This window comes from Halorientalis litorea (assembly GCF_023028225.1).
GTDB lineage: Archaea > Halobacteriota > Halobacteria > Halobacteriales > Haloarculaceae > Halorientalis > Halorientalis litorea.
Genome location: NZ_CP095483.1, coordinates 1 through 111,668, shown reverse-complemented (window position 1 = coordinate 111,668; position 111,668 = coordinate 1). Strand labels below are relative to the sequence as shown.

Below are 111,668 nucleotides of genomic sequence, written 5' to 3'. Positions count from 1 at the left end.
CGTGAGCATCACGGCGATACAGACAACGACGATTCCGGCAACCACTGGCCGGTGGTTCGCGTCCCGAGCCGCAGTGAAGAGTCTACCGAGAGCGACCGCACCGAACACCGTCGCAATCAGCATGATGAACCCGAAGTGACGGAAGTAAATCGTCTGTAGATTCCCCATCATGTACAGCACCATGATGGCCCCGATGGGAACGAGTGCCAACCCGAACGACGAGAGTGTGCGTACCCGCGGGGCGAACTGTTCCATCCGCCCGGTCAGGTCACGCCCGAGGAGATACGCCGTCAGGAGGAGGAAGATGCCGCTGACGAGGAACAGTTTCACTCCTATCTCTTCGGGTGAGGCACCGATGTCGGCCAGCGACCCCGTACGCTGGGCGAGTGTGTCCGCACCCTCGGACGCGCCGGCCAGCGTCTCGAAGACGGAGTCGGAGTAGGCAGTGGCGGCTTCGGTGACGCGTTCGTGGGTCATGCCCCAGAGGACCAGGACGAGCGCGAAGAAGAGTGTCTGACCGTATAGGGGGCGGAGGTCCGGAGACGACCCGAACACCCGTCGTTTGACTGCGACGACGACAGTGACGGTAGCGACGACGAAGAGGAGGTTGCTCGCCTGCTGTGGGTGGACCAGTATCGTCGTCACAGACGCGAGTGCCAGCACCACTCCGATGGGGTGGACCCACGAACGGTGGCCCCGCTCCGTCAGGTACACGAGAGCCAACACCAGTACGAGCGGGGTGAAAAATATCGCGAGCGTGCTGGGAAACGCCGTCAAGTGCGTGCTGATGTTGTTTATCGGCAACAACATCAGCGTGGCGAACACGCCTACTGCCGTCACGGTCAGGTCGTCGGTGGCGGTGTGGACGAACAGCGGGAGGAAGACGACGAAGACGAGTACGAACAGCGAGGTGGTAAGCATCATGGCTTGTTTCAGTCCGACACCCAGCACGCGGTGGGCGAGAATCGACACGCCGTGAAGGCCGGGATAGAGCAGCGTCGACAGTTCGAGGTCGCCCCACAGCACGTTTCGAGTCCACCCCAAGTGTGTCAGCGGGTCGCCGCCGCCGTAGAATACGTACCCCCTCAAAAGCGGTAGTGCGGTGACACTCAGAACACTCAGGCCCGCGAGAAAGAGGGCCAGACGGCGTTCGCTTCGCTTCGGGCTGTAGAAGGCGATAAGAAGCGAACTACCGAGTGCCAAGGCCACCCCAACCCAGAACGCGACGGGCGTACTGCTGTAGACGGACAGTTCGTACTCGGTCGCTGGCGACGTGTGAGCCACGACGGCGGCGGCCGCGACGGCGAGAAATCCGACCGACAAGAGAACGCGCCACGCGGCGTACCGCCACCCGTTCGCTCGTGGAGACCGCTGGCCGAACCAGTGTGTACTCATGGTGACACTCTCTCCGAGGTACGGCAAACTGTCTCTTTGTTATGTGACTTCTGTGCTGTCAGTATGGTCTGTCTTCGGCAGTCAGTCATCGGCCTCGGCAACGACATCGTCGTAGACACTCCGGAGCCGCTCGGCGACGCGTTCGAGATGCAGGTCCTCGACGGTTTCGCGCCCGTTCGACCGCTCGCCGCGGTCCAGCACTGTGACCAACGCGTCGACCAGTTCCGCATCACTCGACCCGACTGCCGACGGCGAGACGTCGCTGACCCGTTCGGCCACGTCACCAACGTCCGTCGAGACGACCGGGAGATTGCACGCCAACGCCTCCTTGACGACGTTCGGTGACCCCTCGTAGCGAGAGGTCAGGAGGAGTGCGTCGGCGGCGTTCATCAGTACCGGCATCTGGTCGTGCGAGACAGTCCCGTTCGGGGTTTCGAGACGAATCGGTGCGTCGACTCGTGTGCGGGCAGCATCGACGACCTGCTCTGCCCGCGGGAAGTCCTTCTCGTCCCGGGTGGTCGGTGCGGGGAAGAGGACGTGGTGGGCGTCGTGGTCCCACCCCAAGGCGGACTGTGCAAATTCTTGTGGCTCCGGTTGGAAGAGGTCGAGGTCGACGCCGTGGGGAATGACGGTGTAGTCGCAGGGCAACTGTTCGCCCATCTCCTCGGACATGACGACGACGGCGTCACACAGCGGTGCGCAGAGTTTGCTCACCCACCCGAAGGGACCGTACACGTCGGTCCCCCACAGCGAGAGAACGACGGGGGCACGCCGCTGTGCGAGCGCGTGCGGTGCAGTCAGTCCGTAGTTCGCGTGAACGACGTCGTGGTCGGCTTCGACAGCCCGTACCGTCTGCGGAAAAAACCGGAGATAGTCGAGCGGTGAGCGGTTCTCCTCCGGGTCTGTCCCGTCGGTCCGACCCGGTACGGGCATCGTCTCGCCGTCGACGTTCAGCTCCGAGAGCGTCTCGACCTGTGTCCGATAAAAGCCCGAGTCCGGACTGGGGACGAGGTTCAACACACGCAATTGGTCGTACTCGGCCGAACGTGCGGCCGCCCGCGGACTGGATTCCATTGTCAGCCCGTTTCGAGGCGGGTCTCTTTAGTATAGAACTCGTACCGGGACACCGGACGCGGAGTAAGGTCTTCTTACTGCCCGACTCTAGCGGCCCGGTTTCAGTTTCCGTCGGTGAACTGCACGGCTGCGGACCCGGTCAACTCGAAACTCTGGAGTTCGCCGGCGAACCGATAGGCGTCCACGTCGTCGTTGACGTACCCCGAGACGCTGGTGCCGTCGATGACATCGGACGCATTCTGCGTTCCGAGTGATTCGTGTTTCTCCAGCGTGTCGCTCACGGAGAAACTGTACTTACTCACGTCGTTGGGCGTCCCCTCGATGACGATGGTGTTCGGGAGCGTCGTGGACGTGTCAGTCTCGGTCGTGGTTTCGGTTGTCGTGTCGGTCTCCGTCGGTGTTGCCGTTGACGTGGCTGTCTCCGTGGATGTGGAGGTCTCGGTTGCCGTGTCCGTCTGAGTCGCTGTCTGGGTGATGGCGTCGATGCTCGTCTGCTCGCCGTCGACGTACACCGTCGCCGGGCCGTCGATTTGGAAGTCGGTGATGTCACCGGTGTAGCGGTACTCCTCGGATTCGGACCACACGTCCTCCGTGGCGGTACCGCCATCGACGCCGTGGTCGGACTGAAGGACAGCATCCTCCGGCGTGAGGTGTTCCAGGTCACCGGAGACGGTGAAGGTGAACACGGCACTCGTCGAGTCGTCGCCGTCGCCGTCGATTCGGAGGCTGTTCCAGTCGTCGCTAAAATCGGTGGTGCTCGTCGCCGTCTCCGTCGACTCGGTGCTTCCGTTCGGCGTCGTCCCGAGTTCCGGCGGCTGGGGGAGCGGTGGCGACCCGCTGGTGGCTCGTGTCGAGGACCGCGTGGCATCGATGCTCCCGACGTTGGCGTTGAACCCGCCCGAAACGACGTTCCCGGCTCCGAGTTTCGACATGCTCTCGCCCGCGCCGTCTATCATGTCCACGTCGAACGACGCGTGGAACCGCGAGTCGTCGATGGTGATGGAGTCACCGGGGCCGTCGAGTTCGACGGCGGACCCGACGCCGCCACTGTAGGTGTAGTAGAAGTCACAGTCCCGGACGACGCCGACACCGTTGCCGGAGCCACGGTTGAAGTTACACCACATTCCCTTGAACTCCGTCGCACCCTTGCGCTCTTCGTTCCACTGGCCCGGCGTCTGCCCATCCACGACGAAGGTACAGCCGTGAGCCTCGATGTGTTCGGAGCCGCGGATACACCCAGTGTTCGTGTTCCGGAAGTACGAGTCACGAACCACGAGTTTCCCGGCCATGTCGGAGGCGTAGATGGTGTTCTCGGACCAGTGCTCCGCCCACATGCGCTCGATGGTGAGCGTCCCCGCCATGTCACCGTCGTGCCACATAAGCTTGGCTTTCCCGTCCTCGTCGCCGTCCGCGTTCCCCTCGTGGACGTAGATGTCGTGCATGTGTCCGGTGGACCCCTGCGGGACGGTCGGGACGAGGAGAGGGGCCTTGTTGTCGACCATCCGCGTTCCACGGAACACGACGTTCCCGAAGGTCCAGTCGCTATCTCCGAGCCAACAGATGGAGAACCCGGACTGCTGGCGGAAATCGACCTCGAACCCGTCGAACGTCCATCCACTCCCGGAGAGGTCGAGGCCGCCGCCGGGGAACAAGAGCGTCGCGTTGTTGCCGGTCACCGTCCAGTTGTCACCGGCGATGCTCAGGTCACCGGAGACGAGGTACTCACCCTCCGGGAAGTGGACTTCTTTGTTGTTGCTCAGGGCTCGCTGGAGAACGTCGTTGACCGGTTCGTTCCCGGTAGGGTCGGCCCCAGCTTCGACAATGTCCTGCCCGCTCGTTGCCCCTTGGACTGCCGTCGCGGCACCGCCGATGCCGACCGCGGCGACGGCGGCCGCGATGTACGACCGGCGGGATATCGCTGCGGTCCGCTCGACTGTTTCATCGACTCGGTCCGACTCGCCCGACAAACTCTCGGTAGGAGCGTCTTTCTCATCTGACTCGTCTGCCATGCTCAGGTAGGAGAAGATTACCCGTAAAAGCAATATGGCGCGCTCGTTACCGCATCCTCGAGCATCGTCCCCAGTTCGAAAAGATTGCATACCGAATACGTGCAGAATACTAGCAGCAACAATGTCACCTGTGTTCGGGGGTTTATCCGTCCGGATGGTGGCGCGTAGTACCTACCTACGGTTCAGTATGTATCTCCAAACACTCGACACCAGTTAGAATGGTAGTCATACTATACTGTTAACCACAGTAAGGACCTCTTATCGGCCGTTTTCGGCTACCAAGCCAGCGAGCACGGTAGGGATACATACCGACATCGGTGCCGGAAGCGTGGGGTGGCAACGCAAACTCCGGGTGTGTTACGAATACGCACGAACTAAGTGCGACATAACAATTGCCGCAGGCCGTTCGCTGACTAGCACTCAGGATGACACGGCGACGGCAGGTTCTCAAACATCTCGGTGTCGCACTCACTGGTCTCGGTGGCTGTTACACACAAACCCGCCCTCAGACGGAGACACCCACAGAGACGAGTGGCCCGGATGGGAGGGGAACGGATACCGGCGAGACGGCGACACCGAGCGACCGCTCTAGCATAGAAGAGCGATTCGGAACCGTCCACAACGTCGTCGAGGAAGGCGTCGACGACACCGGTGAACGGTACGTCGACGACCGGATTCACGAACTCGCCGGCGACGACACGCTCCTGTACTTTCCCTCAGGGACGTACCGTATCGGTGGACTCCGGTTCCGTGACCTCTCTAATTTCGGCTTGCTCGGTGACGGTGCTACGTTCCGCATCGGCACCCGGGGGCGTTCCGTCTCACTCGGTTTCCAGCACGTCTCCGACGTCCACATCGAGGGGTTTACACTCGACAATACGGCGTCGAACACTGCAGCCTGGTGTGATTTTAAGTGCGTCGGCGGCTCGAACGTCATCAGAAACTACAGCGTCGCCGAGTTCGTGGATGTCGACGAGCGGACCAACGGGTTCACACTGATGGCCGAAGGAGCGGAGACTGACCTCACACTCCAGAACGTCGACTTGCGGCACGGTGCCCGCAACGGTGCCGGCGCGTTCGTTTTCCCGCAGCGGGAGTTCTACGACCCGGACCACGAACCGGGGTCGCTCGAATTCCGCAACTGTGTGATGAAAGGGTGGGGGAAGGAAGGGCTGTACGCGTCCGCCCACGGCGGCCCGCTCCGGATCATCGGCGGTGAGTACGCGAACAACGCCATCGTGCAGGTCCGGGTCGGTGGCGGAAACGCAGACACGGAAGCAATCGTTCGCGACGTGACTGTCAGAGTGACCGAAATACCGGACTATACCCCGAGCGGGAACCGTATCTTCCGGGGTATTTGGCTCAAGGAGGGCGACGGGTGCCTCGTCGAGGACTGTACCGTCGAAATCAGTGGTGTCGGTCCGAACCAGACACAGGGTGCCGTCGTCGTCAACAACCAGTTCGGCCGGGCGACGATACGCAACTGCGACCTGACGACGAACGTCCAGCGACCCGCAATCGTAGCTGACGAACCGGTCGAGGAGTTCAGACCGGGACCGATGCCGTCGATGAACCGGCTTCCTGAAGACTGGAACATTACCTGTGAGAACGTCACGATAGATGGGGAGAGCCCACACACGCCAGCAGTGGCCATCCGACGGCGGGACGGGTGTACCCTCAGCGACATCAGTGTCGAGAAAACCGGGCAGGCAAGCGACGGCGTACAGTTGCACGAAACTGCGGACTGTCGTATCGAGACGTCGTCCGTCACCGTGAGCCGCTTCCCGCTCGTCGTCGACTTCGAGACGGGTGCTTCAGGGTGTGTCTGTCGGCTCGCAGGCACGTCACTCGACGCGACTGACTTGGACCGAGGCGGCCGGGAATTGATCAGTACTACCGACGGCGAGTTCTGTATCGATGCGGCGGCACTGGGTGGTGACACTACCGCCACCGACCGCTCGACCCTCGTACTCACGCGGACAGGAGCCCCCTCAGCCCAGTCAGACCAGAGCGACGTCGTGCCGGTGTCGACCGTGAATCCACGGCCGGTCCGGAACCTCGTCGACCAAGAGAGCGACGAGCAAACGCTGTACGGCCGCTGGGTCTCGGACTCGTGATTACGCGACGTGCGCCGACACGTCGGCCGGCACCGCCACACCGTCCCCCACGTGCTCGGCGATGTTCACGAGGAGAGCCGTCAAGTCAGCCGTTCCAGTGAGGTAGCGGTCCCGTGCTGTCGCCCAGCGTGTGACCACCTCGTCGTTATCGAGCAATCGTTCTGCCGCGTTTACAACGTCCGACATCGTATTGTGCTGTTCCAGCAGGTCGTTCTCGCGGAGTTCCTCGAACTCGCCCATCGTCGGCTCGTCGGGGTCTGCGTACCGGACGGTCGGTGTCCCGAGCAGTCCGGCCTCCGTCGCCATCGTCCCCGTGTCGGTGACGAACAGGCGGGCCTCGGCGAGTGCGTCGTGCATCCGCCCGGGATGGATGTCGTACCGCTCCGCCGGGAGGGCGGACAGGTCGAGCGTTCCAGCCTCGTCCGAGACGAAGACGGTGGCCCGTTCCGCGAGATTTCGTATCAGTTCGCGCCGCTCGTCGTTTCGTGACCCGCTTCCCACGTCGTGGAGCGCGTCGAAGGCGTTGAGACGGACGAGTGCGTACGCCTCGTCCGAACCGACTCCGAGCGCGTCACGGACCGACGGGTCCGGGGTGAACACCTCCGGGTGGAGATAAGCGCACTCTTGGAGGCCGTCGAACCGAACGTGGTGGTCGCCGAGCGACCCCTCGAACGCATTCGGGGAGACGACGGTGCGGGCGAACCGACTCGACACCCTGTGGCTGACCTGCGAGGGCTCGGAGTCGATGACGAGGACGATTGGCGTGCGCGTCGCCGTTCCAGCCACGACGGCGTAGGCACCGCGGCCGAACACCACGTCGGGGGCGAACGAACGGGCGCGGCGGGCGATACGACCGAACTGTCCGGGGACGTTGGCAACAAGCGAGCGGAACGAGGGTGCTTGTCGGCCGTACAGTTCGGATGGGAGGTCGTAGTAGTCCAGTAAGTCGACGGTACAGCCGTAGTCACGGGCGAGCACCAACACGTCGTGACCTCGGTTCTGAAGCCGCGGCACGAGGTTGCGATACAGGTGAACGTGAGCCGGTGTGTTGACGAGAATCAGGAACCGCATCACCAGACAGCAGGCCCGAATCGGGTTTTGTTATGGACTCGCTATTCAGTCCGTCCGCATCGGACGGGCGGGGACGCCCTCACGGTCGGGTTCGTGCTCGCGGTACTCCGGTGTCTCGTCGGCGAACACCTGCACTTCGAGGTGTTCGCTGTTGGAGAGGTCGAACGTCATGGCGAGGACGAGAGAGAACGAACTCACGAGGAAGGCGACGAACGCGAGGAGCAACCGCGCTCCGGGAACGGCACGCACCAGTGTGAAGCCCGCGTGTGCCACCGAACCGGTGACGCCGACGGTGCCGAGGGCGTACAAGAGAACGAGCGGGTGGAAGTCGAACACGAGGTACCGCGTCTTCAGCCGCCAGAGGAAGCCACGGAGTAACAGAGTAAACACGGCCGGGATGAAGTGCCTGTACGTGATGTCGCTCGTTTCCTCGCCGTAGACGGCCTCCATCTCGACGTCCGCGACGCGCATCGACCGGGCGTTGAGCCTGACGAGGATGTCGTTGCAGAACCCGTAGTCGTCGTACAGTTCGTCCACATCGAGTCGGTTGAGCGCGCGCTCGGAGATGGCCGTGTACCCGTTCTGAGGGTCCATTGTCTTCCAGTACCCGCTCGACACCTTCGTCAGAAACGTGAGGAGGCCGTTTCCGAACTGCCGCCAGCGACTCATTCCGTCCATGTGGTCGCGACTCAGGAGTCGGTTGCCCTTCGCGTAGTCGGCGCGCCCCTCGGCTACGGGGTCGATGATTCGGTGGAGGATTTCGGGGTCCATCTGCCCGTCACCGTTCATCACCGCTGTGATGTCCATTCCGTCTTGCCGTGCCCGGTTGTATCCGGTCTTGATGGCACCTCCGACGCCGGTGTTCTCCTCGTGCTGTATCGCCTCCGCAAACTGGTCGTCTACGAGACCCTCCCGGGTAGCGTTCACGTGTGTCACTGCGAGTTGTATCTCCTGCCACGTTTCGTCAGTCGAACAGTCGTCGACCACGTACGCACGGTCCACGAACACCGGCAGCGACCTGACGACATCGCCGACGAAGCCCTCCTCGTTGTACGCGGGAATCACGACGGCGACGGAGTTATCCTTGTACATACTTGCTGGCGTGACGGCGAGCGCGGTCCCGCAGTTCCGACGAGCGACCCCGTAACCGGCACCTGTCTGGTCGTCCGCTGCCGTGGGCATTGTTATAGCCTCCTTGTCCGTGAGAACGAACTCTCTACGCGTTCGAGCTGTGGTTATAGTGCCGCCATCCCGCGCGAATTGTGGTGTGTCGCTGTCACCACACAGATGGCCGAAGCGTACCCCGGCACCGGCGTCAGGTCGCGAGGACGAGAACGGCCACGTTCCAGCCGGTGACGGGAACGCCGAGTAGTGCCAGACCCAACGGGACACCGACCGCGTGAGGCCGCGGCACGGCGCGCCAGAGTACGTAACAGGCGGCGAAAGTCACCAGTTTCAACCCGACGACGGCGAACACGCCGTGGCGGAGGACGACCGACCGAAGGGGACCGATTTCGCTGACACCAGTGAGGTCGAGGCCGATACCCGTCGTCACCACGTCTCCGACGCCGAAAAACAGGACAGCGGCGAGCCACAATCGACTCTCTACGGTGTCGAGTTCGTCTGACTGGTGCCACGACGCGGATTTGTCCATGGCACCAGGTACCACACACCATACTATGGTTCTACAATGCTTATCGCGCCAGCGGGGCAGTAATCCTCGACTTCGGGGTGCAGGTACGGTGAGGGCGTGAGAACGGCACACGGCGTCCCAGTCCAGTCGGTTCTCAGAACAGGATGACTGACACGAGAATCCCCGCAAAGAATGCGGCGACAGTGAACGCGAAGCCGGTCAGCTTCACCCGTCTCCCGTACTCGTCGAGACCGTCGTTGGTCGAGAGGATAGTCACGAGCCGCGTGGGGTGTCTGAACGGACTCGGCGGCCGCGGTTCCGGGATACGCGCCCGAAGTCGCCGATACTCCGTGAACGACCAGACACCGTAGCCCACGAGTGCGGCTATCAGTCCGAGCGCGGCGAGGAAGGCCGTCAGCAACGCGAGTCCGACGGGGTCTGTCAGCCCGACTTGCAGCGACGACGAGTCGGCGTTGTACACGAGGAGTACCGTCGCGGCGAGCGCGGCCAGGAAGACGACCGGTGCAACCACCATGAGATGCTTGCTGAGGCGGTTGACCCTGTCACGGTCGAGACCGAACAGTGTCTCGTATCGCGTCGGCTCGTGGTCGCTCGCCGGTCGCAACTCCGTGCCTTGGCCGGGGTTGCGTGCCCCGACGATACGAAGGACGGTCAAAACGGCGACGAGGCCACCGAGACCCAGGAGCCGGAACGGCCCCCACGTCGTCTGGCGTTCGAGAAACGCCCTGCCCGGGGACTCGGGGTCGACGTAGGCAGTTGCTGTCGTGTTCGGCTCGTACGGTGCGAGCGCGGCCGCTGCGTCGCTCCGGGCGGTGTACATCGGACCGAGACTTCCGGGGAACACCTGCTTGCTCGTGTACTCCGTCCCACGATACTGGTAGGTATGCTCGACACTAATGCGGTAAACGAGGCCGCGGCCGGCCGACACGCTGATGTCCGTGTCGGTGACCGTGGTTTCGACGGTGACGGCGTCCTCGACGGCGTTCGACTGCTGGACGTAGTCGTACCCCCCGTACCCGACAGCACCGAGCGAGAGGAGGAGCGCGGCGAGCAGCAGCGGGGTGACCGTAATCGGGGTTCCACGCACGGACAGTTCCATTTGCACGGGCGGTGGAGTGGCCCGATTATAAACCCGCTACCGGCGTTTCATCGTCAGAAAACCGCACCCGGTCCGCTCGCTCGTCTGCCGGAGGCGGGAGAAGACGGAGTTGCTGGCCCACGGCGTGTGACCGGTGTCCGTTGGGCAACACCGACGGACGAGTCCCGCGTGGCGGTCCCCGTCTCAGTCATCGTCAGTCGTGGGGTCGCCCGCGGTCCCGTCCAGCTGCCCGGTATCGAAGCCGCCCCAGTCGAACCGTCGCTGGAAGTAGAGCGCGACGTTGACCAAGGCCAGCAGCACCGGGACTTCGATGAGCGGGCCGACGACAGTCGCGAAGGCCACGCTCGACCCGACACCGAAGACGGCGACGGCGACGGCGATTGCGAGTTCGAAGTTGTTGCTCGCGGCCGTGAACCCGATGGCTGTCGTCGTGGAGTAGTCCGCACCGATACCACGACCCATGCCGAAACTCACGAGGAACATCACGACGAAGTACACCGTGAGCGGCACCGCGATGAGCAACACGTCCGCGGGCGCGGCGACGATGTTGCCACCCTGCGTCGCGAACATCACGACGATGGTAAACAGTAACGCGACCAACGTCACCGGGTCTATCTTGGGGACGAGGGTCTCGTCGTACCACGTCTCGCTTTTCACTCGCGTACCGACCGCACGAGTGAGGAAGCCACCGGCGAACGGAATACCGAGGAAGACCACGATGGCCTCGAACACCTGCATCGGCGTCACGTCGAACGTCGTGATTCCGGCCACGAGCGCGTCCATCCCGAGCAGCGGAGGGAGAAAGAGCGCGAAGAACCACACGTACACGCCGTAGGTAACGATTTGAAACAGACTGTTGAACGCGACGAGACCGGTCACGTACTCCGTCGACCCCTCGGCCAACTCGTTCCAGACCAACACCATGGCGATACAGCGCGCCATCCCGATGAACACCAACCCGAGGAAGTACTCCGGCCGTGCGGGGAGGCCGGGAACGAGACCGCTGAAGAACACGACTGCGAGGCCAAACATCAGCGTCGGGCCGATGAGCCAGTTCTGCACGAGGCTCAGCCCGAGGACTCGCCAGTTCGAGAAGACGGTCGGGAGTTTCGAGTAGTCGGCTTTCGCGAGCGGCGGATACATCATCAGGATGAGGCCGATTTCGACGAGATGGAGGTCCTGAATCGGTCGTGTCACCGACGGGGCGACGTACCCGAGGCCGACGCCGGCCGCCATCGCGGCCACAATCCAGACCGTGAGATACCTGTCGAGAAAGTCCATCGACCGCGGGTCGCCACAGCTCTCGCAGTCACAGTCGGGCCCGTGGGCGTGTGCGTCGGCCTCACTCATCGTCCGACTCCGGTTTTCGGCCGGTGATGTCCGCAGAGACGAGGAACTCGCTGACATCGTGGTCGTCGTCCCACTCGCGGATGAAGCGGTCGCTGTCGTCTTTCGGGGAGATGTCGACGTGCTCGAATCCGGCGTCGGCGAGCATCGCCGACAGTTGCTCGATGCTGGACGCACCTGCCACGCAGGAGGCCACGGAGTCGGGGTCGGCGCGGACCTCGGTCGGGACCTCCGCGGTCAGTACCACGTCCGAAATCGCGAGCCGTCCACCCGGCCGCAAGACGCGGAACGCCTCGCGGAAGACCTGTGGCTTGTCGGGTGAGAGGTTCACGACGCAATTCGAGATGACCACGTCCACACACTCGTCCGCAACGGGGAGGTGTTCGATTTCGCCGAGGCGGAACTCGACGTGCTCGGTCCCGTTCTCCCGAGCGTTCTCACGTGCCGTCTCGACCATCTCGGGCGTCATGTCGACGCCGACGACACGGCCCGACTCGCCGACTTCCTGTGCCGCGAGGAAGCAGTCGAACCCGGCACCGGACCCGAGGTCGAGAACTGTCTCACCCGCCGACAACGACGCGAGGGCGTTGGGGTTGCCACAGCCGAGTCCGAGGTTCGCGTCGCCGTCGACACTCTCGGTGTCGGCCTCCGAGTAGCCCATCGACTGGGCGGTACGGTCGGCATCGGCCGCTGCCGTGGTGCCATCACAACACTGGCCGTCGGTCGAACGGCACCCCTCGTCGCCCGACTCTTCGGTCGCAATCCGTGCGTACCGCTCCCGGACGACGCGTCGCTGAGTCTCGGCATCTAACGTGGTACCGTCGGCGTCCTCAGACATCCGCGGACACCTCCTCCTCGATGTCGTCGAACACGTCGGCGACCCGTTCCCTGACCTCGGCGCGGATGGCCCGCACCGTCTCGATGGCTTGCCCGTGTGGGTCGTCCAACGCCCAGTCACGAACGTCGACAGTCGTGCCATCGACGCCCAGTTCGAGCGTCGAACAGCCCATCGTGGCGACGATGTCACAGGCTTCGAGGTCCGTCGTCGAGATGGACCGGGGCACTCGGTCCGTGATGTCGACTCCCGCCTCGGCCATCGCCTCCACGACCACGTCGTGGACGGAGTCGGCTGGGTCGGTCCCACCGGTCAGAACCTCGACGCGGTCCTCGAGGTTTCGAGCCGCGCGCTCCCGTTCCGCGAACGCCGTCGCCATCTGTGACCGCCCGGCGTTCTGGACGCACACGAACGCGACACGAACTGCATCGTCGGTCATCGGTTCCCCCGTGTCCCGTCCAGCGCGGCGACGAGGTCGGTGGCCCGGTCGGTCGGCCGGTAGTAGTGCCACGTTCCCTCCTTCCGGCGCGTGACGAGGCCCGCGTCCGCGAGGTCGGAGAGCGCGTGACTGACCGCGCTCTCGCTCACGTCCAGCAACGGGTCGAGTTCACAGACACACAGGTCCCGGTCCGCGGCGACGAGCAGGCGGACGACGCGGTGACGCGTCTCGTCACCGAGCGTCTTCAACGCCGCGAGGTCCGCGGAACGAGGCCCGTCGACTGCCTCGTCGAGTGCGGCCAGACTGTCTAGTCGCTCCTGTACGTCGGCGTCACAGCACTCCCCGAGTTGCTCGGCGAGCAAGTTACGGAGGCGGCCCGTTTCACTCATGATTTACTGTCTGAACAGCTGTTCAATTAAACCTTCGGTCGGACGGAGCGGGCAGACCAGTTTCGTGCGGGAGACGCCGTTCTCGACGGGGTGTGGACACTGTGCCGAGAACGGACGGACGGGGTGACACACGCCGTCCACCGTCAGCCCCAGCGGTCTGTCTCGTTCGGTCGAACACGGTGGCGGGCAGTCAGCGGGACTCGACGTGAGTGTATGGCTCCAATCGAGTGTGTACCGCTCTGAGACAGAACGCACACCTGACTGGTAGGGCGGACAGACCGACGGCAACCGGTACTAGGAGGGACTGTCATCAAGGTGGGTGCCCCCCGTTCGGGCCAGCGGTCTGAAAGTGCGTCACCACGTGAGACGGCGACCCTACACAGTAAACTCGTTTATATTACCGGTACGTGATAGGACGTACACGTCCGAGCAGTCTATAACAGAACGTATCCCTATATACTGCGGGCGGACGGCGGACTCCGAGGACAACGCGACCCGGGCCGTGCAGTCAACTGTCGACCTGTTCTCGCGTCGCCTGCTGGAGGCCGATTTCCGCGACGTTGACCCCGTACTCGGCTGTCCGCCGGAGGCTGTCGATGACCAACCCGAGCACGTACGCTTCGCCGGGCACGTCGTGTTCGTAGAGGTCACGGTCGATGTCGTCCAGTCGGTCGGTGAACCGGTCCTGTCTGTCGAAGACATCGACGGCCGCGTCGATACCGGCGTCTGTGAGGATGATGTCGGCCGCATCGTCGACGACATCCCGAGCGGTCGCACCGAGGTCAGAGAGGAGTGTCGCGTACTCCTCGGAGATGGCGGCACCGGGTTCGATGGCGAACCGCGCGATTTTCTCCGCGTGGTCGGCGACGCGCTCGAACTGCCGGGCAGTGTAGTAGAACTCGAAGAGTTCGTCGCGACTCCGGTCCAGTTTCTCTACCTCGTGGAGGTCGGTCAGGGACCGCCGGAAGTGCCGCGTGACCATCGCGAACAGTTTGTCGGCCTCGTTGTCACGCTCGACGACGCGCCGCGCCAGTTCCTCGTCGCCCTCGACGACTGCAGTCACGGCGTCGCGGTGCATCGCCAGCACGACCAACCGGAGTCGGAGCGTACTCTTCCTGATGTTGACGTTCTCGGCGTCGATGAGGTTGGTCAGTTTGATGCGCGTGTCAGAGACCTGTAACACCTCGAACCCGGAGAGGCCGGCGAGCGTCTGCTCGACGAGTGTGCGTCGGTCGGCGGGATGTCCCGTCGTATCGACGAGCGTCATGGAGTCGACGCCGACGGTGTGTGCGGCGTGGACCTGCTGTCGAATCGCCGTCTCACCGTCCGTTGAGACGTCGACGGAGAGCGTGCGCTCGGCGGCATCGCGTCCACCGGTCGGTTCGACGAGGAGCGTCCCGTCACCGTTCGGGTGGAGCGTCAGGGCCGACCCGGATTCGATGCCGTGTTCCGTGGCCCACGACTTTGGTAGCGAGATGGTGTACGTAGTCCCGCCCGAGAGCTGAACTTTTCGGGTCTCCATATAGAAACCGTTCGGGAGTGGGCTACCCTTATTGTTGATATGAGGGGACTTGTTCGATATTGATTGGTTTATATCAGTACGGACAGTCCACGTGAGCGGGTCGAACCACCGTGCAGGCAGGCGGGTCTATGGAGTATATAGCAGTCCGAACAGTAGGGTGAACAGCCCTATTCCCGCCCGCATGGTCCTGCGAGTATGTCCCAACGAACGTGGCGGAGTCCCCGGGATGTCGCGCCACAGGGCCGTGACGCGACACTCGCACAGATTATCGAGGCCATCGAGCGGACCGCACCGGAGACGAAGGCCGACCTCGCGGAGCAAGTCGGCATCTCCGAGCAGTACCTCTCTGAACTGCTGCAGGAGTTGAAACAGGACGATATCGTTCGGAAGGCGTACGTCGTCGACGACGCCGCCGTGTACGACAACGCGGACGTGATATCGCGGCTCGAACCGGTCGGTGAGGGTGACGACTCGCCGAGTATCGACTCGGAGCGAGACGACGCCTCAGACACGTCGATGACGAGGCCCACCGACAGAGGTGAGGCCGTCCTGTCGTTGCTCGAACGACTCGACGACGTGACTGCGACGCAGTACGACGCGGCGCGGACAGTGTTCGTCGGCGAGGACCCGGACCGCTCTGCGACGGCACTGGAGTCGTTGACCAACGAGCGGTACTCGGCGGTCCTCTCGGAACTGAAATCCTACACGCTGACCACCGACTGGCCCGGCAACCGGGTCGCCTCGGACCTCGCCACCGTCGCGACGAACCTCGAAATCGTCGGCGACCGCGCGTGTTTCATCACCGACGTTATCGAGACCCAGGAAGTCGACGCGACCGGTGTGGTCGAACGGAGCGTCCGCGACATCTTCGCCGCGGGCGCGGAAATAAACGAGTCCTTCCGTGCCATCCTGTTCGACGGTGACCTCGGCGCGTACGACGAACTCGTGACCCACGAGGAGACGGTACACCGAGACTTGGACGAACTCTTCGAACTCATCACTGCCTACGACCCGGGGGTGTACGGGTATCTCGTGACCGTCACCCGGGCACTGGAGCGGGCGATTTACTACTGGGTCCACGCGGCCGAAATCGCCGTCCGCCTCCACTCCGGGGTTCGGCCGGACCACGTCATGATTTGATACCGTCAGCGGAAGGTACTCACTGTTGGCCTTTCTCCAAATTCGCTGCCGCCGTTCGGTTTCGAGGTGTTCCATCGCCCGGTCAGTGTGGCGGCGGCGGAAGCGCGTCGGCGAGAGGAGAGCATCAGTCGAGGGCCGGTGCGTCGGCCGTCGCGGGAGCGTACCGTTCGAGGAATGTATCGAGGTCGCGAAACGCGTCGAGTCGCTCGGCGAGCGTGTCGTGGTCCCAGTGCCACCACTCCGTGGCGTCGATACGGGCGGCGGTTTCGGTGGGGAACCGACGGCCGATTTGCTCCGCGGGAACGCCGCCGACGACGGTGTACGGTGCCACATCGTCGGTCACTACCGCGCCGGCCGCGACGACGGCACCGTTCCCGACGGACACACCCGGCAGGACTGTCGCGCCGTGGCCGACCCACACGTCGTGACCGACTTCGACCGGTTGGTCCGCCCGCCAGTCGAACACCCACTCGTCGTCGGCCCCGAGGCCGTACATCTCCGCCCGGTACGTGAAGTGGTGGGCCGTCGGGCGGTGAATCGGGTGGTTCGTGGGGCCGAGGCGCGCGTCCGAAGCGATGTTGCCGAACTTTCCGATAGTCGTGTGGTCACACTGGGCGCGCTCCATCAGGTACGTGTAGTCGTCGACGGTCGAGTGATGAACCCGGACTCCGGCCCGCAGTTCCGTCCATTCGCCGAGTTCGCTCTCGGAGATGTGAACCGGTTCGTGGAACGTCGGTTCGGGGCTGAGTTCGACCGTCCGATTCGGACCGTGAGCGTCGATGTACTGCATCGTCACTCTCGCCGTCCGGCCATCGACTTGACGATTTTCACCGGCTGGGAGAGGAGCGTCTCGATGACGCCCTTCGTCTCCACGTCGTCGTCCTCACGGAGGGACGAGCGCACGCGCTGGCTGAGGAGTTCCACCGTCCCCGTCAGCATGAGGATGAGGATGATACACGCCATCATCTCCGTGTAGTGGAACGTCTTGCGCTGGATGTCGAGTTCCAGTCCGAGACCGCCAGCCCCGATGAGACCGAGGCCGACGGCGACCCTGACGTTGTGTTCGAGGTCGAACGCCGTCCACGCGATGAACTGTCGGAACACCTGACTCAGCATCCCGAAGGAGATTATCTGAGTCCGGCCAGCACCGGTCGACTGGATGCCTTCGATGGGGCCGTCGGCGATTTCTTCGAGTTCGTCGGTGAACAGTCGTCCGAGGTAGCCGGTGGTGTCTATCATCACCGCGAGCGTCGCGGTGAACGGCGAGACACCGCCCAGCGGGATGAGGATGAGTACCCACACCAGTGCCGGGATGGCACGGATGAGGCTCATCGTCGCGCGGAACAGGAGGTTGAGCGGGTACGGGATGACGCGCTCGCTGGCGAGTACCCCGAAAAAGAGCGCGAGCGGCAGTCCGAGGATGGTCCCGGCGATGGCGATGGCGAGCGTCACCTGCGACGCACCGAACAGGTCCTCTGCGAGCATGAAGTTCCAGTACTGCATCACGTCGACGAACGGGATGAAGCCGAAGTACGTCGTGGGCGGGAAGTACTCCCCGAGTGCCTGGATGAACTGCGGAATCTGGTTGAACAGCTCCGTGAGCGAGAAGCCGACGGCTTCGAGACTGGCGTTGAATATGACGGCCACGACGACGATGCCGAGCCCCGTGTACAGTCGGCGGAGCGTCTTGCTCCGCTTCATGTCCGTCAGTTTCTGTTCGACGGCAGAGTCGCCTCCGCCCCCGAGTCCGAGGTACCGCTGGAGCGCGCCCAGCCGTGACCGGTCCGCACTCATGCCTCCACCCGCTTGTCCCTGTCTCTGTCGGTGTCCGTCGTGTCGTCGTGGTCCGCGAGGCCGACCGTTTCGACGCTCCCGTACAGGTCGTCGATGAGGTCAGGAGTGAGTTCGTCGTCCTCGACATCGAACAGGAGTTTCCCGTCCCGGAGGCCGATGAATCGCTCGCCGAAGTGCGCCGCGATGTTCACCTGATGGAGGCTCACGAGCGTCGTCACGTCCGCCGAGTCCGCGGCCTCATTGAGGTACTCCATCACCGTCTCGGCACTCGACGGGTCGAGACTGGCCACGGGTTCGTCGGCCAACAGGAGTCGGGGCTCCTGTACCAGTGCCCGCGCGATGCCGACCCGCTGTTGCTGGCCACCACTCATCTGGGATGTCTGCTGGTCAGCCTCGTCGAGCAGGCCGACGGTGTCGAGTGCCTCCAGTGCCCGCTCTTTGGTCGAGCGGTCCTGCCACTGGAAGATGCTTTCGAGAGTGCTGGTGTCGTCGAGCGAGCCAGTCAGCGCGTTCGTGAACGCCGAGACACCTTCGACGAGGTTGTGCTGCTGAAAAATCATCCCGACATCCGAGTTCGAACCACTCAGTGGCTCGCCGTCGAGATAGATGTCGCCACTCGTCGGCTCGGTCAAGCCGTTGATACACCGAAGCAGGGTAGACTTACCCGCACCGGATTCGCCCAGCAGGACGACGAACTCGTCCTCTATCTCGAAGGATACGTCCTCCACAGCGGTGACGTTACCGTACTCCTTTGTCAGATTCTCGATTGTCAGTGTACTCATAGTACTGAAAAGGCGGGTGGTAGTTACTCGCCGAGCTCGACGCCGACGGTGTTGAGTCGCTCGATGACCGGCTGGTACGCGTCCATCGAGGTGTCTTGCAGCGTCGTGAACGGCAGTTCTTCCTCGTTGTAGTCCTCGGGATAGTACTCCTCGATGAGCGACTGGTCCGAGTTCACGAGAACGTCCCTGATTTCTTCTTTCTTGTCCGATTCCCACGTTGCGCGGGCGTACATCGGCTGTTTCGGGATGGGGAAGGAGAACCAGAACGGTCGGAACTTGGGACTCTCCGTGTCGAGCGTGTCGAGGAACGAACTCTTGTCCAGAACTCGGTCGGGGAACTCAGAGCGGTACGACTCGGGGATGTGCGGGAGGCCGTTCCCGCCCCACGTCGTGGCGGAGTCGGCTTCGCCGTTGCCGAGTTTCTCCAGCGCGATGTCGTGGTTGGACCACGACCCCTCGAAGTCGACCGGGTCGCCGTCGGGCGCGTCCCCGATGTCGAGGCCGCCCTCTTCTTGAAGGGCATACAGCGCGAAAATGGAGCCACTGGTCGAGAGCCGGTCGGCGAACGCGTGGGTCTTCCCCTCGACGTCGGACAGTTCCTCGATGTCCGAGTCCTCGTTCGTGAGCATAATCGAGAAGTAGAACGCCGACCCACCGGTGACCGTCGTGCCGTACACGTCCATGAGGTCGGGGTTCGAGATGAGCGTGATGTCGTCCATCCCGATTTCCGCCTGCTCACTGTTCAGAGCCGGTCGGATTGCCGAGTAGTCCTGCGGGACCTGCATCTCGACGTCGACGCCGTCTACCTCGCCGTTGATGAGGTTCTGGACGGGTTTGTACCGTCGTCGGGCGTCCGCCGGTGTGCCCGGTGTCAGCAGCATCGTGACTTCCTCGACGTCGCTGGAACTGCCCCCGCCGAGGACGCCGGTACAGCCAGCGAGGCCAGCGATGGCGGCCGCACTCGCCCCACCGAGGAACTTCCGCCGTGTCGAACTCGTGTCCGTTCGTTCCGTGCCATCCGCCGCTCGCGTCCGTGTGGTGTCTGCCATCGACGGGGACAAACAACAGTACCCCGATAGTCGTTGTCTGCGTAGAGTCCAAAGGGTCGGGAACCCCGGAGACGAGTTCGGGTTCTGGCATCCTCGTGCAGTCTCTAGTCTATACTCGTCTGTACTATCTGACTTGGGACGGGTGTCGGTACGCGACCGGCTCACGGGAATAGAGAGTACCCAGCGTAGTGTTAAGTCGTAATCCGGGATTCGTTTATCCGATTCCATGGACGACCCAGCAGACAGGGCGGACAGGTTCGAGTTACTCGCCGCGTGCGAGGACGACGCCCTCGCGCGGATGGCCAACGGCGTACTCGAATCCGACCCGCAGTTGGCGGTGGTACAGGAGCCGAAGCCGCAGTTGCTGATGCAACAGGTCCGTGAACCGGTCGAACGCCGACTGTTCAACCTCGGGGAAGTCGTCGTCACGCCGGCGGAGGTGGAACTGGGCGGCGCGCGCGGGTTCTCGATGGTTCCGGGGAAAGCAGAACGTGCCGCGCTCTCCGGGGCTATCGTCGACGCCGCCGTCGCCGGTGACCACCCGAAGCAGTCGGAACTGACCGCCGAACTCGAACGGGTTGCCGACCGCCATCAGACCGAACGCAGGGAGGAGTGGAACGAGAGCAAACACACGGCAGTCGAGTTCGAGACGATGGAGGACGACCTGTGAGGGCACTCGGCCTCGACACCGTTCACGACACGCGGGCGACGTTCCGAGCACTCTGTGACGCGATGAGTCGGCCGGGTACAGTTCAGCACGTGCCGGGCGAACGCGGCGACCACGCCGTCGCCGCGACGCTTGTCGACCACGAAGTGACAGTCCACACCCCGGACGAGAGCCTCCGGGCGGCACTGGCGGCCAGTGGCCGGCTCGCGGCGGCCGACCCGACGGACGCGGACGTCGTTCACGCTGACGGCGTCCCGTCGTGGGACGTTCGTGACCTCGACCGTGGGTCGCTGGTCGAACCCAGCGACGGCTCGACGGTCGTCTACCGCGTCGAGCAGGTGTCCCCAAAGCCGGGAGGCGGAACGACACGGCTACACCTCTCCGGGCCGGGTGTCCCCGGCACACGGGCCGTGAGCGTGGGGCTTCCGGCCGAGGAAATCGAGGCGGTGGCCGACGCCCAGTCGACGTACCCGCGCGGAGTCGACGCGATACTCACTGCCGGGAACCGCGTCGTCGCACTGCCGCGGTCGGTCACGCTGGAGGTGGCCTGATGGGCTACATCGCGGTGACGGCCGGCGAAGAAATCATCGAGCGCGCCGAGGACTTGTTCGAGAAACAGCGACTCGACGACGACACCGACACCATCTCCGTCGCCCAAATCGAGGGGCAACTCGAACGAGTCGCGGGGCAGGCTATGAGCGAGGGCGGTCTCTACGCCCCGCGGCTGGCCGCGCTCGCGGTCAAGCAAGCACAGGGTGACACCGCCGAGGCCGCCTTCCTCCTGCGGGCGTACCGCTCGACGTTGGAGCGGTGGGACGAGACGGTCCCGGCGGACCCGAGCGAGATGTTCGCGACGCGGCGGGTCTCACCCGCCTACAAGGACGTGCCCGGCGGGCAGATACTCGGACCGACGAAAGACTACACTCAACGACTCCTCGACTTCGCGCTCGAATCGGAGGGCGACGAGACGGCCCCCGAAGACCCCACCGCCGAGTGGGACACCGGCGACGAGACGCCGGAGACGCTCACGAACGTCCTCGAAGTGCTCCGTCAGGAGGGCCTCGTCCACGAACCGCAGACAGACCACGAGGGCGACCCAGCGGACACGACGCGCGACGCCGTGACCCATCCGGCGAGTCGGGACGAGGTGTTACAGGAACTCGCCCGCGGGGAGACCGGTGCAATCACCGCGCTCGGCTACTCCGCACTCCGGGGGTACGGACAGGTCCACCCGACGCTCGCGGAGGTCCGCGTCGGGCGGTTACCGGTGAAAATCGAACACCCGTACACGGGCGAGACGGTGACCGTTACCGACATCGAGGTCAGCGAGAGCGAGGCTGTCGTCCCGGTGTACGCGAAACGGGACGACCCGCAGTTCGCCTTCGGGTACGGTCTCACCTTCGGCCGGAACGAGCGGAAAGCCATCGCCGCCACGATACTGGACGCGTCGATACAACTCGACGGGTCGGACCCGGCCGAGGACGCCGAGTTCGTCCTCGACGTGGTCGACGGGATGGACGCCTTCGGCTTCATCGAACACCTCAAACTCCCGCACTACGTGACGTTCCAGTCCATCCTCGACCGTATCCGGTCCATCCGGGAGCGCAAGGGCGTTGCAGGGCCGGACGGCGACATCGGCGACACCGGCGAGACAAAGCGCGATGACGAACCCGCGGCCCCGGAGGTGAGTGACGATGACTGATATCGACGCTGACGCCGCCGTCGACACGGAGTCCGTCGACGCGGCACTCGACTCCCTCGACAGCGAAGGACTGGACGGCTACAACTACGCGTACCTCGACGAGCACACGAAGCGAGAGGTCAGGCGGTCGGTGCTGAAAGCCATCGCACTGCCCGGTCATCAGGTTCCGTACGCCTCGCGCCCGATGCCGCTGGCGCGTGGGTGGGGGACTGGCGGTATCCAAACCTCCCTCTCCCTGTTGGGGCCGGACGACACGTTCAAAGTCGTCGACCAAGGCTCCGACGAATCGGTGAACGCGGCCAACATCCGCCGCCTCGCGGAGAACACGGCCGAGGTCGAGACGACGACGGACATCACCGACGCCGACGTGATTCAGACTCGCCACCGGATTCCCGAGGAAGTCCTGACCGAGGACCAGATTCTCGTCCTCCAAGTCCCCATCACCGACCCGCTTCGGAAGGTGGATTCGAGCGACGCGGCGAACCGTCGGCGTCACGCCCACCGAAACTACGGAAAGATGTGGGTCCACCTCTACGAGAACGTCGTGGAGTGGGGCGAAATCAACATCGCGTCCCGGTACCCGACGATGGTCGGGGACCGCTACCTGATGGACCCGTCACCCATCCCGCGGTGGGACGTACCGAAACTCGACGACGCGGACAACCTGTTCGTGTTCGCGGCGGGACGCGAGGCACGCATCTACGCCGTGCCGCCGCACACCTCGGTCGAACCGCTCGCCTTCGAGGACAAGGAGTTTCAGGTCGAGCGGTTCCCCGAGCAGGCATGTCGCGCCTGTGGCTCGACGGACACCTACCTCACGGAAGTCGAGACGGACGACGGGACGCGGGTCTACGCCTGCAACGACACGTCGTTCTGTCTCAAGCGACAGGAGGACCCCGACCTCCCGAAGGACCACCACTGCGACGCGGACGGCGTGGACTGGGGACCGGGGACACCAAACGGCGACACAACGGACAAGACCGGAGGTGACGGCCAGTGACCCTCCTCTCTGCGGAGGGCTTGACGAAAGTGTACGGCGAGGGATGTCCCGCCTGCCGGGAGCGGACCGGCGACGCGGCGGGGACGAACCAGTGTCCCGAGTGTGGGAGCGTCGTCGCCTGTGCGGACGTCGACCTCGGCGTCGAGGAGGGCGAGGTCCTCGGCATCGTGGGCGAGTCGGGGTCCGGAAAGTCCAGCCTCGCGGAGCTGCTGGCACTGGCCCCCGACGAGGACGGACACAGCGACGGTGCGGTGCGATACGCACACCACGACGGGAACCTGCTCGACGTGGACTACGAGACACGTCACAGACTCAGAAACAGCGACATCAGTCTCGTCCACCAGCACATCCGCGACGGCCTCGAACTCGATTTCTCCGGCGGCGGGAACGTTGCCGAGAAACTGCTCTCGGCCGGGTGGCGCGACTACGAGGCAGTCCGCGAACGCGTCGCGTCGCTGTTCGAGGAGACGGAAGTGCCCGTCTCACGGATGGACGACCAGACACACACCTACTCCGGTGGGATGCAACGCCGGGTGCAAATCGCTCGGGCACTCGCCAACGACCCCGAAGTGGTCGTCCTCGACGAACCGACGACGGGGTTGGACGTAAGCGTCCAAGCCCGCGTGTTGGACATGTTCCGACGCGTCCAGCGCGAAGAGGGCGTCGCGGCCGTCGTCGTCTCTCACGACTTGGGCGTGGTCAGACTGCTCGCCGACCGGACGCTGGTGATGCGTCACGGACGGGTGGTCGAATCGGGCCTCACGGACCGGGTCATGGAGGACCCACACCACGAGTACACGCAGACACTAATCAATTCAGTGATATAATGACAGTACTGACAGTCGAGAGTCTCGACAAGACGTTCGACATGCACGTCCTCGGCGACAAGCAAGTCGTCGGACTGGACGACGTGACGTTCTCCGTCGACGCCGGCGAATTCGTCGCCGTCGTCGGCGAGTCCGGCAGCGGCAAGTCGTCGCTGCTGAAATGTATCTACCGGACCTACGAACCGTCCGGTGGGCGAGTCGTCTACCACGGTGCGGACGGGACGGTCGATTTGGCGTCGTGTGACGACCGCACGGTACTCGGCCTCCGCGGGGACGCCATCGGGTACACGTCGCAGTTCCTCGACGAGATTCCGCGGGTCCCTGCGGTCGATGTCGTCGCCCGGCCGCTCAGAGAGCGCGGATGTGAGGGCGAAACAGCCCGTGAGCGTGCCGAAATGCTGTTGTCACGGCTCGGCCTCCCCGAGGAACTGTGGGCGGCGTATCCGGCGACGTTCTCGGGCGGCGAGCGCCAGCGGGTCAACCTCGCACAGGCAATCGCGCCGAAACCGGACCTCCTCCTGTTGGACGAACCGACCAGCGCGCTCGACCCGGAGACGCGGGCGGCGGCCATCGACCTGCTCGGCGAGTACCTCGACGACGGGACGACGGTTCTCGGTGTCTTCCACAACCGCGACGTGGTCGAGGCAGTCGCCGACCGGGTGGTCGTCCTCGACGACGCACAGGTCGAGCGTGTCGTCCCCATCGCGGAGTACGAGGGGGAGGTGGTCGCGTGACGCCCCAGCGTGCCGTCGGCGAGACCACGACAGTCGTGCGGAACGGTCGAATCGTCACACCCGACGCGGTTGTCGAGGGTGGCGTCCGCGTCGAGGGCGACCGCATCGTCGCCGTCGGGGACGTGTCCGAAGACGCGGACGAGACCATCGACGCTGCGGGTCGCCTCGTCCTGCCGGGCTTGGTCGACCTGCACGGCGACGACATCGAGTCCCACCTCCACCCCCGCTCCGGGGCACGGATGGACACGCACATGGCACTCGCCACCGCAGACCGGGCGAACCTCGCCGCCGGTATCACTACGAAGTTCCACGCTATCTCCTTCGAGGTCGACCCGGACGAGAACCGCTCGCCCGAACTCGGTGCCGAGATTACCGACGCCGTCGAGACGGCCGACGACTTGCTGGCCGACCACCGCATTCACGCCCGGTGTGAGGTCACACAACCGGAGTGTGTCGACGCCGTGGAGGCGGTCATCACGGCCGGCGACGCCGCGCTCGTCTCGGTGATGAGTCACATCCCCGGGAAGGGGCAGTTCCGTGACCGAGACGCCTTCATCGACTACTACCGCAACTCACAGCAACACACCGTCGAGGAAGCGGAGGAGATGATAGACGAACGCGGCGACATCGCACACGACACCATCCGGGAGCGAGTCGACCGGATAGCCGGTGCCGCGGCCGACCGAGACATTCCGATAGCCTCCCACGACGACGAAGACCCGGCGGAAGTCACGCGTCTCGACAGCGTCGGCGTCGGCATCAGTGAGTATCCCATCACGCTCGACACTGCCGAACGGGCGGCCGACCTCGGGATGGCCGTGGCGATGGGCGCGCCGAACCTCGTCCGCGGCGAGAGCCAGTGGGGGAACCTCCGAACGGCGGACGCAATCGACGCCGGCGTAGTGGACGCCTTGGTCGCGGACTACCACCCGCCGTCCTTGCTCGCCGCGGCGTTCGTCGACACCGGCGAACCGCTCCCGGCCAGAGTCCACCGCGTGACTGCTGGACCCGCAGACGCCGTCGGACTCGAGGACCGGGGGCGTCTCGAACCCGGGAACCGGGCGGACCTCGTCGTCGTGGACGAGGCACCGACGCCGACGGTCACACGGGCACTCGTCGGCGGGCGACCGGTATACCGTGCGACGGACATCGACGGGGTGAGCCGATGACCGAAGCGTCACTCGGGGCGGCGATGGACGTCCGCTTCGGCGCGACTGTCGAGGAGTTCCTGACGTACATCACGGACCTCGGCCTCAACCACGTCGAGTTCAAACACGAGTACCTCTGTGGCCACCCGGACACGCCGGACCCGTCGACGGTTCGGGAACTGGCCGAGAGTTACGACGTGTCGGTCACCTACCACGCGCCGTTTCGGGACTGGAACCCGGCGAGTTTCAACGACGCCGTGCGGGAGGCGTCAGTCCAGCAGGTCAAGCGGACGTTGGACGACGCCCACGAGGCGGGTGCCGACGCCGTCGTCGTCCACGGCGGGTCGGTTCCACACCGCTACCCCGAGTGGGTGAAAGAGACGGCCAGAGAGAACGCGATGCGGTCGCTCGCGGAGGCGGCACAGTACGCCCAGCTGGTCGGCGTGCCCCTCTGTCTGGAGAACCAACCGCGGGACGGCTCGAAACGGCGATACACCACCTCACCCACCGACCTCGGAGCGGCGTTGGACGCCGTCGACGTGACGCCCGATATCCTCGGCGTGACGCTCGACGTGGGCCACGCGAAGGTCAACGGGCACGACTGGGACGCGTTCGTGGAGCGGTTCGGCGACCGAATCCGCGTGTGTCACCTGCACGACAACGACGGGACGAGCGACCAGCACGAACCGCTGACCGACTACGAGGGCGTCGTCGAGTCCGTTCCCGCGGATAATTTCGTCTTCGAGACCAAGTCGGTTACCGACGTGGCGGCGAGCATCGGTGCGGAAACAACACCTATCGCAACGGAACTTCCGACAGATGTCTGAACGCCGAGAACGAATCGAATGTCCATACGACGCAATCGTCTTCGACAACGACGGCGTCATCGTGGAACCGACCGATAGGGACGTGATAGTGGATGCAGTCGTCGAGACGTTCCGGGAGTTCGACGTGGACGTGGACCGCTCACACGCGGAGTGGACTGTCGCGTCGGCTGCTGGCCCGACGGAGGCGGTCCACGAGGACCACGACATCGACGCCGCAGCGTTCTGGCGACGGCGGGAAGCGAAAGCCGCGGACGCACAGTGTGCCGCGGTCCGGGCTGGAGGGAAGCAGGTGTACGACGACGTGAACGCGCTCGACGCGTTCGACACGCCGCTCGGCCTCGTCAGTAACAACCAGCACGCGACGGTCGAGTTCCTCCTCGATTACCACGGTCTCGACGGCCGGTTCGAGACTGCCTACGGCCGTCACCCCACAGTCACGGGTGCGGAGCGGCGAAAGCCCGACCCTCACTACATCGAGACGGCACTCGACGACATCGGGACGACGGACGCGCTCTACGTCGGGGACTCCGAGAAAGATATCGTCGCCGCTCAGCGGGCCGGTATCGACGCCGCATTCCTGCGGCGCGACCACGTCGCCGAGGTCGACCTGTCCGTCTCACCGACGTACGAAGTACCTGACCTCGATGCACTCGTGGGGACACTCTCCGGGCAGTCGAGAACCGAGTCGGACTGAGACGGTACCGTTGTTCCTGCCTACGTAGGTTTTAATTCTCAGAGGCACGGAACGACTTATGTGACCGCCGAGTGAACCCGTGGTTCATGGCGACGACAGACCAAGAGTTCTTCCTCGACAACGACCGCACACACGAGTTCATCGACACGGTTCGAGACATCACCGACCGACACGACGACGTGGACGACAGAGACGAGATACACGACCTGTTGTCGGAGATGCACGACCCGTTCGAGGCACTGCTCGTGGACGACGAGTGGCTCCCGGAACTGTACGCCAACTCGCCACCGGAGGACTACGACGACCACGGCGAGATGGGGCGCGACATCGCACAGTGGTTGCTCTACCGGAGCGACGACCTCGTGTTGTTCAGCCTCGTCATCCCGCCGGAGGTGGAGACGCCGGTTCACGACCATCTCGCGTGGGGACTGGTCGGTCTCTACGGTGGCCAGCAGGAAGAGTCGTTCTACCGCCGTGTAGACGAGATGGACAACGACATCGGCCCGGCAGAGCTAGAACTGGACCGCGTACAGGAGCAGGGCCGTGGCGACTTCTACGAACTCGTCCCGCCCGAGGACGACATTCACAAGGTGAAGACCAGTTCCGACGAACCGAGCGTGAGCATCCACCTGCTCGGCGCGGACGTGGGGTGTGTCCAACGACACGCCTTCGACCCGGACGACGACTTCGTGGAGCAGTTCATGTCCCACTACACGAACGTCCGGTGTGACACGAACGGCCTCGTGCAGGACGACCACTGAATCGGCAGGCAGGGCTGACTACACGTCCGGGTTGACGACTGTATCCGGGCGACCACCGGAGAGGACAGTGTCGATTTTCTCGGCCGCCGCGTTCGCGGCGCGGGGCGGGTACCCGTCGGTCGCACTGGCCACGTGCGGTGTGAGATAGACACGAGGGTGACCGACGAGCGGGTGGTCCGACGCCGGCGGTTCCTCGGCGAGCACGTCGAGTGCGGCGCGTTCCAACTGCCCCGAATCGAGAGCGGCGACGAGCGCGTCCTCGTCGACACATCCGCCGCGGCCGGTGTTGACGAGGTAGCCGCCCGCAAGCGCGTCGAGTTCGACCTCGCCCACCATATTCTCGGTGCGGTCGGTCAGCGGCGTGTGGAGCGTAACGAGGTCCGACCGCCGGAACAGTTCGTCTTTCCCGACCAGTTCCACGCCGGCGGCTTCCATCTCGTCGCGGCTCACCCGGGGCCAAATATCCGAGTCGAGCGTCCCGGCGACGTAGGGGTCGTACCCGATGACGTCGGCCCCGTACGCCTCGGAGACGGTCCGCGCCACGCGAGAGCCGACGAACCCGAGTCCGACTACGCCGACGGTTTGCTGGCTCAGTTCGGGTGCCGGGTCACGTGACCACTCGCCCCGCGCCGTTCGCTCGAACCGCTCCGGGAACTCACGCAACAAGACGGTCAGCATCGCGACGGTGTGTTCGACCACCGCGGGGCCGGGTCCCTCGGGGTTGTGCGTGACGACAACGCCGTTCCGGGTGGCGGCCGTCACGTCGATGTGGTCGTACCCGGACCCGTGGACAGCGATGACCTGCAAGTCGTGGGCGGCGTCGATGACTGTCTCGGTCATCTCGCCAGCGCGAAGGAACACAGCGTCTTTGCCTTCGAGGGCGGCTGTCAGTTCATCGTCAGCGTGGACGTGTAACGTTCCGGGCGGTAGTTCCAGTTGGGAAATCGTGTACGGGTCGCCGAGTTCGTCGGCAAACGTCTCGATATCGATGGGGTGCGACTCACTCGTGACGACGAGGACATCCGGCATAGTCAGACCCAGTCTACCCGACGACAATGCTCTTTCGGCGAGTCACTGTCTCGGAGCCGGTTCGAACGAAGTGACACCGCGAGGGAAATGTCGCGAGTGCGGTAGACAGACTGTATCATGGGTATATTTTGCAATGGTTCGTGAGATTAACAGTCGGGCTAATAGTGGCATTATTTCTATCGTTGCTGCTACAGTTATAGTACTAGTAATTAAAAGCTAAAGTATACGTAGGCTCGTCACGGGTATCCGGCGAAGGACGAGCATGAGGGGCCTATCCACGTTCGACACGCATATCACGGAGAAAAATCGAGAGAGAGGGTGTTTGCTCGCTGCTTTCTAAGACGACACGCGAGCAAACGCGATGCGGCTCGAGACAGTAAAAATGCAGATTTTTTGTTAGTAATATCGTTTCATATCTTTCGAAGAATTTCAAAACAGTTTTGGAAGTCGTCTTGCCGAAATGACTGGTCCTGACGCCTACCCATTACATAACTATAGTTGTAATTTCGAGCGACCGGTCGCCAACGCGGTACAACCACAGTGCCAACCTCGGAGCAGTCGCAGTACGAAGAAACAGCGGCACCCCGACCAGAGTTGCACGACTATTTTATTTTTGTGGCTATATTTTTGATACCGTTGTGCTATTTTCGCTATATTCGTTGCTCTACCATATATATCACGTTGAGCGGTGAGAGTCTCTATTTCCTATTCGGAAACGGTAGTGAGGTGTGGAGGGATTACGGTGGACCCTCAGGAGTGCGCTATGTTGAGTTCGACTTCGTTGACGAGGCTCAACAGGAGGTCGGGATACTCCTCGTCCATCGGTTGCCCGCGCATCCGATGTGTCGGCCCCGAGACGACGAACGCGCCGAGTACCGTCCCGTCGGGTTTCGTCATCGGCGCGGCGACGGCGTAGAGGCCGCGTGTGCTCTCTCCGAGGCTGTACGCGATACCGCGGTCCCGCGTCGTTTCGAGTTCCTCGAACAGTTCCTCACGGTCGGTGATGGTCGCGTCCGTCGCCCGCGGGAGGCCGTGCTGGTCGAGAATCTCCTCGACGCGCTCGCGGGGAAGTTGCGAGAGAATCGCCTTCCCCGAAGCAGTCTGGTGGAGGAACATCCGTTTGCCGGGGCGGGTGCGCGTCGGAACGCCGTTGGTCCCCGTCTCGCGGTAGAGAACGACGGACTTGCCGCTCTGTTCGGTCATACACTGTGCCACCTCACCGGTCTCCGTCGCGAGTTCCTGAACCTTGGTCTTGATGACGTTCGCGCGCGGGAACTGCGCTCTGACGTACCCGCCGATGTCCAGAAACCGGAAGCTCAGACTGTATCTATCGCCGTCTTTGACGACGTACCCGTGCGCGACGAGCGTCGCGAGGTGCTTGTGGACGGCACTCTTCGAGAGTCCCGTCTCTTCGGCTATCTCGGTGACGCGCCCGCCGTCGTTTCGCTTCAACTCATCGACGACCCGGAATGTCGTCCCGAGACTCTTTATCGGGGCGTCCACGTCGTTCCCGTCCGCGCGGGGTGTCGCGTCGTCGGTCATACCCGACACGTCGGACGGAGGGTACGTGAATTTTTCCCATATAGAAACGAAACGGAAGAGTCGGTCCCGAAGAGAAACTGTCTTGCTGCTCGTTACCACGCCACTGCCACTCACGTGAGCGACGGGAGACCGTCGTCGCGAAGGACCGACGCAATCTGGTTTTTCTGAATCTCGTCGGTTCCGGCCGCGATGCGGCGGGCACGGGCCAGCCGGTAGAGGTATTCGAGGGGATGGCCCTGCTGGTAGCCGTTCGCGCCGTGTATCTGGAGTGCCTCGCTGACGACGCTCTCGGCTATCTCCGAGGAGAAGAGTTTGGCGATGCTGGTCCCCATCCGGTCGGGGATACGGCCCTGTTCGACGGCCGTCGTCGCCGCGCGGTACGTCAGCGCGCGGGACGCCTCCAGTTGCTTGGTCATGTCCGCGAGTTTCCACTCGATACCTTGGAAGTCCCCGATAGGTTGGCCGAACTGTTCGCGGTCCTCGGCGTAATCCAGTGCCTTCCCGAGGGCGTTCCGAGCCATCGAGTTCGCGAACGTGGAACTCCCGAGTCGCTCCCAGTTGAGGGCCTTCAGTTGGTTCTTGAACCCGTCCGGACCACGGGTGAGGACGTTCTCCTCGGGGATGTGGACATCCTCCATGTAGAACTGCGTCTGCCGGTGGTCGGCCATGTTGGTGAAGTGCTGGGCCACGTCGACACCAGCCGCGTCGAAGTCCATCACGACCGTTCCCATCCCCTCGGGGAACTTCGTCCAGACGACGGCGGCACTCGACTCTTCGACGCTACTGACCCACGTCTTCTCGCCGTTGAGTACTAACTCGCCGTTCTCCTCCGTGACCTCGGTGTTCATCGACGCCACGTCGGACCCGGATTCGGGTTCCGAGATGGCGACGGCGATGCACGTCTCGCCCGCCGTCACCTTCGGGAGGTACTCCTCTTTGACTGCCTCGGACCCGAACATCTCGATGGCGCGGGGCGCGACCATCTGCTGTTCGTAGAGGTACTGCGCGGTGTCGGGGCACACCTCACCGACAGCCTCGATGGTGAGCATCGCGGCCAACTCGTCCATCCCGCCGCCGCCGTACTCCTCTCCGATGTTGATGCCGAGGAAACCTTGGTCTGCGAGGAGTTCGATGTTCTCCCACGGTGTCTCGCCCTCCCAGGTGAACGCGTTCTCCTCGAACTCCGAGTGAGCGAGGTCCTCCAACGTCTCCAGTACCATCCGCTGCTCGTCGGTCAGCGAGAGCATACCACAGTATCCGACCGTCGGGAGTTAAAGTCCCCGGAGTCGCTGGCTACTCGCCGGTGAACTCGGGGTCCCGGTCCTCGAAGAACGCCTCGACGCCCTCGCGCATGTCCTCCGTGGCGAACAGCGAGGTGAACAGTTCGAGTTCGTGGTCCAGTCCCGCGTCCAGCCCCATCTCCGCGCTCGCGGCGACGGCCCGCTTGCCGTGTTCGAGGGCTTTCGGACTCTTCTCGGCGATAGTTCCGGCGAGGTCGGAGATTCGTTCCTCGAACTCGCCCTCGGGGTGGGCTTCCTCCACGAGGCCGACGTCTGCGGCTTCCGTCGCGTCGATGAGTTCACCCGAGAGCGTGAGTTTCATCGCCTGCCCCATCCCGACGACACGGGGGAGTCGCTGGGTCCCACCACCGCCCGGTATGATGCCGAGGTTGATTTCGGGCTGGCCGAGCTTCGCCCCCTCCTTGGCGATGCGGATGTCACAGGCCAAGGAGAGTTCACAACCACCGCCGAGCGCGTGGCCGTTGATGGCCGCGATGACGGGCAGCGGTGAGTCGGCGACCCGCTCGTAGATACGCGGCCGGGCACTCGCCTCGCGTTGGTCGAACTGGTCGCGCTCTCGGAACTCGCTGATGTCGGCCCCAGCGGCGAACGCGCCACCGTCGTCGTCACCCGTGATGACCAGCACGCGCACGTCCTCGTCCGTCGTCTCCACGGCGTCGATTGCGTCCTGAATCTCGGACCGAACCGTGCCGTTCAGCGCGTTCCGGGCGTCCGGACGGCTGATAGTGATGGAGGCGACACGGTCGGCGATGTCGCCGAGTTCGACCGCGACCGTCTCGTACTCGCCGAAGTCGCTCATCGGCCACCCTCCCCGGCGGGCCGGACGGCCTCACCGTCTTCCCAGATGTAGAACCCCTCGCCGGATTTCTTCCCGAGGTTGCCCGCCCGGACCTTCCGACGGAGAATCTGCGGCGGGCGGAACCGCTGCCCGAGTTCGTCGGTCAGATACTCCGCGATGTCGAGTCGGACGTCGAGACCAACCATGTCGGTGAGCTTCAGCGGCCCCATCGGGTGGTTGTACCCCTCGCGCATCGACGTGTCGATGTCCTCGACGCTTGCCACGCCGCTCTCGACCATCCGCATCGCCTCAAGTCCCAGCACGACGCCCAACCGCGAGGACGCGAACCCGGCCGTGTCGCGGACGACAACGGGGTCTTTGTCGATGTCCTCGACGTAGTCCACGACGGCCTGCTCAGTGGCCTCGCTGGTCTGTTCAGCGACGATAACCTCGACCAGTGGCATGATGTGTGGTGGGTTGAAGAAGTGGACACCGGCCACGCGCTCGGGAGTGTCGAGCGCGCTCGCGAGTTCCGTCACGGACAGCGAGGACGTGTTCGTCCCGACGATAGCGTCCTCGGCGACGAGAGCCTCCACGTCGGTGAGAACATCTTTCTTCAGGTCCATATCCTCCGGCACCGCCTCGACGACGAAGTCGGCACCTTCGACGGCGGCGTCGAAGTCGGCCGTTCCGTCGATGTTGCCGAGCGTCGCGTCACGTTCGCCCTCGGTGACTTTCCCGCGCTCGATGCCCTCTTGGAGGTTGCCCTCGATGGCGTCGAGGCCGGCCTGCACGCGCTCGTCGTCGATATCGTTCAGGAGTACGTCGTGGCCGACAGCGGCCGATACCTGCGCGATACCGTGCCCCATACTGCCAGCACCGATAACTGTAATCCGCATACATCGAACGGTTCGGGAACGCCGATAAACGTTACGTTCGTTCCTTAAGCGACGGTGATGAGGACGACGCCACACACAGTGACCACCGCGCCAGCGAGCGTCGCGCGCGTGGGCGATTCACTCCCCTCGAACAGGAGCAGGCCCAGCGCGACGGTAAACAGCGGGCTAGAGTTGAAAATCGGGACCACGACGACGGCGTCGGCCAGCGACAGCGCGAGGAAGTACGAGCTGATAGAGACTGTCCAGCAGAGACCGGTCAGCAGTAGATACCACCGGCTGTCGCCCGAGAACACGGCCCGGAGTTGGCTGGTATCCCGGTACAGTGCCATGACGACGCCGACGCCGAGGCCGACGGCGAAGTTCACCGCCAGTGCCGGCACCAACGGCGCGCCGAGTTCCGAGAGTCCGAACTTCCGGATAACGGGTGTGGTTCCGAACCAGAACACGATGACCAGCGAGACGAGGGCGGCCGTCCGGGCGTCCACCGACGGGTTCGCCTCGTTACCCGAACGAGCGAGTACGACCAACCCAACCACGACGAGCGCGACACCGATAGCGAGCAATAGCGTTAGCGTTTCGCCGAGGAACGTGACGGAGAAGACGACAGCGACCACAGGGCTGGCACTCTTGACGGCGTGTGAGATGCCCGCACCGACGAGCTCTATCGAGTTCGAGAGGAGAAACCGCCCGAGACCAGTCCCCAGCAGACCACTCAGGAAGAATACACCGACCATCGCCGGGGTCAACTGGGTCTGTCCGGTCGCCACCGCGTACGGGACGAGGATGACGACGCTGACAGCGGCGGTAACCGTGACCAACGCTTCGGGGCTCGCGTCCGAGAGGCCCTGCCGGGCAGAGACGTACCCGACAGAGGAGACGAGTGCCGCGAACAGGGCGACGATTTCGCCCGGAACCACACCAACAGTCAGAGCGAGTGGTGTGCCTAGCATCCCCGAACAACACGCTCGCGGCCGATATACGTTGTCTCCACGGGGTTTGCATTGTATCCGTGAGTATTCGACAGTGAGAAGTGTGACAGCGGGCTCTCAGAAGGCGCGCGCGGCCGCTCGACCATCGGTTCCGCGAGCCGGGTATCGGGAGTCGAGGTCAGATACTCGACACAGCGTGTGAGGAATCGAGTGCGGTGCAGTCGGGGTGCTGACCGTATCGTCCCGCCGGCTGCAACCTCGTCGAGTGACGGCATACGCAGGTGGTGTGGACGACTGTTCTTAGTGGTTCCGTCATCTGGCGGAGTGACTTTTATAACCCCAATAGACAATGTGGAACTGATGAAGTCCAATCTTCACGACCGGAGGGAGTCGTATGGCCGTCGGTGACGAAGTCGTCGCCCGTCTCGCGGCGGACGGCGTCGAGACAGTCTTCGGCATCCCCGGCAAGCAGACGCTCCCGTTGAACCAAGCGATGGAGGAGTACGGTATCGAGTACGTGATGACGCGCCACGAGACGGCTGTCAGCCACAACGCGTGGGGCTACGCCGAGACGAGCGGCGAGGTAGCCGCAACGGTGGTCATCCCCGGCCCGGGCGACATGAACGCGATGAACGGGCTGAAGAACGCGCTGAACGACTGTACGCCGCTGATTCACATCGCAGTCGAGACGGAGCCGGAGGTCCGTGGCGGGGACGGCATCCACGAGACGCCGCCGGACACCTACGACAACGTCGTCAAGGAGAACTATCTCGTCGAGGAACCGCAGGCCGCCGTGGCGACTGTCGCGGAGGCGGTTCGGACGGCGAAGACTGCACCGAAGGGGCCGGTTCGAGTGGGCATCCCGAAGAACTTCCTCGGCATGGATGTCCCCCAGGCCGCACCCCCGGCAGCGGACCCCGCGGAGCCACCACGGCCGGACGCCGATGCCGTAGCGGCGGCCGCCGACCGACTCGGGAGCGCGGACGAACCCGTCATCGTCGCGGGCGGCGGTGTCCGGGCATCCGAGGCGACGGAGAGCCTCACGGCTGTCGCGGAGCGTCTGGACGCGCCAGTGTTGACTACCTACAAGGGGAAGGGAACGTTCCCGGAGGACCACCCGCTCTCCGCGGGTGTCCTCTGTGGCGGGACGAGTCCCGAGGTGGCAGCCGTACTGGCCGACGCAGACGCGGCACTGGCTGTCGGGACCGACTTCGACGCCGTGTCGACGGGGCAGTGGAGCCTCGACGTGCCGGAAAATCTGATTCACGTCACGCTGGACGCGAACGACATCGGGACGGGGTACGAACCGACCGTCGCGCTCGTCGCGGACGCGGACGCCACGCTCGCCGCGCTCGTCGAGGAGGTTCCCGACCGTGACGGAAACGGGATTGAGCGTGCGCGTGCCGCGCGCGACGCGGACGAGAGTCGTGTCGATGACCTCGTGAGTGGCGACGAACCACCCCTGATGTCACCGACGGCGTTGCAGGCGGTGCGGTCGGCACTCCCCGAGGATACCGTCGTGGCCGTGGACGCCGGTGGGTCCCGCATCTGGACGCTGGTCTCCTTCCCCGCCCTCGGGCCGCGGTCGTACGTCAACCCCGGGTCCTGGGCGACGATGGGGACGGGCCTCCCCTCCGCCATCGGCGCGAAGGCCGCAAACCCCGACGCGGACGTGGTGGCACTGACTGGCGACGGCGGGCTGATGATGTGCGTCCACGAACTGGCCACGCTCGCTGCCGAAGACATCGACGTGACCGTCGTCGTGTTCACGAACCAAGACTACGCCATCATCAGCGAGGAAGCCGAGCGGAGTTACGGGTTGGAGGAGATGACCTACGGGTGGTCGGGCGCGCCGCTGTCGTTCGGCCCCATCGCCGAGGGGATGGGCCTCGACGCGATGCAGGCCGAGACGCCCGCCGAAATCGAGTCGACCGTCGCCGACGCGGTTGCGAGCGACGGCCCGACGCTCGTGGCCGTCCCGACCGACCCAGTCGAACCACAGGCCAGCGAGTGGATGTCGCGCTCCCGGTGAGATACGGCACCATCGTCCGGGCGTAACCGGAACTCGAACTGTCTTTTACTCCACATTTACCGGCTGCGGACCGCCAAAAACGCTGGAAGATAGTCCAAAGGTTTATTTGTTAACCACACCGGTGGTAGAACGTATGGCTCCTGTTAGCAGACGGGATGTGCTGAAGGCATCGAGCGGTATGGCTGCGTTCGCGTTGGCTGGTTGCCAAGGGAACGGCGACGGTGGCGGAGACGGAGATGGCGGTGGCGATGGCGGCGGTGGCGATGGCGGCGGTGGCGGCGGTCGTGTCTCCATCAGCGTCGGGATTCCGAGTGCCGGTACGACGACCGGTGCGGCGAGCAACTCGTTCCAGCGCGTCGTCTCCGAGGAATCGGGCGACACTGAACCGGCGGGCGAACTTCGGTGGAACAATCAGGAAACTGGCGGCGACCCGCCGAGCCTCCGACAGTTCCAGCAAGGGAACGTACAGGCGATGAGCGGTGGGAACTTCATCATCGCGTCGGCCAAGCAGGAACTGCCGCCGTTCGAGCAACAGCCCGTAGAGAATATTCCGCACCAGATGTTCTCCATCGCGCCGCTCCACATGCAAGTCCACGCAGTGGAGGGGTCGGGCATCGAGACGACCGACGACCTCGTCGGCAACAACCTCTGGCCGCTCCCGCCGCAGTGGGGGCTCCGCCAGCAGGCCGAGACGGTGCTGGAGAACGCGGGTTACTGGAGCGAACTCCAGGATACCGACTCCATCGTCAACGCCGGAACCGGCGACGTGGCCGGTGCAATCGAAGAGGGCCGCATCGATGCAATCTTCAGCTACGGTGCCGGGTTCGCCAACCTCGCCGGCTGGGCGACCGAGGTCGACGCCCGTGCCAACCTCCACCCAGTGGAGTGGACCGACTCGATGATAGAGGGTGCGAACAACACGCGTGGGACGGGCCACAGCGAAATCGAAGCGTACGGCTGGGAGAACCAGGACTTCAACGGCGAGACGATCGACGTCTACGGTGCCGACTTCCAGTTCTGGCTCGGCTCGTCCATCTCCCGGGATGTCGGCTACGAACTCGCGAAAATCAGCAACGAACACACCGCCGCAATTCAGGAAGGGCAGCCAGCCTACCTTGACCACAGCGACCCCGAGAACATGGCGTCGCTGTACCTCGAGAACCACCCGGTCCACCCGGGTCCGTACGACTTCCTGGAGGAGCAGGGAGTCGATATGAGCGCGTACACTCGCGGCGAAGTCCAGGGTTAACTCCCTAATCCCCCACCCCAATTAGTTATACAATGAGTCAAGCACAGGACGAAGCACCCGTATGGTCACCACTGGGGCTCGACCGCCAGCACCTGCTGAACAACCTCGTCACAGTGGTGGCACTCCTCTTTTGGGCTCGAATCGTATTGTACGCGTGGTATCAAGAAGTCCCACGGGCGAAATTCGCCGCCCTGTTCCTCGGCGGCGGGATGTTGCTATACGTCTTCAAGCAGTTACACGACGTGGGGACGGACGGAAGCCGCCTCGAACGAATCGGTCTGTGGTTCTGTGCGTTGGTAAGTGCCGTCGTCCCCGGGTACGTCTGGTGGCACTACAACGTGTTGGAGACACTCCGCATCGGATACGCACTCCCGCGTGAGTACGCACTCGGGGCGGTGTTCACACTGGTCGTCCTGTACCTCACTTACCGGGCGTTCGGTGCCGCCTTCGTCGGCGTCGTGGTGGTGGCCATCGGCTATGCGTACTTCGGGTACGCGATTCCAGGCCTGTTTGGCCATAGTGGCATCGGAGAACGACAGATAGTGAACATCCTGACGATGGAGTTCGACGGGTTCTTCGGGTCGATTACCCAGATCGTCGCCGCGTGGGTCGCGCTGTTCCTGCTGTACGCGGGACTGATGCGAGGGTTCGGTGCGTTCCAACTCATCATGAAACTCGCGTTCCGGACGGCCAAGTACCTCCGGTCCGGCGTCGCACAGTCGGCCGTCGTGTCGAGTCTCATCGTTGGCTCCATCAACGGCGCGCAGACGGCGAACGCCGCGATGACCGGATCGTTCACGATTCCGCTGATGCAGGAGAGCGGGATGAAAGGCGAATCGGCTGGCGGTATCGAAGCGGTCGCATCCTCCGGTGGGCAGATAATGCCGCCGGTCATGGGTGCTGCTGCATTCGTGATGGCCTCGCTCGTGACCGGTGTCGGATACGTCGACGTCCTCGTCGCCGGTATCATCCCGGCACTGGTCTTCTACATCTCGGTAGCCATCGGTGTCCACTACATGGCCATCAAGCAACTCCCCGAAGGTGGAATCAACCTCGACGAGCGCATGGAGGAACTGGACGACGGGTACCATCCGGCCATCGAAGGACTCCGTTTCGGAATCCCGTTCGTCGTGTTGCTCTACACGCTGGGTATCGCCCAGTGGACGGTCATCTCCTCGGCACTGTACACCTGCGGTACGATGATTCTCACAGGTGCCGGCTTGCCCCTCGTCCTGAGCTTCGTGAAAGACGGAATGGACCCCGTCGAGACACTCAAAGAAGCCGCGACCGACACTGTCGGGGGGTTCAAGTTCGGTGGAGTTTCGATGGCACCCATCGCCATCATCATCGCGGCCGTCAACGGCATCGTCGACCTGCTGAACGCGACGGGGATGCCCGGCAAACTGTCGCTTGCCATCGTGGGCGTCGCGGGTGGTGTGATGCTGTTCACCGTTATCCTCGCGATGGTCATCTGTCTCATCCTCGGACTGGGGATGCCAACGGTCGCGGCGTACACCATCGTCGCACTGCTCATCGCACCGACGCTCATCGGTAACTTCGCGGTGCCAACGTTAGCCGCGCACTTCTTCGTGTTCTACGCGGCTATCCTGTCGGGCATCACGCCACCCATCGCGATTGCGGTGGTCGTGACCGCGGGTATCGCGGGGTCGAACTTCTGGCGGACAGCACTCGAAGCACTGAAGCTGGGCCTGCCCCTGTTCATCCTCCCGTTCACGTTCATCTACAATCCCGAAATCGTGACGGGCGGGTTCGACGTCAACACAGTCATCTCCGGTGCAGTCGTCCTACTGGGAGCGGTAGCCATCACCCACGGGCTGAACTGCGCGCCCCGGCCGTTCAACGTTCCGTCGCCGTTCAGTTACGGCGTGCGGGGGTTCTTCGTGGCTCTGGGGACACTGGCGATGGTCTGGCCGACGATGATGCCCCGCGTCGGCGTGGTTGCCCTCGCGATGGCCCTCATCCTGATCCAGACCCAAGTCCCGCGCTTCCAGGCCGTGCGGGCAGTTCCGGAAGGCGACTGAGTCCGGAGAAATCTACCCCACTCGGTTTTCAACTTCTCGGAAAGGGCAAACTGTTTAGCCCCGGGAGTCGCACGGTTTCGGTATGCGAGAGGCATACGTAGTCGGGGCTGCCCAGTCACACTTCGGGACTTTCCCCGACGAATCCTACCGCTCGCTGTTCAGTTCGGCGTTCGAGGGAGCCGTCGACAGCGTCGACGGCGACTTCGACCGCACAGAAGTAGACGAGGCGTACGTCGGGACGCTCGGCGTCGGTGGCCGCCAACTCGGCCTCCCCGGTCCGGCCGTCACCGAACACGTCGGCCTCGACGGGGCGTCGTGTACGCGCGTCGAGAACGCGTGTGCGGCGAGCGGCGTCGCACTCCGGCAGGCACTCATGTCCATCCGCGCAGGCGTGGCCGACATCGCCGTCGCCAGCGGCGTCGAAATCATGACCGACATGAGCGGCGAGCAGACCCGCTACTGGCTCGGCGTCTCCGGTGAGACGGAGTGGGAGCGCATGGCCGGTACCACCTTCGCCGGCGTGTACGCACAGATGGCCTCGGCCCACATGGACGAGTACGGCACCACCCGCGAACACCTCTCGCGGGTCGCCGCCAAGAACCACGGGAACGGCGCGAAGAACCCGTACGCCCACCTCGGGTTCGAGTGTTCACTCGAAGACGCGATGGCGGGGACGACTGTCGCAGACCCGCTGAACCTCTACGACTGCTGTCCGACCTCCGACGGCGCGAGCGTCGCCATCCTCGCCAGTCGCGAGGCCGCCGAGGAACTCACCGACACGCCCGTCCGACTCACCGGGAGCGGTCAGGCCAGCGGCACCGTCGGCCTGTTCAACCGGCCGACCATCACGGGTATCCCCGCCACCGAGAAGGCGGCCGAGCAGGCCTACGAGGAGGCCGACGTGGGTCCGGCGGACATCGACTTCGCGGAGGTCCACGACTGTTTCTCCATCGCGGAACTGATGGCCTACGAAGACCTTGGCTTCTGCGAGAAGGGCGAAGCCGGGCCGTACATCGCCTCCGGCGCGACCGAACCGGACGGCGAACGCCCGGTCAACCTCTCGGGCGGTCTCAAGTCGAAGGGCCACCCCATCGGGGCGACGGGGACCGGCCAGACCGTCGAGGTGTTCAAACAGTTGCGCGGCGAGGCGGGTGACCGACAGGTCGACGGCCTCGAACGCGGCCTCTCACACAACGTGGGTGGGTCCGGCGGTGCTGTCGCTGTCCACGTCTACGAGGAGGGATGGGCATGACGGCTATCGAGAGCGTCAGCGCGTACGTCCCCCGCTACCGCATCACCGCCGATACCATCGGCGAAGCGTGGGACGGCTTCCGTGCCCGCGGCGTCGGCGAGAAGCGCGTCGCCGCCGGCGACGAGGACGCGGTGACGATGGCTGTGGAGGCGGCCCGAGACGCACTCAGCGAATCGGCCCACGACAGGGGCGACATCGAGACCCTGACGCTCGGCACGACGACGCCTCCAATCGAGGAGGGCGACGTCGGCGTCCAAGTGGCCGAGATTCTCGGCCTCGACCGCTCCGTCGAGGTGGTGGTTCACAGCCAGTCGACGCGGGCCGGAACCCGCGCGCTGGTGTCGGGACTCCGGGGGGAATCGCCCGCCCTCGTCGTCGCGTCGGACTGTCCGACGGGCGACCCCGACGACGCAATCGACCACGCGGCCGGTGCGGGTGCCGTGGCATTCGTCGTCGCCGACGACGGCGCGGAAGTCGTCGAGACAGCCACCTACGCCCGGGAGTACCCCGGGACACGGTTCCGCCGTCGCGGGTCGGAGGCGACCGAGACGTACGACGCGACTGCCTACGAGCGCGATGCGTACACGACGGTCATCGGCGGGGCAGTCGACGAGTTGGCCGAGACACCGACGGCCATCGCTCCGACGGCTCCCGACGGAAGCATGCCCGGCCGCGCGGCCGGTGCCGCCGACGGGGCCGAGGTGTACCACTACGCCGACGAACTCGGCGATACGGGTGCCGCGAGCCCGCTGTTCGGGTTGGTCGCGGCGTGGGAGGACGGAGTCGATTCGGTCGCCGTCGTCGGCTTCGGCGACGGTGCCGGTGCGGACGCCATCGCCATCGAAGGCTCGCTCCCGGTGACGCTCGACCGGGTGGCGACGGACATCTCGTACGCCGAGTACCTGCGGAAACGTGGTCACGTGCTCCCCGAAGGGGGTGAGGACTAATGGGAGCCTACATCAGCGTCCCGACGTGGTGGCGGAGTCTCGACAGCCGATACCGGTTGGTCGTCGGCGAGTGTCAGGAGTGCGGTGCGGTGAAGTTCCCGCCGGAGGGAGCCTGCGTCGAGTGTGCCGCACCCGACTCCTTCGAGGAGTTCGAACCGGAGGGCACCGGCGAAATCGTCGCCCACACCGTCATCGAGGGTGGCGCGCCGCCGGAGTTCACGGACCTCATCGACACCGAGAGTGCCATCGGTGCGGTACTGGTCGAACTCGACGAGGGGGCACGCGTCCCCGGGATGCTCACGGACTGTGACCCCCACGACTTCGGTCGCGGCGACCGCGTGGAGGCCACTGTCCGGCGTATCTACGAGCAAGAGGGCGTCGTCCGCTACGGGGCGAAGTTCCGACCGACGGAGGACTAGAGGTAGACCCCGTCGGGGTCCAGTTCCTCCCGAATTAGCCGGAGTTCCGCCTCGGTCGGCGGTTCGGTCTCGGTCACGTCGTCCGCGAACGCGATATCCCACCCAGTTTTTTCCTGCACGTCTTCGCGTTCGACGCCGGGGTGGAGTGACTCGACGACCATCTCACAGTCCTCGAAGCCCATCACGGCCATGTCGGTGATGACGGCCACGGGGCCGCCCTCGCGCAGGCCGTGCCGTTCACGGGCACCCTCGCCGTCGATGAAGCCGGGACTCGTGATGAAGTCGACTTCCTCGGGGAACCGCTGCCGCTGATGTGGCGTCGTGATGATAGTCCGCTCGACGTTGCTGGCGATTTCGCAAGCACCGCCGCTCCCGGGGAGGCGCACGTCCGGGTCGTCGTAGTCGCCGATGACCGTCGAGTTGATGTTGCCGTGCTTGTCGATTTGGGCACCGCCGAGGAATCCGGCGTCGATGCGGCCGGCCTGCAGGTAGTAGTTGAACCCGCCGTGCAGGGATTCGAGCGACGCCGCACCCGACGCAAGCACGGGGTCGCCGATGGACAGCGGCAGAGAGGAGGGGTTCGAGTCGATGGTTCCCGACTCGTATATCATCCGCAGGTCCGGCGCGTGCGTCCGTTTGGCGAGGTTCGCCGCGAGGTTCGGGACGCCGATGCCGACCAGCACCGAATCGCCGTCTTGGAGTTGCTCCGCCGCCTTCACGACCATCAGTTCGGTGTCGGTGTAGTCCATTCAGTTCTCACCCATGTTGACCGCAGTCGAGTAGGCGTTGCCGGCCTGCAAATCGAGCAGGCGGTCGCTAGACAGTTTGCGGATGTACTCGGCACGGTTCTCGACGCCGTAGACCCACTCGTCGAGCCACGCCTGTGTGTCCTCGTGGGTCCGGGAAACGTCGTCCCAGTTCAGGTACGCGTCGTTGTCACGGTCGTAGTACCCTTGTGCGTAGGAGGGATGGGAGCCGTACGGCTCCTCGACGACGTGGTCCACGTCGTCCGCCGTCACGAGCGTCCGGTTCGGGTCCGACCGGATGACCGACTCGTCGACGATTTCCTCGACGCTCAACACGACGGTATCCGCTGCGAGTGCCGCCTCTTTGTGTTCGCCGGGGATGCCCCACAGATGGACGTTCCCGTCCTCGTCGGCACGCTGACCGCGCACGACAGCCACGTCGGGCTTCAACGGCGGGACGGCGTACACTTCCTCGTCGCTGAACGGAGACTCGACAGGTCGGATGTTGTCGTTGTGTGCCGGGAGGTCGGAGCCAGCGAAGGTTTTCAGCGGGACGAACGGAAGGTCGACTGCGCCCGCGTACACCCGCGTCGTCATCCCGAAGTGCGTGTACTCCTCCAGTTCGATTTCGTTCGGGACCCCGTCTTCGGCGGCCCGTCGGAACGCGTGGAGGCTCCCGACGCCGGGGTTACCAGCCCACGAGAACGTGACCTTGCTGACACAGCCAGCGGCGATAAGTTGGTCGTAGATGAGGTCCGGGGTGGCCCGCGCGACTTCGAGGCCCGTGTATCCCTGCCGGATTATCTCGTGGCCGGCCGCAAAGGGGATGAGATGCGTGAACCCGGCCAAGTAAATACTGTCACCGTCGTCGACGGCCGCCGAAACGGCCTGTTTCATGGTGGTGGTTTTGCTCATAGGTACGACTACCGACGTGGCAACGTACACCGAAGGCGTAGGCTTAAATCCTCTTGTCCGCCGCCCGCCGATGACGCGGCGGGGCAGTGCGTTCAGCAGCGGCGAAGTGGTTCGACGCGTCCGTCATTTCTATGGAAAAAAGTACGTAGGCTTTTTTCTGTGGTTACTATATAAATGGCAGTGGCACCGGGGAGACGACATGCGTGAAATAAAACATTCCAGTGCAAATGGCGGTGATTACTACTCATATATCGCTTTTATCGGCGATTGGGACAATTCTCACTCCGTCATTTGCACCTATGACTGAATTCACAGTAGTATTAGGTGGCTCGAGCCGCGTCAGGCGTCACGACACGAAGAAGATGTAGTTCTCTGGTTTCCGAAGGATTGGACGGTTGGAATCGGGTATCTGTCGCCGTTGGGGACGACAGGCCGAACTGCCACGTTCGGGTACAGTCCGACTGAGTGCAAGGGAGTACGCGACTTCCACCATTTTCCTTAGTATTATTAAATTAATATATATCAGTAGCCATTGAATTTGGGTCGTTCGGTTACGAGACGGCGGTACAATGTCCTTACTGCGTGTCTCGCCGTCGAAGAACACACGCAGGCAGGGCGGTAAGCGGCGGTGGCAAACCGGTCGCTGTATCCGTGTTTACATTCAATTACAATATAAACTACTGTGCTACATACCCAGTACTCCGGATTTAGCACTGCTCCCGACAGTCCACGAACGAATCTCCTACGGCCGTTATCCACGTCGACATGCGGTCGATGCTATATGTCCGGCGGTCGTAAACCGTGCATGCGGTTGCTCCGCCGTCCGTGTCGACGGTTTTCGAGACGAGAGCAATGGGAGAGTGTCTCGGCCTGTCCGCCGGGTCGAACACGGTTTCGAGTGTGTCGTGGTTCTCTGTCATCGGTGTCCTCGACGAACGGGTTTCAGACTCGTGCGTTCCGATTCGGACGGGCCGACTCGGGGCTATAGATTAGTTATATTGTTCGTACGAATCTGGTAGGAAGCGTCTTCGCACCGAACGGTCACCTCTGTCGTGTGTATTTCACCGGAAACCCGGTGTCCGATTCGAGCCTTAGGAGTCGTCTGGCCCACGGTCTCGGAGGACGAAGGGGCCGATGGCGAGTGTCCGCTTGGCCACCGTTACGATACGGAGAATGTACGACAGGAGGACGATGAATGGAACGAGCGCGACGGTAATCGCGGCACTGGTGGCCCACACGAGATTGTCGACTCCAAGCGTCGTGCCAGCCAGCGTCTCTGGTGTGTTGACGAAGAGAATCATCGAGATGGAGACAGCGAGCGCGGGAACTGCGGCGTACAGTATGGCACGGGAAAGGTCGATGAGTTCCCACTGGAAGTACAGCGTCTTGATGTGTTCCCGTGCCACACCGAACAGTTCCAGTGTGTCGACCAGGTCGTCGAGTGCCTCTCGCGTCTCGTCGGGAATGTCGGCGTCGTGTTCGTGAGCGATGGTCCGTGCCTCGTGTATCTTCAGCGAATAGTTAAACGAGAGTGCCGCGTGGACCACCGCGAACGTTCCGAATTGCGCGGTGTCGAGTCGCGCCGTCACGCCATCCGCGTTCTCGGCGAGACTTTCGACGTAATCGTCGACGACAGTCCGGAGGTCCGAGTGGGTGGACGTGGAGACGCTATCGCTCACCGCGGTGGCCTGCGTCTTCGCCGCATCGACGAGTGCCTCGAGAAACGATGCCGGGTCGGCGGGACTGACATCGGCGTCGATGACCGTCTCGACGTCCTGCCTGAACGCCGTCGCGCCGTCCATCCGGTCACGTTGGTCGCCGGCCGGCCCGAGTTCCTGCGCGAGGACGAGTTGGTTGATCGTGACGACGAGCGTCACACCTGTGACGATGGCCGTGACGAGTGCCTGAAAGACGGTTTCGAGAGGGTCTTTGCTCGCGATGGCCTGCCTGAGCGGTGTGGGGTCAAGCGAACCGAGAGCGACGAAGAGGACGAACAGGCCACCGAGCAGTGTCGCGGCGACTACCCACCGGTTCGCGACCAGTAGTACCCACGTCTTGATTCGACTCCCCGGGAGCCGGTCCCGCATGTCGTCGCTCGGCCGGTCCGTCCGTGTGTCGGTGCGCATCGTCCCCAATACCGTTCCCGGGAACAAAAGAACTGGCAGAAGGGCAGCCCCAGTCGGTTACGGTTTGCACACCCGGTCGCGAGTAACTATCCGGTATCCGACTTTGTGGTTGGCGTTCGTGGAAGAAGGCGGACCCGACGAGTAAACACGGCGGTGGCGAGAGCGATACCGACACGATGCAGTTCGGTTTACGTGTGTATGGGTGTAAAGCCACCCCCGGTGTTCCCGGTGAACGGTCGTGTCGAAACAGCAGGCGGACCGGCCCTCACACCTCGGTGACGTAGGTGTACTCGTCGTCGAGTGCCGCCGCGTCTTCCGGGAGAAGGGCGACGACGAGGTAGTCGCTGTATCCGGCGAGGTACTCCACCAGTGACGCGATGCGGGGCGAGTCGATGGCTTCGAGCGAGTCCAACAACATGAACGGAACCGAGTCGTACACCTCGTGAACCAAGTACCCGGCGAGGGCGAAGATGAGTCCCGTCACCTCACGCTCACTCTCGCTGAGGTGGTCGACAGTGTCCTCGTAGGCAGTCCCCGAGTCCGTCGTCCGAATCACGTGCAACTCGAAGGTGGACTTCGAGACGGTTTTGCGGCCGTCTCTGGCGTCGGTTTCGACCCGTTCGAGCCAAATCCGGTCGATGTTTTCGTAGTCCAACAGGTCGAGCACGGTCTCCATGTGGTCGTTGAACTGGGCGACGACGCTGTCTTCGAGACGGTCGATGCGGGTGCGGAGTTCCTCGATTTGTTCTTCGAGCGTCTCACGCTTCTCTTGGAGGGTCTCCTGTTCGTCGAGACGGTCCTCGACCGCTGTAATCTCGTCTTCGACGCGTTCGAGGTCACTCTCCAAGCGGCCGAGTTCGTACTCGAGTTGGTTCGCCTCCTTGTGTAGGTCGAGGATTTCGCTGTAGGACTCGTCTTCCATCTCCTCGACGGTCTCCTCTATCGACGCTATCTCTTCGGTGAGGGTTTCGCGTTCCTCCTTGAGCGTCTCGACGGTGGACTCGCGGCGTTCGATTTGCTCTTCGATTTGACGGAGGCGTCGTTCGCTCTGCTCGCGGCGTTTCTGTGTCTGTTCCAGTTCACGCTTGTCCGATTGCAGTGCCGAGATATCGTCTCTGAGGGAGCTCACATCTGCGCGCTTTTCCTGGCTCAGTTCCCGGAGAGTTGCGAGCGTCGTCTCGATTTGGTCCGTCTCCACTTCGCTCCCACACGTCCAACACCGAACCTCGTCGTCCGGGAGGAGACGGTCGGTAACGTCGTCGGCATCGTCGAAGGACGCGAACACGTCCGCCTCGGCGTCTTCGAGCATCTTCTCGTTGAAGCCGATGATGGACTGGAGTTCGTTGAGCGAGGACTCGACCTGCTGTTTCTGGGTTCGGAGTCGGTCGATTTCGGCCTCTATCTCGCCGATGTCTCCGACCGGAGTATCCGGGAGGGCGGACAGTTCCTCCTCCAGTTCAGCACCTTCTCGGCGGAGTTCTTCGAGGCTCTCCTGCTCTGTCTCGATGTCGTACCGAACGTCGTCCAAGTCGGACCGCTTTGCCCGGAGGTGTTCCAGTTTCTCTTCGAGACGGTCTTTTTCTTCACGGCTCTCTTCGACTTCCCGGTCGTGTGCATCGAGTTCGGCCTCGGTCTCCGACAGTTCGTGCCGCTTCTCCGCTATCTGTTCCTCGAGTTGGGTGCGTTCCGCTTCGAGTGCTGGGAGGTCCCCCTTCAGGTCGTCTATCTCGTCGAGTTCCTCGTCGACACGTCGTCGCTGCTGAACGAGGTCGTTGATTTCGGCCTGTATTTCGTCCGTGTCGACGGGACGCATCAGTAACTCCCGAAGGTCGTCACCCCGCTCGACCTCGCGGCGTGCCGCGTTCGATTCGTCGAGGAACGCAAAGAGGTCGGCGACCGTCGGGTCGTCCAGATAGGGCTCTCCGGTCGCAGTGACTGTCCCGTTCTGCCGGTGGAGGCGTCGCGTGTACTGCTCGTCACCGGTTGTCAGTTCGACCAGTGCCTCGTCGGCGTCGCCTTTTATCGAAGCCTTGTCACTTCCGCAGACGGCCATGATGGCCTGTAGAAACGAAGTCCGGTTCGTCGCGTTCCGTCCTCTGAGGACGGTTACACCCGCCGAAACCGTCACGTCAGTCTCGTCGATACCACCAACCTTCTCCACGTGGAAATCCGCCGCTGGGTTCTCTTGCTGTTGGACGCCCATCCTATGGTACGTTTACAGCAAGCCCATCAAATAACCTTGTCCTAAATTCCTGACCGCTTCTTCGCCGTTTATTCGGCCCTTCTGAACGGGCGTTCACACTGGTGGGACAGCGCGTCGGAGGCGGATGCTCGTGCCACGTTCTTTTTCGTACATGTTCTTTTTCTACTTTGCTCGGGTAGATTGTAATTAGTCGTTCGGTCCGCCTCGGAGTCAGTACACGTTCCGTTCGATGGACAGTGTATCTATTCCGGTGAAGGTGATTTTTCGACGTTTCAGTTATTCTCCCGCATTTTGCGAGAGGGACAGTAGCGCGGACGATTAATTATCTGTCGGTCAAAACGAAGTGCACGAATTTTTTATTGCCATAATTTGTTTTACGTTACTGCTATAATGGCATATTTGTTGTCTTTTCTCCTTCGTACTCGCTCAGCGATACGCACTGTAGCTATCGTAATTTACCACGGTAAACGTTATCAATGTTCGTGATTAAGAGACATACGAGGCAGAATGTATGACCCCGCACGCTCCCGGCAGGGACCACGAAGAAGCGTATTCCGGACGCATAGCGGACGCGCCAATTAAACACTGTTCCTGTGGAGCCGCGGGATTGGCCGCCACAGCACTCGGTGTGGTGGTGCTGTATCCACTGTTGGTCGCAGTGGTACGCCAGTTCCATCTACTGTCGTCGACGTGGCTCGTACTCGCCGCCGTCGTGGTGTGGCTGTCGGCGTGGATGGTCCTCGAACTCGCGTGGGAGTGGCGTGAGCGTCACCAACAGACCGGATAGCGAACCGCTGTCGGACAAAATTCGAACCGAGATGGGGTGAAACCCCCTCGTAGATTTAATACCGGTCGGACTGAGTACCCCATATGCAACACGCTCGCGGTCCACTTGTCTCCATCGACCTCAGTACACAGACCACGGACACGGAAGACATCACCGAAGAACAGGAATCGTTCATCGGCGGCCGCGGAGTCGCATCCAAACTCGCCTTCGACCGCCTCCCGTTCGATGCCGACCCGCTCGGGGCCCAGAACAGGCTCTACTTCACGACTGGCCCGCTCCAGTACTCGCAGATGTCGTTCACCGGCCGGATGAACGCGACGGCAGTCTCACCCCTGACCGGCGGTCTGTTGTCCTCGAACGCCGGCGGGTTCCTCTCGCGGAACTTCACGGGGGCTGGCTACGGTGCGGTCGAAATCAAAGGCGAGAGCGACGAACTCCTCGCCGTCCACGTCACCGACGACGGCGTCACCTTCGAGGCGGTCCCGGAACTCGACGGGGCGACGGTCCCCGAGGTGGACGACTACATGGCGGGAGAGCACGGTCTCGATGAAGACCAGATAGCCTGCATCGGCCCGGCCGGCGAGAATCTGGTTCGGTTCGCCTCGATTATGACGACCGAGTCGCGGGCGTTCGGCCGCGGGGGCCTCGGTGCCGTCCTCGGAGCGAAGAACCTGAAGGCGATTACCTTCGAGGGTGATTCTGCTCCGTCGGTCGAAATCAGTCCGACGGCGGCGGATGTTCACCGGGACGCCGCCACCTCCGATAGCATCATGAAACGGCAGGGCACCACCTCTGTGACTGACCTCGCCAACGAAGTCAACGGGATGCCGACGCGGTACTGGTCGGCCCGGCAGTTCGAGGGCATCGAGGGCATCAACGGCGACAGCGTCGAGGCGAAGAAGTTCAAGAAGGGGACCTGTTCGCAGTGTGCCTTCGCGTGTAAACTCCCGACGAAAGACGAGGAGAGCGGCGTCGAGACGGAAGGGCCGGAGTTCGAAACGGTGATGGCGTTCGGGTCGAACGCGGGCGTCGACGACATCGTGGACGTGATGAAGTCCAACGAGCAGTGTGACATCTACGGCGTCGACACAATCTCCTGTGGGAACACCATCGCGGCGTATCTCGCCAGCGAGGACGAGTTCGGCAACACCGACCTGATACACGACCTCGTGGAGAGAATCGCCCACCGCGAGGGCGTCGGTGACACGCTCGCGGAGGGAATCGCCCGCTGTCACGAGGAACTCGGCGTGACGGACTACACGGTCAAGAACCTCGACTTCGCGGCACACGAGGGGCGAACGCTCCACGGGCAGGGACTCGCCTACGCCGTCGCCAACCGGGGTGCCGACCACATGTACGCGACGTTCTACGCGTGGGAGTACCCGCTCGTCGACCCGGACGAAGCGTTCCCACAGAAGGGACTCGAAGACAAGCCCGCGGCCGTGGCGAAACAGGAGAACGCCCGCGCACTGGAGGACTGTGGCGTCCTCTGTCGGTTCTCCCGCGGAATGATGACGCCCGAGCGTCTCTCTGATCTCTTCGAGGCCGACTACGAGACGTTGCTCGACGTGGGTGGGCGCGTGGTCGAACTCGAACGGGCGTTCAACAACCGGCGGGGCTTCGACGTCGAGGACGACGACTTGCCCTACCGCGAGTACATCGAGGGCGACCTCGATGCCGCAATCCGGGAGTACTACGAGGCACGCGGGTGGCGCGAGGACGGCGTCGTCCCCGGCCTCGGGGAACCGGTCGGCGAGTCGACGGCGGCCGGCGACTGACGCCTTCGTGACACCGCCGAGGTATTTTGAGGCCGGAGCCCCACGTTTCGATACCGTCGTATATGACACTCATCCCGCCACAGACGGACGAGATACGGCAGGAGTTACAGAAGGGGAACCGACGTTTGTTACACTGTCTCGACTGCGGCGGACAGGTGGTCGCCATCCGTCACGGTGGGTCCTGCATCCTCTGTAGTTCGGAGGCCGTCGTCGTCGAGGAGTGGGGGTGAGGGCGTTCGCCTACGTCCGGTCAGGCGATAGCCGTCTCGGGCCCCGACAGGGTTTTTACGCTCTGTCAACGACGTATTCACATGAGCCATCAGGTCCGACTCGACGACGACGTGTACGAACACATCAAGAGTCGGAAACGCGACGACGAGACGTTCTCCGAGGCGATAGAGCGGCTCACCGGTGCGTGGACGCTCCTCAACTTCGCCGAAGGGGACGCCGTAATCGACACGGCGGCACACCGGGAAATTCTCGAACAGGCCGAGCGGCAGAGCAGCGACGACACGAGAGCACGACTCGAGCGGATGGGCGTCGAAGTCGACGAATGATACTTGACACGGACTTTCTCGTCGACCTCGACGCAGGGAACCCGGAAGCCATCGAGACGGCGGCAGAACTCGAAGCGGACGGCGTACCGTTGCGGGTCACGACGGTCGTGGTGCAGGAACTCTACGTCGCTGTCGGTGCGGGGTCGGAATCGTTCACGAACGCCCGGAAGTACGAGGCGTTGGTCGCGAACAAACCCGTGGTTGAGATGGACGAAGCGATTGCACGACAGGCGGGCGCGCTGGAAGGGCAACATATCGCCAGCGACAGCAAACCGGACCTCGGGACTGGGGACGCTGTCGTCGCTGCGACAGGGCTACAGTACAACGAGCCTGTCGTGACCAGTGACAGGGATTTCACCGCTGTCGACGGACTCCCTGTAGAGCTTGTTTGAGGGTCCAGCACAGGCCCGACACCGCCCGAAGGCTACTTGTGTCGGCCCATCGCAGACGGTCCATGCCGACGACACAACGGGTCCCCGTCGCGGACGGCGAGTCTGTCGCGGTGGTCCACCACGAGGCACCGGCGGACGACTGGCTGTTCTTCTGTCACGGCTTCCTCAGCGACAAGAGTGGGAGCTACGAGACCAGGTGTGAGCGCGCAGTCGAGGAAGGCTACAACGCGGTCCGGTTCGATTTCCGTGGCTGTGGCGAGTCCGACGGCGCGTTCGTCGACCAGACACTCACCGCGAAACTCGCCGACTTGGAAGCTGTCGTCGACCACTTCGACCCGCGGGAGTACGTCCTGTTCGGGTCCAGTTTCGGCGGGAAAGTCGCCTTCCACACGGCCGCGACGGACGAGCGAGTGACCGCCGTCGTCACGCGTGCCCCAGTGACGAGTAACGAGGCATTCGAAGACTACCGGGCCATCGTCGAACGCGAGGGAACCGTCGAGTTGGACACCGGTGTCAGCATCGACGAGCGGTTCTTCGAGGACTTCGACCGGTACCCCTTCGAAGACGTGTCGGAGAGGCTTTGCTGTCCCGTCGCGATACTCCACGGAGCCGACGACGTGGTGGTGCCGATTGCCGGGAGTTTCGACGCGGCCGCCGCACTCGATACGCACGTATGCCTCGAAAAGTTCGCCGGTGAGGGCCACCGGTTCTCTCGCGCCGCAGAGGCGACGCTCCGTCAGCGGGTGTTCGACTGGCTGGACAGTCGCTGAGTGGTACTCCGGCGCGTGTTGTCGTTCGAGAGCCCGCTGGTTTGACTCTGCTCACTGGACGCTCCCGTCGATCTCGTCGAGGGCCTCCGTCGCGACGTCACCGAGTTCCCCGGCTTCGATGTGAGAGTACCGCTCACGGACCATCTCCTCTGAGTTGTCGAGATATCGGGCGGCGACGGTGTACCCGAACGCCCGGACCAGTACCTCGCCCATTCCGCGGCGGCCGCCGTGGGGCGCGAGATACTCGTGTTTCGAACGAGAAATTTCGATACCGGCGTCGTCGGTAAGTCGTTCGAGAATCGAGCGGGCACCGTCAGTCGTGAGCGACTCCGGTCGGATATCCGCGTCGAGAGCCAACAGTAGGTCACGAGCGGAGGCGTCCCGTCGTTCCTGAACGGCCGCAGGGCGGACGCCGCGGTCGGCCAGTTCAGCTCGAACCGTGTTGGCGAGCGTCCGCTGATCGAACGTCGGGAACACCGGCCACCGCTCGGTCGGTGGGGCCAGCAGCGTCCGGTAACTGCGTAGCGGCGAGATGACGGGGTCGGGAAGACTGGCGGCGTCCCACTGCTGTTTCTTCCGGTAGACATCCATACTCCCGTCCGCGAGGTCGATGTCTTCCCACCGAACGCCGCGTCGACGCGGGTCGTTCGGGTCCCGGAGCAGTTCACCGACGCGGACGGCGGTGTACGCGAGGGCGAACACGAGTGCCCGGTCCCGAGCTTTCTTCAGGGCTGTGTAGCGAGCGCGCTGTGTGTCGATTTCATCGACATCTGTGGACAGGGAGGTGTACGCCTCGATAGCGTCCCGGGCCTGTTCGTCGACGTGGCGGGTCAGTCGGTGTCGCTGTTCGGAGGTCCACGCCTGCTGGTCGCCGGGTTTGCGGCCGTCGTCCTCCGGGAGCGGTGCCATCGCGCTGGCTCGCTGGGCGTAGTGGGACTCCAGATACCCCTCGTTGACGCACCAACCACACCACGCCGAAACGTACGCGTAGTAGGTCTGGACGGTGTTCTGTTTCAGGCCGCGGTCCCCAGCGAGGTGGCGGGCGTACTCGCGGAAGACCCGTTCGTCGAGGTCCCCGAACCTGGGTTCACGGTCGGCACCGTCCAGGATGATTCCGGCCCAGTCGTCGTCACCGCCGTCGCCTGCGGCCCACGCCGCGAATCGTTCGAGTTCGCGGGCGGCGTTCCGGCGGTAGTTCCCACCGTCGCCGCCGCGGCCTTTCCCTTTGTCCTGGAGGTAGCGCTCGAAGCTGTCGTCGAGCGGCGTTGAAAGCGCTCGATCAGGCATGCGACTCTCCGTACTCCTGCGAGTGCGGTTTCGACGGCTCTCCCCCGGGAGAGGCGGCGTGAGGCGATTGCAGCATTCGTCCTTCACCGACGGCGGCGTGGTACTTGAAAGTGGTCGTGATTACCAGAATAATCAGGAACACCCTCAATAAGTGTTTCGAACCGTTATCCCCGGGTAGAGACGCGCTACAGCAGTATTTTAGTGTTTTCGTCTTTTGTAAATCTTATTTCGCTATACCAAATTTGACGTTGAAACCGGTGCGACCGGAGAACGCCACAGTTCCCCGGGAACATCGACGGCCGCAACGTACGCCGTCGTGCTCGCCGAAAAGACGAGTACGAACGCCGCTCCCCAGACCGCCGGAACATTTCGCAGGTAAATCCCCGGAAGGCGGTCACTAACGGTGATCGATCCGCGCTTGTGGGCTAGCAGCCGGAACGGGCGCTGAAATAGGGTCGAACGACGGTCAGTCACGGGCCGCGAGAACAACTGTTGTGCCGTTACCCGAAGCGTCAGAAAGAGAAGATCGATCCAGTACAGGACGGCGACGGCTAGCAGCGAGAGGTGCCCGTACAGGAAGACGAGTACTGCGGCGACGGTTTCGACGCAAACCGACCCGAAGAGTATCCTGCGATCCCCGATCAGATGCATGGATTCCGTGATTCGGGACGCTCGACGTCGCGTACAGCTCCGCGTTGGTGGGCGACGTGTCGGTCGAGCGTAACGCGCAGTGTCGGTCGAACGCACGAGCGCGTGGCAGTATCGGTACTCGAATGCGCACCGAGAGACGCGTCGTCCGTGAAGGGGGTTGCCAACCCTGTGACCGGGACACGAAGCGATGCTGCGATACTGTACAGCCAGCCGAGGGTGACGGACGCTACCGGTGACGTATGCACGTCTCGCACAAACGGTTCCAAATCGACGATATAGAATAAGTACAGGGGCCGTATTTCCCTCCCCGAAACGCGGCAGCGTCCGATCGACCGAACCGCAGCGGTGCATCCCGTCCCGGTTCGGCGCCGGTTTCTCGCGTGGAAACGGGAACTCACATTTATTCACTGTCAGCCGGACGTTCGAATATGGTCACCGCTGGCGAGGACCCCGCCCGTTCGAGCGGCGCGGAGACACGGACTGCTGTCGCAGTCGTCGCCACTGGTCCGCGAGACAGGGTACCCAGTACGTCAGCGACGTGGTCGATAAAGCGGGGGCGGTCCTGACTGATGATGGCTGACGACTGGACCGCCGTCGGCAACTGGTCGGAGACGCTATCACGGGAGCAGCAATCCCTGGTTCACGGGGCGCTCTGGTTCGCCGTCGTTTCGCTGACTGCGTTTCTGCTCACCGAGAGAGCTAGTATCGAAGCACTCTCTGTTGGAGCGATAAGTGGTGTCCGGTACGCAGGGGTGGTGTACGTATGGAACCCGTACTGAACGGAGTCGGCCGACGTGTCGAACCGCCTACCTTCGTACTATGACCGATCGGGCCCCCGAGGTAGCACTCCCCGTCGCTGGACTGTTCGGAGTGGTGAGTGGTGCCGTCGTCTATCAGTTCCTCCTTCCGGATTGGTTCCCCGCGCTCGCCACGGCAGCGACCTACACCGGGGCGGCTTATTTCTACCTCGCGTTCGACATCCCCCTTCTCGGGACGCACGTCGAGTTCACCGACCGTGAGCATAAATTCGGCTATGCAGTCGGTCTATTCGGAGTCAGCGTCGGGCCGTTGGCGGTCAGCGAATACGCCGGGCTGTCGAACTCGGGGGTGATCGGCGTCGTCGTGTGGCAACTCGGGCTGCTCGCGTTCCTGCTCCTGTCGGCGACCGCTGCTCACAGGGCGTCCTGAATCGACGCGGCCACACCGTTCAGATGACTGTTCGATCCGGCTCGAATCCACGGGAGACGGCCGCCCAGATGCGTCTCAGCTCGCCGTGTAGAGGAGTTGTACGAGGACGGCGGTCATCCCGATGGCGATCAGGAACGCCCAGCCGGTTACCCGGACGCGCCGTCCGTACTCGGGTAACTCGTCGCCGTCGGTCCCGAGTATCGTGACGAGCCGACTCGGATGTCTGAACGGACTCGGCGGCCGCGGTTCGGGGAGCCGCCGCCGGAGTCGTCGGTACCGACTGAACGACTGGACGCCGTACAGACACAACGAGAGGATCATGCCGATCCAGAAGGCGGCCGCCGCGAGCAGCGGGAGGCCGACCGGTCCGAGGAGGTCGGCCTCGACCGATCGTGCCGACCCCTCAGCCAGGCTCAGGATGCCGAACGCCAACCCGACCATCGAGAGCCAGAACGCCACGAAGCAGACGAGGAGCACCCACTTCGACAGCCGACGGAGCCTTTCGTCGTTGCGTTCGACCCACGTTTGGGACGGCGGCGACCGCACCTCGCGCTCCGGGCGGAGCTCGTGTCGGCCCGGACGTTTCTCCCCCAGGCCGGCGAGCACGACGAGGCCAAGCAGGACGCTCCCAACGGCGAGCGCTCGCGTCGGCCACGGGGTCCGCTCCCTGATCAGGAACGCGTTACTCGGAGCCGATGGCCGCACGTACGCTTGGACCGTCGTCCCCGGCTCGTACGACCGAACGACGGACTGAGCTTCCGACCGATCCGAGTAGGTTCGAATGGTCGGCCCCGGGAACACCTGCTCGCTGGTGTACGTTTCGCCCTGATACTCGTACGTGTACTCGATCTCCGGTTCGTAATCGATGCTTCGCCGGCTATCTATCCGCTCCACTTGTGCGCTGTCGACCGTCGCCTCGACGGCGACGGCGTCGTCGACAGCCTGTCCCTGCTGGACGTAGCTGTATCCACCGGCTCCGACGAGGGCGACCGCGAAGGCCAGCAGGTAGGCGCTCTTTCGTGAGAGGTGGAGGGTGGTGATTCCCACGGGGAGTTTCATTTCGGTCGCGAATATGGCAATCCAACAGTATGAGAGTGATGTCTGCCGCTCGCATATCCGATCCTCAATCCAGTGCGCGAGCGGCAGCCTCGACCGCGAGTGCGGTCAGGGTAAACGCCACTGCAGCATCGAGGAGACTCCCGTCCCGTCCGGAAACGACGATCAACAACCCGACGTAGATGACGAAGGTGGCGGTGCACGCGGTGCCCGTACGGACGACCGCGGAGGCGAACCGTGTCCCCAACAGGCCGTGTGACGTGAGCGTCGTCGGCGTCGAGACGCCGAGGACGATCAGTCCAAAGAACGCGGCGACGCCCGTACTGACGCGGAGTTGGATCACGTACGCGCCGACGACGGAGAGGACAATGGCGACGGTGATACCTGCATTCTCCGGCGTGAGGAGTCGGGGTCGAACATCGCGGATGGAGGGCACGTCCTGGGCTTCGTGTGACGCGTCATAAACCCTGTGCGGTGCGGTTCGCCATCGTACGGCTCGGTCGGGATTCGCTGCTGGTACTGGACATCTCACGCGTCATCGCTCCCGTGCGCTCACGCCGACGGATCGGACGGTCACGTCTCGAGGTCGTAGGTGGTTCCGCGTGATGAACCGTAACGAAATTTTGCATTGACACCTCGGATTCGGTGGATGGCCAGATTTGGATGGCTCCGGACCGCCGGCCGCGGCCTCACGGTCGCCGCCCTCGCTGTGCTCATCATCGGGGGCCTCGTTACCGACGGTCGGGTACGGACCACGGCGTTCGCGCTCGTCGCGGTGGGGCTCCTCCTCGGTTTCGTCGTGGTGAGCCTCGGTCACGCACACGAAGCGGGCCGTCTCCCACACCATCTCACGTTTGCCGCCGTCTTCGTCGCGGGATGCGTCGTCGGGAGCCACCTATGGGAGGCGACGACCGGTATACTCCCGGACCCCATCGCCGCCGGTATCGGTGTCGGCGTATGGGTGGGGCCTCTGGGGCCGGGAGCAAGCTCGCCTATCGTGGCCCGCTCGATCGTGTCCTCGACCACGTCGGCGGACCGAGCGGATGACGACGCCACGGACGCGGCCGCGGGAGACTATCTACTGCGTACTCGTCGTCCATGTGTCCACGGAACTGTAGGGGAGGAAGCTACGACCGTCGCCGTGAGAGAGATCCGAAACCAGTATTCTTCATGATCGCTTCGATACGACACCGTGGTGCCATCGCACGTGCTCTCCGATACGTCCCGAGCGGACTGGACGAGCCCGGACTACGTTGCGACCGTCGTCGGGGTCCTCGCCGTCGGCGCGCTCGTGTTCGTCGCCGCGCTCACTCGATCCAGTCCGACGGTCGACGACGTGACGTTCGTGGTCTTGAGTATCACTATTCCAGTGACCCTCGCCTACGAACTCGCCCGCCGCTGGCGATGAGCGTCGGCCGTTCGTCCACGCCGGTATGAAACGCTGCAAGACCTCGCGTCCACAACTCGGTTGATATATGCGTGTCCACCCACCGACGGAGTGGCAAAGACATCGCGTGGGCAGCGTTGCGGCCGTCGCCAATCTCGTTCCGCTGGTCGGCGTCCTAGCCCTCGGCTGGAACGTCTACTCGCTGCTGGTGCTCTACTGGATCGAGGGACTGGTGACGGTGTTGCTGGCTGCGGCGAAGGCACTGTTCGCCGAACGTGGCTCGCCGGGGCTTCCCGATATCGAGCCGCTTCACGAGCTTCGTGAGAAGCGTGGTGGCTGGCGTCCCGTCTCCCGGCTACCCGCGGTTTATCCACGGAACGTCCCGTTCGCGGCGTCGATACTCGGGTTCTGGACCGTCGCCGTCCTCCCGGCGAGCGTCCTCTACTGGCTGGCGGCGACGCCGGTGATACGCCCGTCGCGGTCCCTGCTCGTCGGCGGTGTCGGACTGGTGATCACACAGCTCCACGAGTTCCTGTCCGACTACCTCGCCGGACAGGAGTACGCCGACGTCTCCGCCCAAGAGATCCTGCGTGAACCCCTACAGCTCGGCCTCGTGACTCTCACGTTGGGTCTGCTCGCGAGCGCCGGCGACCGATCCGGTGGGCTAGTCCTCCTCACCGGCATCGTCGTTGTCAAGACTACGACCTCGGTCTATCGGATCGTCACTGATCACACGGACCTCCCAGTGCCGTCCGTCCTCGACGGGGCGTTCGACGGGAGCCACGCCGAGCCACGTCCGGATATCGACACCCCGGACGGACCCGTTCGTGGACGGGTATCCGTCGACGCGGCACCCGTCCTGCTCGGCAGCCTCCCGATGATCGCGTTCGGGTTCGCTCACCGGTCCACGTTCGCTATCCTGATCGGGCTGGCGTTCGCCGCACTCACCGGTGGCTGGGTCTGGCTCGTCTTAGGGCTAGTGTTCGTCCTCGTCGTCGCCAGTGTGCGTATCGGTAGCTACTACCTGCGGTACGGGACGATCGAGTATCGCCGGTACGAGGAGCAACTCGTGGCCTACGATACGGCACTCGGAGCCGTCCAGTGGACTGCCCCGGTGGACTCGGCGACGTTCTCGATCCGCAACGCAATCCCGGACCGACTGCTCGACACCGGCACGCTGGAGGTATCCGGGACCGATCCCGACGACCGTGACACTCAAATTGGCCCGGTTGCCGACCTCGACGCAACGATCGAGAGGCTCGAACTCCCCGTAGCGGACCCCGCTCGCCCCGAGCGTGATTCGGCCGTCATCGCATCTGCCCTGTTGCTCGCACTCTTCTTTCTCGCTGTTCCCGCTGGTCTCGCCCTCAGCCCGAAAGTCGACACCGCACAGCTGATCGGACTCGCCATCGGCGTTGGACCGATTTTTTTGCTGCCGGTCGTGCTCATGATCTGGGCGGCGCTCAGGCGAGTCTAGGGGCTGCCTATCGTATTTGCGATCACCCGGACCGGTCTCAACGGGAACGGAAACACCGATCGGATTGGAATTCGCACTGTCAACTCAGACGGAACCGATCAGGTAGCGAGATTCGAACTGTCGACCCCGAGACGCGAATACGATACCCTATTCCCCGATAATGACGCCCACCGAGACTGACACTGGCGGTCAGGTCGTTACGTGGACGGCGTTCCCGGACCGCTCCACCGACCGATTTCGGCTCGTGGTATTGCATCTCGCTGCCGGTGTTCCCCTGATCATGGGGCTCGCTGTGTTGGTGCTACTCGCAGTTACCCTCGCGAACGGACTCGCCGTAGAAAACGTCGGACCTGCCATCCTCGTGGTCGTTCTCGCACTTATCGGTGGTCCTGCCTCGTTGGTGTATCTTCTGCTCGCAGTCGAGTACGGCTCCAAGCGCGAAGTGCAGAAGCTGATGCCGTCGATTGGGTGGTTTCGCCTTCGCTACATACCGGTTAGCCTGCTCGGTGGTGGTATCCTGTTCTTGTCGTTGGGAATCCAGCCCGGACTTCTGCTCGTGTATCTGATCAGACTCATCATCTGCAAGACGGCTGTCGACCTTCGGTATACGATCGGTCGGATAGATCCGGACACGGCAAGCCTCCAGCAGGTACGCGGTGCAGCAGCCGCGGAATACGCTGATGACGCGGGGCTGGACACAAGCGACAGGCGGGTGCGGACGTTCGACCTCTCGCCGCTCAAGTGTGTCTACCAGCGACAAGTAGACGATTACACCGTCTTCATCCCCCGATATCGACCCCGAGGACGGTGGGGTCGACCGCTCGTACTCGTCGTCCCGAACGACACCGCTACCGAAGCAAAGACGACTCTCGATACCGTGATCCGGACGGCCGACTGGGCCCCGGACGGAGGATTAGACCGACCAGTCCGAATCGTTCTCGGGGGACTCGGCGTTCTTTTCCTCGGGACGACGGGAGTATTCGCCATTGTCGGGGCCGACGCCCTTCCTGTCGTTGCATATGCGGCCGCGACACTCGGGTTGTTGGGGGTAATAATGCTCTTCCTCTCGGTTCGCGGATGAACTGCCGAAGCAGGAGGTTCTCTAGATATCGATGAACCGTGCCAGTACCATATGCACTGAGACGATCAGTCTCAACTATTGCGGCCTGTGGAAGCTGAGACTTCGCTCAGAAGAAGGTGTAACGCGTAGAGACGTGAGTACTCGAAAGTAGCTATCATAATTCTTTGACGAGAGCAGTAGTCGCGTTATCGACGATATCATCCGTCAGACGACCCTGCCAGAAATCGATGTCCTCGTGGCCGATTGATTGCACACTCCATGGAACGATCCGGCTCTCGTCTGGCGTACCGCCACGAAGCCAGCTCTCCCCAGGAATGGCGATGAGGCCATCCATCCAAGACTTCGACGTTAGTGTTACCGCGATATACTGCTCGCCGTGGAACGGACGACCTTCGTGGTTCGAGAGAATGAGCCAAGGCCGAGCATCCTCATCACCTTTGAACGGGTCATCGCCGTAGACGATGTCACCGCGTTCGAAAATCGGCGTCTCCTCGTTGGTCACTGTTCGTCCTCAACGCTCGGGTGTGACTCGCTGGGCGCGTGTTCGCGCCAAGATTCCTTGTCTTCTGTGCCGAGTTGCTCGTTGAACAGAGCAGTCGCCCGTTCGTAGCCGCTGTATCCTTCGAGTCGCTCGGTGTCGTCGGTGATCGCCCAGTACGTTGCCTTGTGTTCGACGAGATCACGATCCTTCAATCGTGAGAGAGCAGTGCTGACCGCGCCCTCGTCGGTGCCAATCTGAGAGGCGATTTCGCGGGCCTTGAACGCCCGATCCTCGTTGGCGGCGAGAAATCCGAGGACTTGGTCAGGGACCGAAAGATCCGCGAGCTCGTCCTCGCTCGCGTTCTTGAATGTGTCTCGGTCGATGGACATGGTTGAAAGAAGGTACGTCATCCGCTGTGAAGAGTGTTAGGTGTGAAAGATACGAAAATTGCTGAAGGCGAATCACTGTCCATCACGAAGGAGTTTGAGAACCGTATGCATTGAGACGATCAGTCTCATCTTCTGGATCGGTTTATACAGCTATCGCGACGATGAGTTCACACAACTGGTTTCGCTTGATGACGAAAGGTCACTACTAGCAGACTTCCGTGACTATCTAAAACAACAGGAGATGCCAACTGTCGTATACTACGCTGGGAACAGCTTCGATGAAAACCGATTGTTGGAGTCTGCTGAGCGGACCAACGTCAAGATTGCCGATATTATCGACGAGTGGGTTGATCTGTGTTTATTGGCTCGAAGGACGACATTTCTTCCACGAAAATGCCATGAGCTGGATGCTGTCGCCTCTGGATTGGGGTATATTTTCGCCCATCCCGATGGGTAGTGTTCAGATTAGCTGATTCCATGCGAAGGCGAACAATTGGAGGCAGTTGTCAGCTGTGTCTCGCTGGGCGTTGCTGAAACAGTTTGAGAACGAAGAGGTACGGCGTTTTACCTCACAAAAGACACGTTCGACACTGTTCCGATTTCCGTGGCGTTCGTATCTGAAATCGAGGCCGTGTCGCTGGCAAGCGTCTTTCAGTGGTGCCGCACCATCGACGAGAAACACCGCATCGTCCACGTCGTGTTTCTCGCGAAGTTCGGCAAAGAACGTGAGCGAGAGCGTTCGTTCTCACCGGTTCAAGCTTTGTGTGGAGTAATTCGTTCGTGTCGGGATCGACCGCAGCGTACCGCCAGTATTGCTCGTCGTTGAGTCGGATCACGGTCTCGTCGACCGCAACGTGATCCGGACTGCATCCAGTTTCGGGCTGTAGATCTGCCTTGTGAACCCAATTATGCACGGTGGATCGCGCTCGCTCGACACCAAATATATCAAGAACCAAAACAGTATTCGAAAGCGAGAGTCCAGCGAGATGCAACTGAATACCGAGCTTCATCAGCAGTCGCGGTGTCGCTTCTCGTTCAACAGACTCTAAGTCGATCTGGTCGATACTCCCGCCGAGGCGTGTGTTTTCGGGCATGGACACTCAGAAACCACATCGCCTCACTTCTCATCCTTATCTGAACACCGCCTAATTGGCCGAACCAAGTATTAGATGGCCGCACTCTTGCCGAGGAGGTCCTATACTAGACACGCTCTTGACTAGAGGATTGTTGATGGAGAGCTGTCTGGTAGTTTTGTAAGAACCAGACTCCGTGATCAGTCGATCCAGAACCGGCGAGATCGATTGACGAGGAATCTCAGGGAACTCACCCAATCCGCAAGAACGTCACCAACAATCTACGCCACCAGAGCGTTGACAGTTAGCCATACGTTCTCTGCGGCGAGGTAGCTGATCTGGTCTGATCGACCTCGTCCTTAGCCAATACTAGGTTTTAGGCCAGCCTAAAACAAAAGATCTTTCAATATTTAGGGTAGCCTAAAAGCTATGGCAACGACAGAGACGATTGCCGGGTTCGTACAGGCCGTCGAGTTCGACGAGTTCGGCGACCAAGTGGTCGAAGAACTCAAGAAACGAGTGCTCGACTCCGTCGGAATCGGTGTCGGTGCACTGGGAGAACCACCAGTGGAAGTCGTCGCAGAGACGGTTTCGGATGTAAGCAGTGACGGTTCCTGTACGCTCTGGGGTCGAGAACTCACTGCATCACCGTCGCAAGCAGCGATGCACAACACGGCGTTGACTCGCTACCTGGACTACATGGACTCCTTTTTGGCACCTGGTGAGACACCACACCCGAGCGACAACATCGCGAGCGTCATCGCCTGTGGTGAACGGGAAGATGCCACGGGAAAAGACCTCATCGAGGCAGTCGGTGTGTCCTACGAACTCCAGGGTGAACTCGCGTGGAACGCGCCAGTACGAGACAAAGGCTGGGACCATGTTACGCACACAGTGTTGTCCGCGGCCGCCGGATCGGGTGCGATTCTGGGTCTCGACCACGAGCAGCTACGCAACGCCGTCGGCATCGCCGGGACCGCACACAACGCACTCCGGGTTACCCGGACAGGCGGTATCAACGAGTGGAAAGGAATGGCCAGCGCGAACGCCGCCCGGAACGGCGTCTACTCCTGTCTGCTGGCCGAAAACGGCATGGAGGGGCCCGTCAACCTCTTCGAGGGCCAAAAGGGGTGGAAACACATCATCAGTGACGAGTTCGACGTGGAGCTGGACCCAGGATGTGAACACGTCTTCGATACGATGACCAAGCGCTACGTCGCCGAGACCTACGCCCAGTCGGCCGTCGAAGGCATCATCGAACTGGCCGAGATGCACGACCTCGATCACGACCAAGTCGAATCGATCCACCTCGATACGTTCCACGGCGCGAAACTGATCATCGGCGGTGGCGAAGGCGACCGTCACGAAGTCGAGACGAAAGCCCAGGCCGACCACTCGCTGCCCTACATGCTTGCGGCCGCGCTGATCGACCGTGAGATGACCAACGACGCCTACGACCCAGAGCGAATCCAGCGCGATGACGTGCAGTCACTCCTGCGCAAAGTCACAGTCGAGGAAGATCCCGACCTGACCGACCGGTTCGAATCCGGCGAAATGCCCGCGAACCTGACGATCACGCTCACGGATGGAACAAGTCACGAAGTCCTCAAGGACGACTTCCAGGGTCACCCCAACAACCCGATGGACTGGGAGCAGGTCGAAGAGAAATTCGAGATCATGACCCGCGACCGATACGACGAGTCGCGCCGCAACGAGATCATCGAGACGGTCAGGAACCTCGAACACTACGAGGTATCGGATCTGGTGGACCTCCTGAACTAACCGGGAGCGAGCCTGACTCACTGACCTTCCGCTCGAACCCGTCGGCAACCATCCCGTCGATAGCTTCTGGGCCGGAAAACGCAATACTGTGGCTTGTTTTAGGCTAGCCTAAAACTACAAATGGGTGGCCACTGTAGGGAGTCATGCACATGTCAGAACGAGCGTTCGACTTCCTGCACGTCAACGACAGACCCGAGAAACCGCGCACGAAGGGAATCACGGAGATTCGCGGCCCATACTACGATCCGATGGGTCCGCGAGAGCTCCGTGATATCCTCGAAACGATGGGGCAGTACGTCGACATCTACAAGTTCTCCGGCGGGTCGTTCGCGCTGATGGACCGCGACACTGTCGAGGAACTCATCGGTATCTGCCACGACTACGACGTCGAGGTTTCGACGGGTGGGTTCATCGAGAACGTACTCGTGCGTGACAACGACAAAGTCGAGGATTACGTCGCCGAGGCGAAGACGCTCGGCTTCGACATCGTCGAGATATCCAGTGGCTTTCTGGCTATCGACACGGAAGACCTCGTTGCACTGACCGAACTGACCGCGGACTACGGCCTCAAGCCGAAGCCGGAGATCAACGTCCAGTTCGGGGCCGGCGGGGCCTCCGATCCGGACGACCTGGAGCGCGAGGGCCAGCAGGACCCGTCGATGGCCATTCGGGAGGGACAGCGCCACCTCGACGCCGGCGCGGACCTTCTGATGGTCGAAGCCGAGGGGATCACCGAAGAGGTCCACGAGTGGCGGACGGACGTGGTCTACGAACTGGCCAACGAACTCGGGATGGAGAATCTCGTGTTCGAGGCCCCGGGGCCGGAGATGTTCGAGTGGTACGTCAAGAACTTCGGGCCGAACGTGAACCTCTTCGTCGACAACTCCCAGATCGTCGAACTCGAGTGTATGCGCTCAGGCCTGTGGGGGAAAACGACCAGCTGGGGCCGGGCGACGACGTTCCGTCGCGAGGAGTGACCGCCGTCCAAACCGGTTGGACCGACAGACACCTGCGGCAGCAGCGTCGGGACGCACTCGTCCACGGCGCACAACCACACCGTTGCCATCCACCAGACCATGACAGAGATCGTTTTGCTACGACACGGAGAGACCGAATGGGATCGAGAGGACCGCCTGCACGGGCACGCGCCCGTCCCACTCACTCGGGCCGGCCGCGAGTCGGTCGAGACGATCGGGCAGGGGCTCGCCTCGACGTACGAGTTCGACCGGGTGTACGCCGCCGAGACGCTCGCCGCACGGGAGACGGCCGCACTCGTCCGTCTCGCGGGCGTCGAGCCACGGCCAACCATCGAACCGGCGTGGCGTCCGCGCGACGCCGGTGTGTACCAAGGCCTCGCCTACGAGGAACTGGCACTCACCGACGAGCCGGACTCCCCGCGAACCGACGTGGACGTGCTACAGCCCCTTCCGCGGAGCGGGGAGACGCTGACCGCGGGACGCCATCGCATCCTGGATCGGTGGCGTCGGCTGTGTGAGGAGGCTGGCGACGACGAGCGGATTCTCGTGGTTACGCACGATTTCCCGATCGCGACGGTTCTCGGGACCATCGCTGGTGCTGACCCGGTCGACAGGTTCGGGGCGTACGCTCCGGGTGAGTGTTCCGTCACGACGGTCCGGCTCGCCCACGACCAGCCGACCGTCGACGAGACGAGCGTCAAACGCAGACGGATCGTCAACGGGTAACTCTCGAGGGGTCGCTGGCCCTCCGGGACGCACGTGGATTGTCGCGTTCGTGACTGAAGGAAGCGGTCCTCCTACGTACTTTCTTATTGATGGGGTGAGTAGCACTGGCCAACTGCGCTGTACTACGATGGATGACTCAGCACGACAGTCCTCCCCCGACCGGCTGTCGACACTGATCGAGACTGGCCAATTCGACGCGGCAAGCACCGCGCTCGACCGTGTCAGAACCGCCGACCCGGAAACACCGAAGAAGGCCATCCGTAGAGTGACGGAGTGCGGTGAGGAGGGACGAACCGTCACGCCGCTGCTGTCATCCCTGGTCGGATTTCTTGGCGACGAGCAACGAGCGGTGCGGTTGACCACTGCGAAAGCACTTGTCACAGTTGCGGAGGCTGAACCCGAGACCGCGACGGATGCGGTATCGACCCTTGCGGACCGACTGGCCGACGACGACGAGTCCTACAGGCGGAGCAGGCCGAGTGCCTCGGGGCTTGACCCCGAGGGTGAAGCCCGTAAGCCCCGTTAGAGGTGTTCCGTTCGCTCGATATACTGCTCAATCGTGTCGGTCGAAACATCGCCTGCCGTCCCAACGTAGTACGATTCCTCCCAAAATCCGCCACCCCACAGATACTACTCCAAGAACGGTTCGTGCTGTTCCCACATCTCCCGCGCCGTGATGCTCTTGTCCGTTCGCACGATCTTGCTCGGTGCGTGCTTCGGGTGGGCGGAAAGGAACAGGTGTACGTGGTCTGGTGAGATGTGGAGCGAAAGTATCTCGTAGCCGTACTCGTCGCACACGTCGCGGAAACTCGCTTCCAGCGAATCCTCGATTGGTTCGAGTATCGCGTGGCGGTACTTCGGACACCACACGAAGTGGTAGTTGACGTTGTACACCGTGTAGTTCGGTACGACAAAGTCAGTTTCGCCTATGACGACGGTGAGGCGGTTCTCGACGAGGTCTCGTTCGATGCCGACCCGGGTGAAACAGTTGCACTGGTCGGCCCCACGGGGTCGGGGAAATCGACGACGGCGAAAATCCTCTTGCGACTGTACGATGTGACCGGTGGCGCAGTTCGCGTCGATGGTCACGATGTCCGGGAGGTGACGACCGCGAGCCTCCGGCAATCTATCGGCTACGTCAGTCAGGACACGTTCCTCTTCGACGGGACGATCACGGCGAACATCCGCTACGGCCAGTTCGAGGCGAGCGACGACGAACTCCGAGAGGCGGCGCGTGCGGCCCAAGCCCACGAGTTCATCACCGAACTTCCGGACGGGTACGAGACCCGAGTCGGTGAACGCGGCGTCGAACTCTCGGGTGGCCAACAGCAGCGCATCGCCATCGCCCGAATGTTACTGCAGGTCCCGGAGATCGTCGTACTCGACGAAGCGACGGCGAGCGTGGATACGAAGACGGAACTCGCTATTCAGCGGTCGGTCGACCGTCTCACCGAGGATCGGACGACCATCGCTATTGCCCACCGCCTGTCGACGATCAAAGATGCTGACCGAATCTTGGTGCTCGAGGACGGACGGATCATCGAACGTGGAACGCATTCTGGCCTGCACGAGCGGGACGGCCTGTACGCGATGCTCTGGTCAGTTCAGGCTGGTGAAACCGAGTTCGCTCACAATGAGTCTCTCGCGGAATCTCAGTACGACTGATAGTGGTGACTGTCTAATGTATTGTTTGTTCGCCACTGTTCTTTCTGACATAGTACCGTCACAAAGAGAGATGACGGACACTACGTCCCGGCGGGTTCTGAGGAGGTGTCGGATTCAGTATCTGTTTCGTCCTCGCCATCAGTATCGTCTCCCGAACCGAACACCCCAGCGTACACACCCGCCCACAACCGGGCACGCTTCCGTCGAGGTCCGATCAGTGTCATGGTCAGACCCTCCGAACGAGGTGATCACGAACCGGCTTTTGGCACGTCGCACAGGTGTCTTCGAGACGGGCGACCGTCGCAAGGACCGGGTGGTCGACTGAGAAATTCTGGTAGAGATACGAGATCAGACTTCGATGTGGAATCCCAGAATCAAGGTTCCGGTTCGTTACTCTCTGGAGAAACGTTTGGCGTTCGTACAGATGTTCCTCGCACCGGTCTCGATGAACCGAGAGTGTCTGATGGCGCTGCTGAAGCTCCTCGTATCCCAGTTGACTTAGTGGTGTTTCGTCTGCGTCAGCTATCCAGTCCGTGATTTCGTCGACGAGGTTCGTAGCGGTATCCAGCTGCCGGTGTTCTTTCCCAAGAACTTGAGACATGAGTGCTGTTTTCGTCTTCTGTTCGTCGGTCGCTGAGAGAACCGCGTTCTTGAGTTTGGCAGTGAAGCAAGTGTCCGTCGTTGGAGCGAGCGCAACGGCGATGGAATCGGAGAGTTCGTTCTGAATGGTTGCCAACAACGATTCGGACTGCTCGACATCGGCGACACTGTGCGGACGGAGTGTTTCCGCAAACGCTGTTCGGACTTTTCGACACCGATCAGATGTCGACGTGTCGGAAGTAATCTGTCCCCCTGCCGTCGCCAGGACGGCTGGTGAGTGGGATGACACCGTCTCCGCTGGAATCGCTGTGATCCGATCACTGAATGATTCGAACGCATCGAGCTTTGCATCGACTGCGTCTCGTTCTGCCTGTACTCGGTCCCGAGCCCGGTGAATGTGGGTTTCGACGGTCATACTATACGTTTGACTGGATCGGGACACTTGCCCGTCCGGTCGGAGTTGCTTCCCTGCTCTGTTCGACTGTCACTCGCCATCCGTTCTCGTCGTCGACAACCCGAAGCGAAGACAGTGACCACTCAGGCCGTCGGCGCTGTAAATCGACTACGATTGGTAATACAGGAAGCTGGCCGTTCTGGGGCTCCAGTGCATACTCTGAAAGGCGGACAACAGCTGATTGGATGCCCTCCATGAGATCGATTGACCACGGAGTCTGCGTGTAGTCGCCGACCAGGCCCATCTCCTGAACCAGCCGAAACGTCGCTCTAACCGGTTCCGTGGACGATTCAGTAGGTTCGAGTCGCCTCACGACATGGCTGATGACACTGCGCTGCTCGCCGGCGGATAGTCCAGCATCCAGTTCGAGTGCCATGCGTTCGAGCAACCGCACACAGAGATCCGTGGGATCAGTATGCGTTCTTGCGAGGTCAGCATATGCATCCATCATAGCCGATTCAATGGTTTCGTAGCCGCCGGAAGCGAGCGTCTCGAACAGTGCTGCCGCAACATTGAGACAGAATATCACAAGCTGTGGACGTTCCGATGTCGGGTTCTGTCCAGCTCGTCTGTCTTTGGATGGCAGTTCGGGAGAACGAAGAAATGGACAACCCTCCGGATAATTTGATCGGCAGTCACTGCCTTGACAGATGATGAGATCAGAGTGCTGGAACTGTGAATCATACTGACGCAGTATAGCCCGGTACTGTTCAGTCGCACGTGCTGCACGCCGAGCAACGTCACGAGTCGCAACTCGCAGTCCATTCGTGGGGATTGGCTGGTCACCGGTCTCTACACAGATGAGATCATACGTCCCTTCGTCGCTGGCGAGCGAGTAGATGCGCTCCCTCAATCTGACGAGCGTCAGTCTCACCATGTACATCCCCCGCAATCACCTGCAAGACCGTAAGTAGATAACCGAGAAATAGATCTCTCAGGACCGGCAGATTCAAACTCACCGGGAATGACCCTGTTTGACATCAGGAGATTTCGTTTGAGTCGCGCCATTATGGTTTAGGTATGCCTAAAAACCAATAAGCGTAACGTCTTTTAGGTGCGCCTAAATGTGTGAGAGGCCCCCGAAATCACCCATTGGAAACTTTGAAATCGCATATGGGGTGTTTAGTAGAGATCAGATATGGTCAGGGAGGGTACTCGGTGCCAGATGGCGTTGTGGCAGTGGACACATTCGTAGTGTCCGAAAGCATCGATCGCAAGTCGGCAGTAACAGTAGTCACTTCTGAGGGTAATGCCTGTCTCGATGCCAGAGCCTGGAGTTCAGTGAATTGTTCGTCGATTGCCGTGCGCTCGTTTTGACCGAGCGTTGGTGCAATCTCTTCGTCGAAGTTTTCCTGTGCCTGAAGGATGAACCCGCGGGCATCCCAATACTCTCGATACCCGTCGACGCCCTAGACTGCCCCTGACGAGTTAAGTCTACCAGTATACTCCTCATCAACGCGTTCGAGAAGGGCGTAGATCACGCGCACGTTGAACCGTTCGTTCTCACGGAACTCGCTCGGGACTGTTTCGTTGAGTGCCTGGTCCAGCAATGGGAACACCTCTTCTTCCACGTAGCGTTCGTATTCATTCGGCGAGAGTGACGAGGCACTCGTTCTGAGTTCCCGGTCGGGGACACGGGACTCGACGGGAACGAGGAAGCGGCATGGCTGTACTGGGAGCGTGACGATTCGGGGGAACATGGGCTCGCCGGTGTCGATTCGGTCAGAGTATACGCTGGAGAACAGTCCACCACCGATCTACTTCGCCTCCTCAGGCGACTACTAAATTAACGAGGTCCACGGAGATGAATATTCCGTCGGTATGCTAGCTCTCGACCGTTAGCTCCATTTCCGACATGTCGAGAAACGCCATCTCGTACCCCTCGTGGCGTGCGACCTGTGGGGCGGATTGGGGTGTGATCGTGATGGTATCGTCGGACTCGATCCCGTCGACGACTGCCCCGTAGTGGTACTTCAGGTTGGGGTCGAGTGTGCTGGTCAGCGGTCCGTCGAATTTCGACTCGTCGCCCCCGGAGACAGTGGCCGTCATCGACATCGTCGTGTTCGGCCGGGAGCCCCTCGCCGATGAACCCCGTCCGCCGATCCGTGACGGAGAAGACGCCGTCGAAGGAGCCGTTCATCTCGATACCGTTGAGTTCCGATTGGTTGCCCTTCAGCACTTCCTCGGCGGCGAGGACGACCTGCGAGTAGTCGCTGGCGAGGTGGACAATAGCGTCGGGCGTGTCGAAGTTGGGGTCCTCGAAGGGAGCCATCGCCGCTGGTGCCGGCAGGTCGACGGCCTCGGGGAGCGACCCGTCGAACCGCTCGAAGTACGACGGCGTATATCCCACCGTAAAGAGGAGACCGTCGTTCCCGCGCCGATAGGCGTGTTCGAGACTTCGGAACGCCCGTTCGATCTGTTCGCGGTCGCCGTCGGACGGCCGACCGCTGCCGTCGTAATTCACCAGAAGCAGGACGTGGTGGCGCGGCGTGACCACGTTGCCGTGCTGGTCGGTCGAGAGGGCGTCGTTCCAGGCGTGCTGACGGGTCGGGAGCGTCGACAGGTCCGACGGCCCCTGTGGTACGTCGGGACCACCGAACCAGTCCAGACAGGCCGAAAGCGCGGCCGTCCCCCGATCGCCACGGCGGACTTGGTAAACGCCCGCCGCGAGATCCCACGGTCGCGGTCTTCTGACATCGGGTTAGCTAGGGACGAACGCGGAATGTGCGTTCTGGTGCGAACGTCGAATCCCGTCTCGAACCACCGTGTGGCTCAATACGCCAACCCTGTAACGACAAGGTGAGACACATGGTACTGGATATACTCGTAGTCGATTTCCCTGCGGACTGGGTCGCGCCGGAATTCGCTCCATTATTAGTCGCCGGACTGATCCTTGCCGGGCTCGGAACGCTATCACTGTTCGCCCTCTCGGTGGTCGCGTATACCAAACGCCTTCAGCGGCGGTACCTGCTGATCTGTCTGGCACTGGGGGCACTCGCGACCCGAACCGTCGTCGGGTGGGGCACCGTCTTCGGCGTTGTCCCAATGACCGTTCACCATGTGGTCGCACATTTGCTCGATTTCCTTGCTGCTATGCTAGTTCTCTACGCCGTGTACAGGAGCGGAACAGGATCAGTCTCGCGTGAAGACATCGTGTGATCGACCTCGACGAATGGGAGTCCGTTTCAAACCGGCCGGCGCAGTCGGCCGTTTGGTTGCTTCTACGACGCGAACGGGCGGGAGACGATCCATAGTGAGAGAACTGTGTATCCGACCATCACGACGACGAGCGGAAGGTGCCCCCGGCGCGCCAGTGTGAGCGTCTCGTAGCGGTTGACGGCGACCCGGTGGGCGGCGACGACTGCGACGGCGTGGCCACCGACGATGAGGAGGACTTGTGAACCCCAGAATACTGGAACGGAAAGCCATCCCAGCAGGGAAACCGTTGCCCCACCGTCCCCGAAGAACTCGAGGGGCATGGTCAGCAGCTGGCCGAGGTTCCGGAGGACGAACGGGTAGTTGTGCGCGACTTCGTACGCCGCGGCGATGGGAACGACGGTCGGGGCGAACGCGCGTACGGCAGCAATCCAGTTTGTCGCGTCGCCGGTCGCCAGTGCCTCGACGGCGACGGGACGGTCGAGGTCGTCGCGGCCACGACCCGCAACGCCACCATCGCCTACTCGGCGGCCGACGGGTCCGAAGAGTTCCGCGTCCCGCTGTCCACCTACGGGTACGCGAAACCGACGATTGACAAGGTAACGGCCGCACCCGGACCGGAGATCGTCACGAGCGATATCGACAGCCACGTCGTCGTGGCTGGGGGCAATGGCGAGGTGTACTGGACCCGCTCGCTGAACGCGACGGTTTGGGCCGCGCCTGCGGTCGGTGACGTTGACGCGGATGGGCGACAGGAAGTTGTCGTCGGGACCAACGAGTTCACCATCGCGCTGAACGCCGATGGCTCGCTCGCGTGGAAGGCCGACACTGCTGGCGAAGACCTCGATACTGCACAGGTCGACGAGGACGATGCTACCGAGGTCTTCGTGGCGTCCGGAATGGGTGTTACCGCCCTTGACGGGTCCTCGTCAGTCACTGCTCGTTCTCCACACTCGGATGTGGCTCGCTGGGGGCGTGTTCGTGCCACGACTCCTTGTCTTCGTCACCGAGTTGCTCGTTGAACAGAACGGTCGCCCGTTCGTAGCCACTATACCCGCCTAGTCGATCTTCGTCGTCAGTTACGGCCCAGTACGTTGCCTTGTGTTCAGAGGGCGTCATAGAACTCTTCACAAGGCGATTATTTTCAGCGTTGATTGGTTGAATACGCTGCTGACTAAGCGTGCTTATCGACTGACCGTCTCGGAAGAACACCAGTATATTCCAGTTATCTATCAAACCCGGGCGATTTTCCCTACCCTAATAATAAATCTGGAACTGATGCGAGCAGGGTGAGGAAGACGAGGAGGATCCCAACGGCTACTATTCGAAATACTCCTGCTGAACGTCGTTGGTCCGGAGGTAGCGATTCGGCGAGTCCGGTGAATCCAAGCGCAATTCCCATAAATAAGAAGAAGTGGGGACCATCAAGTATGACAGCGGTATACACCCACGAAAGAAGGCATACGAAGGACAAAGAAAAGAACAAAAACCCCTTCCTTCGTCCATCTGGCTCACGAAACATCATCCGTGGAAGTCCGTTCATACGTTTGAGCAAGAGTTCGACCTGATAAAGCGTTTGGATAATTAAAACGTATTCCATAGTCTGTCTCCAGTCTGTACCGAGCAATTCAGTCCGTGTGGACTGGCAGGGTATGGTAACTGTTCTATGACACCCTATGTGTTTGTCAAACAGTTTCTCTATTCAGAGTCGTAAATGAAGTATCCGGTCAACACACGGACGTACTGAACGGATGACTCACCCCTACTGGCGGCGAAAAAAGGCACGCATCAGTTCGACCCTCCGAAACTGTGGCCGTGTCGATAAGATAGTTGGTCTTAAGTTCCGATCAGACCTTCAGGCGTGAACGAAAGGGGCCAATCGTCGCCGGGCCGAGCGATATCGTCTCTGCGAAGTTGTCAGTCACGTAGTGCCACTCCGCACCCCGAGCGATTTGGTAGTGCCCCTCGGGTCGGGGACCCGCGGCATCGACGTCTTCAGTCATCTATGCGGAGCCGTCACGGAACCGCTCTACTGGGACATCGGAGACTTCGTCATAGTCGCCGTCACCGCCGACTAGGAGCGTCGCCTCGGCCGCTTCAGCGGTCTCCAGTGCAGAGGAGTCACTGAGTGCTGGGTCGTACCTAAGAATGTACTCTGAGGCCTCCCGCCAGGAGTCACCGACCTCCACGGTCTCGATTCCGAGATCGGTGAGCCAGTCGAGATACTCCTCAACCACGTCGCTCCCGGGTTCATCATCAGCGTGTGCAATCAGCGGCTCAGCGTCAGAGACGACACTGTCAGGGACCATCATCACTCCTCCGGAGGGAACTGCGCGTCACGTTCCTCTCGTTCCTGTTCGCGCTTCTCCTAGAGGACCTCGGTCGCGGGCCTGTCGGTGGACGCTTCGCTGCGGGCGGCAAAGCCGCGCATCTCACCCGGCGAGCGGACGTGTTCGACGACCACCTCGTCGCCCTCGGTCTCTCGGAACAGTACCTTTCCGGGAGAATCCAATCATATGCAGTGGGAGGGGCGTTCTCGACTTTCGAGTGTGATGAGGTCGCCGAACAACGTCAAGCCCTCCTCGGCGGGGTAACGAACGCACGTTCGGTTTGGTTCGATCCGGACGGGAGTCGAGCATCAAAGAGGGGCAACGACCCGGCGTGTTTCAGAGTCGGAAACCCTCGGGTGGGGTTGATTACTGTTCCACCGGCACGTGTACATGCCGGTCGGAGGCGAACGACGGAAATATCCGACGGACACACACAGACGCGCCTGTCGACACACTTCCGCTGCCCCGCCACGGCTGGAGGCGGCACGTATCCAGCCACCCTGATTTGGGCTCCGCCAAGCCCCCCACTATCCCCCTTTTGATGCCGTCGTCGGCCGGGTAGCCCGCGGCCAGTACGTTCCACAGACTGCGTACTGCCTCTCGTCCTCTTTTTCGGCCAGCGCGTCTCCAGTGACGCGATTCGTAACGTACCAATAAAACGAGGTGACGGCCATCGAAGGACAGTTGGGAGCGCGCCGAGTCCGCCGGTGAGTGACTCCTCGTCACGAGTTCCGCTTATTGAGGACGAGGACGTTTTCAATGCAACGTTCGGCCAGTTCGATGGCCGTCCGTCAGCGTTCCCTGTTTCGGGAGTCGCGGCACTCTGCCAAGGAGACAGAAGACTTCAACAGTCACAATAGCGTGTCGCGAGAAGGTTCGTCGTGCCCTCCATGCAAGATGTCGACCGACCACAAGCGGCTCGCAACGTTGCAAAACAGTACCTTCGTCGTGAGCGTACGGCGAGCGGCCTATTGACGGTCCTCGTCGTGAGTGTCTTTCTCGGCACGTATCTCGCGACATCACTGGTCCCGGCGATTCTGGTCGGAGCGGGTCTCGTCGTCGTAACCCGCGCACCACTCGTTCAGCCACGCGGCAACGTTCGTCTCCGAACTGACGAACAGTCCGAGGCCGTGGTCGAATCCTTCACGGGTCCGACACCGCCGGTTCTCGTGTTTCAGTGGGGCATCGCAGACGAGATAACCGCGGAGGACGGGGCGGTCACGTACCGGCTCACGTATCTGCTCGGGTTGCGTTCGGTCGAAGTGACGGTCGATACGCGGACCGTTCGCGTGCCGAGCGGTGAACGCCAAGTCGAATTGGAAGTCACAGTTGGCGGCCAGCCGTGGTCCACGTACGTCGCAACCGTCGAGACGAAGGACAGCAAAACGATAGTCGAGTACGAGTACACGACGAACCGGCGGTTCGGTCTTCGTCGCCTCCCACAGCGGTACGTCGCGACTCGATACCGAGACGAAGCCCTCAGAGCACAGGGGTACGTGGTCGTCGGGCGCGACGAACAGTACAGTATCGCGGCTTGAACGCTCCCGGAAGCCGTCGTAGGCGACGAGCGTCGACCTGCCCGTATCGTCCGGGCCGAGACGCCACTCGGTTACTCTTCCTGAGAGAAGTCCGTCATTTCTTTTCCGACGCGGATGGCGATCGGCTCGTCGATATCTGGCCCACCGAGCGCGATGGCAGCCATCTGTTCGTCGGTATCAGTAATACGTATCGACTCGCTTGCCTGTGAGGTACTCTCGATTTCGGTGTTTGTGAGTTCTATCTCGACCTCGTACTCACCGCTGTCGGTCCACACGTCACTGTAGGTCACAGTATTGCTTTCGCCGTCTGCTTCGACTGGGGGAAGGCTGAAGCTCTCGTCGAGGGCACTGTCGCCGTCCGGGGCGGTGACCTCGATGCTCCCGCTGACGTCACGATTCAGCTGGTTGAATATGTTGACATCTTCGAGGATTTGGTCCCCAATGATGTCCACTACTGTCGAGCATCCAGCCATCGCTGTCGACATCACTGTTCCACTCGTTGCCAGAAGTTGTCGCCGGGTGAGAGGGCTAGTTTCGAGGCGTCGTTCGCTGTTCATTTTGGAGGACGGTCCGTAGGTACGCACGGAGAGAAGTTAATCCGACACACTGTGTTGCTGACGATGAAACCGTGCGAAAAGGAGGACTGTCGCCAGTGTCTCTACGTCGGGAGTGAGGTGAAGATGCCGATGAGAAGGACGACGAACGACAGTGCGATGCTAGCGAAAATGTACAGGATAGTACCGACACCCAAAGCACCGACAGTTCGTAACGTCATCCGTGGTGACGCAGGCCGTCGCCGACTCCGCAGGCGAAGCACGACAGTGCCGGCTAGCCACAGGACAACCGGGTACCCGACGATGATGCCGACGGCGCGACCAACGTGATTGGTCATATCGAGTGGTTGCCACGTTGCGGCCAGTAACAAATAGTGGCTGACCAGCACGCTACCGACGATCAGGATGTAGTTGAACGAGAGTCGATGTCCCGGCCACTCCTCGATTCGTGCTCGTACACTTTGTATGCCGAGTACTGGGCTACACGCCACGGAGAAGACGCCAACTCCGATTACCGCGTATCCGATCAGAAACAGGATATCGGTGGGTTGCATGTGTAGCTACTGAGGCACTACATCAAAAGTTGTGAGTCCCGCGTTTCACCGACTGAAACAGTGAAATCGAAGTCTACCCTGTGAAAATCCAGTTCGATTACCGGTAGAGACGAATGGTGACGATACTGCCTTCAGGGTCGTTCTCTCGGAACTGAACCGTTCCACCTAGTTGAGTAATCGCCCAATTGACGAACCAGAGGCCGATACCTTGTGCGTGCTTGAGTTGTGTCTCGGTTCCGGCAGCGAGAATCTCCCGTTCCCGCTCGGGGAGCCCGGGTCCATCGTCCGCGATGGTGATTTCGACAGTCCCATCGGATGTCTCTCGGACGCTGATTTCGACGTGTGGTGAGTCCGCAGACGCGTGTTCGAGCGAATTTCCGACCAGTTCTTGGAGGACTTGTCGAATCACACTCCGGTGAGAAGAAATCAACACTTCGTCGGGACACTCGACCGAGATGTTGCCCGGACGGTCGTCGGTTCGAAGCCCATCAGCGACGGTACTCACTACGTCGCTCAGGTCGATGGGTTCCGGTGATTCGGTGGTCTCAGTCATGACCGCTTGCGCGTCTCTAACTTTTTTACTCAGTTCGAGAAGGTCCGTCGTACTCTCTCGAATCCCGTTCTGTAGCTCCTCGTCGTCGATACGGTCAGCGTACGCGAGTACGACATCCAAGTTATTTCGCACGTTGTGTCGGAGTGTGCGGTTGAGAACCGCGAGTCGTTGTTCTCTGGTTTGCCGGTCGGTGATGTCACGAAAGAGCACGGTCCTGGCGACTGGGTCGCTTTCGTCGTCCGTCTCGGTTTCGTTAACCGCAGAGACGCTAAATTGGAACTGTCGGCGGCCTTTCGACGTTCGGAGCGCGACTGTTCCTGTCGCTCCCGTGTGAAGTTCGGTCCCATCGAGACCGTCGACGACCGACCGAATCGGTTCGCCAATCATCGTCTCCGCAGCCCGGTCGAATAGCTCCGCCGTCGCCTCGTTGACGTCGAGAATGTGGTCGTCCCAGTCGAGGACGACGAGTACCTCCTGTAAGGTTTCGACCACGCGCGTCCGGGCTACGTAATCGGCCTTCGGGAAGCCGGTCATTACCGGATACCGTCGCACAGCGACGGATAGCAACACGCCGGAGAGCAGCAATCCCGCAGTCGTGTTCGTAACGTAGTCGGGGGTGGCGTCGGCCATAACTGCGAGGTACGGCGCGGCGATGCCGGTTGTCAAAACAGCCACTTGTGTGTTCGAGACGCGAGGGTGGCTCCCGCCGAGACCGACGAGCAGATACGTTCCGTACAGGAACAGAGCGAAGAGGTAGAGTATCTCCCAACCGATTAGCGGAGCGAGCGTTCGTTCGAGTTCCGTCTCGGAAGGGCCGAGCGCGATGTAGATGCCACTAATCACCACTGGGAGTGCGATGCCAGCTAACAGGACGATTCGCTTTGTCGTCAGTCCAGTTCCACGACCAGTGTAAGTGAGCGAGTATATTGTCCAGATTCCGGGGACTATCAGGCTGGCACCGAGCTGAACGAGATCGAGGGCCGACGAAAGGGGGCCTACAGTCGACACGCCGGGGACTTCCGAGCCGAGAGAACAGATCGCCCACAATGTCAGCGTCGCGAGAAGGAATATAAACGGAGTCGCGCTGGGCTGTTCTCTGGACTGGTAAGCTGTCCACGTCCGCCATGCTAAGAGTGCGGACGCCAGCGCGTTGAGTACCAGCACGCTCAACGTAGTGATGAGGTCCATCGTTCGATGCCTCTGCCTACAGTTTCAATTCTGTGTCGATTGAAGCCGACGCTGTGACGTGGTGGTTGCAATCAGCCCCGAGCAGCACGAGGCTGTGGTTTCTACAGCACAGGGTGACGCTCGGGAAGTCGGCACGGAGGAACAGCTCTTCGAGTCGGAGCTATGGAGCGAAGAGCGGTGTTTCGTCTACTGAGCGAGTGGCACCTGTAGGTGTGCTATCTCGCAGTGGGCTCCCTCGGGGCAGACCCCGACGCACCCCCTCCTCCCTCCTCGGCCTGCGAGTACAGTACGTCACCTGCAGGGTCAGTCAGCGATGTCGATTGTCGCCTCAAAACCGCCGTCAAGAGAGATAGCGGCCGACTCGGCGACAGCTTCGTATCGTTCTTTGTGATGGCCGCCGTCACAGATCATCATCTCGGTACGGACGAGACCCGCGTCACGGAGTTCGTTGAGGCGACGATACGCCGTCGGCCGTGAGACATCTGCCGCCTCGGCGACAGCACGACCGCTTCGTGGCCGCGCTGCAACTGCTCGGTACACGCGACGCGTGTACTCGTCTCCGAAGAGTTCGAACAATTCGGTTCCCGAAAGGGTAGTATCCTCCGTCCGGTCAGTTCGCCGCTCCAGTCGAGCCGGTGAGTGAGTGGACATACTACTGGGGAGGGCCTCGGTCCTACTGGATTGCGATGCTAGGCATCGAGATTGCGCGGCCTCGTCACCTCTAGGAGTGCAGATGTCGACGCTCGGGGAAAGGCATCAATTATGTGGATTCGGTGCCGACTTTCGTGTAGGCAGCCGAGATAGATGGCCGAAAACGATAGCGCGGCGGCGGTCCGCACGCTCGTTGTCGACGACGAGCAAGAGGTAGCGGACGCATACGCCCTGCGACTGCAAGGGTACTGTGACGTCGAGACGGTTTATACCGGCAGTGCGGCACTGTCAGCCATCGATGACTCGCCGGTTGATGTTGTGCTTCTGGACCGGCACATGCCGGGGCTGTCGGGAGATGAGGTACTCTCGGAACTGGTCGAGCGTGGGTACTACGGACGGGTGGTGATGGTGACCGCAGTCGACCCCGGAGTCAAAGTCCTCGATATGCCGTTCGACGATTATCTGTGTAAACCGGTAGAGCGCGAAGACATCCGTGCGGTCATCGACCAACAACGGCGGATTCTCGCGTCCGAAACGCTCGGGGAGTACTTTACCGCCGAGGCGAGGCGGGCGGTACTTGAATCGGAACTGAGTTCCGAGGAGCACAGTGAACACGAGAGGTATACAGACGTGGCGGAGCGAGCGGAGCGGCTCGAAAACCGAGCCAGACGGCTGCTGGCCGATGACGAGATTCTCGACCAGTTCGACGCAGTCGACCGCAAGGAGATGTGACGACCACCACCGGGCAGGGGTGACGAGCTGGCGGACAGCACGCATCGGCGACCCCGGCCAGTTCACAGGGAGACGGTCGGAACGCTCCGGTGAGTCACTCTCTGGATGCGTGCCGGTATCGTCACCGGCCCTCGGGGGTCCGGTCGAGATACGCATCTAGGAGTTTTCGCTGGCCAGCACGGAGGTGGTGCAGTAACGTCGACCCTGTTATATCGAGCGCGGCTCCGACTTCTTCGGCCGTGCTTCCCCGAGGAGATTCGAAGTAGTCGGCGAGATACGCGGTTCGGAGGACTGTCCGCTGTCGCTCCGTCAGTCGGTCATCCAGTTCGTCGCGGAACTCACTGGCAGTCGTCACCGACCGTTGCCGCGACTCCTTCGCAACGAACTCCCCGTCGTATTCACTGCTGACAGTCTCGACGACGTGGCGGATATCGGCGTCCGGAGGGAGGTCCGCGACGAGGCGACCCGTTCCGCTGTCGAAGCTGGCACGTCGGATAGTCCCACCGAACGAAGAGATGGCCAGTAAGGCAGTCGGACCGCGGACGGACAGTTCGACAGTGCCGCCCGACTCTGACGCGCTGATGGTTCGCGTCCGCTCGATTGTCTCTATGCCCGCGGTCTCTTGTCCGACGCGTTCCGCCCCTTCTCCCTCGACCGAGACGAAACAGAGCAACGGATCGTCGGCTTGTGGAACCATCCCTTCTACGGTTAGCGTCGCGTCGAGGGACTGGCTCAGTCGGGCTAGAACTGACCCCTCGCCGAGTTCGAAGGTGACCTCGACGACACGGTCAGAGAACAGTAGGTTCCGGTTCCGAACCGCAGTAATCGCGAACCCGGCTACCTCACCCAACGTGTCGAAACTTGCGCGTTCTCGTTCGGAGAACGTCTCGGTGCCTCCCGCGTAGACCCCGACCACACCGTGGACGTGCGGTTCGTACACGAGTGGAATCGCCAGTGTCGACTGAATGCCGTCGGCAAAGCCGGCTGTACGGACCGATTCAGGAATCGCGGAACTGGCAGTGAGTGGTTGGACGGCCTCCAGCCGGCCGCTCTCGACTGCACGCTCTTCTGGCGTCGTTACACTCCCGTCGTCGATTGCGTCACGAACAGCGCGGAACGTTTCGCCGGTTTCACCGGCGACGGCACGAACCGCTACGTCGTCACCTCCCATGTCGCGTTCTCCGACCCAAGCGAATTCGTAGAGGTCCGTCTCACCGAGTCCTCGACAGACCGTCTCGGCGATTTCTTCACGGGACGTTGCATCGACGAGTGCCGCGAGAATGTCCGAAAGCACGTCGTCGATGAGCGTGGTTCGTCTGCGTTCCTGCTGTATCTCCTGCAGCAACTGTTTCTCGCGGTAATGCTCCGTTATGTCTTGGAGGTAGACTGTCCCCCCGTTCTCGAGTGGGACGACCGAAACAGCAAACCACCTATCGATGTCAGGATAATACTCCTCGAACTCTGTTTCGGTGATTGAGTCACCCCCGAACGCAGTCAGGATGGTATCGTCGACAGACCGAGGGAATACCTCGGCAAGCTGGGCACCGGTTGGGTCCGTAGCGTCGATTAGTGTCCGGCCAGTCTCGTTGATGGCCGACACTGTCCCCTTCGCCGTGACGTCGAGAACGCCGAACGGTGCTCGCTGACACCGTTCATCCATCGCAGAAGGCACCTCCTTCGGTCGCTCCCTGTTTGATCGTTGAACTGTTTCGACGGGTCATCGGTATTAGAATCGAATTTCGAACCGCGAACCACCGCTGTCGGCTGAAGTGAGACGTATGTCCCAGTCGTGTGCGGCAGCGATGCGTTCGACGATAGCGAGGCCGAGTCCAGTCCCGCCGTCTCGGGTCGAGTGTCCCGGCTCGAAGACCGTCTCCTGCTTTTCCGGGGGGATACCCGGGCCGTCGTCGGAGACGTAGAAGCCGTCCGCTCCGCTGCCAACCGTAATCGTTACCTTGTTTTCGCGGGCTTCACTCTCACCGTCGTCATGGGCAGATTCGGCCACAGAGTCTTGGTCCGTGCTGTCCACGGACGCGTTTGCGGTGTGTTCTACGCTGTTCCGAAAGAGGTTCTCGAACAGTCTGCGGACGCGGTCCGGGTCTGCGGTGGTAGTGGGAAGTGAGTCCGAGAGGTCGAGGACAGCCTGTTCGGTATCGACCGATTGCCACGCGTCCGTCGCGGCGGTTTCGATAGAGACCTGTTCCGACGGGTCCACGACATCGTCCTCCCGCGTCAAAGTGAGTACATCGCTGATAATCCGTTCCATCCGGTCGTGTGCGTCGGCAACAGAGTCGAAATGCTCCGGGTCGTCCGTCTCCCGTGCGGCCTGTAGATGTGCCTTGGCGACATCCAGCGGATTGCGGAGGTCGTGGCTGATGACACTGTTTACTTGATCGACAGCGGGCATCTCCTCGGTATCGGGATGCGGGCATGGGTCTGAAAGCACGAGGTACCCGGTCTCCCCGTGCGACGGGATTACTCGTGCCATGAACGGTCCTTGCTCACCGTTCCCATCGAGGGGAAACTCGCCCTGACACCCCTGAACGAGGGAGGTCATTAGCTCCCGGTTGGAGGTCGTTTGACTACCGGTGAATCGTTCTAACATCGGCGAAACGAATGTTTCTGACGGGGCGTCGTCGAACAGCCGCTCGAAGGCCGTGTTCGTCGCCGTTATGCGGGCGTCACCATCATCGTCTACAGTGTAGACGAGAACTGGGTCAGGGAACTCGTCCAGCGGGATTGCAGCACTGTACTCGTCTGTCATCGGTCTCCTTCGGTCCTCCTGTTGACTTCTCGTAAGACCGCTGGTCCCGTCAGCCGCCGCGGACCCATGCGAGAGGGCCGGGTTCGGACACAGCGCACAGATTTCGCTTAGTCCCGGTGTGTTTTTAGTATTGTTTCCTCATTCTGGTTCAGAAACAGTGAGTCGAAGTCCTCGTGAAGGTGTCGTCCCTGCTCGTTCGGCTGCGATATCGAAGCCGCGAGTCAGGAAAAACGACCGTGCACGAAGAACTGCCGCTGTGGAAGCGGAGCGGGGAAGGGCGACGCGACAGCGTCACCCGGTGGCGGTCGTTCGAAGTGTCGGTGTCAGAGAAAGGCACCGTGATGGTCTCTGGGTGTCCTCCGAACGGATGCTGTTCCCTCAGCTGAGCTGTGTTCTGTCTTGGTACTGGTAGTTTCCGAATCCAAGGATTGGAAAGAAAATGAACGAGAGGAACGTGAGACCGAGGCCGAACAGGATGCCCCTGTTGAACTTGCCAGCGACATCGATGCTGATCTTTACCGTGGCGAAGAAGTTGACGAATGGGACGAAAAACAGAAGGAACCACCACCACGCGTTTCCGCTTATTTTCACCAAGACGTACAGGTTGTAAATCGGTACGATTCCAGCCCATCCCGGTTCACCGGCCTTCTCGAACGTTTTCCAGAACCCGGCGAAAACCACGATAGCGAGGGCCACCACGGCGAACAGTTCGACGCCAGTGCTACCAATGTTCTGTAACGGGACCGAAGAGTCAATTACTGCTACCATCGGTTCGGATATTCGGCCCCGGTATTAACGGAGTCGGGGCACGGTTTCACGCTCGGAAACACCGATGCCGGCACGGTTCTCTGCTGAACCCACGCTCTGTACGCAGCGGTCTGTTCCTCTCGAATGAGAACACTCGCGCACATCGTTGGAAATAGCGAGCCCTCGGTGCGCAGTCAGCGCGACACGTTCGGTGACGAGTTCGCGGAACCACTTCCACCAGAGGGACGGCCGCACGGTGACGCTCACACCCCCGTCCGGGGTAGAGGTGAGACGCAGCGAGGCAGTTGCGACGGGTCAGTCGTCCGCGACGGTGGGACTATTCGTCTGTTCCGGCCGCGCTGTCGGTGGTTCGTCTATCGGCGTCCAACTGAGGTCGTCGGTGTAGTGGAACGCCCGGTGGTCCTGTTGTGGGTCGACGACAGTCAGCGAGAGCCAGTCGTTGTCCAGCAGCGTGGCCACCTCGTCGTGTTCCGAGAGGACATCGGTGACGCGCTCGACGGGTGCGTGGATGACCGTCGAGAGGCGGAGCGGTTGATGGTACGGCGTCTCGTCGGCACTCATCAGCGACTGTAGCGGGAGACCGGTCATCAGGTCGCCGCCGTTGCCCTGATAGACGCCGATGTTGCCGACGGGATTGTGGGTCACCTTCGAGCCACTCCCGTACACCGCGTTGTCGACCGTCGCGAAGTAGTACTGTGTGTTTATCCACTGGGTGACGACCATCGGGCCAGTCATGATGGCTTCGAGTGCCTCGCCGTCGGCGTCCGTCGTCCAGTCGTAGGAGTGGAGGAACGAACGGCCGTCCAAGTCGATACCCTCGGTGAGCGTCCGGGGGCCGACGACGAAGCCCGCGTTCCCGGCCAGCCCCCACTCCGGGCGGGTCTCGGCCCAGTCGACGGCGCGGCGTTCGGTCTCACGGACGCCCGAATCGGCGTCTGCACCCATGTCTTCGGCACGCTCGGCGGCCGCACCGGCGCGTGCCGTCGCGAGGTCCGTACGGAGTTGGTCGATGTCCGCGTGGTGTGTCTCGGGCACGTCGGACGCGTACAGTTCCACCTCGTCGGTCGTCGTGTTGTGCTCGCCGGCGACGAAGACGGTGTCGTCCGGGATGTCGATGTCGCGGTCCCGAAGTTCCGCCCTGACCGCATCGTCGTTACAGATGGCGGCGAGGACGCGCGCGTTCGGACCGCCGGGGTTCCCGGCACAGGCACCGCAGTCGAGACTCGAATCGAACGGGTTGTTCGCGGTCTGACTGGCGTGCCCGGCGAAGACGACGACGCGGGCGAACTGTTCCCAGCCCATGAGGTCGAAGGCCGTCGCGGCGTACTCGACTTTCTCTTCGAGGGTCAGCCCCTCGCGGAGTTCGTTGACCGAGTCCGGGTTGTAATCAACCGTCGGCGCACGGACTTCGTGGTCGTCCGGGACCGTCCGGTCGGCGTACTCGAGGAAGTCGTACACGCGTCCCGGGAGAAGCGTCCGCGCGGCCAAGGCGGCCCCGTACCCCACACCGGCACTCTCGACGAAACTGAACACGGTGGCGGCGTTGGATTTGAGGGTCTTGACTGCCTTCTTGCCGGTCTCGACGGTTGCGTGCCAGCGTTCGTACGCCTCGTGTTGGCCGTCGGTGTCGTTCGTGGGGCGGTCCGCGATGCGGTGCTCCGCGTCGAGTATGGGTGGACAGGCGTCCACGGTCACGTCCGCATCGTGTTCGGTGTGGCGCATCGGGATACCGAAGAACCCGGCGTACCCGTGAGTCTCGTAGTCGCCGGCGGCCTCGATGTGCCGACGGATGATTTCGGACCGGGTGTCGATACAGAACACCAGTTGGGCGTCCGGGCGTCCGTCGTCGGATGCGTCCCCGGTCGACGGGCTGGCGTCGGTGAGCGCGTCCACGAGTTCCGAGCGATAGGTCGCCTCCCACGCGGTCAGCCAGACTTCTGGCAGCGGGAGGGGCCCGTCCGCCGTCGGAGTGTCGGCGTCCTCGTGGGCTTCGGCAGGCGCGATTGGGGCGTCGAACAGGTCGACGAGCGTCAGGCGAACAGCCAGATACCCCTCGACGGTAGTCGGGTAGGCCGACTGCCACGCGTCGTCGTCGACGACGCGTTGCTTGAGGAACCCGGTCCAGCCCGGGAGTGCCGCCAGTTGTGACTCGAAGATGTCCTGCCACTGCCCCACGGGATAATCGGCGAGACAGTTCCGGATGGCGTCTGCGGGTTGGTCGGGGAGTTCGGCAATCGCCTCGTTGTCGGGAATGTCGCCGTCGTGGGGGGCTACGGTACGGAATGCGTCGTAGAAACCCTGCTCGCGGTTCGGCATCGGCCACTCCGCTTGCCCCTGGTCGAGGAACGCAGCCAGCCACTTCGTCAACACCGCGTCGACTCGGTCCGTGGCTGTCGGTGCCGTCTCCACCGTGTCGGACGTGTCCGTGGTGGCCATCCGGTCGAGTGTCGCCTCGGGGTCGCTGTCGTATCCGTTGGCAGTCAGTTCGGCCCGCAGGGCCTCGGGGTCGATGCGACCGGACTCCCACGCGCGGCGGAACACGTCCGAACTCGGGTAGCCGTCGCCGCCGAGAACCTGTTCGGCTTCCGTGACAGCCTCGTGGAACGGCTGGTCCTCGAAGCCGGCGAGCGGATTGGCCGTGACGAACGAGTGGAGCGGCCACGCGGAGCCGACGGTGTCTGCTGCTGCTTCGATACTCTCCTCGATAGCGGGTTCAGTACTCATTGTAGTCCTCCGTGGCGGTCAGTTGCGTCTGTGACGGGGGTTGGGCGGCGTTCATCAGGAGCACGTACAGCCGGTGGCTTTTCTCGTGGACCCCACTCTCGATAGCGAGGTACACTGCGAGGAACGCGACGGCGACGAGGGCGTGGGCCACCGTCAGTTCGGCCGACTGCCCGGCCATCGGCGTTCCGGCCAGCAGTCCCTCGATGGCACGGTAGACCACACCGTAGACGGCAATCGCCGGGAGCGCGACAAGCGGGACGGCACCGTAGCGAACCGTGGCCGGAAGCGAGTCCTCGGAGACGACAGCGCGGGCGGCGTGGAGCACCGTCAGGACGACGAGGAACGTCAACAGGAGACCGCTGTCTAGCTTTGTTCCTTTGCCGGTGAGTGTCGCGAACAGGAGTCCACCCGCGAGCGCGGTCCCGACGACGACGGCGATGCCGATGGGGCCTGTCGAGGCAGTTGACTTGGCCTTCGTCGGGCTCTCGTGTGCGACCTGACTCCCGGCCGCCAGGAACTGGTAGGCCTTGTAGAACCCGTGGAGGATGAGGTGGGTGACGGCGGCACCGAAAAAACCCAAGCCAGCCTGCATAATCATGAAGCCCATCTGCCCGACCGTCGAGCAGCCGAGTTTGGCCTTGATATCGGGTTGGATGGTCTTCAGAATCTTCCCCGACAGCGCGCTCGTCGCACCGGCGAGCACCACGACGAGCATGAAACCGGCATCGACGGTGACAACGGGTGCGAACCGCGCCAAGAGGATACCACCGGCGTTGACGAAGCCAGCATGCATCAACGCCGAGGCCGGCGTCGGTGCCGTCATCGACGAGAGCAACCACGTGTGGAACGGGACGAGAGCCGATTGGACCATCGCCGCGAGCAGGAGCGCGCCAGCGGCGACCAACACAGCGTTCGGGGGGGCTGTCTCCACTGTCGACGCGAGACCCGAGACCGCCGTCGTGCCAGTGGACCACCAGAGCGTCCCGAGTGCCACCGCGAGGAACGCGCTACTCAGGAGGAAGTACCGCCGCGCGAGCGCGGCCGCAGCCTGTGCTTGGGGCCACCCGCGGACGTGGCCGATGAGGTCAGCCATCACGAGACCCATCAGGAGCCACGCGGCCCCGAACAGCACGAAGTTATCGGCCGCGACCAGTACCATCACGACCAGTGTGAACCCGAACACGCGAGCGAAAAACTGGTCGATGGTTCTGGTACCGTCCAGATACCGCCGCGAGTAACTGTGAACGATGCCGCTGAAGAAGGTAACTGCCACCCACATCACCAGCGTCAACCCGTCGACGACCGCGAGTCCCGCGAGGTCCCACGTCCCGCCGACCCAGAGTTTCGCCGCGAGCGCGCCGATGCTCCCGACCCACAGAAGCCACACGAGTCGGGTCGACACCGCCGGCACGCGCGATTCCTCACTGGTCGGCGTCGGAGCCTGTCCCACGGTCGTCACCTGTTTGTCTCCTGTCATCCTTTGGCTCGTCTCTGACCGACCACTGCGGCGACAGTTCACGCCGATTCACGCGACCACAGTCATCGGTCGTCTTCACCCCGTTCTACGAACAGAATGTCTATTAAATCTATCTATACAACCATATTGTTCCTGAACAGCAGTTGCATTGAACATTGTGGTCAGTTACCACAGTTCCGTTCGGGGAGTGAGTCGTGGCGAAAGTGGCCACCTGAGAGCTACAATCAGAGTCGAAGTATCGGCGTAGAGGAACTAAGACGGTCGTTGCGGTTCCTTCGTCTGTCGCCCCCATTTGCTGTTCTAGGGCGGTCCAGTCACGACTATCACTGACCGTGCAGCCACAGTTACCAAGTTGTTCGCGAATCAGTGTTAGAAAACCATATCGTTACCCAGACCAGTGGTCTGCTATGGAGGAGTTAGAGGGGACCGTCCTCGTCGGGGAATCGTTCGAGCCGATATCCGGGCGTGTCGTCGTCGAGAACGGGCGCGTCGAGGCAGTCGAAGAAGTCGCGACGGAATCGACGGACATCATCTTGCCGGCGTTCGTCAACGCCCACACGCACCTCGGCGATTCCGTCGCGAAGGAGGCCGGTGTCGGACTCTCACTCGAAGAGGCGGTCGCACCGCCAGACAGCCTGAAACACCGCCGACTGGCCGACGCGAGTCGGAGTGAACTCGTGGCGGCAATGCGTCGGACACTTCGGTTCATGGCTGAGAGCGGGACCGTCTCGTGTCTCGACTTCCGGGAGTCGGGCGTAGCGGGTGCCCGCGCGCTCCGGGACGCGGCGGAGCCACTGGACATCGACCCGTTTATTTTCGGGAGTGGGGACCAGTCCGTTCTCGACATCGCCGACGGGTTCGGGGCGAGCGGTGCGAACGACGACGAGTTCACCACCCAGCGGGCGGCGTGCAGGGACCGCAGCGTCCCGTTCGCCATCCACGCGGGAGAACCGGACGCGACGGACATCCACCCCGCGCTCGATTTGGACCCCGATTTGCTCGTCCACATGGTTCACGCCGAACAGGAGCACCTCGAACGCGTCGCCGACCAGTCGGTCCCGGTTGTAGTTTGCCCGCGCGCGAACACCGTCCTCGATGTCGGTCGGCCACCGATACGTGATTTGCTCGATTATACGACTGTCGCGCTCGGGACGGACAACGTCATGTTGAATACACCCTCGATGTTTCGGGAGATGGCCTACACGGTGAAGCGGTTCGACGTGTCCGCGCGGGACGTGCTGCGAATGGCGACGACAGCCGGAGCCGGAATCGCTGGCCTCGACTGTGGCGTCGTCGCTCCCGGACGGCGGGCCTCACTTACCGTCCTCGATGGCGACTCGGACAATCTGGCAGGTTCCGTCGACCCAGTCGGGGCTGTCGTCCGGCGTGCAACCGTGGGTGATGTCGAACGCGTCTTGCTTTAGTGACCGTTTTCGGCGTGTTTTCCGGGGTCGAACTCTCCGAACGGCGTCGTCTCGTGGCTCCGAACGAGCACCTCGTCGGCGACTGTGAGTCCCATTTCGAGCAGTTCCTGTGCGACGGGCGTGATGTCGCTGTCTGACTCTCCGACGGCCGTCACGAGGATGTTCTGGTCGCCGGTGACCAGTTCCTGTGCCGAGACGACGCCGTCGATGTCCAGAATTTCGGGGATGATTTCGCCACGTTCGGGAATCGACGCAGTACAGAACAGAAGCATGCGGAGCGGGTAGCCCGACTGCTGGTAGTCGACTTCGGCACTGTAGCCTTTGATGATGTCCTCCGCTTCGAGACGCTGGATACGCTTGCGGACGGTGCTGTCGGAGGTGCCAGTCCGCTCCGCGATATCCTTGGACGACATGTTGCGGGCGTCCTCCTGTAACGCGTATAGAATGGCCCTGTCAACTTCGTCGATGTCCTCGTCACCCATGCCGATACGTCCGCGGCAAGGATACTTTACTGTTGTACCCTGTTCCCCTGATAGTATCGTCACTCCTCGGCGGGACCCTTGTACTTCGATTTGATTTGCTCGCCGTCGCGCCACTGCCAGTAGTTGTACCGGTTGCCGTTGATTTCCTTGACCGTTATCGTGGCCTTCGACGGGACATCCGTGGGTCGACTTTCCGGCTTGGTTCCGGTATCCGGCTCGTCGTCTTCCCCGTCTGTCGTCCGGTCAGTCGTTTCACGGAACTCGGCGAGTGCGTCGGCGTAGGCGGCGACATCGCGAAGGCTGTCCGGTGGGAGGTCGTCGAGTTCCTCGACGAGGCGGTGCGAGAGGGCGTCCGGTGGTGTCGGTGGGGTGCTGGACATCGATTCGGTCGTATTAACCAACACGCTCCGGCAGGTGGTCAATTTGTTGGTTAACTCGGTGCGAGTTTCTGTGGTACCAGTTACCAAACATCGGTTGCCTACAGCAACGCGGTGGTGTGGCGTACTACTGGAGATGCTTGACTTCGTACACGCCCGGTAGTTCGGTTTCCTCGACGGTCACGGAGACTTCCTGTCCCTCACTCGCCGCCGTTTCCGAGACGAGCGTGACGGCCTCGATCGGAGACCGTTGCAAGAACGACCACAGTCGTTCGAGCCACGATGGCGTTCCACCTTTCCGGCAGACCAGCACGTGCCGTCCTGCAGCGAGTGCTGCTAGCTCGCCCTCGACCTCGTATTCGTCGAGGCGGTCCGGGGCGACGGCGTGAACGACAGTTACCCGGAAGGTTTCCATTGCAGTCGCTTCTGACGGACTCGACAGTGATGTGATTGCCGTTCGCGGAGGGCACCGCTGTGTTTCTCGGTTGCCAGCTGTGACGGTTATTTCCAGTCTTAACCAACACCCTCGGGCAGAGCGGGGAGATGTTGGTTAAGTTCGCACACACACCGGGTTTCCGGTGAAATGGGCTCTCAGTGGTCGGCACAGGAGAGAGGGTGGACGATTGTACTGACGGAGACTACTGAGAGGAGAGAGGACGGGGCACGCTGGGGCCAACATTGGACAGTGAGAACGGGCGAATGCGGGCTCATACGGATGTATCGAAGGTTCACTCGAGAGGTAAGGAGGAGGGCCACCGAGTCAGGAGCACCGAGTTACGAGAGAGACACACCGTGTTTCCGGTGAAACTGAGGTTCTGAGAGGGTCGGAACTAGAATTCGGGGACAGTTGTACCGAAAGACTGGCGCGCACACACACCGTGTTTCCGGTGAAACCGGGTGCTAGAGGGACTGGCGAGTCGCTGTAAGCGGGACTGTTTATATAGTGTATCTCTAGGTGGAGTGAGTAGTGCGGCATATATATTAATTAGACTACAAAATGTATAATACAGTACAAGACGAAAAGTCCACTGACTCCTATGGACAAAGTGACAATGAGCTTTAGCTCATTGTAGCTGGAGTCGAAGGACTCCTGAGTTCTCCCTATCCTTCGGACCTTCTCTCCTTCTCTGCTGTCCCTATTCCAGCACGAGCGTGGCTATCTCGGCTTGGTGACGAAACGTTCCATCGTACCATCCGTGCTTTCCGTACTAAGAAGCCCTCTTTGTCCCATTCTCTACGTCAGACTGGTCATACCTTTCCTCACTTGTGTAGCGGCAGTTCACTCCGGTCCGTCTTCTGTTCTGCCGCAACCCCCGCTTCAACTGCACCCCTCCACCTCCCTCCCCCCGTTTCACCGGAAACCCGGTGTGTGTCTCTACCCGGTTCCTTTATAAACCATTTCACCGGAAACCCGGTGTCTCGTTTTGCGCGCCCGACGGACCACGCCGTCGTCTCCTCTCAGGACACGTTACCGGATGTAGCGAGGACATAACTATAGACTGATGTTCTCAATCCCGAGACGGAACAATGTTCGACCTGACCGGTTTTCAGCGAGACATGATGTATCTCATCGCTGGTCTCGATGAACCACACGGCCTCGCGATAAAGGACGAACTCGAGACGTACTACGAGTCCGAAATTCACCACGGGCGTCTGTATCCGAACCTCGACGAGTTGGTCCAGAAAGGGTTGGTCAAGAAGGGGAAAAAAGACCGACGCACCAACGTATACCGTCTCACTGACCGGGGCATCCGGGAGCTACAGGACAGGAAAGAGTGGGAGAACCAGTACCTCGAAGGAAAAGAGTCGATTCCGGTGTAATCCCAACTGGCATCGGGCCGCCACGCAGGCAAAGCGTGTGAGTGAGATTCGACACAGACGGAACGGACCATGACGAGACCAGAACCGACCGGTCCTGACCGACGCCACATCTGCCTGGAGGCGGTCAGTGTAGACCACGCCGATGGCAGATTCAGTTGGACAGTGTACGACCCGAACACCACCGGTGTCGACAGAGACGGTCGATGGATAGTAACCAGTCACGACGCCGTTGTTGACCTGTCCCTCACTCGGTGATGTATCACTCACAAATAAAGTAATCGAGGAGCCCGGGACCCCTCAGACAGAGCGGAAAAGACGACGAAATCGGTATTCTCCCGATCTTTACCGGACTACGTCTCTTCTCTGTCGCTCTCGACGACCGTGTGATAGAGCGAGCAACCAACGAAGCCGAACACTGTCGCAGCCAGCACCGCCGTGCCGGAGAGGGCCGACACCGAGAGCAGAGCTGTACCCACGAACAGAACGGTGCCGAGGCCTGCGATGCCGAGATAGTACTTGTACCAGTCGCGCGAATCGCCCGACTCGGCGTCGAGGTACTGGTACAGTTTTGGTGCAGTCGGACCGAGTGTGATGATTCCGCGGTCCTGATTGAAGTTCACGATTCCCATGTCGGCCATTTTCGGCAGGTGGCACTGGTACAACCCGACGTACACTCGCTTGCGCTCGCGCGACGTAATCGACGCGACGTCCGTGTCGTTCTCCAGTGCCGCGATGTGTTCTGCCAAGTCACTCAGCGTGACTCGGGATTCGTGTTCCCGAAGGTAGTGGACTACTTTCCGACGCCGCTCGTTCTTTAGTATCTCGAAGATGTGGTCGAGTTCAAGCTCTTTGGCCTCTTCCCCGACGGACCCGGCGTCGACAACCTGTTCCGTTGATTCATCTAGTGTCTGCTTTGGTGAGCCGCTAGACCCCGTTTCAGATTTGCTCATCGTTTTGTTTCTCCCTATAGTGTCGGTCTCCCCCCATTCCCACTGATTCGTCGGAGCGGACTCCGTGCAGGCAGTGGTTACAGTAGACCGACGACCGCGTTGGTAGCCCCGATTGTCTCCGAGGCACTAGCAGTAACAATAGTTGACTACTTAACTGTTTGCTGTCGGAATATTAACACTCTACAACGAGACTACCAATAGAATACTAGCTGTTTAAGGACTCAAATGCGGAGAAATCAGGCTATTTATAAACTGCTGGCATTTATGACAATTTATCTGATACTAAAAGAACCAGTTATTTCCACGCCTTTTAAAAATGAATACAGGTTCTATGTCAGGGATTACCAAGACACCGGAGGACCGTGACACTCTACCCGTAACAGATTTCATCCGTCCTGTCCGTCACCGAGTATTTTCAATCGAGACGGGTGGGCTGTCCGGTCGAGGGTGCCTCTCCCGTCCACGACGATACCGCTATCGATGGAATCCCACGGGAGGTTCGTAAATTCCCCGTGGTCGGTCACGAGTACCGCGCCATCAAGGCCGAGGTCCGGAAACGCACTCACTGGAGCGGACCGAACGTCGCACTCGGAGAGGTCTACAACCGGGTCGAACGCGACAGTCTCCACGCCGGCCTCGTGAAGGGATTCGATAACTGCCAGACCTGGTGATTCGCGTGTCTCGTCGACACCCGGTCGGTACGCGATACCGAGGACGCCGACCGTTGCCTCGGCCGGGTCGATACCGGCCGCCGCGAGTTCGTCGATGACCGTCCGGGCGGTGTAGGCTGGCATTTCCTCGTTCACCGACCGTGCAGTCCGCAGCAACGGCGTCTCGGTGTCGAGCGAGTCGATGAGAAAGTACGGGTAGTACGGGATGCAGTGTCCACCGACGCCCGGCCCGGGCCGGTGGATGTCGCAGTACGGCTGGGTGTTCGCCTCCGCGATCCCCTCGCGAACGTCGACGCCGAGTTCGTCTGCGAGTCGTGCGAGTTCGTTGGCGAGCGCGATGTTGACGTCGCGGTACACGCCCTCGAACACTTTGACACATTCGGCAGTCGTCGCGTCCGCGACCCGCCGGACCTCGTTGTCGGTAATCTGGCCGTACAACAGACCCGCGGCCCGCCCGCTCTCCTCGTCCCGGCCGCCGACTATCTTGGGATATGCACCACGAATGTCCCGCAACGCCCGCCCGCTGGCGGTGCGCTCGGGACAGAACGCGAGACCGTACTCGTCGGCCCCGATGTCGCTCTCGGCTTGGAGTATCGGGTCGACCACGTCCCGACACGTCCCCGGAGGCACGGTCGATTCGATGCACACGAGGTCACCCGGCGTCAACCCCGCACCGACTCGCTCGGCGGTTACACGGATGTTCGAGAGGTCTGGCGTCCCGTCCTCGACTAACGTCGGGACGACGACGACGTGAACCCGCGCGGCACGCGCGGCCGCGTCGATGTCCGCCGTCGCGGAGAGTGCTCCCGTGGCGACGGACTCCTCGACCAGTTCGTCCAAGCCCGGTTCGCCAGTAACCGGCGACGCACCGGCGTTGACGCTCTCGACGACACCCGGGTCGATGTCGACACCGGTGACGTTCCCCGTCACGTCGGCGAAGACCGACGCCAGTGGAAGCCCCATCTTCCCCAACCCGTACACGGCGACCGGTACGCCCCCCGCGCGGACCCGCTCGACCTGCTCGTCCGCACCGAGGCGGCAGTCGTACAGTCCCACGGTCGGTTCACTGCTCGTGTGCATGTTGCCCCCGTGAACTGTCTCCCTGCGGAGTGGCCCGCTCACTCACTCGCTGGGCGATTTCCAACACGTCGAGAGCGTCCTCGCCGGTAATCGGCGGTTGCTCGCCCGCCCGAACGGCGTCGACGAACGCCGACAACTCCGCTTTGAGGGGTTCGCCGTTCTCGACGGTCGGGCGTTCGATGATGCTCTCGTGTCGGTATCGTAGGTCCCCGTCCGATTCGTAGTATTCCGGGACCGAGTGGCGGTGAATCTCGACAGACTGGCGTTCGTAGTCGACGCTCACGCGGCAGTCCTCGGCGGTGATGGCGAGGTCCCTGACTTTCTCCTGGGTGACACGGCTAGCGGTGAGGTTGCCGACGATGCCGTCGCTGAACCGTAGTTGCGCGGTAACGTGGTCGTGGTCCCGGGCACTCGCGGCGGAGATGCGCTCGATGTCACTGCCGACGAGATGACCGAGGATGTCGATGTCGTGTATCATCAAATCGAGGACGACGCCGTCTCTCGTGTCGCGGTCGACCGGTGGGCCGAGGCGGCGCACGTCGACGGCGATGATGTCGAGGTCGTCGGCGATGTCGCTCACCGCCTGTACCGCCGGGTTGAACCGCTCGACGTAGCCGACCTGTATCAGCACCCCCTGCTCTCGCGCGAGCCCGACCAACTCGCGGCCCTGCTCGATGTCCGAGACGAACGGCTTCTCCACGAGGACGTGGACCCCGGCCGCTATCGCCTCCCGCGCCACTTCGTAGTGATAGCGTGTCGGCACCGCGACGGACACGAGGTCCGCTGCCTCGAACAGTTGGGTGCGAGAGCGCACTTCTGTATCGTACGTCGTTGCGATTTCGAGTGCTTGCTTCCGGTCGGTGTCGGTGACGCCGACGAGGTCGACACCGTGGACCTCGTCGTAGACGCGAGCGTGGTGACGCCCCATGGCTCCGACGCCGATTACGCCCGCGGCGAGTGTGGACTCAGTCATCGGTTGCGTGGCTCTTGAGAACGCTCGCGGCAGTGTCGAGTGCCGCTTCGGGGCAGTTCGGGTGGACCGGCAACGAGAGGACCTCCCCTGCCGCGTGCTCCGCGACTGGTGCGGTCGCAGTCGTCTCGTCGTACGCCGGTTGCCGGTGAATCGGCGTCGGGTAGTAGACGCCGGTACCGATACCGACCTCGTCGAGTCGCTCCCGGACCGTGTCCCGGTCGTCCACTCTGACGGTGTACTGGTGGTAGACGTGCCGACGCCCGTCGGGTTCGACCGGCGGAACGACGGGACTCTTCTCGAGTGCCTCAGTCAGGTACTCCGCGTTGGCACGGCGGGCGCGGTTGAACGACGGGAGGCGTTCGAGTTGAACCATGCCGAGGGCCGCGGCGACGTTGGTCATTCGGAAGTTGTGCCCGACATCGACGTGGCTGTCCCCACCGTCGCGTCCGTGGTTGACGTACCGTCGGGCACGCTCGGCGATAGCCTCCCTGTCGGTCACTATCGCACCGCCCTCGCCGGTAGTCATGTTCTTGGTCGGGTAGAAACTGAAACAGCCGATGTCGCCTATCGTCCCGACGTGGTCACCCCGGTAGCGCGCGCCGTGGGCCTGACACGCGTCCTCGACCACGGCGAGGTCGTACGTGTCGGCGATATCGGTGAGTGCCTCCATCGCGGCCGGGAGGCCGTAGAGGTGCACGACGAGAAGGGCGTCGACGTCGCCGTCGTGCTGCCGAATGGTGGCTTCGACGGCGTGCGGGTCGAGGTTGTACGTCTCGTAGTCGATGTCAGCGAAGACCGGCTCGGCACCGGCCAGACGGATGGCGTTCGCCGAGGCGATGAACGAGAACGGCGTCGTGATGACCCGGTCACCCTCACCGATGCCGAGGGCTTCGAGTGCTGCGTGGAGGGCCGTCGTCCCGTTGCTCGTCGCGACGCCGGTGTCGGCACCGCAAAACTCCGCGAACGCCTCCTCGAAGGCGGTGACAGTCTCACCTGCGGCCAGCCGTCCCGACTCGACGACTTCCGCCACGCGCTGGGACTCACGCGTGCCGAGTTGCGGGTCGGCGATAGCGACCGAGTGGCTCTGCTCTTCTTTCAGCGACATGCGCTCACCTCCGTGTCGGCTGTCTCGCTCGACGGACCGCTCCGGGGGTAGTACCGGGACAGGGAGTGCTGTGTCACTTCGCCGTGCGTCGTGGGTGGGGCGCGAACAGCAGTACAGGAACTCGGGGATGGCGGCCCGGAGCGGAACCCGAGGCCACCACCGTGTTCGATTGTCGGTTGCACGCCCGAATCCAGTTCGAGACGAGGCTTTGTTATGGAGCCCCTTTATCGGCCCCACAGCCATGGTATAATCGCTCCGTTACCCGAACCTACCCGGACCGATTCAGTCCCCGAGTCGCACTAGTCCTGGTGCTGCAGTCCGTATTCCGGGGCTGTGCGGGTCGAGACCGGCGCGGGCGACGGGTATCACAGAACTACCGCTCGTAAGAGGGGTGTAACAAAGGGACGGGCTGAGAGTTTCCAGCCTACACCAGTCAGAACGAAGGTGGCGGTCCGCCGTATCGGCGAGTGAGTGAACCCGACGTACTGGGGTCCTGATGGCATCCGAACAGGAAGAACTGACACAAGACGTTGTTTTCGACATTCTTAGTAGCTCGCGCCGGCGGTACGTACTGTTCTACCTCCGGCAGGCTGACGAACCGGTCGAACTCAACGACCTCGCCGAGCACGTGGCAGCGTGGGAGAACGAACTACCGGTCGAGGAGCTGTCCGACCAGCAACGAAAGCGCGTGTACGTCTCTTTGTACCAGACACACGTCCCAAAACTCGATTCCATTGGGCTGGTCGACCACGACCAACAGAGCGGCCTCGTCGAGTTGACGGACCGTGCCCACGAAATCGACTCGTATCTCACGGTGTCGACCAGTGACGTTCCGTGGCAGCAATTTTACCTCGGACTCGCCCTCGTCAGTGCCGCGATGCTCACGCTCGTTTGGCTGAGTGTCGGGCCGTTCGCCGCCATTCCAGAAGTTGCCGTCGGTGTCGGCATCACCGTGGCCTTCGCCGTTTCAGCCATCGGTCACTATCTCTACCGACGACAGGAACGGCAACGAATCCCGAGAGAACTGGAACGGAACCGGTGATACATCCGCGCAGTTAAACGGTGTCACGGTTCGCCGAATCGAAATGATGGCCGACCCACCCCTGAGTGGTATCGGTCGTTCAGTCGTGGAGGACGCCGCTTCCGGTACGGAGCGCGCGCATCGTCGAGCACTCTAAGCAGGCGTACACGTTGTCGTCGTTGTCCCCGAAGACGCGTGTGAACGACTCCGTGACGTAACTGCCGCAGTTGCGGCACGTCGTGTTTGTACTTCCTTGGCGCTCGTCGATGACTGCACCTAGTTCCGCGGTCATATCCGATTCGGCGGTGGTCCGGGGGGTGCTTTGTTATACTCGGGCTACTTCCTCCGTTGGCCGTCGTGGCGGATGTCGTCGCACCCCTGTTCGCTATCATCCAATAGGGGCAGCACTGTCCTGCGGTTTCGGTCCTACCAAACGTTCTCACCTCTCACACGGGTGAACGCGGTTACTGAACAACAAGGTCGGACTATATTCGTTCTGCATGAGAAACTATGTACAACAGTTGGATAAGGGGTGTAAAATTATACAGGGTGACGACGAACAGATGGCCACCCGTTCAGTGAGGTGCGTACACGAGACGACGATATCGTGAGCGACACGGTGTGGTGACGCGTCGCGTCTGTGGACGACACTGCTCGACGGTGCGGACCAACGAAAACGACACGCGGAACCCCACGGCTGGGGGAGGCCTGCCACAAATGAACTCAGACTGGGACGACGTCAGCTTCGTCATCAGCTCGCAGTACCGTATCGCCGTCTTACAACGGCTCTCTGACGGCCCAGCGACGCCGTCCAGAATCGCCGACGACGCCGACCTCGGTATCGCTCACATCTCGCGGGCCCTGCAGGGCCTGCGTGACAGAGACTTGGTCGAGCTTCTCGTCTCCGAAGACCGCCGCAAAGGACGAGTCTACGGTGTCACCGAGCGTGGAAGTCAGGTATGGGAGAAAATCGAGGCTGAAAACATGGTCTGACTGCCTCTCCGTGCCCCTCCAGTCGGCCCACTTCCTGCCGATGCTCGCCGATTCAGTCCTCGCTCTCGCCGTTCTCCGGGAGCAACTGCTCGGGAGAGCGCTCGTGCATGGGTGTCTGTGCGAATTCGGTCATCCGCTCGCGTTCCGTGTCTGTCAGCCGTGACGACATACGAGATACATGTAAGAGGGATTTCTGTTTAGTAATACTGAGCTTAGTTTGCGGGAAACCTTCTCATACTCCACTTCGAACGGTGTGTGCGGGCTGTGATGTTGGGCGAGAGCACGGATTGCCACCCTGCCTCAGTAGTGGTACCACGCTTCCAGACCACTCACGGGAGGACACACTTACCGACAGTACCGGCACGACACTGCCGCTACCGGAGACGGGACAGAACGCTACGTGACTGTCGACCCTCACACAGCTAAAGCTGTGGCCCCCTCTTACCGCTGTAGTCTAACTGGTTTCACGAATTGAAGCCCGTCGACCGGAGACCGCTATCCAGGGGAACGGACGGCTCGAAGCCGAGCACTGACCGTGCTTTCGTGATATCTGCCCGGCTGTGAGCCACATCGCCCGCCCGCTCGCTCACGTGCTCGATGGGTACGTCGCGGTCGACGAGGTCTCGGACTGTCTCGGCGAGCGTCAGCACGCTGGTTCCCTGGCCCGTGCCGACGTTGAACGCCTCACCGGTGTGTTCAGTGGTCGCCGCGAGGTGGAGGGCACGGACGACGTCGGAGACGTGGACGAAATCACGCGTTTGTTGGCCGTCACCGTGGACCAGCATCGGGTCGCCGTCACGCGCGCGTTCAAGGAAGGCACCCACTACACCGTTCGCCACACCACCCCCGCGTGGCGGTCCGTACACGTTGAAAAACCGCAGGGCGACGGTCGGCAGGTCGTACAGCGACTGAAACCGTCGTACTTGGAGGTCGGCGGTCAGTTTCGCGATGCCGTAGGGTGAGGCCGGACACTTCGGCTCGTCTTCCGGAATCGGGAGTGCCGTCGGGTGCCCGTAGATGGCGGCACTTGAGGCGAACACGACTCGCGCATTCTCAGCGCGCGCGAGTTCGAGGAGTGCCACCGTCGCACTGGCGTTCGTCTCGTGACAGACGAACGGGCTATCGACCGACGCCCCCACGTCGACCATCGCGGCGAGGTGGAACACGGTGTCCACGCCGTCCATTGCCCGTTCCAGCACGTCCCGATTGCGGACGTCCGCTCCGACGACGCTCGCACCGGCGGGCACGTCCTGTGGTGAACTCGTCGAGAGGTGGTCCAGAACCGTGACCTCGTTGTCCGGGAGCAACGACTCGACGAGGTGCCGTCCGATGAATCCGGCACCGCCAGTGACGAGTACGCGTCGGTCAGATATCGCGTCTTCCATGGTGGACGACGCCCCGGACCGGCCGACAGACGAGGCGACGCAGTTTCCGGGGCGCGCCAGTGGCTACCCGGGTGACGCTAAAAGTTATACGTCGAGTGCCGTCCGCTGTCGGACCCAGCCGTGGAGTAACCGGTATCTACGGTACTACGAACCCGTATTACTGGCAAACCTTACTGGACAGTATTATCGAAACGCGGCCGGACAGAACCGTCCCGAACCGCCTTCGTCAGTAGACGTTCGGCCCGTCGAGCGGCTCGGGGAGCTCGTGGTGGGTCGCGGGCACACCCTTGGCGAGCGTGTCGGGTGGCACGTCTTCGGTTACGACAGCCCCCGCAGCCACGAACGCACGCTCCCCGACGGTCACGCCCGGGAGGACTGTCGCGTTGGCACCGACGGAAGCGTCCGATTGGATGGCCGGTCCCGTCAACGGGACATCCTCTCTGAGTGGGTACGGGTCGTTCGTCAGCACGGCATGCGGGCCGAGGAACACGTCGTCGGCTATCGTCGTCTCCGGCGGGACGTACGCGCCCGTTTGCATACTCACTCGTGACCCGATGGACGCCCGGCCGTCGACGACGACGTCAGTACCGACGACGACATCGGCACCCAACGTCGTCCCCTCCCTGATGACCGCGTTGTGGCCCGTCGTCAGGTTCGGTCCAGCGGTGACGTCCGGGTAGATGATGGTACCGGACCTGACCGTCGCACCGTCGCCAAGCCGTACTGGCCGTGTTCCCGGGCCCGCCGATTCGAACCGTACCGAGGCGTCGATATCACAGTTCTCGCCGAGTTGTACGTTCGTACTCATAGCACATCTCACAAGCTCGTGGAACTGCGGTGTGCGACGACCGCACCTGCCCGCCGCCCCCAGTCCCGTCTGTCGGTGACAAGCAGCCGCGAGGCATTGTTATGGATATCCTACCGGGTCGTGTGAGTTCTCGTCGCTGGACGGCACTGTCTCGGGATGGCTATAGGTGCCTGCCCGTTGGTTCGGTAGCCCGTTACTTTGTTTCTGTACGCCGAGTAACAAAGTGTTCGGGTACCGGAGGCTTCACTGTGGGAACTGTCGTCATCTCCGCTGACGCCGAACTCGGGTGGGGATTCCACGACCTGCGGGACCGGCCCGAGGAACGCCTCGCCAACGCCCGGGACGGGTGGCGGTGGTTCGCAGAACTCTGTGAGCAGTACCAGATACCGACCACGTGGGCCGTCGTCGGCCACCTGTTGTGCGACGATTGCGACGGCCGCCACACCGACCACCCGACACCGGACGGATGGTTCGACCACGAGCGTGGCCCTGACGCGATGCCGCGGTCGCTCCGGTTCGCCGACGGCCTCGTCGACGACATCGTCGAATCCACCGTCGACCACGATATCGGCCTCCACACGTTCTCGCACGTTCTCTTCGACGACCCGACGACGACCCGCGAGGTGGCCCGTGCAGAAGTGGGTCGCGCACTCGATGCGGCCCGAGCACGCGGCCTCGACCCGACGTCGTTCGTCTTCCCGCGGAACAGAATCGACCATCGGGAGGTCCTCGCGTCGTACGGTATCGAATCGTACCGTGGGACTGGCCCCGGTATCCGTGGCCCGGGGCGGACGCTTCGGAAACTCGCGGTGGCGACTGTCGCACGGTCGGACCCTCGCATCGTGACGCCATATGTGGACGACGCTGGCCTCGTGAACGTGCCCGCGTCGCTGTTTCTCTTCAGTTTCGAAGGGGCCGCACGAGCCACGGTCGCACCCGTTTTCGGTGACCCTGTTCTCAGGCACGCGAAACGTGGCATCGACGCGGCGGCCGCCGCCGACGGTGTCTTCCACATGTGGCTCCATCCGAACAACATCGTCACCGACCGCGACGCCCGCCGCATAGAGTGCGTCTTCGAGTACCTCGACCGACGCCGGAACGAGTCCGCGGTCCGTGTTCGCACGATGGACGAGGTGGCCGCCGAAACTCGTGCCGAACACAAGGCGACTGGAATCTCACCGGACTGATGACCGTCCCGGTGACTCTCGGGCTCCATGTCCTGCGATTAAGCACGTCCTAAACCCCACGAGCATCTGCCACACCCCTGAGTTGTAGTCGTGGTGACCCGTTCTCGCAGGGCGACGACGCCAAGACGGCACGCTCAGAGAACGTCCGACTCCCGACCAGCCGATGGGAACCGAGCCACCGGGCGACGGGACGACTCTCGGGATAGCGTGTCTGCCGTCAGAGCATTTCGTCGAGGTCGGAGACGGACTCGCTGTCGGCGACGATGAACGCCTCCTGTCGGAGGAAACCCTCGTCGTGTGGGAGGATGACGTAGTGCCCACCATCGGCGGAGGATTCGGTGATGTCGAGTTCCATCGGGTCGTATCCGAGGTCCTCGGGCTCGGGGTCGGCCGGGAGGTTGTCCCAGTCTTTCCCGTCCGACTCGCTGGCTGTCATCGCTTCTCGCCCCCGGAGCCACAGGCTGCCGGTCCCGTCTGTGGTTCGCTTGCAGTTCCTGCTTCGCTCGGTGCTGTTCTCCGTCCCTCGGTAAGTAGCAATTTCCAACTCGAATCAGCGTTCCGACGACGTGCCATGCTCCGGTAGCATCAACCTACCCAGATAATGGTATCGCCCGTAACACCGCCAAAACCCTATGCTTGGACATTGCTTGGCTTCTGTTAGTTGCCATCTGTATGCAGACTTTGTGCCAAGCCAGCGTCCGCGACCGTAGGATTATACTACTCGGAGCCGGCGCGCGAATGTGTGGGTTCAACACGCATACCACCACGCCGACGGTTCTCCTCCTGTGTTCGGCAACTCGGCTCAGTAATGCCTGTGTAACTATGCGCTCGGATCTCTCGGTTCCGTCTATGCGTGAACACACCCACGGTCGAGAACCACGGGCTGTCTATTCGATTGGCTCGGCAGCACTGTGGCACGGGAGCGAGGGCAGGTGTCTCGAACGGACTGCCGTCACGTTCTCGGAGTGACGATGTGGCCGTGGGAACACGCTGCAGTCGGGTACATCTGCGCCTCACTCGCGTGGCGATGGATTGCACGCCGTCCACCTGGCGACGCGCCGGTACTGGTTCTGCTCTTCGGCACGCAGTTCCCGGATATCGTCGACAAGCCTCTCGCGTGGGGGGTTGCCATCCTCCCCTCGGGACAGTCGCTGGCCCACTCGCTCCTGTTCGCACTGCCTACCGTACTCGTGGCAGGTGTCGTCGGCGTCGCCAGTGGACGGCGGAACCTCCCGGTTTCTTTCGCTGTTGGCTATCTCACACACGTTGCCGGTGATATCCTCTATCCCGTCGCCACGGGCGACCCGCTCGCACTGGGGTTCGTGTTTTATCCGCTCACCGAACCTGCCCCGTATCCCAGCGGTGCGTTCTTCGGTCGGGTTGCCGACCTGTTCACGGAGTTCGTGTCGTTTCTCGGGACACCGACGGGGACGGCGTACCTCGTCGCCGAACTCGGGTTGGTCGGAGTGGCACTCGCTCTTTGGACAGCCGACGGAACGCCGCTACTCGACGCGCTCGGGAGGCGACTCCGCGGCGTTCTCGGTCGATGAACTCGAACCGATGTCGCTTCGATTCGAGAGTGGCGTGTCCGCCTGAGACGAGGACGCTGAGCTCTGTTGCATCGGCTCGGTCCGTTCGAGTGCTTGGAGAAAGTCGTTCACACAGATTGCCTCGCCGCCGAGACGACAGGGGAAGACGAGTAGGATGTCGCCCCTGCTGTAGACGCCGAGAGTAATTCGGGGGGGAATTATCTTCTTGAACGCCTCGTCCGTCACTGCCGAGGTGACGTGCTTCTCCTCGAACGTCCGCTCGACCGAACACGGCTCGTCCTCCCCCCACTGCTGTAGTTCCATCATTCGCTCCAGTATCTCACGTCCGGTGTGGGTTTCGGCGCAGCACCCGTCCGGGCACACGGCGTCCCCCCAAACCGTGACCTCGACCGTCTCCAGACGGCCGCGCTCTGCGAGTTCGCGTAGTTTGCCGATGACTTCCTCTTGACGCTCTCTGGCACCGATAGGTGGAGCGAACGACCTGAGATACACCTCGACGGACACCGGGCGGTCACTCCCTAACGTTCGTGCTTTCTGTTCCAACCACTCATCTGGGTCAACTGAACTGCCGTTCATTGTTTGTTCCCCCCGATTGCTGCATCGGGGACTAGCAGATACGCCCTTCTATCGCGACATAAGTACCACAGACTGTTTGCGCGTCCCGGCTGAGAGTAAGCCTACCCACAGAACGTCTGCCCGACACACTATATCTTGGGTCAGTACATAATTCGTTCTTACGCAGTACCAACTATCCGACAGCCGACGCCCGTGCAGTGTCCTTTCGTCTCCTTTTCCAGTATGTTTAGGATAGTTCTGTCTTATCGACAGGAGAGAACGACACCGAACGATTCAGTCGACTGAGAACGAGATGCCTCGCCGGTGTGCCGATACTCGGCCAAAAGAGCGTGCGCCAGTGGCTGAACCCTGTCTACCCCGGACGGTCGCGTTCTACCAAGCGGTAACCAACAACCGCCGGATAAGCTCGAAGCGTTGGTTAAATCAGCCCGATGAACGAACCGTGCGTGCCCGGGACTCATAGATACCACAGCGCGGAAACCCAACCCTTCAGGGGTGGGAGGAAGCGCGTTCGCTTAGCTACACTACCGCCGTTGCCGGTGGCTGACTCCCCCACTAGACTATATTAATGCTTTTAAGCATGCGTTGTGTTGTGATTAGTATGGAGGTCCGCCGCACCGTCCCGGTCAAACTCGACGTGACCGACGAACAGGCGGACCTGCTCCACGAGACGATTGACGAGTTCCTGTGGGCCGCCAACTACGTCGTAGACGCCGCGTGGGACGGCGAGTGGGCCGAAACGCGCTCGTCGGTCCTCCACGACATGACCTACGACAAGGTGCGCGAACAGACGCCCCTCCACAGCAACCACGTCCAATCGGCTCGTAACCGCGCTGTCGATGCACTTGATAGTGTGGTCGCCAAGTGGTCGAAGGGCGAATACGCATCGTTGCCGACGTTCACGACGCCGTTTTGCGAATACAACCAGCGCAACGCCACGTTCCACGACGACCACGCTTCGCTGTCCACCGTCGATGGGCGCGTTACCGCCGAGTACGTCTTGCCCGGCGAGAACCGTGACACACCCCACTCGCAATATCTCGCATCCGACGAGTGGGAAACGACCGGCGCGACACTCCACTACCGCCGTGGCGACTTCTACCTCCACATCCGAACAAAGGCGGACGTGGACAGCCCCGAACCAGTCGAGAACGGAACGGTTCTCGGCGTGGACCTCGGGATTGAGAACATCGCCGTCACCTCGACCGGCGTGTTCTGGTCTGCCGACGAACTCAACCACTGGCGACAGGAGTATGTCAAGCGCCGCAAATCCCTGCAAGAGTGCGGGTCGCGGTATGCCCACGAGAACGTCCAAGCGGTCGGGCGCAAGGAGACGGGCCACTTCCAGCAGTACCTTCACCGCGTGGCGAACGAACTCGTCGCGGAAGCCATCGACAACGGCTGTACGGTAATCGCCTTCGAAAACTTGACGAACATCCGTGACCGGATGCCCAACGCCCGCAAGTTCCACGAGTGGGCGTTCCGCCGGCTGTACGAGTACGTCTCGTACAAAGCCGAGATATGCGGCATCCACGTTGAGAAGGTGAATCCGAAGAACACGTCGCAGCGGTGTTCGTCGTGTGGGTTCACCCACGAGGACAACCGCCCGGCACAGGATACCTTTTGCTGTCAATCCTGTGGGTACGAGAATCACGCGGACTACAACGCGGCGAAGAACATCGGCTACACACTCCTTCGCAACCAAACCGGGGGTGAAGGAGGCGCACCCGTAGGTGTGCGCTTGAACACCGGGATGCTGAACGCGAACGGGGTCAAACCCGTGCCGGATTCGGTTAGAGCGGGAGTCCACGGTGAAAGCCCACGGCTTTAGCCGTGGGTTAACTTACATCGGGCGGACACGGAAGCCACGGTGAATCCGTATGAAAAGGGTACCGTAGTGCAACCAGTATGACGGTACATCCCACGGCAGAACAGGCGGCTAGCACCCACGCCAGTCGACAATTTCACCGGAAACACGGTGTTTCTCTCAAATTATATAGGTATTTCTACCGGGACGTATATGCGCATCTGGCGAGCTGACAGGTCCGCTCCGTGTAGCAGTAATCACTTCCTACTCTTTATCTGGCTGCCGTCACGAAGGAATCTTACTCTGTTTTACCATCGAAACAGTCGAGTATATTACACACTTTCCGATGAACACGAGTGTGCTGTAAACACCTCTCTGAGGAAACGTGGGCGGCGATTTCACCGGAAGGTCGGTGTCCGTAACCCGGGGAAAGAGTAAAGTCAACTCCACCGGAAACGAGGTGTGAGAGGATGCCCGAATCCGACGACCTGTTCATCCGGCAGGACCCGATATTCGCCAACAAGGAACTGCTGGAGATAAACCACCTCCCGGATGAGGGCCGCATCGTCGGGCGTGACGAGGAGATTCGCAAACTCGCGAACGCGGTCAACCCGGCGATTTTCGGCCAGAGTCCTAGTAACATTCTCATCTACGGGAAGACGGGCACGGGTAAGTCTCTGTGTGCGAAGTACGTCTCCCGGAGACTGATAAATACCGCCGACCAGGAGGGGGTTACCGCGTCGTTCGCCTACGTCGACTGTGCCCAAGACTCGACAGAGACCCAAGCGGTCCAGACCATAGCCAGTGCCCTGAACGACCGAGCGGCCACCGGCGTCAAGATACCCGACCGGGGCATCAGTACCGCGACGTACTACAAACGTCTCTGGTCGATACTCGACGACCAACTCGACGTGACGCTGGTCATTCTGGACGAAATCGACAAACTCGACGGCGACGACATTCTCATGCAACTGTCCCGTGCGGGCGAGGCGGGGAAGATAGAGGACTGCAAAATCGGCGTCATCGGCATCAGCAACAAGATAAAGTACAAAGACAGGATGGACGAGCGCGTCAAATCCAGCCTGTGTGAACGCGAGTTCGTGTTTCCACCGTACGACGCGACCCAACTCAGGGACATCATGGAGGCACGGAGCGACGCGTTCCGTGACAGTGTGCTGGCCGAATCGGTCATCCCCCGTGCGGCCGCACTCGCCGCGAAGGAACACGGCGACGCACGAAAAGCAATCGACATCCTGCGCTACGCCGGGGAGATAGCACAGTCAAACGACATGGATACGGTCCGCGAGGAGTTCGTCATCCAAGCGCGCGAGCGTGCGGAGACGGACCGGTTCCGCGAACTCATCCGGGGGTCGACACCACACTCTCGGTTCGTCCTGCAGGCACTGACAGTTCTGTCGCTCGACGAACCGCACGAAGAAGCGTTTCGGACCACCCGCGTGTTCGACGTGTACCAGCAGATATGCCGACAGGAGGGTGCCGATTCGCTCTCGCTCCGTCGGGTTCGTGACCTACTGAAAGAACACGCGTTCCTCGACATCCTCGAACAGTCGCGTCACAGCGGCGGGAGTGCCGAGGGGAGTTACACCGAACACCAACTTCTCGAAGACCCGGACGTGGTCAAAACGGTTCTCGCCGAAACCGTCGAATGAGATTTCTCCCACTCGGTCGGGGATGCCCACCGGTGTCGAGACTCCTTCTTGTTCGGCAGTTGATGTAACGACTTCCCACGCGCCCCAAGGTCATAAGTACATTCGCCTGTGACATCATGTATGGGAGACACGTCAGTCACCTATAGCGTCGTGCAAGAAGTCGCCGAGCGGAAAGACGTGCCACCCGAGGAACTGCGCCCGCTTAGCGACGTGGTGGACCCGGAGGCGTTGGACGCGCTCTTTGCCTCTGCCCCCGGTACCGACCACCGCGAAGGGAGGGTATCTTTTGCCTACGAAGGACTCTCCGTCACCATCGACCAGAACGGCTCAGTCTCGGTGACAGCGAGTCAACAGGACGGGACGACGTGACTCCGCGCCCACGTGCGGCGACGGAAGACGGGACCTGACCGTGTCTTTCGTACTCACTCACGAGCATACTTATCCCTCCCACTCCGTACTCCCGTATGGCACCGACACACGTTCTCGTTCCCCTCGACGGGTCGCCACTGGCTGACGACGCGTTGACACACGCACTAGAGACGTTCGACTGTCGAGTAACGGTGCTGAACGTCGTCACACCCATCGACACCTCGATGAGTGAGGGCGGCATCCTCGAACCGGATGACGACCGGCACGAGAGTGCGGCGGACCGTGCCGAACAGATGGTCGAGCGAGCACGCGAGCGCGCGACGGCGGCCGGCCGGCGTGTCGAAACGGTGGTGGAGTCCGGTGACCCTGCAGACACCATCGTCGAGTACGTCGAAAACCACGACGTGGACCACGTGGTGATGGGTGGCCACGGTGGGACACGGGACGAACTCGCGCGCCGCCTCCTCGGGACCGTCGCGACGGCCGTCGTCGGGGAAGCCCCCGCCACCGTTACCGTCGTCCGGTGATGGTATTCAGCCGAGGATGGCTGCGAACAGGCGATAGACGCCGAACCCGATGACGACCGACGTCCCGAGTGTCACGACCCAGAAGGTGACGGTGACGCCGATTTTCCGACGCGAGACGCCCGCCGACCCGCCAGCGAGGCCACCGCCGATGACGCCGGAGATGATGATGTTGTTGAACGAGATGGGGATGCCGAGCGCGATGGCCACCTGCGCGATGACGAACCCCGGGACGAGGGCGGCGATGGACCGCCTGACGCCGAGTTGTGCGTACTCCCGGGACGTGGCTTGGAGCAGTCGCGGCGCGCCCATCCACGCGCCGCCGAGAATCCCGGCGGCACCGACGGCGAGTAGGGCTAGTCCCGGCAAACCGAGTTCCGCCCGGTAGAGGTTCTCGAGGGGCCCGGTGGCGAGGCCAACCTGACTGCCACCGCTGGAGAAGGCGACGACGCTCCCGAGCAGGACGAGGAACGTCCGGATACCCTTATCGGCGGACACTTGTGTCCGGCCCCTGATGAACTTGAAACTCAACAGTGCGAACCCGAGCGTGACCGCTACTGTTACCGGGTCGATGTCCGCCACTGTCGGCAGGTTGAGGACGCTCGCGCCGAACCCGGCGAGCGACGCCTGTGTCTCTCCGGGCGGTGACGGGATGATGCTCAACTCGACGTTCGCCACTATCGCCCCGACGACGGCGGCTAGAAGCGGCACACTGACAGTCTCGGGGATGTCGTCACGCCGGAGTATCGTGGCCGTGAAATACGCTAACCCACCGGACACCGGAGGCACGAGTGCCCAGAACACGAGGATGCGCTGGTACGTCTCGAAGGTGGGGGACCCGCCGAGCGACAAGCCGACACCGATCATCGCGCCGGTGGTGGCGAACGCGGCGGGGACTGGGTACCCGGAGTAGATGCCGAACGCCATGAACCCCGCCGCCGTCAAGAGGCCTGCCGTCGCCGCCAGTGAGGTAATCGCCACTCCGTCGATGAGTCCGGCACCGACCGTCTCCGAGATGCTCCCGCCCTGCGTCAGCGCGCCGAGTGCGGCGAGGATGCCGATGAGGAAGGCGGCCCGCATCGTGGAGATGGCGTTCGCGCCGATGGCGGGTGCGAATGGTGGCGAGTTGCTGTTGGCACCGAGTGTCCACGCAGTCAGTAACCCTGTCCCCGTCGCGAGGCCGACGAGTCCCCAGAACACCACTTCGACCATTCGCTTATCCCCCCTCCTCGTGACCGCGCTGACGTGACGTGGATTCTCTCATCTCGTAAGACGTGTACGCCAACCGGATGTAAGGTTTCGCGCGAAGATGTCGAGTGCTACAGGTCGTACCCCCACTCGCGCAGAACCGCCTCGGCGTCGTCTAGGTGTGCCATCCCGGCGAGATAGATGGCTTCCCGGGCGTCGGTCCGTGCGAGGTCCCTGTCGAGGCGGGACTCTAACTCTCGTTCCGCGTCGACTGCCCGCTCGTGGGTGTCTGCCTGTACGAACAACTGATGGACCTCGGGCCGTTCGTCCTTGACCCGCTCTCGACGAAGGACGAACGGGAGTTCCTCGCGGGAGAGACCGGCACTCTCCGAGTCACCTGTCGGTGGTTCCGACTCCTCGGCCACCGTTTCCGACGGCCGCTCCGGCATCGACTCGTCCGCTGTGTCCTCTGACTGTTCGTCGTCCGCGAAGGGGTCGGAAGCACCGGACTTCATGCGACCACCTCGCGTTCCTCCTCTGCGATGTCAGCTTCGGACAGGTCGACGTCGAACTGCGCCGCGATGAACCGCGCGAGTTCGTCGAACAGTTCGAGCGTCTCCCGTTCCCGCTGTGGTCGGCCGTGATTGGCGACGTACTCGTACGCAGTCGTTTGCTCGTCCCACGCGCCGTTCAGCATCGCCTCCCGAACGGGAATCTGGACGGGCGCGACCGGGTACGAGACGTCTTCGAGTGCTTCCTCGTACTTGTCGCGCATCCGTGTCCGGCGCACCTTGTTGGGAACGACGGCGACGACACCGACCTCGGAATCGAGTTCCGCTTCCAGATTCGACACCGTATCTTCCAAGCCGCGAAGCGACTGCTCGCCCTTCGGTGACAGTTCGAGCGGGATGACGACGTTGGACGTGGCCGAGACGGCGTTGTAGACGTGTTGGCCGCCGGTCGCGGGCGGGTCGATGACGACGGCGTCGTACGTCTGCGAGAGGTTGGCATCCCGGAGGACGCGGCGAAGCTGTAGTTCTTTCACGAACCGGCCGCCCATATCGCGCTCCATCTCCTGTGCTCGTTGGAGGTTCGTCTCCAAACTGTCGAGCATGTTGTGACTCGGTACCACGTCAAGCCCGTGGGTCGTGGTCCGAACGAGGTCGGCGAACTCGCCCTTCGGCCGGTCGATGAGGTGCCGAACGATGTTGTCGACGTCCGGGTCCGCCCTGTCGTCGTCGACGCCGAGGTGGTGGCTCGCGCCGCCGTTCTGCGGGTCGAGGTCGATGAGGAGCGTCCGCTGGCCGTGCCGCTGGTGTGCAGCTGCGAGATTGACCGCCAGAGCCGTCTTCCCGACTCCACCGGCCTCGCTCCACAGCGCGTACGATATCATACAGTACTAGCTAACACACCTATTGCACATAAATACTCGTCAGACATTCTGAACAGTATTATTAATAATATTGCCCAGTATTTCTGTTCAGTATTATTGGGCAGTAGCAACATTTGATATTACTGGCAGATGTTACTGCACGGTACTACTGTACTGTAACACTGGTGTGTATCGCTGGTCGGTATTGCTGACTGGATGGTTGGACGCGTTCGTCGACTTCGGACCATCGCTTGACTGCCCTCGTCAGTCTGCCTACTGCCCCCGCTGGTCCCCTGGCCCTCT

At 62.2% G+C, this 111,668-nt stretch carries 113 protein-coding genes and 8 pseudogenes (1 of these 121 running past the window's edge); 51 read left to right on the top strand and 70 right to left on the bottom strand.

Annotation, left to right across the window (positions count from 1 at the left end; translation table 11 throughout):
- The 3 genes from MUG95_RS15520 to MUG95_RS15510 all read right to left on the bottom strand — a co-directional run.
- Positions 1–1,395, bottom strand: partial view of a hypothetical protein gene (locus MUG95_RS15520; RefSeq protein ID WP_247010541.1) — the 5' portion only. 420 nt of this gene lie to the left of the window's left edge; the window shows 1,395 of its 1,815 coding nt (coding positions 1–1,395); it begins with the start codon at positions 1,393–1,395; its stop codon lies off the left edge, out of view.
- Positions 1,396–1,476: 81 nt separating this feature from the next.
- On the bottom strand, positions 1,477–2,469 hold the full coding sequence (locus tag MUG95_RS15515) for a glycosyltransferase family 4 protein (protein WP_372608212.1): 993 nt from the start codon (positions 2,467–2,469) through the stop codon (positions 1,477–1,479).
- Between the two features lie 101 nt (positions 2,470–2,570).
- On the bottom strand, positions 2,571–4,478 hold the full coding sequence (locus MUG95_RS15510; RefSeq protein ID WP_247010540.1) for a hypothetical protein: 1,908 nt from the start codon (positions 4,476–4,478) through the stop codon (positions 2,571–2,573).
- Positions 4,479–4,903: 425 nt separating this feature from the next.
- Between MUG95_RS15510 and MUG95_RS15505 the strand changes: the two genes are divergently transcribed.
- Positions 4,904–6,595, top strand: a complete 1,692-nt coding sequence (locus MUG95_RS15505) for a hypothetical protein (protein ID WP_247010539.1) — start codon at positions 4,904–4,906, stop codon at positions 6,593–6,595.
- Here the strand turns inward: MUG95_RS15505 and MUG95_RS15500 are convergent, their stop codons facing one another.
- The 9 genes from MUG95_RS15500 to MUG95_RS15460 form a co-directional block, all read right to left on the bottom strand.
- Positions 6,596–7,666 carry a DUF354 domain-containing protein gene (locus MUG95_RS15500; protein ID WP_247010538.1) on the bottom strand — a complete coding sequence of 357 codons (1,071 nt, stop codon included), beginning with the start codon at positions 7,664–7,666 and terminating at the stop codon, positions 6,596–6,598.
- A gap of 45 nt (positions 7,667–7,711) precedes the next feature.
- Positions 7,712–8,758: a glycosyltransferase family 2 protein gene (locus MUG95_RS15495; protein WP_247010661.1), complete on the bottom strand. Its 1,047-nt coding sequence runs from the start codon at positions 8,756–8,758 to the stop codon at positions 7,712–7,714.
- Positions 8,759–8,981: 223 nt separating this feature from the next.
- Complete coding sequence (locus MUG95_RS15490; protein WP_247010537.1) at positions 8,982–9,320, bottom strand: DUF5658 family protein; 339 nt, start codon at positions 9,318–9,320, stop codon at positions 8,982–8,984.
- A 133-nt stretch (positions 9,321–9,453) separates the two neighbouring features.
- Positions 9,454–10,419 carry a DUF3592 domain-containing protein gene (locus MUG95_RS15485; protein ID WP_247010536.1) on the bottom strand — a complete coding sequence of 322 codons (966 nt, stop codon included), beginning with the start codon at positions 10,417–10,419 and terminating at the stop codon, positions 9,454–9,456.
- Between the two features lie 183 nt (positions 10,420–10,602).
- Positions 10,603–11,769: an ACR3 family arsenite efflux transporter gene (gene arsB / locus MUG95_RS15480; protein WP_247010535.1), complete on the bottom strand. Its 1,167-nt coding sequence runs from the start codon at positions 11,767–11,769 to the stop codon at positions 10,603–10,605.
- Positions 11,762–12,604 (bottom strand): arsenite methyltransferase, encoded by an 843-nt coding sequence (gene arsM, locus MUG95_RS15475; protein WP_247010534.1) that lies wholly within the window; start codon positions 12,602–12,604, stop codon positions 11,762–11,764. The genes arsB and arsM overlap by 8 nt, the downstream gene beginning before the upstream one ends.
- On the bottom strand, positions 12,597–13,040 hold the full coding sequence (locus MUG95_RS15470; RefSeq protein ID WP_247010533.1) for an arsenate-mycothiol transferase ArsC: 444 nt from the start codon (positions 13,038–13,040) through the stop codon (positions 12,597–12,599). The genes arsM and MUG95_RS15470 overlap by 8 nt, the downstream gene beginning before the upstream one ends.
- Positions 13,037–13,429, bottom strand: coding sequence for an ArsR/SmtB family transcription factor (locus MUG95_RS15465; protein ID WP_247010532.1), 393 nt, complete (start codon positions 13,427–13,429; stop codon positions 13,037–13,039). The genes MUG95_RS15470 and MUG95_RS15465 overlap by 4 nt, the downstream gene beginning before the upstream one ends.
- Before the next feature lie 508 nt (positions 13,430–13,937).
- Complete coding sequence (locus tag MUG95_RS15460) at positions 13,938–14,951, bottom strand: phosphate uptake regulator PhoU (RefSeq protein WP_247010531.1); 1,014 nt, start codon at positions 14,949–14,951, stop codon at positions 13,938–13,940.
- Between the two features lie 195 nt (positions 14,952–15,146).
- On the opposite strand from MUG95_RS15460, the gene MUG95_RS15455 reads away from it, so the two are divergent.
- Positions 15,147–16,091 carry a winged helix-turn-helix domain-containing protein gene (locus MUG95_RS15455; protein ID WP_247010530.1) on the top strand — a complete coding sequence of 315 codons (945 nt, stop codon included), beginning with the start codon at positions 15,147–15,149 and terminating at the stop codon, positions 16,089–16,091.
- Between the two features lie 124 nt (positions 16,092–16,215).
- Here the strand turns inward: MUG95_RS15455 and MUG95_RS15450 are convergent, their stop codons facing one another.
- The 4 genes from MUG95_RS15450 to MUG95_RS15435 are packed head-to-tail and all read right to left on the bottom strand — an operon-like array spanning position 16,216 to position 19,716.
- Complete coding sequence (locus MUG95_RS15450; protein ID WP_247010529.1) at positions 16,216–16,881, bottom strand: DapH/DapD/GlmU-related protein; 666 nt, start codon at positions 16,879–16,881, stop codon at positions 16,216–16,218.
- A gap of 2 nt (positions 16,882–16,883) precedes the next feature.
- A complete protein-coding gene (gene phnE / locus MUG95_RS15445; protein ID WP_247010528.1) occupies positions 16,884–17,885 on the bottom strand; it encodes a phosphonate ABC transporter, permease protein PhnE in 1,002 nt (333 codons plus the stop codon).
- The gene (locus tag MUG95_RS15440; RefSeq protein WP_247010527.1) at positions 17,882–18,667 is read right to left on the bottom strand and encodes a phosphonate ABC transporter ATP-binding protein; all 786 of its coding nucleotides are present in this window, start codon (positions 18,665–18,667) and stop codon (positions 17,882–17,884) included. Before MUG95_RS15440 ends, phnE begins: the two co-directional genes overlap by 4 nt.
- A 23-nt stretch (positions 18,668–18,690) precedes the next feature.
- Complete coding sequence (locus tag MUG95_RS15435) at positions 18,691–19,716, bottom strand: PhnD/SsuA/transferrin family substrate-binding protein (protein WP_247010526.1); 1,026 nt, start codon at positions 19,714–19,716, stop codon at positions 18,691–18,693.
- Between the two features lie 226 nt (positions 19,717–19,942).
- Between MUG95_RS15435 and phnG the strand changes: the two genes are divergently transcribed.
- The 10 genes from phnG to MUG95_RS15385 all read left to right on the top strand — a co-directional run bounded on the left by phnG (position 19,943) and on the right by MUG95_RS15385 (position 28,076).
- Positions 19,943–20,386, top strand: a complete 444-nt coding sequence (gene phnG / locus MUG95_RS15430; protein WP_247010525.1) for a phosphonate C-P lyase system protein PhnG — start codon at positions 19,943–19,945, stop codon at positions 20,384–20,386.
- Complete coding sequence (gene phnH, locus MUG95_RS15425; protein WP_247010524.1) at positions 20,383–20,934, top strand: phosphonate C-P lyase system protein PhnH; 552 nt, start codon at positions 20,383–20,385, stop codon at positions 20,932–20,934. Before phnG ends, phnH begins: the two co-directional genes overlap by 4 nt.
- Complete coding sequence (locus MUG95_RS15420; protein WP_247010523.1) at positions 20,934–22,085, top strand: carbon-phosphorus lyase complex subunit PhnI; 1,152 nt, start codon at positions 20,934–20,936, stop codon at positions 22,083–22,085. The genes phnH and MUG95_RS15420 overlap by 1 nt, the downstream gene beginning before the upstream one ends.
- Complete coding sequence (locus MUG95_RS15415; RefSeq protein WP_247010522.1) at positions 22,078–23,085, top strand: alpha-D-ribose 1-methylphosphonate 5-phosphate C-P-lyase PhnJ; 1,008 nt, start codon at positions 22,078–22,080, stop codon at positions 23,083–23,085. The genes MUG95_RS15420 and MUG95_RS15415 overlap by 8 nt, the downstream gene beginning before the upstream one ends.
- Entirely contained in the window at positions 23,082–23,912 is an 831-nt protein-coding gene (locus MUG95_RS15410) for an ATP-binding cassette domain-containing protein (protein ID WP_247010521.1), read from the top strand. The genes MUG95_RS15415 and MUG95_RS15410 overlap by 4 nt, the downstream gene beginning before the upstream one ends.
- Positions 23,912–24,646, top strand: a complete 735-nt coding sequence (locus tag MUG95_RS15405) for a phosphonate C-P lyase system protein PhnL (protein WP_247010520.1) — start codon at positions 23,912–23,914, stop codon at positions 24,644–24,646. Before MUG95_RS15410 ends, MUG95_RS15405 begins: the two co-directional genes overlap by 1 nt.
- Entirely contained in the window at positions 24,643–25,815 is a 1,173-nt protein-coding gene (locus MUG95_RS15400) for an alpha-D-ribose 1-methylphosphonate 5-triphosphate diphosphatase (protein WP_247010519.1), read from the top strand. Before MUG95_RS15405 ends, MUG95_RS15400 begins: the two co-directional genes overlap by 4 nt.
- Positions 25,812–26,621, top strand: coding sequence for a sugar phosphate isomerase/epimerase family protein (locus MUG95_RS15395; protein WP_247010518.1), 810 nt, complete (start codon positions 25,812–25,814; stop codon positions 26,619–26,621). The genes MUG95_RS15400 and MUG95_RS15395 overlap by 4 nt, the downstream gene beginning before the upstream one ends.
- Positions 26,614–27,315 (top strand): HAD family hydrolase, encoded by a 702-nt coding sequence (locus MUG95_RS15390; RefSeq protein ID WP_247010517.1) that lies wholly within the window; start codon positions 26,614–26,616, stop codon positions 27,313–27,315. The genes MUG95_RS15395 and MUG95_RS15390 overlap by 8 nt, the downstream gene beginning before the upstream one ends.
- An 86-nt stretch (positions 27,316–27,401) precedes the next feature.
- Complete coding sequence (locus MUG95_RS15385) at positions 27,402–28,076, top strand: cysteine dioxygenase family protein (protein WP_247010516.1); 675 nt, start codon at positions 27,402–27,404, stop codon at positions 28,074–28,076.
- Between the two features lie 18 nt (positions 28,077–28,094).
- On the opposite strand, the gene MUG95_RS15380 is transcribed toward MUG95_RS15385, so the two are convergent.
- From MUG95_RS15380 to MUG95_RS15355, 6 genes are all read right to left on the bottom strand, one after another.
- A complete protein-coding gene (locus tag MUG95_RS15380) occupies positions 28,095–29,105 on the bottom strand; it encodes an NAD(P)-dependent oxidoreductase (RefSeq protein ID WP_247010515.1) in 1,011 nt (336 codons plus the stop codon).
- 750 nt (positions 29,106–29,855) lie between these two features.
- Entirely contained in the window at positions 29,856–30,647 is a 792-nt protein-coding gene (locus MUG95_RS15375) for an IclR family transcriptional regulator (protein WP_247010514.1), read from the bottom strand.
- 110 nt (positions 30,648–30,757) lie between these two features.
- Positions 30,758–31,894: an acyl-CoA dehydrogenase family protein gene (locus MUG95_RS15370; RefSeq protein ID WP_247010513.1), complete on the bottom strand. Its 1,137-nt coding sequence runs from the start codon at positions 31,892–31,894 to the stop codon at positions 30,758–30,760.
- Positions 31,895–31,940: 46 nt separating this feature from the next.
- Positions 31,941–32,747 (bottom strand): enoyl-CoA hydratase/isomerase family protein, encoded by an 807-nt coding sequence (locus MUG95_RS15365; protein ID WP_247010512.1) that lies wholly within the window; start codon positions 32,745–32,747, stop codon positions 31,941–31,943.
- On the bottom strand, positions 32,744–33,625 hold the full coding sequence (locus MUG95_RS15360) for a 3-hydroxyacyl-CoA dehydrogenase family protein (protein WP_247010660.1): 882 nt from the start codon (positions 33,623–33,625) through the stop codon (positions 32,744–32,746). The genes MUG95_RS15365 and MUG95_RS15360 overlap by 4 nt, the downstream gene beginning before the upstream one ends.
- Positions 33,626–33,669: 44 nt before the next feature.
- The gene (locus tag MUG95_RS15355) at positions 33,670–34,575 is read right to left on the bottom strand and encodes a DMT family transporter (RefSeq protein ID WP_247010659.1); all 906 of its coding nucleotides are present in this window, start codon (positions 34,573–34,575) and stop codon (positions 33,670–33,672) included.
- Between the two features lie 373 nt (positions 34,576–34,948).
- On the opposite strand from MUG95_RS15355, the gene MUG95_RS15350 reads away from it, so the two are divergent.
- From MUG95_RS15350 to MUG95_RS16970, 6 genes are all read left to right on the top strand, one after another.
- On the top strand, positions 34,949–36,586 hold the full coding sequence (locus tag MUG95_RS15350; RefSeq protein ID WP_247010658.1) for a thiamine pyrophosphate-binding protein: 1,638 nt from the start codon (positions 34,949–34,951) through the stop codon (positions 36,584–36,586).
- 133 nt (positions 36,587–36,719) lie between these two features.
- Entirely contained in the window at positions 36,720–37,835 is a 1,116-nt protein-coding gene (locus MUG95_RS15345; protein WP_247010657.1) for a TAXI family TRAP transporter solute-binding subunit, read from the top strand.
- A gap of 32 nt (positions 37,836–37,867) precedes the next feature.
- Entirely contained in the window at positions 37,868–39,877 is a 2,010-nt protein-coding gene (locus MUG95_RS15340) for a TRAP transporter permease (protein WP_247010656.1), read from the top strand.
- An 82-nt stretch (positions 39,878–39,959) separates the two neighbouring features.
- Positions 39,960–41,129, top strand: a complete 1,170-nt coding sequence (locus tag MUG95_RS15335; RefSeq protein ID WP_247010655.1) for a thiolase domain-containing protein — start codon at positions 39,960–39,962, stop codon at positions 41,127–41,129.
- Positions 41,126–42,076, top strand: a complete 951-nt coding sequence (locus tag MUG95_RS15330; RefSeq protein ID WP_308219609.1) for a hypothetical protein — start codon at positions 41,126–41,128, stop codon at positions 42,074–42,076. Before MUG95_RS15335 ends, MUG95_RS15330 begins: the two co-directional genes overlap by 4 nt.
- A complete protein-coding gene (locus tag MUG95_RS16970) occupies positions 42,076–42,495 on the top strand; it encodes a Zn-ribbon domain-containing OB-fold protein (protein WP_308219608.1) in 420 nt (139 codons plus the stop codon). The genes MUG95_RS15330 and MUG95_RS16970 overlap by 1 nt, the downstream gene beginning before the upstream one ends.
- Here MUG95_RS16970 and MUG95_RS15325 read toward each other — a convergent pair.
- From MUG95_RS15325 to MUG95_RS15305, 5 genes are all read right to left on the bottom strand, one after another.
- On the bottom strand, positions 42,492–43,244 hold the full coding sequence (locus MUG95_RS15325; protein ID WP_247010654.1) for a CoA-transferase subunit beta: 753 nt from the start codon (positions 43,242–43,244) through the stop codon (positions 42,492–42,494). The genes MUG95_RS16970 and MUG95_RS15325 overlap by 4 nt on opposite strands.
- The gene (locus tag MUG95_RS15320) at positions 43,245–44,156 is read right to left on the bottom strand and encodes a CoA transferase subunit A (protein WP_247010653.1); all 912 of its coding nucleotides are present in this window, start codon (positions 44,154–44,156) and stop codon (positions 43,245–43,247) included.
- 707 nt (positions 44,157–44,863) lie between these two features.
- Positions 44,864–45,076, bottom strand: coding sequence for a DUF7511 domain-containing protein (locus tag MUG95_RS15315; protein WP_247010652.1), 213 nt, complete (start codon positions 45,074–45,076; stop codon positions 44,864–44,866).
- Positions 45,077–45,247: 171 nt separating this feature from the next.
- The gene (locus MUG95_RS15310) at positions 45,248–46,282 is read right to left on the bottom strand and encodes a DUF7972 family membrane protein (protein ID WP_247010651.1); all 1,035 of its coding nucleotides are present in this window, start codon (positions 46,280–46,282) and stop codon (positions 45,248–45,250) included.
- Between the two features lie 265 nt (positions 46,283–46,547).
- Positions 46,548–48,485 carry an archaea-specific SMC-related protein gene (locus MUG95_RS15305; protein ID WP_247010650.1) on the bottom strand — a complete coding sequence of 646 codons (1,938 nt, stop codon included), beginning with the start codon at positions 48,483–48,485 and terminating at the stop codon, positions 46,548–46,550.
- 607 nt (positions 48,486–49,092) lie between these two features.
- Here MUG95_RS15305 and MUG95_RS15300 point away from each other — a divergent pair.
- The 6 genes from MUG95_RS15300 (at position 49,093) to MUG95_RS15275 (ending at position 52,769) form a co-directional block, all read left to right on the top strand.
- Complete coding sequence (locus MUG95_RS15300) at positions 49,093–49,272, top strand: hypothetical protein (RefSeq protein ID WP_247010649.1); 180 nt, start codon at positions 49,093–49,095, stop codon at positions 49,270–49,272.
- A gap of 83 nt (positions 49,273–49,355) precedes the next feature.
- Positions 49,356–51,050, top strand: coding sequence for an aldehyde ferredoxin oxidoreductase family protein (locus MUG95_RS15295; RefSeq protein WP_247010648.1), 1,695 nt, complete (start codon positions 49,356–49,358; stop codon positions 51,048–51,050).
- Positions 51,051–51,112: 62 nt separating this feature from the next.
- Positions 51,113–51,280, top strand: coding sequence for a hypothetical protein (locus MUG95_RS15290; protein WP_247010647.1), 168 nt, complete (start codon positions 51,113–51,115; stop codon positions 51,278–51,280).
- An 81-nt stretch (positions 51,281–51,361) separates the two neighbouring features.
- Positions 51,362–51,607 carry an antitoxin VapB family protein gene (locus MUG95_RS15285; RefSeq protein ID WP_247010646.1) on the top strand — a complete coding sequence of 82 codons (246 nt, stop codon included), beginning with the start codon at positions 51,362–51,364 and terminating at the stop codon, positions 51,605–51,607.
- Entirely contained in the window at positions 51,604–51,999 is a 396-nt protein-coding gene (locus MUG95_RS15280; protein ID WP_247010645.1) for a PIN domain-containing protein, read from the top strand. The genes MUG95_RS15285 and MUG95_RS15280 overlap by 4 nt, the downstream gene beginning before the upstream one ends.
- A gap of 62 nt (positions 52,000–52,061) precedes the next feature.
- The gene (locus MUG95_RS15275) at positions 52,062–52,769 is read left to right on the top strand and encodes an alpha/beta hydrolase family protein (RefSeq protein ID WP_247010644.1); all 708 of its coding nucleotides are present in this window, start codon (positions 52,062–52,064) and stop codon (positions 52,767–52,769) included.
- Positions 52,770–52,820: 51 nt separating this feature from the next.
- Here the strand turns inward: MUG95_RS15275 and MUG95_RS15270 are convergent, their stop codons facing one another.
- The gene (locus MUG95_RS15270) at positions 52,821–54,056 is read right to left on the bottom strand and encodes a site-specific integrase (protein WP_247010643.1); all 1,236 of its coding nucleotides are present in this window, start codon (positions 54,054–54,056) and stop codon (positions 52,821–52,823) included.
- Positions 54,057–55,276: 1,220 nt separating this feature from the next.
- Here MUG95_RS15270 and MUG95_RS15265 point away from each other — a divergent pair.
- Positions 55,277–55,486 carry a hypothetical protein gene (locus MUG95_RS15265; protein ID WP_247010642.1) on the top strand — a complete coding sequence of 70 codons (210 nt, stop codon included), beginning with the start codon at positions 55,277–55,279 and terminating at the stop codon, positions 55,484–55,486.
- Between the two features lie 40 nt (positions 55,487–55,526).
- Positions 55,527–55,895: a hypothetical protein gene (locus MUG95_RS15260; RefSeq protein WP_247010641.1), complete on the top strand. Its 369-nt coding sequence runs from the start codon at positions 55,527–55,529 to the stop codon at positions 55,893–55,895.
- Between the two features lie 75 nt (positions 55,896–55,970).
- Here the strand turns inward: MUG95_RS15260 and MUG95_RS15255 are convergent, their stop codons facing one another.
- Positions 55,971–56,954, bottom strand: a complete 984-nt coding sequence (locus MUG95_RS15255) for a DUF3592 domain-containing protein (protein ID WP_247010640.1) — start codon at positions 56,952–56,954, stop codon at positions 55,971–55,973.
- 64 nt (positions 56,955–57,018) lie between these two features.
- Entirely contained in the window at positions 57,019–57,387 is a 369-nt protein-coding gene (locus MUG95_RS15250; RefSeq protein ID WP_247010639.1) for a hypothetical protein, read from the bottom strand.
- Between the two features lie 213 nt (positions 57,388–57,600).
- Here MUG95_RS15250 and MUG95_RS15245 point away from each other — a divergent pair, with 213 nt between their 5' ends.
- The 4 genes from MUG95_RS15245 to MUG95_RS15230 all read left to right on the top strand — a co-directional run bounded on the left by MUG95_RS15245 (position 57,601) and on the right by MUG95_RS15230 (position 60,896).
- Entirely contained in the window at positions 57,601–58,125 is a 525-nt protein-coding gene (locus MUG95_RS15245) for a hypothetical protein (RefSeq protein WP_247010638.1), read from the top strand.
- Between the two features lie 21 nt (positions 58,126–58,146).
- The gene (locus tag MUG95_RS15240; protein ID WP_247010637.1) at positions 58,147–58,359 is read left to right on the top strand and encodes a hypothetical protein; all 213 of its coding nucleotides are present in this window, start codon (positions 58,147–58,149) and stop codon (positions 58,357–58,359) included.
- A 106-nt stretch (positions 58,360–58,465) separates the two neighbouring features.
- Positions 58,466–59,815, top strand: coding sequence for a DUF6498-containing protein (locus tag MUG95_RS15235; RefSeq protein WP_247010636.1), 1,350 nt, complete (start codon positions 58,466–58,468; stop codon positions 59,813–59,815).
- 160 nt (positions 59,816–59,975) lie between these two features.
- A complete protein-coding gene (locus tag MUG95_RS15230; RefSeq protein WP_247010635.1) occupies positions 59,976–60,896 on the top strand; it encodes a hypothetical protein in 921 nt (306 codons plus the stop codon).
- Positions 60,897–61,050: 154 nt separating this feature from the next.
- Here the strand turns inward: MUG95_RS15230 and MUG95_RS15225 are convergent, their stop codons facing one another.
- Both MUG95_RS15225 and MUG95_RS15220 read right to left on the bottom strand, forming a co-directional pair.
- Positions 61,051–61,398 carry a type II toxin-antitoxin system PemK/MazF family toxin gene (locus MUG95_RS15225; protein WP_247010634.1) on the bottom strand — a complete coding sequence of 116 codons (348 nt, stop codon included), beginning with the start codon at positions 61,396–61,398 and terminating at the stop codon, positions 61,051–61,053.
- Positions 61,395–61,766 (bottom strand): MarR family transcriptional regulator, encoded by a 372-nt coding sequence (locus MUG95_RS15220; RefSeq protein ID WP_247010633.1) that lies wholly within the window; start codon positions 61,764–61,766, stop codon positions 61,395–61,397. Before MUG95_RS15220 ends, MUG95_RS15225 begins: the two co-directional genes overlap by 4 nt.
- Positions 61,767–61,824: 58 nt before the next feature.
- Here MUG95_RS15220 and MUG95_RS17060 point away from each other — a divergent pair, with 58 nt between their 5' ends.
- On the top strand, positions 61,825–62,223 hold the full coding sequence (locus MUG95_RS17060) for a ribonuclease H-like domain-containing protein (RefSeq protein ID WP_372608214.1): 399 nt from the start codon (positions 61,825–61,827) through the stop codon (positions 62,221–62,223).
- Between the two features lie 3 nt (positions 62,224–62,226).
- On the opposite strand, the pseudogene MUG95_RS15215 reads toward MUG95_RS17060, so the two are convergent.
- Positions 62,227–62,860: pseudogene (locus MUG95_RS15215) on the bottom strand (IS6 family transposase).
- 408 nt (positions 62,861–63,268) lie between these two features.
- Here MUG95_RS15215 and MUG95_RS15210 point away from each other — a divergent pair.
- The 4 genes from MUG95_RS15210 to MUG95_RS15195 all read left to right on the top strand — a co-directional run bounded on the left by MUG95_RS15210 (position 63,269) and on the right by MUG95_RS15195 (position 66,850).
- A complete protein-coding gene (locus MUG95_RS15210; protein WP_247010632.1) occupies positions 63,269–64,621 on the top strand; it encodes an MmgE/PrpD family protein in 1,353 nt (450 codons plus the stop codon).
- 149 nt (positions 64,622–64,770) lie between these two features.
- A complete protein-coding gene (locus tag MUG95_RS15205) occupies positions 64,771–65,598 on the top strand; it encodes a phosphosulfolactate synthase (RefSeq protein ID WP_247010631.1) in 828 nt (275 codons plus the stop codon).
- A 99-nt stretch (positions 65,599–65,697) separates the two neighbouring features.
- Positions 65,698–66,324, top strand: a complete 627-nt coding sequence (locus MUG95_RS15200; protein ID WP_247010630.1) for a histidine phosphatase family protein — start codon at positions 65,698–65,700, stop codon at positions 66,322–66,324.
- Positions 66,325–66,451: 127 nt separating this feature from the next.
- Positions 66,452–66,850: a HEAT repeat domain-containing protein gene (locus tag MUG95_RS15195; RefSeq protein WP_247010629.1), complete on the top strand. Its 399-nt coding sequence runs from the start codon at positions 66,452–66,454 to the stop codon at positions 66,848–66,850.
- On the opposite strand, the pseudogene tnpA reads toward MUG95_RS15195, so the two are convergent.
- Positions 66,847–67,254 (bottom strand): annotated as a pseudogene (tnpA, locus tag MUG95_RS15190) (IS200/IS605 family transposase). The gene MUG95_RS15195 and the pseudogene tnpA overlap by 4 nt on opposite strands.
- Here tnpA and MUG95_RS15185 point away from each other — a divergent pair.
- Positions 67,231–67,989, top strand: a pseudogene (locus tag MUG95_RS15185) (ABC transporter ATP-binding protein); the annotation flags it as partial. The pseudogenes tnpA and MUG95_RS15185 overlap by 24 nt on opposite strands.
- 226 nt (positions 67,990–68,215) lie before the next feature.
- Here MUG95_RS15185 and MUG95_RS15180 read toward each other — a convergent pair.
- The 6 genes and pseudogenes from MUG95_RS15180 to MUG95_RS17105 form a co-directional block, all read right to left on the bottom strand.
- A complete protein-coding gene (locus tag MUG95_RS15180) occupies positions 68,216–69,004 on the bottom strand; it encodes a DUF7260 family protein (RefSeq protein ID WP_247010628.1) in 789 nt (262 codons plus the stop codon).
- Position 69,005: 1 nt separating this feature from the next.
- Positions 69,006–69,920, bottom strand: a complete 915-nt coding sequence (locus tag MUG95_RS15175) for a DUF7551 domain-containing protein (RefSeq protein ID WP_247010627.1) — start codon at positions 69,918–69,920, stop codon at positions 69,006–69,008.
- A gap of 265 nt (positions 69,921–70,185) precedes the next feature.
- A pseudogene (locus MUG95_RS17135) lies at positions 70,186–70,422 on the bottom strand (hypothetical protein); the annotation flags it as partial.
- Positions 70,423–70,452: 30 nt separating this feature from the next.
- On the bottom strand, positions 70,453–70,743 hold the full coding sequence (locus MUG95_RS16965; RefSeq protein ID WP_308219607.1) for a hypothetical protein: 291 nt from the start codon (positions 70,741–70,743) through the stop codon (positions 70,453–70,455).
- 124 nt (positions 70,744–70,867) lie between these two features.
- Positions 70,868–71,092, bottom strand: a complete 225-nt coding sequence (locus tag MUG95_RS15160; RefSeq protein ID WP_247010664.1) for a DUF7350 domain-containing protein — start codon at positions 71,090–71,092, stop codon at positions 70,868–70,870.
- Positions 71,091–71,740: pseudogene (locus MUG95_RS17105) on the bottom strand (DUF7405 family protein); the annotation flags it as partial. The gene MUG95_RS15160 and the pseudogene MUG95_RS17105, both read right to left, overlap by 2 nt.
- Positions 71,741–71,851: 111 nt before the next feature.
- Between MUG95_RS17105 and MUG95_RS15150 the strand changes: the two are divergent.
- Positions 71,852–72,202, top strand: coding sequence for a DUF7471 family protein (locus MUG95_RS15150; RefSeq protein ID WP_247010625.1), 351 nt, complete (start codon positions 71,852–71,854; stop codon positions 72,200–72,202).
- A 62-nt stretch (positions 72,203–72,264) separates the two neighbouring features.
- On the opposite strand, the gene MUG95_RS15145 is transcribed toward MUG95_RS15150, so the two are convergent.
- Positions 72,265–72,522, bottom strand: coding sequence for a hypothetical protein (locus tag MUG95_RS15145; protein ID WP_308219605.1), 258 nt, complete (start codon positions 72,520–72,522; stop codon positions 72,265–72,267).
- A gap of 42 nt (positions 72,523–72,564) precedes the next feature.
- Here MUG95_RS15145 and MUG95_RS17130 point away from each other — a divergent pair.
- A pseudogene (locus MUG95_RS17130) lies at positions 72,565–73,110 on the top strand (hypothetical protein); the annotation flags it as partial.
- 22 nt (positions 73,111–73,132) lie between these two features.
- On the opposite strand, the pseudogene MUG95_RS15135 reads toward MUG95_RS17130, so the two are convergent.
- From MUG95_RS15135 to MUG95_RS15115, 5 genes and pseudogenes are all read right to left on the bottom strand, one after another.
- A pseudogene (locus MUG95_RS15135) lies at positions 73,133–73,306 on the bottom strand (MarR family transcriptional regulator); the annotation flags it as partial.
- 145 nt (positions 73,307–73,451) lie between these two features.
- Entirely contained in the window at positions 73,452–73,742 is a 291-nt protein-coding gene (locus tag MUG95_RS15130) for a DUF8011 family protein (RefSeq protein WP_247010624.1), read from the bottom strand.
- Between the two features lie 304 nt (positions 73,743–74,046).
- On the bottom strand, positions 74,047–74,202 hold the full coding sequence (locus tag MUG95_RS15125) for a hypothetical protein (protein ID WP_247010623.1): 156 nt from the start codon (positions 74,200–74,202) through the stop codon (positions 74,047–74,049).
- Positions 74,203–74,511: a type II toxin-antitoxin system VapC family toxin gene (locus tag MUG95_RS15120; protein ID WP_247010622.1), complete on the bottom strand. Its 309-nt coding sequence runs from the start codon at positions 74,509–74,511 to the stop codon at positions 74,203–74,205.
- A gap of 56 nt (positions 74,512–74,567) precedes the next feature.
- Positions 74,568–74,711, bottom strand: a pseudogene (locus MUG95_RS15115) (AbrB/MazE/SpoVT family DNA-binding domain-containing protein); the annotation flags it as partial.
- A 789-nt stretch (positions 74,712–75,500) separates the two neighbouring features.
- Here MUG95_RS15115 and MUG95_RS15110 point away from each other — a divergent pair.
- Positions 75,501–76,067 (top strand): hypothetical protein, encoded by a 567-nt coding sequence (locus tag MUG95_RS15110; RefSeq protein WP_247010620.1) that lies wholly within the window; start codon positions 75,501–75,503, stop codon positions 76,065–76,067.
- Positions 76,068–76,138: 71 nt separating this feature from the next.
- Here MUG95_RS15110 and MUG95_RS15105 read toward each other — a convergent pair whose 3' ends face one another.
- The 3 genes from MUG95_RS15105 to MUG95_RS15095 all read right to left on the bottom strand — a co-directional run bounded on the left by MUG95_RS15105 (position 76,139) and on the right by MUG95_RS15095 (position 78,916).
- Positions 76,139–76,552 carry a hypothetical protein gene (locus tag MUG95_RS15105; RefSeq protein ID WP_247010619.1) on the bottom strand — a complete coding sequence of 138 codons (414 nt, stop codon included), beginning with the start codon at positions 76,550–76,552 and terminating at the stop codon, positions 76,139–76,141.
- A 173-nt stretch (positions 76,553–76,725) separates the two neighbouring features.
- Positions 76,726–76,959 (bottom strand): hypothetical protein, encoded by a 234-nt coding sequence (locus MUG95_RS15100; protein ID WP_247010618.1) that lies wholly within the window; start codon positions 76,957–76,959, stop codon positions 76,726–76,728.
- A 313-nt stretch (positions 76,960–77,272) separates the two neighbouring features.
- On the bottom strand, positions 77,273–78,916 hold the full coding sequence (locus MUG95_RS15095; RefSeq protein ID WP_247010617.1) for an ATP-binding protein: 1,644 nt from the start codon (positions 78,914–78,916) through the stop codon (positions 77,273–77,275).
- Between the two features lie 58 nt (positions 78,917–78,974).
- Between MUG95_RS15095 and MUG95_RS16930 the strand changes: the two genes are divergently transcribed.
- Complete coding sequence (locus tag MUG95_RS16930) at positions 78,975–79,109, top strand: hypothetical protein (protein WP_256463876.1); 135 nt, start codon at positions 78,975–78,977, stop codon at positions 79,107–79,109.
- A gap of 110 nt (positions 79,110–79,219) precedes the next feature.
- On the opposite strand, the gene MUG95_RS15090 is transcribed toward MUG95_RS16930, so the two are convergent.
- A complete protein-coding gene (locus MUG95_RS15090; RefSeq protein ID WP_247010616.1) occupies positions 79,220–79,567 on the bottom strand; it encodes a winged helix-turn-helix domain-containing protein in 348 nt (115 codons plus the stop codon).
- A 153-nt stretch (positions 79,568–79,720) separates the two neighbouring features.
- On the opposite strand from MUG95_RS15090, the gene MUG95_RS15085 reads away from it, so the two are divergent.
- Complete coding sequence (locus MUG95_RS15085) at positions 79,721–80,299, top strand: response regulator transcription factor (protein ID WP_247010615.1); 579 nt, start codon at positions 79,721–79,723, stop codon at positions 80,297–80,299.
- A gap of 121 nt (positions 80,300–80,420) precedes the next feature.
- On the opposite strand, the gene MUG95_RS15080 is transcribed toward MUG95_RS15085, so the two are convergent.
- The 5 genes from MUG95_RS15080 to MUG95_RS15060 form a co-directional block, all read right to left on the bottom strand.
- Positions 80,421–81,959: a bacterio-opsin activator domain-containing protein gene (locus MUG95_RS15080; RefSeq protein WP_247010614.1), complete on the bottom strand. Its 1,539-nt coding sequence runs from the start codon at positions 81,957–81,959 to the stop codon at positions 80,421–80,423.
- A 66-nt stretch (positions 81,960–82,025) separates the two neighbouring features.
- On the bottom strand, positions 82,026–83,063 hold the full coding sequence (locus tag MUG95_RS15075) for a sensor histidine kinase (protein WP_247010613.1): 1,038 nt from the start codon (positions 83,061–83,063) through the stop codon (positions 82,026–82,028).
- A gap of 378 nt (positions 83,064–83,441) precedes the next feature.
- Positions 83,442–83,831, bottom strand: a complete 390-nt coding sequence (locus MUG95_RS15070; RefSeq protein ID WP_247010612.1) for a DUF5684 domain-containing protein — start codon at positions 83,829–83,831, stop codon at positions 83,442–83,444.
- A gap of 294 nt (positions 83,832–84,125) precedes the next feature.
- Positions 84,126–86,555, bottom strand: a complete 2,430-nt coding sequence (locus MUG95_RS15065) for a DUF2309 domain-containing protein (RefSeq protein ID WP_247010611.1) — start codon at positions 86,553–86,555, stop codon at positions 84,126–84,128.
- Positions 86,545–88,032 (bottom strand): proton-conducting transporter transmembrane domain-containing protein, encoded by a 1,488-nt coding sequence (locus MUG95_RS15060; protein ID WP_247010610.1) that lies wholly within the window; start codon positions 88,030–88,032, stop codon positions 86,545–86,547. The genes MUG95_RS15065 and MUG95_RS15060 overlap by 11 nt, the downstream gene beginning before the upstream one ends.
- A 407-nt stretch (positions 88,033–88,439) precedes the next feature.
- Between MUG95_RS15060 and MUG95_RS15055 the strand changes: the two genes are divergently transcribed.
- On the top strand, positions 88,440–89,456 hold the full coding sequence (locus MUG95_RS15055) for an amidohydrolase family protein (protein WP_247010609.1): 1,017 nt from the start codon (positions 88,440–88,442) through the stop codon (positions 89,454–89,456).
- Here MUG95_RS15055 and MUG95_RS15050 read toward each other — a convergent pair.
- The 3 genes from MUG95_RS15050 to MUG95_RS15040 form a co-directional block, all read right to left on the bottom strand.
- A complete protein-coding gene (locus tag MUG95_RS15050) occupies positions 89,453–89,938 on the bottom strand; it encodes an Lrp/AsnC family transcriptional regulator (protein WP_247010608.1) in 486 nt (161 codons plus the stop codon). The two genes, MUG95_RS15055 and MUG95_RS15050, sit on opposite strands and share 4 nt — an antisense overlap.
- Before the next feature lie 59 nt (positions 89,939–89,997).
- Positions 89,998–90,318, bottom strand: a complete 321-nt coding sequence (locus tag MUG95_RS15045; protein ID WP_247010607.1) for a hypothetical protein — start codon at positions 90,316–90,318, stop codon at positions 89,998–90,000.
- A gap of 124 nt (positions 90,319–90,442) precedes the next feature.
- Positions 90,443–90,730, bottom strand: a complete 288-nt coding sequence (locus MUG95_RS15040) for a DUF7526 family protein (RefSeq protein ID WP_247010606.1) — start codon at positions 90,728–90,730, stop codon at positions 90,443–90,445.
- Positions 90,731–91,842: 1,112 nt separating this feature from the next.
- Between MUG95_RS15040 and MUG95_RS15035 the strand changes: the two genes are divergently transcribed.
- Positions 91,843–92,136 (top strand): PadR family transcriptional regulator, encoded by a 294-nt coding sequence (locus tag MUG95_RS15035; protein WP_247010605.1) that lies wholly within the window; start codon positions 91,843–91,845, stop codon positions 92,134–92,136.
- Positions 92,137–92,486: 350 nt separating this feature from the next.
- On the opposite strand, the gene MUG95_RS15030 is transcribed toward MUG95_RS15035, so the two are convergent.
- The 4 genes from MUG95_RS15030 to MUG95_RS15015 form a co-directional block, all read right to left on the bottom strand.
- Positions 92,487–93,086 (bottom strand): DUF7344 domain-containing protein, encoded by a 600-nt coding sequence (locus MUG95_RS15030; RefSeq protein ID WP_247010604.1) that lies wholly within the window; start codon positions 93,084–93,086, stop codon positions 92,487–92,489.
- A 386-nt stretch (positions 93,087–93,472) separates the two neighbouring features.
- The gene (locus MUG95_RS15025; RefSeq protein WP_247010603.1) at positions 93,473–94,837 is read right to left on the bottom strand and encodes a nucleotide sugar dehydrogenase; all 1,365 of its coding nucleotides are present in this window, start codon (positions 94,835–94,837) and stop codon (positions 93,473–93,475) included.
- On the bottom strand, positions 94,821–95,810 hold the full coding sequence (locus MUG95_RS15020; protein ID WP_247010602.1) for a Gfo/Idh/MocA family protein: 990 nt from the start codon (positions 95,808–95,810) through the stop codon (positions 94,821–94,823). Before MUG95_RS15020 ends, MUG95_RS15025 begins: the two co-directional genes overlap by 17 nt.
- A complete protein-coding gene (locus MUG95_RS15015; protein WP_247010601.1) occupies positions 95,803–96,915 on the bottom strand; it encodes a DegT/DnrJ/EryC1/StrS family aminotransferase in 1,113 nt (370 codons plus the stop codon). Before MUG95_RS15015 ends, MUG95_RS15020 begins: the two co-directional genes overlap by 8 nt.
- Before the next feature lie 496 nt (positions 96,916–97,411).
- Here MUG95_RS15015 and MUG95_RS15010 point away from each other — a divergent pair, with 496 nt between their 5' ends.
- Complete coding sequence (locus MUG95_RS15010; protein ID WP_247010600.1) at positions 97,412–97,957, top strand: DUF7344 domain-containing protein; 546 nt, start codon at positions 97,412–97,414, stop codon at positions 97,955–97,957.
- Positions 97,958–98,036: 79 nt separating this feature from the next.
- On the opposite strand, the gene MUG95_RS15005 is transcribed toward MUG95_RS15010, so the two are convergent.
- Positions 98,037–98,228: a DUF7563 family protein gene (locus MUG95_RS15005; RefSeq protein ID WP_247010599.1), complete on the bottom strand. Its 192-nt coding sequence runs from the start codon at positions 98,226–98,228 to the stop codon at positions 98,037–98,039.
- 425 nt (positions 98,229–98,653) lie between these two features.
- Here MUG95_RS15005 and MUG95_RS15000 point away from each other — a divergent pair, with 425 nt between their 5' ends.
- Positions 98,654–98,929 carry a winged helix-turn-helix domain-containing protein gene (locus tag MUG95_RS15000; protein WP_247010598.1) on the top strand — a complete coding sequence of 92 codons (276 nt, stop codon included), beginning with the start codon at positions 98,654–98,656 and terminating at the stop codon, positions 98,927–98,929.
- Between the two features lie 464 nt (positions 98,930–99,393).
- On the opposite strand, the gene MUG95_RS14995 is transcribed toward MUG95_RS15000, so the two are convergent.
- A complete protein-coding gene (locus tag MUG95_RS14995) occupies positions 99,394–100,314 on the bottom strand; it encodes an NAD-dependent epimerase/dehydratase family protein (RefSeq protein ID WP_247010597.1) in 921 nt (306 codons plus the stop codon).
- A 226-nt stretch (positions 100,315–100,540) separates the two neighbouring features.
- Positions 100,541–101,122 carry an acyltransferase gene (locus MUG95_RS14990; RefSeq protein WP_247010596.1) on the bottom strand — a complete coding sequence of 194 codons (582 nt, stop codon included), beginning with the start codon at positions 101,120–101,122 and terminating at the stop codon, positions 100,541–100,543.
- 248 nt (positions 101,123–101,370) lie between these two features.
- Here MUG95_RS14990 and MUG95_RS14985 point away from each other — a divergent pair, with 248 nt between their 5' ends.
- The gene (locus MUG95_RS14985) at positions 101,371–102,309 is read left to right on the top strand and encodes a polysaccharide deacetylase family protein (RefSeq protein ID WP_247010595.1); all 939 of its coding nucleotides are present in this window, start codon (positions 101,371–101,373) and stop codon (positions 102,307–102,309) included.
- 217 nt (positions 102,310–102,526) lie between these two features.
- Here the strand turns inward: MUG95_RS14985 and MUG95_RS14980 are convergent, their stop codons facing one another.
- Positions 102,527–102,745 carry a hypothetical protein gene (locus MUG95_RS14980; protein ID WP_247010594.1) on the bottom strand — a complete coding sequence of 73 codons (219 nt, stop codon included), beginning with the start codon at positions 102,743–102,745 and terminating at the stop codon, positions 102,527–102,529.
- Positions 102,746–103,280: 535 nt separating this feature from the next.
- Between MUG95_RS14980 and MUG95_RS14975 the strand changes: the two genes are divergently transcribed.
- On the top strand, positions 103,281–103,859 hold the full coding sequence (locus MUG95_RS14975; RefSeq protein WP_247010593.1) for a metal-dependent hydrolase: 579 nt from the start codon (positions 103,281–103,283) through the stop codon (positions 103,857–103,859).
- On the opposite strand, the gene MUG95_RS14970 is transcribed toward MUG95_RS14975, so the two are convergent.
- Positions 103,812–104,435: an HTH domain-containing protein gene (locus tag MUG95_RS14970; protein WP_247010592.1), complete on the bottom strand. Its 624-nt coding sequence runs from the start codon at positions 104,433–104,435 to the stop codon at positions 103,812–103,814. The genes MUG95_RS14975 and MUG95_RS14970 overlap by 48 nt on opposite strands.
- 601 nt (positions 104,436–105,036) lie before the next feature.
- On the opposite strand from MUG95_RS14970, the gene MUG95_RS14965 reads away from it, so the two are divergent.
- The 4 genes from MUG95_RS14965 to MUG95_RS14950 all read left to right on the top strand — a co-directional run bounded on the left by MUG95_RS14965 (position 105,037) and on the right by MUG95_RS14950 (position 108,808).
- Entirely contained in the window at positions 105,037–106,266 is a 1,230-nt protein-coding gene (locus MUG95_RS14965) for an RNA-guided endonuclease InsQ/TnpB family protein (RefSeq protein WP_247010591.1), read from the top strand.
- A 446-nt stretch (positions 106,267–106,712) separates the two neighbouring features.
- Positions 106,713–107,912: a Cdc6/Cdc18 family protein gene (locus tag MUG95_RS14960; protein ID WP_247010590.1), complete on the top strand. Its 1,200-nt coding sequence runs from the start codon at positions 106,713–106,715 to the stop codon at positions 107,910–107,912.
- Positions 107,913–108,032: 120 nt separating this feature from the next.
- The gene (ddfA, locus tag MUG95_RS14955) at positions 108,033–108,281 is read left to right on the top strand and encodes a DdfA family disk-determining factor (protein WP_247010589.1); all 249 of its coding nucleotides are present in this window, start codon (positions 108,033–108,035) and stop codon (positions 108,279–108,281) included.
- 95 nt (positions 108,282–108,376) lie between these two features.
- Positions 108,377–108,808 carry a universal stress protein gene (locus tag MUG95_RS14950; RefSeq protein WP_247010588.1) on the top strand — a complete coding sequence of 144 codons (432 nt, stop codon included), beginning with the start codon at positions 108,377–108,379 and terminating at the stop codon, positions 108,806–108,808.
- Between the two features lie 6 nt (positions 108,809–108,814).
- Here the strand turns inward: MUG95_RS14950 and MUG95_RS14945 are convergent, their stop codons facing one another.
- The 3 genes from MUG95_RS14945 to MUG95_RS14935 form a co-directional block, all read right to left on the bottom strand.
- The gene (locus MUG95_RS14945; protein WP_247010587.1) at positions 108,815–110,017 is read right to left on the bottom strand and encodes an inorganic phosphate transporter; all 1,203 of its coding nucleotides are present in this window, start codon (positions 110,015–110,017) and stop codon (positions 108,815–108,817) included.
- 107 nt (positions 110,018–110,124) lie between these two features.
- Positions 110,125–110,508 carry a DUF7970 domain-containing protein gene (locus MUG95_RS14940; protein WP_247010586.1) on the bottom strand — a complete coding sequence of 128 codons (384 nt, stop codon included), beginning with the start codon at positions 110,506–110,508 and terminating at the stop codon, positions 110,125–110,127.
- Positions 110,505–111,386, bottom strand: a complete 882-nt coding sequence (locus MUG95_RS14935; RefSeq protein WP_247010585.1) for a ParA family protein — start codon at positions 111,384–111,386, stop codon at positions 110,505–110,507. Before MUG95_RS14935 ends, MUG95_RS14940 begins: the two co-directional genes overlap by 4 nt.
- Positions 111,387–111,668 lie beyond the last annotated feature (282 nt).

Excerpts from the sequence above, each read along its gene's own strand:
- MUG95_RS15515 (WP_372608212.1), bottom strand. The coding sequence starts at position 2,469 with ATGGAATCCAGTCCGCGGGCGGCCGCACGTTCGGCCGAGTACGACCAA.
- MUG95_RS15510 (WP_247010540.1), bottom strand. The coding sequence starts at position 4,478 with ATGGCAGACGAGTCAGATGAGAAAGACGCTCCTACCGAGAGTTTGTCG.
- MUG95_RS15505 (WP_247010539.1), top strand. The coding sequence starts at position 4,904 with ATGACACGGCGACGGCAGGTTCTCAAACATCTCGGTGTCGCACTCACT.
- MUG95_RS15500 (WP_247010538.1), bottom strand. The coding sequence starts at position 7,666 with ATGCGGTTCCTGATTCTCGTCAACACACCGGCTCACGTTCACCTGTAT.
- MUG95_RS15495 (WP_247010661.1), bottom strand. The coding sequence starts at position 8,758 with ATGTACAAGGATAACTCCGTCGCCGTCGTGATTCCCGCGTACAACGAG.
- MUG95_RS15490 (WP_247010537.1), bottom strand. The coding sequence starts at position 9,320 with ATGGACAAATCCGCGTCGTGGCACCAGTCAGACGAACTCGACACCGTA.
- MUG95_RS15485 (WP_247010536.1), bottom strand. The coding sequence starts at position 10,419 with ATGGAACTGTCCGTGCGTGGAACCCCGATTACGGTCACCCCGCTGCTG.
- arsB (WP_247010535.1), bottom strand. The coding sequence starts at position 11,769 with ATGAGTGAGGCCGACGCACACGCCCACGGGCCCGACTGTGACTGCGAG.
- arsM (WP_247010534.1), bottom strand. The coding sequence starts at position 12,604 with ATGTCTGAGGACGCCGACGGTACCACGTTAGATGCCGAGACTCAGCGA.
- MUG95_RS15470 (WP_247010533.1), bottom strand. The coding sequence starts at position 13,040 with ATGACCGACGATGCAGTTCGTGTCGCGTTCGTGTGCGTCCAGAACGCC.
- MUG95_RS15465 (WP_247010532.1), bottom strand. The coding sequence starts at position 13,429 with ATGAGTGAAACGGGCCGCCTCCGTAACTTGCTCGCCGAGCAACTCGGG.
- MUG95_RS15460 (WP_247010531.1), bottom strand. The coding sequence starts at position 14,951 with ATGGAGACCCGAAAAGTTCAGCTCTCGGGCGGGACTACGTACACCATC.
- MUG95_RS15455 (WP_247010530.1), top strand. The coding sequence starts at position 15,147 with ATGTCCCAACGAACGTGGCGGAGTCCCCGGGATGTCGCGCCACAGGGC.
- MUG95_RS15450 (WP_247010529.1), bottom strand. The coding sequence starts at position 16,881 with ATGCAGTACATCGACGCTCACGGTCCGAATCGGACGGTCGAACTCAGC.
- phnE (WP_247010528.1), bottom strand. The coding sequence starts at position 17,885 with ATGAGTGCGGACCGGTCACGGCTGGGCGCGCTCCAGCGGTACCTCGGA.
- MUG95_RS15440 (WP_247010527.1), bottom strand. The coding sequence starts at position 18,667 with ATGAGTACACTGACAATCGAGAATCTGACAAAGGAGTACGGTAACGTC.
- MUG95_RS15435 (WP_247010526.1), bottom strand. The coding sequence starts at position 19,716 with ATGGCAGACACCACACGGACGCGAGCGGCGGATGGCACGGAACGAACG.
- phnG (WP_247010525.1), top strand. The coding sequence starts at position 19,943 with ATGGACGACCCAGCAGACAGGGCGGACAGGTTCGAGTTACTCGCCGCG.
- MUG95_RS15420 (WP_247010523.1), top strand. The coding sequence starts at position 20,934 with ATGGGCTACATCGCGGTGACGGCCGGCGAAGAAATCATCGAGCGCGCC.
- MUG95_RS15415 (WP_247010522.1), top strand. The coding sequence starts at position 22,078 with ATGACTGATATCGACGCTGACGCCGCCGTCGACACGGAGTCCGTCGAC.
- MUG95_RS15405 (WP_247010520.1), top strand. The coding sequence starts at position 23,912 with ATGACAGTACTGACAGTCGAGAGTCTCGACAAGACGTTCGACATGCAC.
- MUG95_RS15395 (WP_247010518.1), top strand. The coding sequence starts at position 25,812 with ATGACCGAAGCGTCACTCGGGGCGGCGATGGACGTCCGCTTCGGCGCG.
- MUG95_RS15390 (WP_247010517.1), top strand. The coding sequence starts at position 26,614 with ATGTCTGAACGCCGAGAACGAATCGAATGTCCATACGACGCAATCGTC.
- MUG95_RS15385 (WP_247010516.1), top strand. The coding sequence starts at position 27,402 with ATGGCGACGACAGACCAAGAGTTCTTCCTCGACAACGACCGCACACAC.
- MUG95_RS15380 (WP_247010515.1), bottom strand. The coding sequence starts at position 29,105 with ATGCCGGATGTCCTCGTCGTCACGAGTGAGTCGCACCCCATCGATATC.
- MUG95_RS15375 (WP_247010514.1), bottom strand. The coding sequence starts at position 30,647 with ATGACCGACGACGCGACACCCCGCGCGGACGGGAACGACGTGGACGCC.
- MUG95_RS15370 (WP_247010513.1), bottom strand. The coding sequence starts at position 31,894 with ATGCTCTCGCTGACCGACGAGCAGCGGATGGTACTGGAGACGTTGGAG.
- MUG95_RS15365 (WP_247010512.1), bottom strand. The coding sequence starts at position 32,747 with ATGAGCGACTTCGGCGAGTACGAGACGGTCGCGGTCGAACTCGGCGAC.
- MUG95_RS15360 (WP_247010660.1), bottom strand. The coding sequence starts at position 33,625 with ATGCGGATTACAGTTATCGGTGCTGGCAGTATGGGGCACGGTATCGCG.
- MUG95_RS15355 (WP_247010659.1), bottom strand. The coding sequence starts at position 34,575 with ATGCTAGGCACACCACTCGCTCTGACTGTTGGTGTGGTTCCGGGCGAA.
- MUG95_RS15350 (WP_247010658.1), top strand. The coding sequence starts at position 34,949 with ATGGCCGTCGGTGACGAAGTCGTCGCCCGTCTCGCGGCGGACGGCGTC.
- MUG95_RS15345 (WP_247010657.1), top strand. The coding sequence starts at position 36,720 with ATGGCTCCTGTTAGCAGACGGGATGTGCTGAAGGCATCGAGCGGTATG.
- MUG95_RS15340 (WP_247010656.1), top strand. The coding sequence starts at position 37,868 with ATGAGTCAAGCACAGGACGAAGCACCCGTATGGTCACCACTGGGGCTC.
- MUG95_RS15335 (WP_247010655.1), top strand. The coding sequence starts at position 39,960 with ATGCGAGAGGCATACGTAGTCGGGGCTGCCCAGTCACACTTCGGGACT.
- MUG95_RS15330 (WP_308219609.1), top strand. The coding sequence starts at position 41,126 with ATGACGGCTATCGAGAGCGTCAGCGCGTACGTCCCCCGCTACCGCATC.
- MUG95_RS16970 (WP_308219608.1), top strand. The coding sequence starts at position 42,076 with ATGGGAGCCTACATCAGCGTCCCGACGTGGTGGCGGAGTCTCGACAGC.
- MUG95_RS15325 (WP_247010654.1), bottom strand. The coding sequence starts at position 43,244 with ATGGACTACACCGACACCGAACTGATGGTCGTGAAGGCGGCGGAGCAA.
- MUG95_RS15320 (WP_247010653.1), bottom strand. The coding sequence starts at position 44,156 with ATGAGCAAAACCACCACCATGAAACAGGCCGTTTCGGCGGCCGTCGAC.
- MUG95_RS15315 (WP_247010652.1), bottom strand. The coding sequence starts at position 45,076 with ATGACAGAGAACCACGACACACTCGAAACCGTGTTCGACCCGGCGGAC.
- MUG95_RS15310 (WP_247010651.1), bottom strand. The coding sequence starts at position 46,282 with ATGCGCACCGACACACGGACGGACCGGCCGAGCGACGACATGCGGGAC.
- MUG95_RS15305 (WP_247010650.1), bottom strand. The coding sequence starts at position 48,485 with ATGGGCGTCCAACAGCAAGAGAACCCAGCGGCGGATTTCCACGTGGAG.
- MUG95_RS15295 (WP_247010648.1), top strand. The coding sequence starts at position 49,356 with ATGCAACACGCTCGCGGTCCACTTGTCTCCATCGACCTCAGTACACAG.
- MUG95_RS15290 (WP_247010647.1), top strand. The coding sequence starts at position 51,113 with ATGACACTCATCCCGCCACAGACGGACGAGATACGGCAGGAGTTACAG.
- MUG95_RS15285 (WP_247010646.1), top strand. The coding sequence starts at position 51,362 with ATGAGCCATCAGGTCCGACTCGACGACGACGTGTACGAACACATCAAG.
- MUG95_RS15280 (WP_247010645.1), top strand. The coding sequence starts at position 51,604 with ATGATACTTGACACGGACTTTCTCGTCGACCTCGACGCAGGGAACCCG.
- MUG95_RS15275 (WP_247010644.1), top strand. The coding sequence starts at position 52,062 with ATGCCGACGACACAACGGGTCCCCGTCGCGGACGGCGAGTCTGTCGCG.
- MUG95_RS15270 (WP_247010643.1), bottom strand. The coding sequence starts at position 54,056 with ATGCCTGATCGAGCGCTTTCAACGCCGCTCGACGACAGCTTCGAGCGC.
- MUG95_RS15265 (WP_247010642.1), top strand. The coding sequence starts at position 55,277 with ATGATGGCTGACGACTGGACCGCCGTCGGCAACTGGTCGGAGACGCTA.
- MUG95_RS15260 (WP_247010641.1), top strand. The coding sequence starts at position 55,527 with ATGACCGATCGGGCCCCCGAGGTAGCACTCCCCGTCGCTGGACTGTTC.
- MUG95_RS15255 (WP_247010640.1), bottom strand. The coding sequence starts at position 56,954 with ATGAAACTCCCCGTGGGAATCACCACCCTCCACCTCTCACGAAAGAGC.
- MUG95_RS15245 (WP_247010638.1), top strand. The coding sequence starts at position 57,601 with ATGGCCAGATTTGGATGGCTCCGGACCGCCGGCCGCGGCCTCACGGTC.
- MUG95_RS15230 (WP_247010635.1), top strand. The coding sequence starts at position 59,976 with ATGACGCCCACCGAGACTGACACTGGCGGTCAGGTCGTTACGTGGACG.
- MUG95_RS15220 (WP_247010633.1), bottom strand. The coding sequence starts at position 61,766 with ATGTCCATCGACCGAGACACATTCAAGAACGCGAGCGAGGACGAGCTC.
- MUG95_RS15210 (WP_247010632.1), top strand. The coding sequence starts at position 63,269 with ATGGCAACGACAGAGACGATTGCCGGGTTCGTACAGGCCGTCGAGTTC.
- MUG95_RS15205 (WP_247010631.1), top strand. The coding sequence starts at position 64,771 with ATGTCAGAACGAGCGTTCGACTTCCTGCACGTCAACGACAGACCCGAG.
- MUG95_RS15200 (WP_247010630.1), top strand. The coding sequence starts at position 65,698 with ATGACAGAGATCGTTTTGCTACGACACGGAGAGACCGAATGGGATCGA.
- MUG95_RS15195 (WP_247010629.1), top strand. The coding sequence starts at position 66,452 with ATGGATGACTCAGCACGACAGTCCTCCCCCGACCGGCTGTCGACACTG.
- MUG95_RS15180 (WP_247010628.1), bottom strand. The coding sequence starts at position 69,004 with ATGACCGTCGAAACCCACATTCACCGGGCTCGGGACCGAGTACAGGCA.
- MUG95_RS15175 (WP_247010627.1), bottom strand. The coding sequence starts at position 69,920 with ATGGTGAGACTGACGCTCGTCAGATTGAGGGAGCGCATCTACTCGCTC.
- MUG95_RS16965 (WP_308219607.1), bottom strand. The coding sequence starts at position 70,743 with ATGTTCCCCCGAATCGTCACGCTCCCAGTACAGCCATGCCGCTTCCTC.
- MUG95_RS15160 (WP_247010664.1), bottom strand. The coding sequence starts at position 71,092 with ATGACGGCCACTGTCTCCGGGGGCGACGAGTCGAAATTCGACGGACCG.
- MUG95_RS15150 (WP_247010625.1), top strand. The coding sequence starts at position 71,852 with ATGGTACTGGATATACTCGTAGTCGATTTCCCTGCGGACTGGGTCGCG.
- MUG95_RS15145 (WP_308219605.1), bottom strand. The coding sequence starts at position 72,522 with ATGCCCCTCGAGTTCTTCGGGGACGGTGGGGCAACGGTTTCCCTGCTG.
- MUG95_RS15130 (WP_247010624.1), bottom strand. The coding sequence starts at position 73,742 with ATGAACGGACTTCCACGGATGATGTTTCGTGAGCCAGATGGACGAAGG.
- MUG95_RS15125 (WP_247010623.1), bottom strand. The coding sequence starts at position 74,202 with ATGACTGAAGACGTCGATGCCGCGGGTCCCCGACCCGAGGGGCACTAC.
- MUG95_RS15120 (WP_247010622.1), bottom strand. The coding sequence starts at position 74,511 with ATGATGGTCCCTGACAGTGTCGTCTCTGACGCTGAGCCGCTGATTGCA.
- MUG95_RS15105 (WP_247010619.1), bottom strand. The coding sequence starts at position 76,552 with ATGTCGACAGCGATGGCTGGATGCTCGACAGTAGTGGACATCATTGGG.
- MUG95_RS15100 (WP_247010618.1), bottom strand. The coding sequence starts at position 76,959 with ATGACCAATCACGTTGGTCGCGCCGTCGGCATCATCGTCGGGTACCCG.
- MUG95_RS15095 (WP_247010617.1), bottom strand. The coding sequence starts at position 78,916 with ATGGACCTCATCACTACGTTGAGCGTGCTGGTACTCAACGCGCTGGCG.
- MUG95_RS15090 (WP_247010616.1), bottom strand. The coding sequence starts at position 79,567 with ATGTCCACTCACTCACCGGCTCGACTGGAGCGGCGAACTGACCGGACG.
- MUG95_RS15085 (WP_247010615.1), top strand. The coding sequence starts at position 79,721 with ATGGCCGAAAACGATAGCGCGGCGGCGGTCCGCACGCTCGTTGTCGAC.
- MUG95_RS15080 (WP_247010614.1), bottom strand. The coding sequence starts at position 81,959 with ATGGATGAACGGTGTCAGCGAGCACCGTTCGGCGTTCTCGACGTCACG.
- MUG95_RS15075 (WP_247010613.1), bottom strand. The coding sequence starts at position 83,063 with ATGACAGACGAGTACAGTGCTGCAATCCCGCTGGACGAGTTCCCTGAC.
- MUG95_RS15070 (WP_247010612.1), bottom strand. The coding sequence starts at position 83,831 with ATGGTAGCAGTAATTGACTCTTCGGTCCCGTTACAGAACATTGGTAGC.
- MUG95_RS15065 (WP_247010611.1), bottom strand. The coding sequence starts at position 86,555 with ATGAGTACTGAACCCGCTATCGAGGAGAGTATCGAAGCAGCAGCAGAC.
- MUG95_RS15060 (WP_247010610.1), bottom strand. The coding sequence starts at position 88,032 with ATGACAGGAGACAAACAGGTGACGACCGTGGGACAGGCTCCGACGCCG.
- MUG95_RS15055 (WP_247010609.1), top strand. The coding sequence starts at position 88,440 with ATGGAGGAGTTAGAGGGGACCGTCCTCGTCGGGGAATCGTTCGAGCCG.
- MUG95_RS15050 (WP_247010608.1), bottom strand. The coding sequence starts at position 89,938 with ATGGGTGACGAGGACATCGACGAAGTTGACAGGGCCATTCTATACGCG.
- MUG95_RS15045 (WP_247010607.1), bottom strand. The coding sequence starts at position 90,318 with ATGTCCAGCACCCCACCGACACCACCGGACGCCCTCTCGCACCGCCTC.
- MUG95_RS15040 (WP_247010606.1), bottom strand. The coding sequence starts at position 90,730 with ATGGAAACCTTCCGGGTAACTGTCGTTCACGCCGTCGCCCCGGACCGC.
- MUG95_RS15035 (WP_247010605.1), top strand. The coding sequence starts at position 91,843 with ATGTTCGACCTGACCGGTTTTCAGCGAGACATGATGTATCTCATCGCT.
- MUG95_RS15030 (WP_247010604.1), bottom strand. The coding sequence starts at position 93,086 with ATGAGCAAATCTGAAACGGGGTCTAGCGGCTCACCAAAGCAGACACTA.
- MUG95_RS15025 (WP_247010603.1), bottom strand. The coding sequence starts at position 94,837 with ATGCACACGAGCAGTGAACCGACCGTGGGACTGTACGACTGCCGCCTC.
- MUG95_RS15020 (WP_247010602.1), bottom strand. The coding sequence starts at position 95,810 with ATGACTGAGTCCACACTCGCCGCGGGCGTAATCGGCGTCGGAGCCATG.
- MUG95_RS15015 (WP_247010601.1), bottom strand. The coding sequence starts at position 96,915 with ATGTCGCTGAAAGAAGAGCAGAGCCACTCGGTCGCTATCGCCGACCCG.
- MUG95_RS15010 (WP_247010600.1), top strand. The coding sequence starts at position 97,412 with ATGGCATCCGAACAGGAAGAACTGACACAAGACGTTGTTTTCGACATT.
- MUG95_RS15005 (WP_247010599.1), bottom strand. The coding sequence starts at position 98,228 with ATGACCGCGGAACTAGGTGCAGTCATCGACGAGCGCCAAGGAAGTACA.
- MUG95_RS15000 (WP_247010598.1), top strand. The coding sequence starts at position 98,654 with ATGAACTCAGACTGGGACGACGTCAGCTTCGTCATCAGCTCGCAGTAC.
- MUG95_RS14995 (WP_247010597.1), bottom strand. The coding sequence starts at position 100,314 with ATGGAAGACGCGATATCTGACCGACGCGTACTCGTCACTGGCGGTGCC.
- MUG95_RS14990 (WP_247010596.1), bottom strand. The coding sequence starts at position 101,122 with ATGAGTACGAACGTACAACTCGGCGAGAACTGTGATATCGACGCCTCG.
- MUG95_RS14980 (WP_247010594.1), bottom strand. The coding sequence starts at position 102,745 with ATGACAGCCAGCGAGTCGGACGGGAAAGACTGGGACAACCTCCCGGCC.
- MUG95_RS14975 (WP_247010593.1), top strand. The coding sequence starts at position 103,281 with ATGTGGCCGTGGGAACACGCTGCAGTCGGGTACATCTGCGCCTCACTC.
- MUG95_RS14970 (WP_247010592.1), bottom strand. The coding sequence starts at position 104,435 with ATGAACGGCAGTTCAGTTGACCCAGATGAGTGGTTGGAACAGAAAGCA.
- MUG95_RS14965 (WP_247010591.1), top strand. The coding sequence starts at position 105,037 with ATGGAGGTCCGCCGCACCGTCCCGGTCAAACTCGACGTGACCGACGAA.
- MUG95_RS14960 (WP_247010590.1), top strand. The coding sequence starts at position 106,713 with ATGCCCGAATCCGACGACCTGTTCATCCGGCAGGACCCGATATTCGCC.
- ddfA (WP_247010589.1), top strand. The coding sequence starts at position 108,033 with ATGGGAGACACGTCAGTCACCTATAGCGTCGTGCAAGAAGTCGCCGAG.
- MUG95_RS14950 (WP_247010588.1), top strand. The coding sequence starts at position 108,377 with ATGGCACCGACACACGTTCTCGTTCCCCTCGACGGGTCGCCACTGGCT.
- MUG95_RS14945 (WP_247010587.1), bottom strand. The coding sequence starts at position 110,017 with ATGGTCGAAGTGGTGTTCTGGGGACTCGTCGGCCTCGCGACGGGGACA.
- MUG95_RS14940 (WP_247010586.1), bottom strand. The coding sequence starts at position 110,508 with ATGAAGTCCGGTGCTTCCGACCCCTTCGCGGACGACGAACAGTCAGAG.
- MUG95_RS14935 (WP_247010585.1), bottom strand. The coding sequence starts at position 111,386 with ATGATATCGTACGCGCTGTGGAGCGAGGCCGGTGGAGTCGGGAAGACG.